This is a genomic window from Hymenobacter metallilatus, from assembly GCF_003944705.1.
In the GTDB taxonomy this organism is placed as follows: Bacteria; Bacteroidota; Bacteroidia; order Cytophagales; family Hymenobacteraceae; genus Hymenobacter; species Hymenobacter metallilatus.
Genome location: NZ_RWIS01000006.1, coordinates 1 through 112,672 on the forward strand (window position 1 = coordinate 1; position 112,672 = coordinate 112,672).

Annotated in this window: 109 protein-coding genes (1 of these 109 cut by a window edge); 47 read left to right on the forward strand and 62 right to left on the reverse strand. The window is 61.1% G+C overall.

Annotated features, from left to right (window positions below; genetic code table 11):
* Positions 1-479 precede the first annotated feature (479 nt).
* From EI290_RS10070 to EI290_RS10085, 4 genes are read right to left on the reverse strand one after another with little or no spacing between them, the layout of a single operon-like run.
* Entirely contained in the window at positions 480-902 is a 423-nt protein-coding gene (locus EI290_RS10070; RefSeq protein WP_125429303.1) for a hypothetical protein, read from the reverse strand.
* Between the two features lie 4 nt (positions 903-906).
* Positions 907-1,593, reverse strand: a complete 687-nt coding sequence (locus EI290_RS10075; RefSeq protein WP_125429305.1) for a DUF4328 domain-containing protein — start codon at positions 1,591-1,593, stop codon at positions 907-909.
* 52 nt (positions 1,594-1,645) lie between these two features.
* Positions 1,646-2,020 (reverse strand): hypothetical protein, encoded by a 375-nt coding sequence (locus tag EI290_RS10080; RefSeq protein WP_125429307.1) that lies wholly within the window; start codon positions 2,018-2,020, stop codon positions 1,646-1,648.
* 2 nt (positions 2,021-2,022) lie between these two features.
* Positions 2,023-2,442, reverse strand: coding sequence for an STAS/SEC14 domain-containing protein (locus EI290_RS10085; RefSeq protein WP_125429309.1), 420 nt, complete (start codon positions 2,440-2,442; stop codon positions 2,023-2,025).
* A gap of 241 nt (positions 2,443-2,683) precedes the next feature.
* Here EI290_RS10085 and EI290_RS22235 point away from each other — a divergent pair, with 241 nt between their 5' ends.
* The 3 genes from EI290_RS22235 to EI290_RS10095 all read left to right on the forward strand — a co-directional run bounded on the left by EI290_RS22235 (position 2,684) and on the right by EI290_RS10095 (position 4,935).
* Positions 2,684-2,980, forward strand: a complete 297-nt coding sequence (locus tag EI290_RS22235; RefSeq protein ID WP_148103631.1) for a hypothetical protein — start codon at positions 2,684-2,686, stop codon at positions 2,978-2,980.
* 205 nt (positions 2,981-3,185) lie between these two features.
* Positions 3,186-3,653 (forward strand): translesion error-prone DNA polymerase V autoproteolytic subunit, encoded by a 468-nt coding sequence (umuD, locus tag EI290_RS10090; protein ID WP_125429311.1) that lies wholly within the window; start codon positions 3,186-3,188, stop codon positions 3,651-3,653.
* A complete protein-coding gene (locus EI290_RS10095; RefSeq protein ID WP_125429313.1) occupies positions 3,637-4,935 on the forward strand; it encodes a Y-family DNA polymerase in 1,299 nt (432 codons plus the stop codon). Before umuD ends, EI290_RS10095 begins: the two co-directional genes overlap by 17 nt.
* A gap of 117 nt (positions 4,936-5,052) precedes the next feature.
* On the opposite strand, the gene EI290_RS10100 is transcribed toward EI290_RS10095, so the two are convergent.
* The 4 genes from EI290_RS10100 to EI290_RS10115 form a co-directional block, all read right to left on the reverse strand.
* Positions 5,053-5,871 (reverse strand): phosphatase PAP2 family protein, encoded by an 819-nt coding sequence (locus EI290_RS10100; protein ID WP_125429315.1) that lies wholly within the window; start codon positions 5,869-5,871, stop codon positions 5,053-5,055.
* A 148-nt stretch (positions 5,872-6,019) separates the two neighbouring features.
* Positions 6,020-6,583, reverse strand: a complete 564-nt coding sequence (locus tag EI290_RS10105) for a hypothetical protein (RefSeq protein ID WP_125429317.1) — start codon at positions 6,581-6,583, stop codon at positions 6,020-6,022.
* Between the two features lie 164 nt (positions 6,584-6,747).
* Positions 6,748-7,110 (reverse strand): hypothetical protein, encoded by a 363-nt coding sequence (locus EI290_RS10110; RefSeq protein ID WP_125429319.1) that lies wholly within the window; start codon positions 7,108-7,110, stop codon positions 6,748-6,750.
* Positions 7,111-7,229: 119 nt separating this feature from the next.
* On the reverse strand, positions 7,230-7,730 hold the full coding sequence (locus EI290_RS10115; RefSeq protein ID WP_125429321.1) for a hypothetical protein: 501 nt from the start codon (positions 7,728-7,730) through the stop codon (positions 7,230-7,232).
* 102 nt (positions 7,731-7,832) lie between these two features.
* Here EI290_RS10115 and EI290_RS10120 point away from each other — a divergent pair, with 102 nt between their 5' ends.
* Both EI290_RS10120 and EI290_RS10125 read left to right on the forward strand, forming a co-directional pair.
* Positions 7,833-8,807: an NAD(P)H-quinone oxidoreductase gene (locus EI290_RS10120; RefSeq protein WP_125430018.1), complete on the forward strand. Its 975-nt coding sequence runs from the start codon at positions 7,833-7,835 to the stop codon at positions 8,805-8,807.
* Between the two features lie 177 nt (positions 8,808-8,984).
* A complete protein-coding gene (locus tag EI290_RS10125) occupies positions 8,985-9,638 on the forward strand; it encodes an NAD(P)H-binding protein (RefSeq protein ID WP_125429323.1) in 654 nt (217 codons plus the stop codon).
* Positions 9,639-9,759: 121 nt separating this feature from the next.
* Here EI290_RS10125 and EI290_RS10130 read toward each other — a convergent pair whose 3' ends face one another.
* Positions 9,760-10,386 (reverse strand): thioredoxin family protein, encoded by a 627-nt coding sequence (locus EI290_RS10130; RefSeq protein WP_125429325.1) that lies wholly within the window; start codon positions 10,384-10,386, stop codon positions 9,760-9,762.
* 119 nt (positions 10,387-10,505) lie between these two features.
* A complete protein-coding gene (locus EI290_RS10135; protein ID WP_125429326.1) occupies positions 10,506-10,994 on the reverse strand; it encodes a TlpA disulfide reductase family protein in 489 nt (162 codons plus the stop codon).
* 372 nt (positions 10,995-11,366) lie between these two features.
* Here EI290_RS10135 and ispG point away from each other — a divergent pair, with 372 nt between their 5' ends.
* Positions 11,367-13,430 (forward strand): (E)-4-hydroxy-3-methylbut-2-enyl-diphosphate synthase, encoded by a 2,064-nt coding sequence (gene ispG, locus EI290_RS10140; protein WP_125429328.1) that lies wholly within the window; start codon positions 11,367-11,369, stop codon positions 13,428-13,430.
* A gap of 2 nt (positions 13,431-13,432) precedes the next feature.
* Entirely contained in the window at positions 13,433-13,714 is a 282-nt protein-coding gene (locus EI290_RS10145; protein ID WP_125429330.1) for a hypothetical protein, read from the forward strand.
* A gap of 25 nt (positions 13,715-13,739) precedes the next feature.
* On the opposite strand, the gene EI290_RS10150 is transcribed toward EI290_RS10145, so the two are convergent.
* Entirely contained in the window at positions 13,740-14,267 is a 528-nt protein-coding gene (locus EI290_RS10150) for a hypothetical protein (RefSeq protein ID WP_125429332.1), read from the reverse strand.
* 74 nt (positions 14,268-14,341) lie between these two features.
* Here EI290_RS10150 and EI290_RS10155 point away from each other — a divergent pair, with 74 nt between their 5' ends.
* A complete protein-coding gene (locus EI290_RS10155) occupies positions 14,342-15,007 on the forward strand; it encodes a Rossmann-fold NAD(P)-binding domain-containing protein (protein WP_125429334.1) in 666 nt (221 codons plus the stop codon).
* Between the two features lie 102 nt (positions 15,008-15,109).
* Here the strand turns inward: EI290_RS10155 and EI290_RS10160 are convergent, their stop codons facing one another.
* Positions 15,110-15,574: a nuclear transport factor 2 family protein gene (locus EI290_RS10160; protein WP_125429336.1), complete on the reverse strand. Its 465-nt coding sequence runs from the start codon at positions 15,572-15,574 to the stop codon at positions 15,110-15,112.
* Between the two features lie 105 nt (positions 15,575-15,679).
* Here EI290_RS10160 and EI290_RS22440 point away from each other — a divergent pair, with 105 nt between their 5' ends.
* From EI290_RS22440 to EI290_RS10180, 4 genes are all read left to right on the forward strand, one after another.
* Entirely contained in the window at positions 15,680-15,889 is a 210-nt protein-coding gene (locus EI290_RS22440; RefSeq protein WP_125429338.1) for a DUF6728 family protein, read from the forward strand.
* An 85-nt stretch (positions 15,890-15,974) separates the two neighbouring features.
* Positions 15,975-16,334, forward strand: a complete 360-nt coding sequence (locus EI290_RS10170; RefSeq protein WP_125429340.1) for an MmcQ/YjbR family DNA-binding protein — start codon at positions 15,975-15,977, stop codon at positions 16,332-16,334.
* Positions 16,335-16,459: 125 nt separating this feature from the next.
* Entirely contained in the window at positions 16,460-17,350 is an 891-nt protein-coding gene (locus tag EI290_RS10175; RefSeq protein ID WP_125429342.1) for an AraC family transcriptional regulator, read from the forward strand.
* 78 nt (positions 17,351-17,428) lie between these two features.
* A complete protein-coding gene (locus EI290_RS10180) occupies positions 17,429-18,166 on the forward strand; it encodes an SDR family oxidoreductase (RefSeq protein WP_125429344.1) in 738 nt (245 codons plus the stop codon).
* Positions 18,167-18,291: 125 nt separating this feature from the next.
* Here EI290_RS10180 and leuS read toward each other — a convergent pair whose 3' ends face one another.
* From leuS to EI290_RS10195, 3 genes are all read right to left on the reverse strand, one after another.
* Positions 18,292-21,069: a leucine--tRNA ligase gene (leuS, locus tag EI290_RS10185; RefSeq protein WP_125429346.1), complete on the reverse strand. Its 2,778-nt coding sequence runs from the start codon at positions 21,067-21,069 to the stop codon at positions 18,292-18,294.
* Positions 21,070-21,239: 170 nt separating this feature from the next.
* A complete protein-coding gene (locus EI290_RS10190) occupies positions 21,240-21,932 on the reverse strand; it encodes a spheroidene monooxygenase (RefSeq protein ID WP_246008916.1) in 693 nt (230 codons plus the stop codon).
* 85 nt (positions 21,933-22,017) lie between these two features.
* Positions 22,018-22,530 (reverse strand): pyridoxamine 5'-phosphate oxidase family protein, encoded by a 513-nt coding sequence (locus tag EI290_RS10195; protein WP_125429348.1) that lies wholly within the window; start codon positions 22,528-22,530, stop codon positions 22,018-22,020.
* A gap of 145 nt (positions 22,531-22,675) precedes the next feature.
* Between EI290_RS10195 and EI290_RS10200 the strand changes: the two genes are divergently transcribed.
* Entirely contained in the window at positions 22,676-23,275 is a 600-nt protein-coding gene (locus EI290_RS10200; RefSeq protein ID WP_125429350.1) for an acyl carrier protein phosphodiesterase, read from the forward strand.
* 5 nt (positions 23,276-23,280) lie between these two features.
* Here the strand turns inward: EI290_RS10200 and EI290_RS10205 are convergent, their stop codons facing one another.
* Positions 23,281-23,637 (reverse strand): hypothetical protein, encoded by a 357-nt coding sequence (locus tag EI290_RS10205; RefSeq protein ID WP_125429352.1) that lies wholly within the window; start codon positions 23,635-23,637, stop codon positions 23,281-23,283.
* 44 nt (positions 23,638-23,681) lie between these two features.
* Positions 23,682-24,122, reverse strand: coding sequence for a hypothetical protein (locus tag EI290_RS10210; protein ID WP_125429354.1), 441 nt, complete (start codon positions 24,120-24,122; stop codon positions 23,682-23,684).
* Positions 24,123-24,308: 186 nt separating this feature from the next.
* On the opposite strand from EI290_RS10210, the gene EI290_RS10215 reads away from it, so the two are divergent.
* The 3 genes from EI290_RS10215 to EI290_RS10225 all read left to right on the forward strand — a co-directional run bounded on the left by EI290_RS10215 (position 24,309) and on the right by EI290_RS10225 (position 27,612).
* Positions 24,309-25,304, forward strand: a complete 996-nt coding sequence (locus EI290_RS10215) for an aldo/keto reductase (RefSeq protein ID WP_125429356.1) — start codon at positions 24,309-24,311, stop codon at positions 25,302-25,304.
* Between the two features lie 176 nt (positions 25,305-25,480).
* On the forward strand, positions 25,481-26,392 hold the full coding sequence (locus tag EI290_RS10220; protein ID WP_125429357.1) for a helix-turn-helix domain-containing protein: 912 nt from the start codon (positions 25,481-25,483) through the stop codon (positions 26,390-26,392).
* A 158-nt stretch (positions 26,393-26,550) separates the two neighbouring features.
* Entirely contained in the window at positions 26,551-27,612 is a 1,062-nt protein-coding gene (locus tag EI290_RS10225; RefSeq protein WP_125429359.1) for an aldo/keto reductase, read from the forward strand.
* A gap of 176 nt (positions 27,613-27,788) precedes the next feature.
* Here EI290_RS10225 and EI290_RS10230 read toward each other — a convergent pair whose 3' ends face one another.
* Together EI290_RS10230 and EI290_RS10235 are read right to left on the reverse strand one after the other, a co-directional pair.
* Entirely contained in the window at positions 27,789-28,304 is a 516-nt protein-coding gene (locus EI290_RS10230) for an FKBP-type peptidyl-prolyl cis-trans isomerase (RefSeq protein WP_125429361.1), read from the reverse strand.
* A 147-nt stretch (positions 28,305-28,451) separates the two neighbouring features.
* Positions 28,452-30,431: an AAA domain-containing protein gene (locus EI290_RS10235; RefSeq protein WP_125429363.1), complete on the reverse strand. Its 1,980-nt coding sequence runs from the start codon at positions 30,429-30,431 to the stop codon at positions 28,452-28,454.
* Between the two features lie 122 nt (positions 30,432-30,553).
* Between EI290_RS10235 and EI290_RS10240 the strand changes: the two genes are divergently transcribed.
* Positions 30,554-30,892 (forward strand): DUF2489 domain-containing protein, encoded by a 339-nt coding sequence (locus EI290_RS10240; protein ID WP_125429365.1) that lies wholly within the window; start codon positions 30,554-30,556, stop codon positions 30,890-30,892.
* A 66-nt stretch (positions 30,893-30,958) separates the two neighbouring features.
* On the opposite strand, the gene eutC is transcribed toward EI290_RS10240, so the two are convergent.
* The 4 genes from eutC to EI290_RS10260 all read right to left on the reverse strand — a co-directional run bounded on the left by eutC (position 30,959) and on the right by EI290_RS10260 (position 35,411).
* Positions 30,959-31,720: an ethanolamine ammonia-lyase subunit EutC gene (gene eutC, locus EI290_RS10245; protein WP_125429367.1), complete on the reverse strand. Its 762-nt coding sequence runs from the start codon at positions 31,718-31,720 to the stop codon at positions 30,959-30,961.
* 449 nt (positions 31,721-32,169) lie between these two features.
* Complete coding sequence (locus EI290_RS10250) at positions 32,170-32,664, reverse strand: tryptophan-rich sensory protein (protein ID WP_125429369.1); 495 nt, start codon at positions 32,662-32,664, stop codon at positions 32,170-32,172.
* Positions 32,630-32,950, reverse strand: a complete 321-nt coding sequence (locus EI290_RS10255; RefSeq protein WP_185816938.1) for an acyl carrier protein — start codon at positions 32,948-32,950, stop codon at positions 32,630-32,632. The genes EI290_RS10250 and EI290_RS10255 overlap by 35 nt, the downstream gene beginning before the upstream one ends.
* A 4-nt stretch (positions 32,951-32,954) precedes the next feature.
* Positions 32,955-35,411 carry a TonB-dependent receptor gene (locus EI290_RS10260; protein ID WP_125429373.1) on the reverse strand — a complete coding sequence of 819 codons (2,457 nt, stop codon included), beginning with the start codon at positions 35,409-35,411 and terminating at the stop codon, positions 32,955-32,957.
* A gap of 159 nt (positions 35,412-35,570) precedes the next feature.
* Here EI290_RS10260 and EI290_RS10265 point away from each other — a divergent pair, with 159 nt between their 5' ends.
* From EI290_RS10265 to EI290_RS10280, 4 genes are all read left to right on the forward strand, one after another.
* The gene (locus EI290_RS10265; protein WP_125429375.1) at positions 35,571-36,308 is read left to right on the forward strand and encodes a MarR family winged helix-turn-helix transcriptional regulator; all 738 of its coding nucleotides are present in this window, start codon (positions 35,571-35,573) and stop codon (positions 36,306-36,308) included.
* Between the two features lie 235 nt (positions 36,309-36,543).
* Positions 36,544-36,819: a hypothetical protein gene (locus EI290_RS10270; RefSeq protein WP_125429377.1), complete on the forward strand. Its 276-nt coding sequence runs from the start codon at positions 36,544-36,546 to the stop codon at positions 36,817-36,819.
* Positions 36,819-37,283, forward strand: coding sequence for an RNA polymerase sigma factor (locus EI290_RS10275; RefSeq protein ID WP_125429379.1), 465 nt, complete (start codon positions 36,819-36,821; stop codon positions 37,281-37,283). Before EI290_RS10270 ends, EI290_RS10275 begins: the two co-directional genes overlap by 1 nt.
* Positions 37,274-37,888, forward strand: coding sequence for a hypothetical protein (locus EI290_RS10280; RefSeq protein WP_125429381.1), 615 nt, complete (start codon positions 37,274-37,276; stop codon positions 37,886-37,888). Before EI290_RS10275 ends, EI290_RS10280 begins: the two co-directional genes overlap by 10 nt.
* A gap of 92 nt (positions 37,889-37,980) precedes the next feature.
* On the opposite strand, the gene EI290_RS10285 is transcribed toward EI290_RS10280, so the two are convergent.
* The 6 genes from EI290_RS10285 to EI290_RS10310 all read right to left on the reverse strand — a co-directional run bounded on the left by EI290_RS10285 (position 37,981) and on the right by EI290_RS10310 (position 44,624).
* Complete coding sequence (locus tag EI290_RS10285; protein ID WP_125429383.1) at positions 37,981-38,457, reverse strand: cupin domain-containing protein; 477 nt, start codon at positions 38,455-38,457, stop codon at positions 37,981-37,983.
* A gap of 154 nt (positions 38,458-38,611) precedes the next feature.
* Complete coding sequence (locus EI290_RS10290; protein WP_125429385.1) at positions 38,612-38,980, reverse strand: VOC family protein; 369 nt, start codon at positions 38,978-38,980, stop codon at positions 38,612-38,614.
* A gap of 477 nt (positions 38,981-39,457) precedes the next feature.
* Entirely contained in the window at positions 39,458-40,840 is a 1,383-nt protein-coding gene (locus EI290_RS10295; RefSeq protein WP_125429387.1) for an ethanolamine ammonia-lyase subunit EutB, read from the reverse strand.
* Positions 40,841-41,026: 186 nt separating this feature from the next.
* Positions 41,027-42,373 carry an ethanolamine permease gene (gene eat, locus EI290_RS10300; RefSeq protein WP_125429389.1) on the reverse strand — a complete coding sequence of 449 codons (1,347 nt, stop codon included), beginning with the start codon at positions 42,371-42,373 and terminating at the stop codon, positions 41,027-41,029.
* A gap of 185 nt (positions 42,374-42,558) precedes the next feature.
* Complete coding sequence (locus tag EI290_RS10305) at positions 42,559-43,419, reverse strand: SDR family oxidoreductase (protein ID WP_125429391.1); 861 nt, start codon at positions 43,417-43,419, stop codon at positions 42,559-42,561.
* A gap of 335 nt (positions 43,420-43,754) precedes the next feature.
* Entirely contained in the window at positions 43,755-44,624 is an 870-nt protein-coding gene (locus EI290_RS10310; protein ID WP_125429393.1) for an AraC family transcriptional regulator, read from the reverse strand.
* 234 nt (positions 44,625-44,858) lie between these two features.
* Here EI290_RS10310 and mgrA point away from each other — a divergent pair, with 234 nt between their 5' ends.
* The gene (mgrA, locus tag EI290_RS10315; RefSeq protein ID WP_125429395.1) at positions 44,859-45,848 is read left to right on the forward strand and encodes an L-glyceraldehyde 3-phosphate reductase; all 990 of its coding nucleotides are present in this window, start codon (positions 44,859-44,861) and stop codon (positions 45,846-45,848) included.
* 178 nt (positions 45,849-46,026) lie between these two features.
* On the opposite strand, the gene EI290_RS10320 is transcribed toward mgrA, so the two are convergent.
* Both EI290_RS10320 and EI290_RS10325 read right to left on the reverse strand, forming a co-directional pair.
* Positions 46,027-46,458 carry a DUF1810 domain-containing protein gene (locus tag EI290_RS10320; RefSeq protein WP_125429397.1) on the reverse strand — a complete coding sequence of 144 codons (432 nt, stop codon included), beginning with the start codon at positions 46,456-46,458 and terminating at the stop codon, positions 46,027-46,029.
* 138 nt (positions 46,459-46,596) lie between these two features.
* A complete protein-coding gene (locus tag EI290_RS10325) occupies positions 46,597-48,387 on the reverse strand; it encodes a S41 family peptidase (protein WP_185816939.1) in 1,791 nt (596 codons plus the stop codon).
* A gap of 355 nt (positions 48,388-48,742) precedes the next feature.
* Between EI290_RS10325 and EI290_RS10330 the strand changes: the two genes are divergently transcribed.
* On the forward strand, positions 48,743-51,175 hold the full coding sequence (locus EI290_RS10330) for a zinc-dependent metalloprotease (RefSeq protein ID WP_125429403.1): 2,433 nt from the start codon (positions 48,743-48,745) through the stop codon (positions 51,173-51,175).
* Between the two features lie 397 nt (positions 51,176-51,572).
* Here the strand turns inward: EI290_RS10330 and EI290_RS10335 are convergent, their stop codons facing one another.
* The 18 genes from EI290_RS10335 to EI290_RS10420 all read right to left on the reverse strand — a co-directional run bounded on the left by EI290_RS10335 (position 51,573) and on the right by EI290_RS10420 (position 73,217).
* Complete coding sequence (locus tag EI290_RS10335; protein ID WP_125429405.1) at positions 51,573-53,060, reverse strand: efflux transporter outer membrane subunit; 1,488 nt, start codon at positions 53,058-53,060, stop codon at positions 51,573-51,575.
* Between the two features lie 147 nt (positions 53,061-53,207).
* On the reverse strand, positions 53,208-56,375 hold the full coding sequence (locus EI290_RS10340) for an efflux RND transporter permease subunit (RefSeq protein WP_125429408.1): 3,168 nt from the start codon (positions 56,373-56,375) through the stop codon (positions 53,208-53,210).
* Positions 56,376-56,657: 282 nt separating this feature from the next.
* On the reverse strand, positions 56,658-57,794 hold the full coding sequence (locus EI290_RS10345) for an efflux RND transporter periplasmic adaptor subunit (protein WP_246008917.1): 1,137 nt from the start codon (positions 57,792-57,794) through the stop codon (positions 56,658-56,660).
* Positions 57,795-57,914: 120 nt separating this feature from the next.
* Positions 57,915-58,241 (reverse strand): four-helix bundle copper-binding protein, encoded by a 327-nt coding sequence (locus EI290_RS10350; protein ID WP_125429414.1) that lies wholly within the window; start codon positions 58,239-58,241, stop codon positions 57,915-57,917.
* Positions 58,242-58,288: 47 nt separating this feature from the next.
* A complete protein-coding gene (locus EI290_RS10355) occupies positions 58,289-58,546 on the reverse strand; it encodes a hypothetical protein (protein WP_125429417.1) in 258 nt (85 codons plus the stop codon).
* A gap of 182 nt (positions 58,547-58,728) precedes the next feature.
* The gene (locus EI290_RS10360; RefSeq protein WP_125429420.1) at positions 58,729-60,099 is read right to left on the reverse strand and encodes a sensor histidine kinase; all 1,371 of its coding nucleotides are present in this window, start codon (positions 60,097-60,099) and stop codon (positions 58,729-58,731) included.
* Between the two features lie 245 nt (positions 60,100-60,344).
* Positions 60,345-61,022, reverse strand: a complete 678-nt coding sequence (locus EI290_RS10365; protein ID WP_125429423.1) for a response regulator — start codon at positions 61,020-61,022, stop codon at positions 60,345-60,347.
* Positions 61,023-61,159: 137 nt separating this feature from the next.
* Positions 61,160-62,272, reverse strand: a complete 1,113-nt coding sequence (locus EI290_RS10370) for a VWA domain-containing protein (protein ID WP_125429426.1) — start codon at positions 62,270-62,272, stop codon at positions 61,160-61,162.
* Positions 62,273-62,283: 11 nt separating this feature from the next.
* The gene (locus tag EI290_RS10375) at positions 62,284-62,643 is read right to left on the reverse strand and encodes an Imm51 family immunity protein (RefSeq protein ID WP_125429429.1); all 360 of its coding nucleotides are present in this window, start codon (positions 62,641-62,643) and stop codon (positions 62,284-62,286) included.
* A gap of 32 nt (positions 62,644-62,675) precedes the next feature.
* On the reverse strand, positions 62,676-63,365 hold the full coding sequence (locus EI290_RS10380; RefSeq protein WP_125429432.1) for a 2'-5' RNA ligase family protein: 690 nt from the start codon (positions 63,363-63,365) through the stop codon (positions 62,676-62,678).
* A 91-nt stretch (positions 63,366-63,456) separates the two neighbouring features.
* Positions 63,457-65,871: a DUF5682 family protein gene (locus EI290_RS10385; RefSeq protein ID WP_125429434.1), complete on the reverse strand. Its 2,415-nt coding sequence runs from the start codon at positions 65,869-65,871 to the stop codon at positions 63,457-63,459.
* 4 nt (positions 65,872-65,875) lie between these two features.
* Complete coding sequence (locus tag EI290_RS10390; RefSeq protein WP_125429437.1) at positions 65,876-66,952, reverse strand: hypothetical protein; 1,077 nt, start codon at positions 66,950-66,952, stop codon at positions 65,876-65,878.
* A gap of 98 nt (positions 66,953-67,050) precedes the next feature.
* Positions 67,051-67,632, reverse strand: a complete 582-nt coding sequence (locus EI290_RS10395; RefSeq protein ID WP_125429440.1) for a hypothetical protein — start codon at positions 67,630-67,632, stop codon at positions 67,051-67,053.
* Between the two features lie 73 nt (positions 67,633-67,705).
* A complete protein-coding gene (locus EI290_RS10400) occupies positions 67,706-68,809 on the reverse strand; it encodes an ATP-binding protein (protein WP_125429443.1) in 1,104 nt (367 codons plus the stop codon).
* Positions 68,810-69,083: 274 nt separating this feature from the next.
* Positions 69,084-70,673, reverse strand: coding sequence for a DUF5691 domain-containing protein (locus EI290_RS10405; RefSeq protein ID WP_125429446.1), 1,590 nt, complete (start codon positions 70,671-70,673; stop codon positions 69,084-69,086).
* 3 nt (positions 70,674-70,676) lie between these two features.
* Positions 70,677-72,080 carry an SWIM zinc finger family protein gene (locus tag EI290_RS10410; RefSeq protein WP_125429448.1) on the reverse strand — a complete coding sequence of 468 codons (1,404 nt, stop codon included), beginning with the start codon at positions 72,078-72,080 and terminating at the stop codon, positions 70,677-70,679.
* Between the two features lie 57 nt (positions 72,081-72,137).
* Positions 72,138-72,488 carry a hypothetical protein gene (locus EI290_RS10415; protein WP_125429451.1) on the reverse strand — a complete coding sequence of 117 codons (351 nt, stop codon included), beginning with the start codon at positions 72,486-72,488 and terminating at the stop codon, positions 72,138-72,140.
* A gap of 123 nt (positions 72,489-72,611) precedes the next feature.
* Positions 72,612-73,217: a hypothetical protein gene (locus EI290_RS10420; protein WP_125429454.1), complete on the reverse strand. Its 606-nt coding sequence runs from the start codon at positions 73,215-73,217 to the stop codon at positions 72,612-72,614.
* Positions 73,218-73,271: 54 nt separating this feature from the next.
* Between EI290_RS10420 and EI290_RS10425 the strand changes: the two genes are divergently transcribed.
* Positions 73,272-73,763 carry a 2-dehydro-3-deoxyphosphooctonate aldolase gene (locus EI290_RS10425; RefSeq protein WP_125429457.1) on the forward strand — a complete coding sequence of 164 codons (492 nt, stop codon included), beginning with the start codon at positions 73,272-73,274 and terminating at the stop codon, positions 73,761-73,763.
* 76 nt (positions 73,764-73,839) lie between these two features.
* On the opposite strand, the gene EI290_RS10430 is transcribed toward EI290_RS10425, so the two are convergent.
* Positions 73,840-76,140, reverse strand: coding sequence for an efflux RND transporter permease subunit (locus EI290_RS10430; protein ID WP_125429460.1), 2,301 nt, complete (start codon positions 76,138-76,140; stop codon positions 73,840-73,842).
* 183 nt (positions 76,141-76,323) lie between these two features.
* Between EI290_RS10430 and EI290_RS10435 the strand changes: the two genes are divergently transcribed.
* The 8 genes from EI290_RS10435 to EI290_RS10465 all read left to right on the forward strand — a co-directional run bounded on the left by EI290_RS10435 (position 76,324) and on the right by EI290_RS10465 (position 81,059).
* Complete coding sequence (locus tag EI290_RS10435; RefSeq protein ID WP_125429463.1) at positions 76,324-76,545, forward strand: hypothetical protein; 222 nt, start codon at positions 76,324-76,326, stop codon at positions 76,543-76,545.
* 219 nt (positions 76,546-76,764) lie between these two features.
* Entirely contained in the window at positions 76,765-77,337 is a 573-nt protein-coding gene (locus EI290_RS10440; protein ID WP_148103632.1) for an energy transducer TonB, read from the forward strand.
* Positions 77,338-77,416: 79 nt separating this feature from the next.
* Entirely contained in the window at positions 77,417-77,827 is a 411-nt protein-coding gene (locus tag EI290_RS10445; protein WP_246008918.1) for an SRPBCC family protein, read from the forward strand.
* Positions 77,828-77,918: 91 nt separating this feature from the next.
* Entirely contained in the window at positions 77,919-78,203 is a 285-nt protein-coding gene (locus EI290_RS10450) for a TIGR03643 family protein (RefSeq protein WP_125429472.1), read from the forward strand.
* A gap of 16 nt (positions 78,204-78,219) precedes the next feature.
* A complete protein-coding gene (locus EI290_RS22935) occupies positions 78,220-78,720 on the forward strand; it encodes an FAD-binding domain-containing protein (RefSeq protein ID WP_221766252.1) in 501 nt (166 codons plus the stop codon).
* Between the two features lie 93 nt (positions 78,721-78,813).
* A complete protein-coding gene (locus EI290_RS22940) occupies positions 78,814-79,404 on the forward strand; it encodes a hypothetical protein (RefSeq protein WP_246008932.1) in 591 nt (196 codons plus the stop codon).
* Between the two features lie 238 nt (positions 79,405-79,642).
* Positions 79,643-80,437, forward strand: coding sequence for a thymidylate synthase (locus EI290_RS10460; RefSeq protein ID WP_125429475.1), 795 nt, complete (start codon positions 79,643-79,645; stop codon positions 80,435-80,437).
* A 427-nt stretch (positions 80,438-80,864) separates the two neighbouring features.
* Positions 80,865-81,059: a hypothetical protein gene (locus tag EI290_RS10465; RefSeq protein WP_125429478.1), complete on the forward strand. Its 195-nt coding sequence runs from the start codon at positions 80,865-80,867 to the stop codon at positions 81,057-81,059.
* A 358-nt stretch (positions 81,060-81,417) separates the two neighbouring features.
* On the opposite strand, the gene EI290_RS10475 is transcribed toward EI290_RS10465, so the two are convergent.
* The 3 genes from EI290_RS10475 to EI290_RS10485 form a co-directional block, all read right to left on the reverse strand.
* Positions 81,418-82,254 carry an aminotransferase class IV gene (locus EI290_RS10475; protein WP_125429484.1) on the reverse strand — a complete coding sequence of 279 codons (837 nt, stop codon included), beginning with the start codon at positions 82,252-82,254 and terminating at the stop codon, positions 81,418-81,420.
* Between the two features lie 31 nt (positions 82,255-82,285).
* Positions 82,286-83,425, reverse strand: coding sequence for a DNA-processing protein DprA (gene dprA / locus EI290_RS10480; protein WP_125429487.1), 1,140 nt, complete (start codon positions 83,423-83,425; stop codon positions 82,286-82,288).
* Between the two features lie 138 nt (positions 83,426-83,563).
* Complete coding sequence (locus EI290_RS10485; protein ID WP_125429490.1) at positions 83,564-83,920, reverse strand: MerR family transcriptional regulator; 357 nt, start codon at positions 83,918-83,920, stop codon at positions 83,564-83,566.
* A 267-nt stretch (positions 83,921-84,187) separates the two neighbouring features.
* Here EI290_RS10485 and alaS point away from each other — a divergent pair, with 267 nt between their 5' ends.
* The 9 genes from alaS (at position 84,188) to EI290_RS10530 (ending at position 95,215) form a co-directional block, all read left to right on the forward strand.
* On the forward strand, positions 84,188-86,914 hold the full coding sequence (gene alaS, locus EI290_RS10490; RefSeq protein ID WP_125429493.1) for an alanine--tRNA ligase: 2,727 nt from the start codon (positions 84,188-84,190) through the stop codon (positions 86,912-86,914).
* Between the two features lie 104 nt (positions 86,915-87,018).
* On the forward strand, positions 87,019-87,759 hold the full coding sequence (locus tag EI290_RS10495; RefSeq protein ID WP_125429496.1) for an energy transducer TonB: 741 nt from the start codon (positions 87,019-87,021) through the stop codon (positions 87,757-87,759).
* 23 nt (positions 87,760-87,782) lie between these two features.
* Positions 87,783-88,751, forward strand: coding sequence for an LIC11966 family surface protein (locus tag EI290_RS10500; protein ID WP_125429498.1), 969 nt, complete (start codon positions 87,783-87,785; stop codon positions 88,749-88,751).
* 105 nt (positions 88,752-88,856) lie between these two features.
* On the forward strand, positions 88,857-89,603 hold the full coding sequence (locus EI290_RS10505; RefSeq protein WP_125429501.1) for an energy transducer TonB: 747 nt from the start codon (positions 88,857-88,859) through the stop codon (positions 89,601-89,603).
* 31 nt (positions 89,604-89,634) lie between these two features.
* Positions 89,635-90,417, forward strand: a complete 783-nt coding sequence (locus EI290_RS10510; protein ID WP_125429503.1) for an energy transducer TonB — start codon at positions 89,635-89,637, stop codon at positions 90,415-90,417.
* A gap of 94 nt (positions 90,418-90,511) precedes the next feature.
* Positions 90,512-91,969 (forward strand): Asp-tRNA(Asn)/Glu-tRNA(Gln) amidotransferase subunit GatB, encoded by a 1,458-nt coding sequence (gene gatB, locus EI290_RS10515; protein WP_125429506.1) that lies wholly within the window; start codon positions 90,512-90,514, stop codon positions 91,967-91,969.
* Positions 91,970-92,263: 294 nt separating this feature from the next.
* Positions 92,264-92,764, forward strand: coding sequence for a peroxiredoxin family protein (locus EI290_RS10520; protein WP_185816940.1), 501 nt, complete (start codon positions 92,264-92,266; stop codon positions 92,762-92,764).
* 130 nt (positions 92,765-92,894) lie between these two features.
* Entirely contained in the window at positions 92,895-93,926 is a 1,032-nt protein-coding gene (locus EI290_RS10525; RefSeq protein WP_125429511.1) for a TlpA disulfide reductase family protein, read from the forward strand.
* 143 nt (positions 93,927-94,069) lie between these two features.
* The gene (locus EI290_RS10530; RefSeq protein WP_185816941.1) at positions 94,070-95,215 is read left to right on the forward strand and encodes a TlpA disulfide reductase family protein; all 1,146 of its coding nucleotides are present in this window, start codon (positions 94,070-94,072) and stop codon (positions 95,213-95,215) included.
* A 91-nt stretch (positions 95,216-95,306) separates the two neighbouring features.
* Here the strand turns inward: EI290_RS10530 and EI290_RS10535 are convergent, their stop codons facing one another.
* The 4 genes from EI290_RS10535 to EI290_RS10550 form a co-directional block, all read right to left on the reverse strand.
* Entirely contained in the window at positions 95,307-96,152 is an 846-nt protein-coding gene (locus EI290_RS10535) for a hypothetical protein (protein ID WP_125429517.1), read from the reverse strand.
* A gap of 111 nt (positions 96,153-96,263) precedes the next feature.
* Complete coding sequence (locus EI290_RS10540; protein WP_125429520.1) at positions 96,264-96,788, reverse strand: acyl-CoA thioesterase; 525 nt, start codon at positions 96,786-96,788, stop codon at positions 96,264-96,266.
* A 158-nt stretch (positions 96,789-96,946) separates the two neighbouring features.
* Positions 96,947-99,115 (reverse strand): M43 family zinc metalloprotease, encoded by a 2,169-nt coding sequence (locus EI290_RS10545; protein ID WP_125429522.1) that lies wholly within the window; start codon positions 99,113-99,115, stop codon positions 96,947-96,949.
* Between the two features lie 164 nt (positions 99,116-99,279).
* Positions 99,280-99,939, reverse strand: a complete 660-nt coding sequence (locus EI290_RS10550) for a protein-L-isoaspartate(D-aspartate) O-methyltransferase (RefSeq protein ID WP_125429525.1) — start codon at positions 99,937-99,939, stop codon at positions 99,280-99,282.
* A 198-nt stretch (positions 99,940-100,137) separates the two neighbouring features.
* Here EI290_RS10550 and EI290_RS10555 point away from each other — a divergent pair, with 198 nt between their 5' ends.
* The 3 genes from EI290_RS10555 to EI290_RS10565 all read left to right on the forward strand — a co-directional run bounded on the left by EI290_RS10555 (position 100,138) and on the right by EI290_RS10565 (position 102,966).
* On the forward strand, positions 100,138-101,553 hold the full coding sequence (locus EI290_RS10555; RefSeq protein WP_246008919.1) for a sugar transferase: 1,416 nt from the start codon (positions 100,138-100,140) through the stop codon (positions 101,551-101,553).
* Between the two features lie 148 nt (positions 101,554-101,701).
* The gene (locus EI290_RS10560) at positions 101,702-102,292 is read left to right on the forward strand and encodes a riboflavin synthase (RefSeq protein ID WP_125429528.1); all 591 of its coding nucleotides are present in this window, start codon (positions 101,702-101,704) and stop codon (positions 102,290-102,292) included.
* 218 nt (positions 102,293-102,510) lie between these two features.
* Positions 102,511-102,966 carry a hypothetical protein gene (locus tag EI290_RS10565; RefSeq protein WP_125429531.1) on the forward strand — a complete coding sequence of 152 codons (456 nt, stop codon included), beginning with the start codon at positions 102,511-102,513 and terminating at the stop codon, positions 102,964-102,966.
* A 54-nt stretch (positions 102,967-103,020) separates the two neighbouring features.
* Here EI290_RS10565 and EI290_RS10570 read toward each other — a convergent pair whose 3' ends face one another.
* Both EI290_RS10570 and hemF read right to left on the reverse strand, forming a co-directional pair.
* Entirely contained in the window at positions 103,021-103,593 is a 573-nt protein-coding gene (locus EI290_RS10570) for a phosphatase PAP2 family protein (RefSeq protein WP_125429534.1), read from the reverse strand.
* On the reverse strand, positions 103,587-104,543 hold the full coding sequence (gene hemF / locus EI290_RS10575; protein WP_262706453.1) for an oxygen-dependent coproporphyrinogen oxidase: 957 nt from the start codon (positions 104,541-104,543) through the stop codon (positions 103,587-103,589). Before hemF ends, EI290_RS10570 begins: the two co-directional genes overlap by 7 nt.
* 228 nt (positions 104,544-104,771) lie before the next feature.
* Here hemF and EI290_RS10580 point away from each other — a divergent pair, with 228 nt between their 5' ends.
* On the forward strand, positions 104,772-105,803 hold the full coding sequence (locus EI290_RS10580) for an MBL fold metallo-hydrolase (RefSeq protein ID WP_246008920.1): 1,032 nt from the start codon (positions 104,772-104,774) through the stop codon (positions 105,801-105,803).
* 121 nt (positions 105,804-105,924) lie between these two features.
* Here the strand turns inward: EI290_RS10580 and EI290_RS10585 are convergent, their stop codons facing one another.
* Positions 105,925-106,452 carry a GNAT family N-acetyltransferase gene (locus tag EI290_RS10585; protein ID WP_125429542.1) on the reverse strand — a complete coding sequence of 176 codons (528 nt, stop codon included), beginning with the start codon at positions 106,450-106,452 and terminating at the stop codon, positions 105,925-105,927.
* 132 nt (positions 106,453-106,584) lie between these two features.
* Here EI290_RS10585 and EI290_RS10590 point away from each other — a divergent pair, with 132 nt between their 5' ends.
* Positions 106,585-108,795, forward strand: a complete 2,211-nt coding sequence (locus tag EI290_RS10590) for an alpha-ketoacid dehydrogenase subunit alpha/beta (protein WP_125429545.1) — start codon at positions 106,585-106,587, stop codon at positions 108,793-108,795.
* Positions 108,796-108,994: 199 nt separating this feature from the next.
* Here the strand turns inward: EI290_RS10590 and tamL are convergent, their stop codons facing one another.
* The gene (gene tamL / locus EI290_RS10595) at positions 108,995-111,625 is read right to left on the reverse strand and encodes a translocation and assembly module lipoprotein TamL (RefSeq protein ID WP_125429548.1); all 2,631 of its coding nucleotides are present in this window, start codon (positions 111,623-111,625) and stop codon (positions 108,995-108,997) included.
* Here tamL and EI290_RS10600 point away from each other — a divergent pair.
* Entirely contained in the window at positions 111,616-112,368 is a 753-nt protein-coding gene (locus tag EI290_RS10600; RefSeq protein WP_125429551.1) for an RNA methyltransferase, read from the forward strand. The two genes, tamL and EI290_RS10600, sit on opposite strands and share 10 nt — an antisense overlap.
* A 204-nt stretch (positions 112,369-112,572) precedes the next feature.
* Here EI290_RS10600 and EI290_RS10605 read toward each other — a convergent pair whose 3' ends face one another.
* On the reverse strand, positions 112,573-112,672 hold the 3' end of the coding sequence (locus EI290_RS10605; protein ID WP_125429554.1) for an outer membrane beta-barrel protein. It continues 1,061 nt past the right edge of the window; the window shows 100 of its 1,161 coding nt (coding positions 1,062-1,161); its start codon lies beyond the right edge, outside the window; its stop codon occupies positions 112,573-112,575.

Below are 112,672 nucleotides of genomic sequence, written 5' to 3' on the forward strand. Positions count from 1 at the left end.
GCAACGCGGGTCTGGAAGCGTGGCAAAGGAAGCAAGAAGTTGATTGAGCATGAAGAACTTAACGATGTCTAACGAGACAAAGGGCAGCCCTCACTACAGCGTCTTGATTTTGATGCGTAAGCCCTGATGGTTGAGTTACTTCATATTCTATTTAGCTCTTGCCTTCTGGCAGGCATTTGAGCAAGGGGCACACAAAGAGCGAAATGGTAATCTCTCAGTTAGCTACAAGCTGCCAAATTGGGGTATCACACTCTCATTTCGTGAGCATCAACGGCTTATGAAAAGCTTCTTAGTAAGAGCAGATGTTTTTCCTCACGCTGGAGGAAAAAGGGGAAGGCGCGGGCGAAAACGTATACTGCGTAGGTCAGCAGGAGTACGTAGATGACTTTTGCGCAGGTTTTCCCTGTGCGTATGCCCAAGCCAATGAACACTGCCAGTTTCAGCAGGATCATAAGTAAGAAAGGCCCAAGCATATAGCCTTAGTCAAGTAAGTCAGGCCCGCCTACAGCCACACCTGCCTCCCCAGCCACCGGCCGGCGCAGCAGGTCGCGGGCGATAATAACAATGGAGACGAGCTGAAGAGCTGCAGACAGTAGGTTAAGGGCCGTCTGGGGCCAAGGTGCCACAACCGAGGGCAGACTTACTAGGTAAAATAAATTGCTCGGGACGCACAACAGTAGCAACACTATCTTAGCCCAGCGGCGGCCTGCTCGCACAGGCCAACTCAATCCGGCCATCAGCAGAAACGATGTGATGACCGAGAAGTTAAACATGTTCTGACTGAGATAAGGCGTCGTGTGGAAAGGCTTCCGATAAAGGAAAAAGGATAGGAAAGCCACTACAACGCTGAGTAGATACAGATTCGCAGCCTTACGGTCATTGGTGGGGATGGTAACGGCCATTGTATTAGAAAATAGAGGGCTCCAGTGGCACTGGTGGCGCGTTCGGCTCCCGCAGGAGGGCTTGCTCGTGTGGGGCCAGCATACGCAGGAGGGCAAACGTGAGCAGCGAAGCACCTATACTGATGATATAGCCGCACAGCAGCAGGCGGTCATACTGCATGGAATCGGTCAGGCTGTTGCCCAGCGACCTGTCCATGTACAGGGCTAGGCGCGTCACCACGAACGAGACGATATTGAGAATCCACCAGGCGGCTACGGTGTAATCCCAGCGGGAGGCAAGGCGCGTATCGTTGGGGTGGGCATACCGGACCGTGTAGTGGCCAATTTCCTGCATGATCCGGCAAGGATACCACAGGTTTATGATAGGAATAAGCCAGCCCCAAATGGCCACGGACGCAGCATGCATAGGACGGGCTCCCGGCAGCGCGTGAACATTGCGGTAGGCCCGGTACATCCACGTCAGCAACGCCCCGAAAGCGAGCAGGGCTGCCAGCAGCTGTACGCCGGTGAGCACATCCGCTCGCTGCTCGCTGGCCAGGCCTTCGCCGGGAGCAGGCCAGTGGCCGAGCGAGGCTTGGTGGAACAGGTAGTACTGGTGAGCTATGTTGGCCAGACAGGCCGAGCTGATCAGGGCCCGCACCAACTGCGTGAGCTGGGCAGCGTTTCGGTACAGACGATTAGTAAGAAGCATGAAGTAACTATACAGAAGACGAAGGATTTTTCAGCAGGGATACCTTCCCCGTCTACGGCCGGCGTAGCAGGTCGCGGGCAATGATGCCGACTGCTGCAAGCCGAGGAGTAAGAGAGACCATTAGTAGTACAAAACGCGGCGTAACCTGTGGCGCCCGCAGCTCCGAGAAATGGAGCAGAGGCCTGGCAAACCCGTATAGGGTTACGGCAATAACCAGCGCTTTCGCCCAGTAATGCCCGCGCCACACTGCCCAGCAGACCAAACCAATCGGTACCGACATAATCAGGGTTCCGAGTAGAAAGCCGAGCGAATACCGAATGGTGTGATGCGGAGCAGGATAGAGCGCATCAGTGAGAATACCCAGGCCCAAACCAATGAGGAAGTACCACACGGCGCGGTGGTCATTTCTGGGAATGGTAACCGCCATATTCAGATAGCCGCCTGCTGAGCGGCCCGGAGCCAGCGCTGGGCCTCGGGCAGATTATCGAACATGTGCATCTGCAGTTGCCCCTCGAAGCCCAGCAGCATAGAGTTGGCTGACTGAGCCGCTAGCGACTCGGGGCTGACGATATGGGCGAAGTGGGTGAGGCCGGCATTAATGGCACGCGGGGCCCAGTTGGTGACAATCCATTCCACGGCGTGGTCCCAAGGGCCGAGTACCTGGCGGTTATCGTTGAGCAGGTAGGCGCAAGCGTTTTCTGCCAACGTGGGTAAGCAGGCATCGGCCCCGGAGATGATACCGGTATAGGTCTGGTAGCCAATCCAGTTGTTGTACACCCACTGGTTGGCCGGGTCGTATTCGATGGTAAGGTAGACCTTGCCAAAGCCGTTAATGAGTTCTTGCAGCATCAGTGGAAGTGTAAGGGGATAAAGGGAGAGCAACAAAGATAACTGCCCGAGAGAGGCGACAAACTAGCGCCGCTTGAAGGGTGCAGGCAGGTAGAAACGCTGTTGCTCCTGGTACACCAGCTCCTTCGCCGTTTACCGCTGAATCACCCAGGTAATGGGGCCCGGTACGCATGTTGCGTCGCTGGTACTTGTGTAGCTGGTCGTGTGGCGAGAGAGTACCTAGCTCTGTTCGTCGTAGAGCGTGACTTTTTGGTGCTCCAGCTGCCACGGCCCGCTGCTGAGCAGCCGCGGGTTTGCGCCTTGTCCGGTCCTGCTCACCGCCGCCACCGATACGTTGATGAAGGCGGCTTCTGAGGCTATTCTGGCTATTCGTAATGGAGAAGATGAGGATGCTTGGCAGACCATTGTCGACGGATTTCCGCAGAATACCATGCTCAAGAGGAATTGCTTCGAATACCTGCACGAGAATGTCCTATTGGGACACTATCGGATAAAAATGGCTGATACCCATCCGGTTCAGCCTATTTCGGCAATCTAGTATTACCAGCCAATGCATATCCAATGCAGTAATTTCCTGCTAAATGAGCGCACTTCTTCGCTGCAAATCAAGATGACTGTCCATCGGTTGAATGAGGGTGGGGGTACCATACCCGTGTTGTCTGATTTGCTAATTTTTATAGTTTAATTAACTAAATTTATTAGTAAATCGTATACTTGCAGGAGTACCTTATCAAAGACCTGCTATGAGCGAAGTTGTAGTGCTGCCGATGGCACGTAAGCCGGTGTGGCTGCTGTTTTTTGAAGGATTAGTACCTGCTGGCTTTCCTTCGCCGGCCGATGACCACCGGGGTACCCGGCTGGATCTGAACCGGTTGCTGCTGCCGCATCCGGATTCTACTTACCTGGTACGGGTAACGGGTGACAGCATGACGGGTGGGGAATCCGGCATCCGTGACGGGGCACTGCTGGCCGTAGATTGCCGGCTGACGGCCGAGCACAATGATGTAGTAATAGCCGTGGTAGAAGGACAGTTTACGGTGAAGCGGTTAATCCGGCGTCGTGCAAACACCTGGTTTCTGGTGCCTGATAATCCATGTTATCCGGAAATTTCCATCACGGAACCCGACCTGTTTGATGTATGGGGCGTAGTAACGCATGTAGTAACTGAAACCCGGCGCGGACGCCTCTCCAGTCATGTTCGCGTTGGTTGACTGCAACAATTTTTACGTGAGCTGTGAGCGGGTGTTCCGACCTGATCTGGCGGGGCAGCCAGTAGTGGTACTGAGCAATAACGACGGTTGCCTGATATCCCGCTCCCCGGAGGCTAAAGCGCTGGGGCTGCGAATGGGGGCGGCCTATTTTCAGGTAAAGCCCGAGCTGCAGCGCCATGGGGTGCAGGTGTTTTCCAGCAACTACGCGCTGTACGGAGATATATCGGGCCGGATTATGCGCTACCTGGCTTCGGTGGTACCCGTGGCGGAGGTGTATTCTATCGATGAATGCTTTCTGCATCTGCACGGAATGAGTGCGTATTGCGGCTCCCTGACGGAGCTGGCAACGCACTGGAAGGAGCAGATTCGCAAGCAGATGCACATTCCGGTGTGCATAGGGCTGGGGCCCACCCGGACCCTGGCTAAGCTGGCCAACCGCCTGGTAAAACAGCTTGGCCAGCCCAGCGGAGTACTGCTGCTGGAAACGCCCGCGCAACAGCAGTGGGCCCTGGCCCAAACGCCAGTCACCGAAGTATGGGGAGTAGGTCGGCGGTACAGCGAGAAGCTGGCGGCACTGGGCATCCGGACGGCAGCCCAACTGGCTGAGCAGAGTGAGGCCTGGGCCCGGCGCCACCTGGGCGGCGTAACGGGGGCACGCCTGGTGCGGGAGCTGCAGGGCCACTCCTGCCGGGAGGGCGGGGCGGAAGGGGAGCTGGAGGCCAGCCGAAAAACTATTATGTACAGCCGTAGTTTTGCCCAGCCTCTCACTCAACTGCCCGATATACAGGTGGCAGTGGCCCATTTCGTATCCAGGGCCGCTGAGAAGCTGCGTGGGCAACACTCCCTGGCCAATACCCTGACGATTTTTATCAGCAAGGGCCGGTTCAGCTCCGGAGCCTTGCCCCACACCTGCACCGAGGTGCTTACCCTGCCCGCACCTACTCACGATACCAGTGAACTGCTCCGCTATGCTGCCGCCGCCCTCCGGCGCCTGGTTCAGGCCAATGTGGCCTACAAAAAAGCCGGAATTGTGCTCAGCGGCCTGGAAACAGCCGGACAGCAACAGCTACCCTTATTCGGAGCCACTCCCCAGGCCGCGCTGCGTACCACCCTCCTGGCCGAGCTGGACCAACTGAATCAGCGGTACGGCCGTGGAACAGTGCGGTTCGCGGCGGCCCTGCCGGCTCCCGGCGGCGTGGCACAGCCCTGGGCTGGCAACAGTCGTTGGCAAACGCCTGCTTACACCACCCGCTGGGACGATCTGCTGTGGATTACCGCCTGAAACCAGCCGGCCACATCTTCGCGCCACACGGGGTAGTTTGGGCACACTGCTCTTACCACCCGGCATAACGCCTGGCCATACAACCGGCCCGGGCACGGGGTAAATCAGGCAGCTACGTTAGGGCGTGGGCCGCCACGTTACGCTCATACCCATGCCGCCAGGTACCCAGGTAGGAGAGAAGCTGGTGCCTTCCAGAAGGCGAGGCTTGCGGCCCCAGCGGTTACGGTGCGTGAGGTAGCCCAGGTGAGCCGACAAAATACCGAAGCCCGCCCCGGCCACTACGTCGCTCTGCCAGTGCTTGGTGTTGATCATGCGTAGAGCGGCCACGCTGGTGGCAATAGTATAGGCCCCGATACCGTACCACTGGCTTTTGTCGCGGAACTCGGTGTGCACAATGCTGGCTGCCAGAAACGCCTGCGCCGTATGGCCGGAGGGAAAGGATAGATTATCGGAGCCGTCGGGACGGGTTTCCCGGGTGAGGTTCTTCACCGTAAACACCGTGGCCAGCATAATCAACTCCGATTTGCCGATAACCAGCAGCGTGTTCAATCGGTCGTCGCGCGACTCTACGCCCGACAACGCCACCAGGCCCAGCTCGGCGTAGGGGGCGAAAATCAGTAGGTTGTCGAGCTTGGTGCGGTAGGTAGGGAAGAGCTTGTGAATATCCCGGTTGGCCTGCTGGTTGGTATAGAAGCCGCCCCCGTTAAAGGTGTAGGCTCCGTAGCCAATAAGTAGGGCCGGTACAATGGTGGCCTTTACCAGCTTGCCTTTGTACCAGGGTTTGGTTACCGGGGAGGGTACGCCGGCGGGGTTTTCAAATTTGTGGGTAGTATCGGCCGGGGCAGTAGTGGTGGGCAGAATCTGGGCCGAAGCGGTGAAGTGGGTAGCCGCCAGCAGCAGCACGCCTGCACCTAGCTGGCGGAAAGAAACGTTCATTTAGTACAGGTAAAAAAACAGTATGCATCAACCTGATGCTCTGCTCAACGGAGCAGGAAAGCAGTATACGGAGCCAATCTGAAGGAATCCTAAAGGAATGCTTCCACACCAAAATAAGCAGAAAATAACCTGACAGCCGTACCCGAGGCTAAAACAGGATCATAACGGCCAGGGTTACCAGCCACAACAGGCCACCCACAATAGAGGTATTGAGTTTAGTTTCGGGAGGGAAGGGCAGCAGTAGCCCCAGGCTGGCTACCAGCAGCAGCAGAGCTGGAAAAACGGCCAGGGCAGAGTTGTAGATGTTGCCACCATACGGAGCAAACGGCTCCCGCCCGGCCGGCACGGAAGGGGCTTTCACGAGCCGCACAACGTGCAGCAAGGGCGAACGCCAGACGGTGAGGCGGGAGGCATCCCGGAGGCGGTACGTTTGGTTGGGGTGCAGCCGGAAGCTGGTGTGGGGCGTGCGGATGCGGTAGACCATCTGGGGATTGGAGAGGGTTGAGGCTACGGAAACCGGCCGCCGCTCCAACACCGGCTCGTCCGGAAACTGCTGAAGCGGCAGGGCCCAGTCGAAGCTGATGAGCACGCAAAATACCACGGCGGCCCAGTTTACCCAGCGGGCTTTGTGCGCCATGTGGGCCATACGGGCGTATTCGGCTGCCCGGCGCTGCAGGGCCAGGGTGCGGGCATCGGGGCGGTAAGCATTCATAGCAATAAGCCAGCGTAACGGGGGGGGCAAACGAACCAGGGGCCAGCCGTAGTACCTGGGCACCGTCGTTCCTTGCGCCGGAAGGCCTCTATACGCCAGAATAGCCGGGTCCGCCGCCCACCCCGGCTTGCCGGGGAAGGCGGCCACCTGGCTGCCGGACGCAGCTAAGCAAATGGAACCAGGGCCGCCAGCAGCAGGGTAGAAACCCGGTGCCAGGTGGCGTAAGGCCAGGGCGTATCGGAAGAGGTACCAATCTGCCGGAGCTCCCGCTGGGCCATAAGTACCCAGGCGAGCAGGGCCTGGCGGGACGGAAGAGGCTGACCGGAATGCAGGGCGGCCGGCCAGGCCTCAAGGGGCCAGTTCAGCAGAAAGTATTCTGCCTGGTCGGCAATACGGGCCAGGCGGGCCGGAGCGTAGGGGTCGGTGGAAGGCAGGTGGCGGGCGGTGCGGTACAGGTCACGCAGGGCAGTTCGGGCGGGCGGAAACAAGAGTTTTTCGCCGGCCGGCGGCTCGGGTGTTTGTTTCATTAGGCCCATGTACGGGGGCCTTTCTGCAGGCGGATTGTATCATGGAGCCCTAAAAGCTCAAAAAAAAAGTAAAAACTGAAATGGGAATTATTCACCTAAAAACGAAGTTTAAGCCCGATTTAGGCAGAAAGTGGGAGCGGCAAAATAGTATCGTCGGGCAGTATTTCGGCCCCGGTTCCGTGGTCGGGCAGCAGGCGTTTCAGGGTAGTGTGCTTGAGCTCCTCCAGCCAGTACAACGTATCCTGTACAGTAGCAGTGGCCCGCATCTTTTCCCACAGCCCCGAGCTATGGGCCGCCTTGAGTAGCTGCTCCAGCACAATGGGCAATACCCAGCCTACCACGTTGCTGGCCAGTGCCCCGCGCAGTCCCAGCCGCACCAGCACCCGGGCTGCCATTCGCTCCAGGAGCAGGGCCCGGGCGGCGGGCAGGGCCTTGCCCGTGAGAAACTCCCGTACCTGCCGCATATTGCCTTTTTCTACCTCGGCCCGCAGTACCTCCTGCACCGAGTCGAGGGCAGTGCGGGTAACCCGACGAAACAGGCGTCCTGTTTGCCAGGCGGCCAGGCCGGTAAGCTGGCCGGCCGTGTGCAGGAACCGGGGAAGATGAAGGGATTTTTTCATTATCGGATTACTCAACCGCAGCGTATTCAAGGCTGCATACGTAGGCACCAGGGGCTGGTTGCCATGCCAAAATACCTATTTGCTTTTCTTTCTATGCAGAACATGCATGCCATTGTTGTTACCCGGCCAGGCGGACCGGAAGTGCTGGAGTTACACCAGCTGCCTGTGCCTGAACCGGCCGCCCACCAGGTGCTTATTCGCGTAGCTGCGGCCGGCGTAAACCGCCCCGATGTACTATTGCGCCAGGGGAAGTACCGGGGCAGCGGCGACGTGACCGGCCTGATTCCCGGCCTGGAGGTGGCCGGCACCGTAGTGCAGTGCGGGGCCGCCGTAACCCGCTGGCATCCCGGCGACGCCGTGTGTGCTTTGCTGGCCCAGGGTGGCTACGCCGAATTTGTGGCCGTGGATGCCCGGCATTGCCTGCCCGTACCGGGCGGCCTGACCATGCCGGAAGCGGCCAGCTTACCCGAAACGGCCTTTACGGTGTGGCACAACGTGTTTCAGCGGGGCCAGCTGCAGCCTGGCGAAAAACTATTGGTACACGGAGGCAGCAGCGGAATTGGGGTGCTGGCGGTGCAGCTGGCCCACGCGCTGGGTAGCCCGGTAGCCGCCACGGTAGGCACGCCGGAAAAAGCCGCCGCCGTGCAGGCATTGGGCGCTACGGAGGTTATCAACTACCGCGAAGCTGATTTTGAAACCATACTACAGGCCAGTGGTGGGGTAGATGTAGTGCTGGACATGGTAGGCGGCGACTATACCGCCAAAAACCTGCGCCTGCTGCGTCCCGATGGCCGACTGGTGTTCATCAATGCCATGCAGGGCGGACCGGCTGGGTTTAATGCGCTGGACCTGATGAGCCGCCGTCTTACCATTACGGGTAGCACCCTGCGGCCCCGTTCCGCCGAGTTCAAAGCGAGGCTGGCCCAGGCCGTGGAGCAGCACGTGTGGCCGCTGGTGGCCAGTGGAGCCGTGCGCCCGGTACTACACGCTACGCTGCCGCTGGCGCAGGCCCACCAGGCGCATGAACTGCTGGAAAGCAGCGCCCACATTGGCAAGCTCGTACTTACCGTACGCTGAGTGTACTCAAGCGGTACGCCCGGAGTGCCCAACCAGCCTGCAACTGCCTGTTTTTTTGGTGCTGGCTACAATACTTACCAACGAAAAACGTCTGCGGTGGTTATAGGGGCAGCCGGCCGCCGCCAGGCAGGCCGATACCTTTGCTCCGTTTACCATTCTTTCCGACCCTTATTGCATATGTACACGGCACTTCTTGTGGGCGCCACCGGTCTGGTGGGTGATTATCTGCTGCGGCAACTATTACTGGACGAACGGTTTTCGCACCTGAAGGTATTCACCCGCCGGCCTACCGGCTACCAAAATCCCAAGCTGGAGGAACACCTGGTCGATTTCAATCAGCCCCGTACCTGGAACCACCTGCTCACCGGCGACGTGCTGTTCTCCGCCCTGGGTACCACGCTGCGGCAGGCCGGCGGCCAGCAGGCCCAGTACAAAGTCGATTATACCTACCAGTTTCAAGCGGCCAAAGCTGCCGCCGAAAATGGGGTGCCAGCTTACGTGCTGGTATCTTCGGCCGGGGCCGATGCCGACGCCCTGGTATTCTACAGTCGTATGAAGGGGGAGCTGGAGCGCGACATCAAGCGGTTACCGTTTCGGCGCATTTCCATTCTGCAGCCCGGCGTGCTGGCCGGCAGCCGGCAGCAGCCACGACTAGGAGAAAAACTGGGTGTGCTGCTGGCCACGGTAGCCGGCACTATTCCGCCGTTACGCGCTTACCGCCCCGTGCACGGCCGCACCGTAGCCCAGGCCATGATTCACGCTGCCCTCAATGAAACGCCCGGGGTACAAACCGCCACCCTGGAAGACGTATTCACTCTGGCCGGGGAGTAGGTCCGTTAGCTGTCAGCTTACCCAAGTTGGAAATAGCAAAAAGCCTGCTTCCTAAACCAGGAAGCAGGCTTTTTGTGCAACGGTCGTGTCGAACAGCGAGTACAACTTCTAACTGCTAACCTCAGGCTTTCTTCCACTTAATGGTGCAGCCAATGGCTTTGGTGGAGCTGACGGAAGCAGGCTTGCCGGCTACCAGCTCGGTCATGGCGTTTTCCAGGTACTTGGTTTTCACCAGCTTGGCATCCTCCGAGTTATCGTCAATGGCCCCAATGTAGCTCACCACGAAATCAGCACCCTGGCGGGTAAGTACGTAGAGGTGGGGCGTGCGGGTAGCGCCGTACTGGCGGGCCACCTGCTGGGTTTCATCCTGCAGGTAGGGGAAGGTGTATTTCTTCTCCCGGGCCCGCTTCTGCATTTCCGCAAACGAGTCGCCGGGCACGGTGGCGGGGTCATTGGGGTTAATGGCTACTACCGGGTAGCCCTGCGGGGCGTACTTGGTATTCAGGTCGATGATGCGCTGCTCGTAGGCCTTGGCATACGGGCAGGTGTTGCAGGTAAACACCACGATGTAGCCCTTAGCGGCCTTGTTATCGGCCAGAGACATCAGCTTGCCATCCACGTTTTTTAGCTTGAAGTCGGCGGCTTTGTCGCCCACTTGGTAGCCGGCCTCGGCCACGGGACGCAGCATAATAAAGCTGCTGAAGGCCAGCACCAGTAGGGAGGCCAGGAAAGGAAGGAGCTTTTTCATAAGGTTGAAGGGGGAAAGTGAGTGAAACTTATCATCCCGGCCGAAGTGAGGACTCCGGGGCAACCCACCTGGGTATTAAACCCAGATTTCTCACTTCGGCCGGAACGACAGATAAGTATTTACTGCATAAACGCCTGCAACTGCTTCTGCAGCTCCTCAGCGGTAAATTCCTGCTCGAAGGTTAGCCGTTTGCGGCGGGCATTGTTGAGCAGCAGCGTAAACGGCAGCGAGCCGGTCCATTTGGGGTCAATTTTAGCCAGATACAGGTTGGGGTCAGTTTCGTTAAGCAGTACCACCTCCGATTTCAGCGCGTTTTTCGCTACGAAGGGCTTTACTTTCTTATCCAGTTGGGAGGCGTAGTCCATGCTTACCAGCAACACCTTTACCTTCTGATTTTTGTAGGTAGTCGTGAGCTTATCGAAGTGGGGCAGCTCCTTCACGCAGGGCCCGCACCAGGTAGCCCAGAAGTTCACCACGTAAGTAGTGTCGGTGGGGCGGGCGAGGCGCTTCTGCAGCTCGGGCAGCTTAATCACCTGTACCTGCTGAGCGTGGGCGGCAGCTGTGAGCAGCAGTCCGGCCAGCAGGGCAATAAATTTTAGTCGATGCATGACAAAAGGAAAGCAATTTGCAGGAAAGACAGCGGAAGCCCACCGGAAGTTGCGGAACCGGTGCCGTTGTGGTGCTACTTGTTATTCCGGCGGCAGAAGGAATCTTACGGTGCTGATGATACCAAGCCACTCCAACGGAAACCGCACCATCGCCTAAGGTTTAAACCCTGGGCTAGTGAAGCCGAGTGAGACTCCTCCTCTCGTCGGAATAACGTGCTGGGGTTTGGTTACCGCCACAACCTCAGCACGCGAGATTCCGCGCAGGCTCGGCATGACGTTCTACACAGCTCCATCAGCCTCTCCAACTCCTTCTCGGAGCACAAACCTTGCGTACCTTTGTTATCCTCTCGAAAAACGCCTCCTTACCGGGTTATGAACAAAACGTATTGCCCCAGCCTCACCGAATACAAGCGCCGCCTTTCCCGTGAAGTGAAAATCGGCGACCTGCCGATGGGCGGGCTCAACCCCATTCGGGTGCAGAGCATGACCACCGTGGACACCATGGATACGCTGGGCTCGGTGGAGCAGACGCTGCGCATGGTGGAAGCCGGCTGCGAGTACGTGCGCATCACGGCCCCCAGCGTGAAGGAGGCTCAGAACCTGCTCGAAATCAAGAAGGAACTGCGCAAGCGCGGCTGCACCGTGCCCCTCATTGCCGACATCCATTTTACGCCCAACGCCGCCGAACTGGCCGCCCGCATCGTGGAGAAAGTGCGCGTGAACCCCGGCAACTACGCCGACAAGAAGAAATTTGACGTTATCGAGTACACTGACAGCAGCTACGCTGCCGAGGTGGAGCGCATTCGGGAGCGGTTCCGGCCGCTGGTCCAGATCTGCAAGCAATACGGCACGGCCATGCGCATCGGCACCAACCACGGCTCCCTCTCGGACCGGATTCTGAGCCGGTATGGAGATACACCGCTGGGCATGGTAGAGTCGGCGCTGGAGTTCCTGCGCCTCTGCGAGGAGGAAAACTACTACGATGTGGTGCTGAGCATGAAGGCCAGCAACACCCAGGTGATGGTGCAGGCCTACCGCCTGCTGGTGCAGAAGCTCGACGAGGAAGGCCTGCAGCCCTACCCGCTGCACCTGGGCGTCACGGAAGCTGGCGAGGCCGAAGACGGCCGCATTAAGTCGGCCGTGGGCATCGGCACGCTGCTCGAAGACGGCCTCGGCGACACCGTGCGCGTTTCGCTCACCGAAGCCCCCGAAGCCGAGGCTCCCGTAGCCCGCGCCCTCATTGACCGGTACACCCACCGCGCCCAGGAAGCCAAGCCTATTCCTTCAGTTGTTAGTTATCAGTTGTCAGTTGGCAGTAAAGAAGCAAGCCAGCAGAACGACCTGACAACTGACAACCAACAACTAACAACTACTATTCCCATCGACCCCTTTCAGTACCACCGGCGCGTAACGCGGGAGGTGCTGAACCTGGGCGGGCAGAACGTTCCGCGCGTAATGGCCGACTTATCACGGCTGCCCAGTCTGGAATATGCCGATTTGCGCGCCGTGGGGCATTTGTATTCGGCTTTCCTGGATAAGTTCCAGATGAACGACCTGGGGGCCGACTACGTGTACTCGGGCCAGCGGCCCATCCCGTTCATGCTGCCCAACGGCCTCAAGGAAGTGGTGGACTACACCGCCTGGCTCGACGCCGGCCAGCGCCCCGACCACTACCCGGTGCTCACCCAAACGGAGTATGCCGCTGCTGGTGCCCGCCACCCGGAGCTGAACTTCGTGTTCCAGAATCTGTCTTCACTCACGCCCGCCACGCTGGCCCAACTCCGCGACGACGCCACGGCCGTTATTATCCTGTACACCGATAACGCCCACGCCATGCCCGAAATCCGCCGCGCGTTTTTCGAGCTGCTGAACCACGAAGTGCCCAACCCGGTCATCATCAACCGCCAATACCCGGCCCTTACGCCCGAGCAAACCCAGCTTTACGCCGCTACCGACGTGGGCGGCCTCTTGCTCGACGGCCTTGGCGACGGCGTGGTGCTGAGCACCGAGCTACTGCCCGAGCGTAGCAAAGAGGAATGGCTGACTGCGCTGGACCAACTCAACCAGCTTGGTTTCGGCATCCTGCAGGCGGCCCGCACGCGCATGAGCAAGACGGAGTATATCAGCTGCCCCAGCTGCGGCCGTACCCTGTTTGATCTGCAGGAAACCACCGCCATGATCCGCAAGCGCACCGACCACCTGAAGGGCGTGAAAATCGGCATCATGGGCTGCATCGTGAACGGCCCCGGCGAAATGGCCGACGCCGACTACGGCTACGTGGGCGTGGGCAAAGGCAAAATTGCCCTTTACCGTGGCCAGGAAGTCATCAAGAAATCCGTGCCCGAAGAACGCGCCGTAGACGAGCTCATCGAACTCATGCGCGAAGACGGCCGCTGGCTGGAACCCGTGCTGCTGGAAGAGCCGGTGGTGGGGTAGTTATGCTGGACTTCTATTTCATTGCTGACGAAAAACCCAGCAACTACTCACCGGCACTGGAGTATGCTGGTGGAATCGAAAACCGTGAATTTGAACAGGCGCAACAAGCACGTGTCATCGAAGATTATTTGATTTTTTTTGATGATTTCCGCTGGTCAAACGCACAAGTGCATCAGAAATTACTTCAGCTTCACAGCATTAAGAGCGAACAAGTTGATGCCTTGCGGAAGATATTGCAAAGAGCAGCGCAATTACATTATGGAGTAATAGCTTTTGGTGACTAAGCCTCAACCTAACTAACGGCTGCATCTACCGCCCCACAAAAAAACTCTTAAACAGCTCCAATTCCTCTAATTCCCGCTGCACGTAAGCGGAAAAAAACGACTCGCCTACCTGGCGTTGCAACACGGAAATACCCACGTCAATCAGGCGTAGCCCCTGGGCAGTGAGCAGGATGTTATCAAACCGTTCACCCGGCAGGTTTGAGGGCCGCTGTAAGTCACGATGCACAAAGCCGGCGGCGTGAAGGGCACGCAGCTCGTCGGTAAAAACGTCCAGCCACAGCTCGCGCATTTCTACTTCGTAGGCCCTGAAATCGAGGGGGTACACCCGTTCCATTACCAGCATATCGGCGTCGAGGGGGGCATTGTATTCCAGGCGGTTGAACCGTACAACGAGGTCATTTACGCCGTTGGCGAAGCGCATTTTTTCTGCTTCCGAACCGATGTCGGACCGCGTGTCACCGCCGAAGAGCTTGCCAACTTCAGTTTCGGATAAGGCAATGACAGCATTGTTGGCACCCCGGGAAAGTTGGCGAGGGTATCGTTTGGGTTCCATTGAGGCACTGGATTAAATTAGGTTAAAAGCAAAGTACGCTAAAACATCCGCGTCGCTCATCCGTCCTCCCCGGCATGAAACTACGTGTAATAGTTACCGGCACGACCGGCATGGTGGGTGAGGGAGTGCTGCTGGAATGCCTGAACAGCCCCGAAGTGGAGCAGGTGCTCAGCATCAGCCGGCGGCCCAGCGGGCACCAGCACCCCAAGCTGCGGGAGCTGCTGCACGAGGATTTCCAGAACCTCGGACCCATTGCCGACCAGCTGCGAGGCTACAACGCCTGCTTTTTCTGCCTGGGCGTTTCGTCGGTAGGGATGCCGGAGCCGGAGTACCGCCGCTTTACCTACGACCTAACCCTGCACTTTGCCCGCACCCTGCTGGCCCACAACGGCCCCGACCTCACGTTCTGCTACGTCTCGGGCGCCGGCACCGACGACACGCTGCGCAGCCGCCAGATGTGGGCCCGCGTGAAAGGCGAAACCGAAAACGAGCTGCGGCAGCTGGGCTTCCGGCAGGCGTTCATGTTCCGCCCCGGCTTCCTGCGCGCCACCCCCGGCCAGCGGCACGTGCTGTCGTATTACAAATATTTCGGCTGGCTGTACCCCGTGGTGCGCGGCGTGGCCCCCAAATTCGCTTCCACCCTGCAGGAACTGGGCCAGGCCATGCTGCACGTCGCCCGGCGTGGCTACCCAAAGCCCATTCTGGAAGTCCCCGACATCGTGGCAGCGGCAAAGGCGTAGAGACGCAATGGGTTTCGCCTAGTCGTTGCGGATGTTGTTAACCTGACACGTTTCCAGACCGTTCGATGCGGAGGCGCGAAGCGTCACGACTTTTCACCGTTCCTATTTGCACTTCTCCTTGCGGCGGGTGTCGATGATATGGGCAATGCGCCAGCCTTCGGCCAGCTTCACCAGCTGAAACGAGTTGTAGCCGCAGTGACTGAACGTGTTGCCCAGGTAAAACTCGTAGGGCGTCCAGACGCTGGCCAGATTGGCATCAATGAGCACCCGTTCAAACGTGATGCGCTCATCCCACACCTCTTTGTGCGGCGTACCCACGGCTTTTACAAAATCTGAGGGGCTTTCGGGTAGAAGGCGGACCGGCTGGCCGGGGCGGGTGGCAAGTACGTGGAATACTGCCCCGGGAGCCAGCGTGCTGCGTACCATCGTACTATCTCCCGCGCGCATTCCCGCAAAGAAACGGGTAATCGTGGCCTGTACGGCGGCCGTTTCGGGAGCGGGTGTCTGGGCCTGAGCGGTGGCGGCAGCCCCCAGGGCAGCGGCCAGCATGGTGTAGCGTTTCAGCATGAAACAAGTAAAGAGAGAAGTAGGGGAAATCCAGCCGCTCAACCCGGTAACTTACAGTCGCGGTGGAGTAAAAGGTGTTCCAAGTAAATCATTCTGCGGCCGACGGTGTTACTTTTACAACTCTTCACCTCGTTGTATATCATGCGCAAGGACCTGTTTAACTTCGGCCCCGCCCTCGGCTATTTCTTCCGCAAGAATGATCCTGCCCGGCACTCCAATTTCAACCTGCGGACCATGCACTTCATCAATAAGTTGAGCATGGCTATGTTTCTGGTCGGACTGGTGGTGTTGCTCTACCGCTGGTTTATCCGGTAATTAGCTGCTAGTTGGCAGTTGGTAGCTGCCAGAAATCACACGCTGGTAACGGCCAACTGTCAACTAGCAACGGGGACGCACGCCCATGAACATTGAAGATTTCCGCGACTATTGCCTGCTGAAGGCGGGTGTTACCGAAGAAACGCCTTTTGGCCCCGAAACGCTGGTATTCAAAGTGGGCGGTAAAGTATTTGCCCTCACGGATATCGATACGTTCGGCAGCATCAACCTGAAGTGTGACCCGGAGCGCGCCGTTGAGCTGCGTGAGCAGCATACCTATGTGCTGCCCGGCTACCACATGAATAAGAAGCACTGGAACACGGTGTTGGTGGACACCGGCATTCCCGCAGGTCAGCTACGTGATTTAATAAACCATTCCTACGACCTGGTGCGGGCCTCGCTGCCAAAAAAGCTGCGCGAGGAGCTGGCCGAGGCGGAGCAGTAGCGCGTGGGCAGTACCATTCCCGCCGTTCCAGCCTGCCCAGCGCCTTATTCCCGGGTGCGGTAAAATTCATATGCAGCACCCTCCCAACTACCGTGGCGGTGCTCCGAAAACGGTAGTTTTGAGCCATGTACACGCTTCAATACGCGCCGGCCGTTCCCGTTCATTCCTTCCGGCGGGAAGCCGGGGCCGGCAACAACTTCTTCAGTATGACGCGCTCTGAGGGAGGCGTTGTGTATGAGGCAGATTTGCTGAAACCGCACCGCAAGAATTTTTATCTGATGGTGTTCGTGAAGCACAACGTGGGGCGGCACTGGGTTGATACTATTCCCTACGAGCACGCGCCCAATACCTTTTACTTCAGCACGCCCCGGCAGGTGCTGGTGAAGGAGGACCCTTCGCCCTTCTGGGGCACGCACTTCTCCTTTACCCCCGAGTTCCTAGCCCTGCAGCAGAACACGGCTCTGCTGGAGCTGCCGCTTGTCCAGAACCCCCACAACGGGCACGAGCTGCAACTGACGGTGACGGATGCGGCATTTGTGGAGGAAACACTGAGCAGGATAGAGGCGGAGTATGCCCGCCCCGGCGAGTGGCAGCACCGTATGCTCAGCGCCCATGTGGCAGTGCTGCTGACCTACCTAAGCCGCCTCTACACTGAACAGTTTGCCGCCGCCGAGCCCTCCGCCGATAAATTTCTGCTGAAAACATACCAGGTCAAAATTGAAGAGTGCTACCGGGAACTGCACGAGGTGGGCGCGTATGCTGCTTTGCTCAATATTTCGGCGGGCCACCTGAGCGAGGTAGTGAAGGCTCAAAGCGGCAAATCGGCCATTAAGCATATCCACGAGCGGCTGGTGCTGGAAGCCCGGCGGCTGCTCTTCTACTCCCACCACTCGCTCAAGGAAATTGCCTTTGACCTGGGCTTTGCCAATGCATCCTACTTCAACCGCTTTTTTAAGCGCGAAACCGGCGCAACGCCGGCTGAGTACCGTACCACCATCCGGAAAATGTACCAGTAATACCGCAGAATAGGCGCCAGCCACGCCAAAGGCGCCCGGTAGCTTTGTGCCATTCATTCACAGGCATTTTTTTCTACCATGAAAACCGCACTCATTACCGGCGCCAATAAAAGCATTGGCCTTGAAACGGCCCGTCAGCTTCTGCAAAACGGCTACTACGTGTACCTGGGCAGCCGCGACCTGCACAAGGGCCAGGAGGCCGCCGGGCAGCTACACGCCGCGGGCCTGACCAATGTGGAGCCCCTGCAGATTGACGTAACCGACAGCGCCTCTATTGCCGCCGCCCGCCAGGCCCTGGGCCAGAAAACGCCGGTGCTGGACGTGCTCATCAACAACGCTGGTATTCTGGGCAGCATGTCGCAACCCCCGCTGGGCACCAGCCTCAGCACCATTCGGGAGGTGTTTGCTACCAACGTTTTCGGCGTAATTGAGGTAACGCAGGCGTTTATCGACTTACTGCGGAAGTCAGCTGAGCCCCGGATTGTAAACGTTACCTCCGGCCTGGGCTCCCTCACGCTCCACAACGACCCTTCCTGGAAATATTATCCGGTGAAAGGGGCCGCTTACCAGCCCTCCAAAGCTGCTCTGAACGCCTACACCATCATGCTGGCCTACGAGCTGCGCGACACGCCTTTCAAAGTAAATGCCGTGGACCCCGGCTATACCGCCACCGACTTCAACCACCACAGCGGCCCCGGTACGGTAGCCGATGCAGCGGCCCGCGTGGTGAAAGCAGCCGTGCTCGGCCCGGACGGACCCACCAGCCAGTTCTTCAGCGACGATAACGCCCCGGAAACCGGTATCAGCCCTTGGTAAACCCAGCGTGCCACCCTGCACACGGGTTGCTTGTGTGAACCGCGTGAAATAAAAAGACCTGCCAGGTTCACCTGACAGGTCTTTCTGCTAACAGCCAATAGCCATCAGCTAACAGCTCAGGAAACCTATACCACCACGTTCACCATGCGGCCGGGCACGACGATGAACTTCTTGGGTTCCTTGCCATCGGCGAAGCGGGGCAGGAAGTCGGAGGCCCGCACGGCGGCTTCGATGTCGGCGGGCGTGGCGGTAGCAGGGAACTGCAGCGTCTCGCGCACCTTCCCGTTGATGGCTACGGGGTAATTCACGGTATCTTCTACCAGGTATTCCTCGCGGAACTCGGGGTACTGGGTGTGGCTGATGCTGCCAGCTTCGTGGCCCAATTTCACCCACAGCTCCTCCGCCAGGTGCGGGGCGTAGGGTGAGAGCAGCACCACCAGCGGCTCCAGAATGGCGCGCTTGTGGCAGTCGAGGGCAGTCAGCTCGTTCACCGTAATCATTAGGGCGCTGACGGTGGTGTTGAACGAGAACTTCTCAATGTCCTCCTCCACCTTGCGGATGACTTTATGCAGGGCTTTTAACTCGGCGGGCTTAGCCGCTTCGTCAGTCACAGCAAAATCGCCATCCTGGGGGTGGTAGAGGCGCCAGAGCTTCTTGAGGAAGCCGGCCACGCCGCTCATGCCGTTGGTGTTCCAGGGCTTGTACTGCTCCAGCGGCCCCAGGAACATTTCGTAGAGACGCAGCGCATCGGCCCCGAACTTCTCAATGAGCGTGTCGGGATTTACCACGTTGTACTTCGACTTCGACATCTTCTCGACTTCCACGCCCACCACGTAGGTGCCGTTGTCTTCCAGGATGAACTCCGCGTTGGCATATTCCTCGCGCCAGTTCCGGAAGGCTTCTACGTCGAGCACATCGTTGTCCACTATGTTCACGTCCACATGCAGCGCGGTAGTCTGGTGGTCACCCTTCTTGCCCGCAGTCACAAACGTGTTAGTACCGTTGATGCGATATGCCAGATTCGAGCGGCCCAGAATCATGCCTTGATTGATGAGCTTCTGGAAGGGCTCGTTGGCCGTTACCAGGCCTAGGTCTTTCAGGAACAGGTGCCAGAAGCGGGAGTAGAGCAGGTGGCCCGTAGCGTGCTCTGCACCACCCAGATATAAATCCACATTCTGCCAGTACTGCTCGGCTTCCTGGCCCACAAAACGCTCGGTGTTGTGCGGGTCCATATAGCGCAGGTAGTACCAGCTGGAGCCGGCCCAGCCGGGCATGGTGCTCAGCTCGTACTCATACTGGCCCTTGTACTTCCAATCCTTGGCGCGGCCCAGGGGCGGCTCGCCGGTTTCGGTGGGCTTGTACTCGTCGATTTCCGGCAGCACCAAAGGCAGGTCGGCTTCTTCCACGCCGTAGGCTACCCCGTCCTTGTAATAAATCGGGATGGGCTCACCCCAGTACCGCTGGCGGCCGAAGATGGCGTCGCGGATGCGGAAGTTGGTTTTGCCCTTGCCAATGCCGCGCTGCTCCAGCTCCTGTATCAGGGTTTGGGTGGCTTGCTTGTAGTTCTGGCCCTGGATGAGGCCGTGCAGGTAGAGGCCTTCCTTGGTGGGGTCGGCCTGCTCGCCGATCTGCTGCTGGTCCACCACCTGCACAATGGGCAGGTTGAAGTGCTTGGCAAACACGTAGTCGCGCTGGTCGCCGGAGGGCACGGCCATTACGGCGCCGGTGCCGTAGCCGGCCAGCACGTAATCGGCAATCCAAATTTGGATGGGCTCGTTGGTGAACGGGTTGAGGGCATAGGCCCCGGTGAAAGCGCCCGATACGGTTTTGGTATCGGCCATCCGGTCCCGCTCCGAGCGGCGCTTGGTGGCATCCTGGTAGTCCTGCACGGCCTGTAGCTGCGCGGGCGTGGTCAGCTCCTTCACCAGCTCGTGCTCGGGGGCCAGCACCAAGAAGGTAGCGCCATAAATGGTGTCCACGCGGGTGGTGTACACTTTGATTTGCGCCGGCTCGTGACCCTGCACCTGGAAGGTTACTTCGGCCCCGATGCTCTTGCCAATCCAGTTGCGCTGCATTTCCTTCACCGCGTCGGGCCAGTCGAGGGTGTCGAGGCCTTGGAGGAGGCGGTCGGCGTAGGCGGTGATGCGCAGGTTCCACTGGGGCATGAGGCGGCGCTCTACCGGAAAGCCGCCGCGCTCCGAGAGGCCATCTTTCACCTCGTCGTTGGAGAGTACCGTGCCCAGGCCGGGGCACCAGTTCACGTAGGTATCCTGCTGGTAGGCCAGACGGTAGGGGTGCACAGCCTGCAAACGCTGCTTTTCCGAAAACAGCTTCCACTGGCCCGCCGTGAAGGCGTGGCGCTCCTCCTCGTCGCCGGCTGCGCGGATGCCCTCGCTGCCATTTTGCTCGAACTTCTCCAGCAGGGTTTTGAGGGGCTCAGCCCGGTCGGTATCAAGGTTATACCAGGAGTTGAACAGCTTCAGGAAAATCCACTGCGTCCACTTGTAGTACGCGGGGTCGGAGGTGCGCACTTCCCGGCTCCAGTCGTAGCTGAACCCCAGGGAGGAGAGCTGCTTGATGTAGGTGCTGATGTTCTGCTCCGTGGTCAGGGCCGGGTGCTGGCCGGTCTGGATGGCGTACTGCTCGGCGGGCAGGCCAAACGAGTCGAAACCCATGGGGTGCAGCACGTTGTAGCCCCGCAGGCGCTTGTAGCGGGCCACAATATCGGAGGCAATGTAGCCCAGCGGATGCCCCACGTGCAGGCCCGCCCCGCTGGGGTACGGGAACATGTCCAGTACGTAGTATTTGGGCTTCTCTGGCTGATTTTCAGCCTTGAAGGTATGGTGCTCTTTCCAGTGGGCTTGCCACTTTTTCTCAATATCCTGGGGATGGTAGCCGGGCATGGGCAGTCGGGGTACAGTTAATCGGAACGGGCGAAATTACGGAAAAACGGAGGCGGGTAGGGTGGTTTTTCTAAGCGGGTGTGCTGCTGAGTGAAGCGAAGGGCTTTTCAACGTGCAGGCGCCGGTTCCCGCAGAGGACGCAGTGAATAGCGCAGAAGGCGCAGAGCTGTTCAAAAAGTCAGCAGATTGTGGCCGTCCCAGGTGCCTTCCGCGTCCAGCACGCGGAACCGGGCGAACAGTTCTTCGCCGTACCAGTTTTCCTGGCGGGTGAGACGAATAACCTCTTTGTGTTTGGGGCTGCGGTAGGCGTAGTCCTGCATGGCCTGCTGAGATTCCCAGAGGCTGATGGTGGCCTGGCGCACGATGGGCAGTTCACCCAGCCCGATGGCAGCCCGCACGCCGGGGGCCTCGGCCACGGTGGCGCTTACCGGAGCTACGTAGCGCCAGAAACGGGGTGTTTTCTGCCAGCGGATGGAGGCCCGGGTAAGCACCAGCATCGGCCCATCTGCTGCATCAGCCTCAGTTTCGTAGTCAAATGGATTTTCCCTATCCCATAGTCCGTGCGACTTGACAGGGGCCAGTCGGGCGGTCCAGATTTCCGAGGTGCGCTGCTGGTACTGCTGCCACAGCGGATGCTTGGTAAAGAACTCCTGAGCGGCTTCCTCTGAGTCCCACACGGCCATAAACCCGTAACGCTGCAGGTTGGGCAAGGCCCCAAAACCATCCGCACCACTGCCCAGCAGCTTCTGAAACCGCAGGCCCGGCACGCGCCGCAAGGGCCGCTGGGCGGTGCCCATCTGCGCAAAGCCCCAGCGCCGCTGGTTGGGCAGGAGGGTGAGGATGGAAAGGGTGGTGAGTGACAAGGGGGCAGTAGTTACGTAGGCTTCGGGAAAACAAAGAAGGGCCGGAATTGCTTCCGGCCCTTCGCGCAAGTTCAGCAAGACAAATTTACTTCACTTCTACTTTGGCGTGCTCATTCACGTCGTCGGAGGTGCTCCGCTCGCCGGTGGCCAGGGCTTTCACGTAGGCTACAGCCTGGGTGAGCAGGCTGCTGGGCGTATCCCAGTATTCGCCCTTCTCAATTTCCACTTTCAGGATGTAGATGCTCTCGTCGTCCTTGCCTTTGGGGAACCAGGCGCGCATGGGCTCACTCCAGAGCTTGTCGATTTCGGCCTGGTTGCGGTAGGCGTTGGCGCGGCCCGATACGGATACGTACACGTTGTCGTCGGGCTTGGCGTAGCTCAGGTTTACGTGGCTGTCTTTTTTTACCTCGTACACTTTGGCCGAGTCCTTATCGGTCAGGAATACCAGGGCGCTGCTGCCGTCGGGCTTCTGCGTGAACATGGGGCGGCTGCGCAGGCTGCCGTCCTGGTCCTGGGTGGTGAGCATGGCAATGCGCACGTCCTTAATTTTATCGAGCAGAGTGGACAGGTCGTTGGTGACGTTGGGTTGCGTGGACATGGGAAGCTAGTGTGGGGGAAGAATAGAAAAAATCAACGGGAAGGCAGCCGAAAACCGGCCCGGCCTGTTGCCTGTACGGTCCGGCCCGGTCCTGGGTTGAGCTCAACCGGACCGCCGGCCGTATTTTGCCGACCTTCCGCACCGTATGAATTTCCTCGCCCACCTGCTGCTTTCCGGTTCTCCCACCGACCCCAATTACGCCGATATAGCGGTGGGCAACTTCGCGGCCGAGGCTGTGCGGGGCCGTGCCGCCCTGCTGGCCTACCCCGAGCCCGTGCAGCGCGGCATCCGCCTGCACCGCTTCATTGACTCGTTTACCGATGCGCACCCGGCCGTGCGCCGTACCACCGCCCGCCTGCGGGCGGCGGGCCTGGGCAAGTGGGCCGGCATAGTGTCGGATGTAGGCTTCGACCACCTGCTGGCCCGCGACTTTGCCCGCTACCACCCTGAGGAGCCGTTGCCGCAGTTTGCCCAGCGCCAGTACCAGCTGCTGCACCAGCGCCGCCACGAGCTGCCGGAGCGGCTGCAGCACATGCTGCACTACATGCGCCAGCACGACTGGCTGACCGGCTACGCCCACCCCGAGGGCCTGTACCGCGCCTTGCTGGGCCTGAGCCGCCGCGTGCCCGCCGCCGAAGTACTGGCTACCGGGGCCGCCGCGTTTCTGGCAGAGCTGCCGGCCTACGAGGCGGATTTTCAGGAGTTCTGGCCGGAACTGCGGGCGGGGGTGGCAGATGTTCAGTAACAGTTTTATAACAGGCGTATTTCCAGCTGCCGCTTGTTTATATCCAGTGTGTACCAGTCCGATGTTTCTTTATCGGGTACGCAGTCCTGTAGAGAATATCCTCGGCTGTATCTCCGCAACGAGTATCGTCCCAGCAGAATGGTCAGGCCATACAGCTGGATGTCGTTGTAGCCGATAAAAGCCGTGGTGACAATACGCCGGGTATCGTTAACGTGCTTTCTGGTGAGCTGGCTATCCACCGCAGGCGGCAGTATGCCGTCGCACCACAATCCTCTAACCCGGGCGTCTGGGCTGTGTGCAAAAGTATTGGTTAAATGGTACTCCAGAAGCTCGCAAAATTCCTTGTTGAAAGATTCTTCCATGTAACAATTTAGAGTGACACGCCCGCTTCCGGCTGCGCACAAGTCTAGCGCGAATACGTGGCCTCAATCGTGACTTTCTGGTTCATGACGATGGCCGGAAGCTGGTAGTACAGCACCAGCTTCTTGCTGGTCAGTTCCCCCACTTCCCGCGAAAAATCGGTGCGCGGGTTGGTGTCTTGCATGCTGATGATGGAGCCGCTGTAGGTGTAGGGAGCTGTGAAATACAGCTGGTTGCCCCGATACTCCTCGAACGTGCTAGCCGACACCACCAGATAGTCGCCGGTCGTACCGGCCAAGTGCTGCTCGACCATTACCTGGCCCGTAGTAACGTCGGTGTTGATGCTGTGCTGGGTAACCAGCTGCCAGCGGCCGGGCAATGGGGCCGGCTCGTCCTTTTCGTCTTCCGAACCGCAGCCTGTGAGCGTACTAAGGGAAAACAGCACGGCCCAGGCAGCCGGGCGGGAGAATGGCGCAGAAAGGAACATAGGGAGCAGAAGGAGGATTCAGGCAAAGAAAAGGGGAATATTCGGATAAATACCGGGCGGTTGAAAATTGAGTTGTCCACTGCCTTTCATCGGTTTGTATTGCAGATGCGCGGGTTTGTGTAGCTCTGGCGGGCCGGGCGGGCCTCACCTTTGTGCTGTTCAAGCATTCCTTTGATTTACTGCACAATGAGCAACCTCAAACGAGTACCCCTGGGTAGCCAGGGTCTGGAAGTGCCGGTAGAAGGCCTGGGCTGCATGGGCATGACCGGCGGCGTAGGCGGCATGAGCGTGTACGGCCAGGCTGACGAGCAGGAAAGCCTGGCGACCCTGCACCGCGCCCTGGAGCTGGGCGTGAACCTGCTGGATACGGCTGACCTCTACGGCCCGTTGCTGAACGAGCAGCTGGTGGGCCGCGCCATTGCCGGCCGCCGCCAGAAGGTTATCCTGGCTACCAAATTCGGGTTCGAAGTGGACGACAGCGGCACCTTCACCGGTCAGCTCAACGGCCACCCCGCTTACGCCCGCAAGTGCCTGGAACGTTCCCTGCGCAACCTCCGCACCGACTACGTGGACCTGTACTACCTGCACCGCCAGGACCCGCAGGTGCCCATCGAGGACAGTATTGGCGAGATGAGCCGCTTCGTGGAGGAGGGCAAGGTGCGCTACCTGGGCGTATCGGAAACGCCGGCCGGGGCGCTGCGCCGGGCCCACGCCGTGCACCCCATTACCGCCCTGCAAACCGAGTACTCACTGTTCGATAGAGGCGTGGAGGAAACCGGGACCTTGCAGGTGGCGCGGGAGCTGGGCATTGGCTTCGTGGCCTACTCGCCGCTGGGCCGGGGCTTTCTATCGGGCGACATTAAGAGCCCCGATGACTTCGAGGCCACCGACTCGCGCCGGATTTTCCCACGCTTTCAGGGCGAGAATTTCTACAAGAACCTGGAGTTGGTACGCAAGCTCGAAACGCTGGCTGCGGCCAAAGGCGTCACATCGGCGCAGCTGGCGCTGGCCTGGGTGCTGGCCCAGGGTGTGGTAGCCATTCCGGGTACTAAGCGCCGCAAATATCTGGAGCAAAACGTGGCCGCCGCCAGCCTCACGCTCAGCCCCCAGGAGCTGGCCGAGCTGGACGCCATTGTGCCCGTAGGTGGCCCTGTGGGCGCGGCATATCCGGAAGGGTTTTAGGTTCTGTAGGGATGTAGAGACGCAACATTTTACGCCGTGTCGTTGCTGACGTTCAATCTGTGCGGTAATATGTTTTTGCGGCTTTCAAACAGCTTAGTTGTTTCGGCAGCATCTGTCCGATTATTGTCGTTCAACGACGAGGCCGTCTTATCTTGTTCTTTTCTTGTTCTTCTGGTATGAAACCTGCCGCCCCGCCTTTCCGCCTGCTTGCTTCGGTGAGCGACTTCACTGAGCACTTTGGGTTTCCCGCGCCGGCGCATCCGCTGCTCACGGTTATTGATCTGGCCCGGCACCGCCACCCGCCGGTGGTGGGGCCGGCTCTGCGGCAGCTCTACATCATTGCCCTGAAAAAGAACCTGAAGGGCCGGATTCAGTACGGTCACCGCTCCTACGATTTCAATGAGGGCGTACTGGCTTTTTACGCGCCGGGCCAGCTCTGCGAAAACAACGACTCCATCGACGTATCGGAGCTGAGCGGCTGGATGCTGGTGTTCCACCCCGATTTGCTGCACAAGTACCCGCTGGGCCGCAAAATTGCCGGCTACGGCTTCTTTTCCTACCAGGTACACGAGGCGCTGCACCTTTCCGAGCGGGAGGAACAGCTGCTGGATGGCGTGCTGGACGTACTGCGGCGGGAACACGCCCAGCCCATCGACGGCTTTAGCCAGGATGTGCTGGTGGCTCAGCTGGAGGTACTGCTCAGCTACGCCAACCGTTTCTACCACCGGCAATTCCTCACCCGCCGCCCGGCCGAGCACGACCTGCTTACCCGCTTTGAGGAACTGCTGCGCGGGTATTTTGCCCAGGACAAGGAACAGCCGCTGCCCACCGTGCAGCACTTCGCCGATGCTTTGCACGTGTCGCCGGCCTACCTCAGCGACATGCTGCGCACCCTCACCGGCCAGAACACCCAGCAGCACATCCACCAGGCCCTCATCGAGAAGGCTAAAGTGCTGCTGCTCGGTACTTCCCAGTCCATCAACGAAACGGCCTACCAGCTGGGCTTCGAGTATCCGCAGTATTTCACCCGCCTGTTCAAAAACAAAACCGGCCTCACCCCGGCGGCTTTCCGGCTGTCGGGGCAGTAACAGTAGGTAGGTTACGACTGATCTTCAACGCCGCCAGTCATGCTGAGCTTGTCGAAGCATCTCTACCGCTTCGTCCACATCGATTCAACGGAACGGGAGAGATGCTTCGGCAAACTCAGCAGGACGTTCTTTTTCTGCACCACTAATCTTCTTCGCTTATGAATCTGACCGAATATCGCACCCTGGGCCGCTCCGGGCTGGTGGTGAGCCCCCTGACCCTGGGCACCATGACGTTTGGCACCCCGCGCTGGGGCTCTTCGGACGAGGAATCGGAAGCCATTTTCCGGGCGTATGTGGAAGCTGGCGGCAATTTTATCGATACCGCCAACGTGTACGCCAAGGGCCGCAGCGAGGAGCTGGTGGGCCAGTACGTGGCTGCCGCCGGCCTCCGCGACCAGCTGGTGCTGGCGACCAAATCGGGGTTTCATAGCGGGCAGCCGGGCAACCCGCACGGGGGTGGCAACGGCCGCAAAAACATCAATCAGGCCCTGGAAAGCTCCCTGCGCCGCCTCCAAACCGACTATGTGGACCTGTATTGGGTGCACGTGTGGGATATGGTGACGCCAGTGGAGGAAGTGCTCCAAACCCTCGGCGACCTGGTGCGGGCCGGTAAAATCCGCTACTTCGCCTTTTCGGATGTGCCGGCCTGGTACGCCGCCAAAGCCACCACGCTGGCCGCCGCCCACCACGTGCCCGGGCCCATTGCTCTGCAACTGGAGTATTCCCTGGTGGAGCGCCACATTGAAAATGAGCACGTGCCCGCCGCCCGGGAGTGCGGGCTGGGCATCACGCCCTGGAGCCCGTTGGCCGCCGGCTTCCTGGCCGGCAAATACCAGCGTGCTGCTAACTCCGGAGCAAAGGCCAGCGGCGAAGGCCGCCTTACTGGCCCCAACCCATTCCAGGACAGCAAATTCACCGAACATAACTGGCGGGTACTGGCGGTAGTGCAGGAAGTAGCCCGGGCGCTCAACCGCCCCGCCGCGCAGGTGGCGCTGGCCTGGGTGCTGGCCCAGCCCGGCATTACTTCCGTTATCCTGGGAGCCAGCAAACGCACGCAGCTGCTCGATAACCTGGCCGCCCTGGATCTGCATTTGTCACCCGAGCACCTGCGGCAGCTTCAGGAGGCCAGCGCGCTGGCACCCGTTTTCCCCTACGGTATTTTTACTCCAGCTATCCACAAAGGCATTTTCGGTGGAACGTCGGTGCAGGGCTGGCAGTAAGGTTGAGGCGTGATAAAGAAGACTTGTTCTACCGCTGGTTTATGACCAATGTCATTCCGAGCGAAATCGAGGAATGACGTTCTTTTGGGTCTTTCAGGACCTCCGATGACTTTCTACATACAAAAACCCGCAGCCTGCACAGGCCGCGGGTTTTTTTGTTGAAGTGTATTATTGGCTTAGTGCTGGTGGCCGCCTTCGCCGTGTACGTGGCCGTGGTCCAGTTCCTCGCGGGTGGCGTCGCGCACGGCTTCCACTTTACCGTCGAAGTGCATCACCATGCCGGCCAACGGGTGGTTAAAATCCATTTTTACGCTGGAGTCGCCGATTTCAACCACTTTGCCCTGCATGTGGTGGCCCTGGTTGTCGGCCATGGGCAGGAAGTTGCCTTCCTGCAGCATTTCCTCGTCAATCTGCCCGTCAATTTCGAATACGTTCTTCGGAATTTCCACCACGGCCTGCTGGTCATACTCGCCGTAGGCCTGCTCCGGGGTGAGGCTGAAGGTGAACGAGTCGCCGGGTTGCTTGCCGCTGAGCTGGCGCTCAAACTCGTCGGGCAGGCCGCTCATGCCAAACAAAAACACCATCGGCGCATCTTCCTCCGCCGATTCAACAAGCACTTTCTCTTGGTTCTCGTCCGTCACGCTCAGGTCGTAGGTGATGGTAACGACTTTGTTTTCGCTGATTTGAGTCATGGGGTAGGATGGACGCTGCTGGTCCGGGCTGGGTTGGGAAATGAATTGGACGGCTAATTACGGAAATGCACAGTAATTGTCGGGTTACTGGTTGTTCGTTGTCCGTTGTCAGAACAACATGAGCAACGGACAACTAATAACTAGACCTTACTGCAGCTCCCAGGCCGTGCGGTAGGCCCCGATGCTTTCTACGTAATCGAGGAAGGCTTTGTAGAACGGGTGGGCGCCCAGGGTGCTGGAGTCGCCTACCAGCAGCAGCTTGCGGCGGGCCCGGGTCATGCCCACGTTCATGCGGCGGATGTCGCTCAAAAAGCCGATTTCGCCCTGGGGGTTGCTGCGGGTGAGACTGATGGCAATGATGTCGCGCTCCTGGCCCTGAAACGCATCAACGGTGCCCACGCTCAGCATCCGATGCTCCAGTAAACCTACCAGCTCGTCGTTTTCCTCAATGGCATCCTTGAGGTAGTTGATCTGGGCGCGGTAGGGGGCAATTACGCCGATGGTAAGCAAGTCGGCCTCGTGGTCGGCCTGGTCGTAGGCCTCCAGCAGCTGGGCCAAGCGTTTCAGCAGCAGGTCGGCTTCCTCGGGGTTGGCGGTAGAGCGGCTTTCCTCGATGGTAATTTCCTGGAAGCCGAAGCCGGCCGTATCCAAAAACTCCACGGCCGTATCGGGGGCAAAGCGCAGGTCGTAGGCAGGCAGGTCGGCGTGGGCCACGGAGGGCGCGGCTTTCAGGCGGCCCTCGTAAAACTGCTCCGAGCTGAACTCCATAATCTGCTCGTGCATGCGGTACTGCACCTCCAGCATACGGGCCGTGTCGGGCTGACGCCGGATGCACTTCTCAAACAGCGTTTCGCGCAACCCCTGGGCGGCGGCCTTCTCGCTTTTCACGGTGGGCGGTAGCTGCTGATGGTCGCCGGCAAGCACCACGCGGTTGGCTTTGCTGATGGGAATCCAGCAGCCCGGCTCCAGGGCCTGGGCCGCCTCATCAATAAACACGGTTTCGTAGGTGAGGTGACGGATGGCGCGGTTGCTGGCACCCACCAGCGTACAGGTAATCACCTGCACCTGCTCCAAAAGGTCCTCGGTGATATAGCGCTCCAGCTGGTCGGATTCCTGCAGCAAATCGTGGGCCTGCTGCTTGAGCTGGCGGCGCTGCTCCCGCTCTTCCCAGCCAAAGTGACGCTTGAACTTGCCAGCCTCTTCGCGGTACTGCTCAGCAGTTTGACGCATGCTGCGCAGCTCGGCGTAGCTCTTGTGGTTCATAATCTGTGCGTCCAGCGTGTGCTGCAGCAGCAGGTCGGAAACCCGGGAGGGGTTGCCCATGCGGATGACGTTCACGCCCCGCTCGGCCAGCTTCTCGGTGAGCAAATCCACGGCCGTGTTGCTGGGGGCGCACACCAGCACCCGCCGCTCCCGCCGGATGGTTTCCAGAATGGCCTGCACCAGGGTAGTGGTTTTGCCGGTGCCGGGCGGACCGTGAATAATGGCTACATCCTGGGCCGCCAGCACGTGGCGCACGGCCGCCAGCTGGCTCTGGTTCAGGGGCGAGGGGTAGTAGAGCGTGGCCTCGGCCTCGGGCTTGTAGCGGGCCGGCTTGGCGCCCAGCAGCACATCGCGCAGCTCGGCCAGGCGCGAGTCGTAGGCACCCATCACCTTACCCAGGGCGTACTCCATCTCGCGGTAGCTTACCTCGTCGAAGGTCAGATCCACGCCCAGCTTGCCCTCGTCTACCCAGTCGGGCAGGTCCTCTTTGGTGGTGGCCAGCAGGATTTTGTTGCGCTTGACGCTGGTAATCACGCCCGACAGCGTGGGCCGGTCGGAGCCGGAGCGGCCGGGAATGTTGCCGAACAGGGCCGCGTTTTTGCCCACCTGAAACAGGTGCAGCCCCCCGCCGCCCTGGCGCTCCAGCTCCAGTACCAGCTTGCCGCCGAAGCCAATGTCTTCGGAGGTAATTTTAACCGGGTACCAAGTGAGGCCCCGCTTCTGGCGCTCGGCAATGGTGGCCTGGGCGCTCTTGATTTTGAATTGTTCGAGGTCCTCCTGCTGCTCGAGCTTCATGAGGGCCTGCACCTTACGCAGCTCTTTTTCCAGCGCGTACGGATCGGTATAGGTAGGTTGTTCAGCCAACGGGTTGAGGTCTTGTGCGAATCGTTGGTAACAACGAAAACGGGGAAAAGGTGGCCGAAGGTCGGGAGGAAACTTTACTTTGGCTACCGACGCTGGATCTGCCATATGCCCAACCTATTCCAATGACAAACCCGCTAAAATCCGTCAGCCTGCTCCGCAAGCTTGTTTCAACAGCCCGTTCAGTTACAACAGGGCAGGTTGGGCTGCCGCTCGGTATTCTGCGCCTACATACTATTCTATATTGGTTGCGCCAGCAGAATGTTACCCCATTATCTGAAGAAGACGTACAGGTGCTGGAAGCTTATCATGCCCAAATAATTGACTTCCCAATAGGGGATGAACGGCATAACTGGAGCCTTGAGGCGTTGCAGAAAGAAGATGCGGAACTACAGGAGTTGACAGCTTTATATCAGCCTCAACTAATGGCTGTTCTGTACAGAATTGTAGCGGAAGCCATCTAACTTTTCCCTGTTAGCCAGCATGCGAGATGCTTCGGCTGCATCTCTGCACGACGTACTGATTTTAACTTATTCGCCCAGCAGCCCCGTTTCGTCCTTCAACGCCACGCCCGAAAGCTGCCGCCGCAATGATTCCTGCACCAGATACAGCAGCTTGTCGGCCGCGGCGGCGTAGGGCAGGCCCTCGGGGCGGATGTTGGAGACGCAGTTGCGGGCCTCGTCGGTGCGGCCGGGGCGGGGGGCGTAGGTGAGGTAGGCCCCGAGGCTGTGCGGGGCGCTCAGGCCTGGTCGCTCCCCAATGAGCATCAGCGCCAGCCGGGCCCCCAGCAATTCCCCGATTTCGTCGCTGAGGGCCACGCGGGCCTGCTCGGCCAGTACCCCGGGCGCGAGGCGGAGGCCGGCCTGCCGTAGCTTCGGTAGCAGCTGGTGCAGCAGGGGCAGGGCGTGCTCGTTCACGGCGGTGGCGGAGAGGCCGTCAGCCAGAATCAGGGCCACATCAGCTGCTTCGGGTGCGCCTGCGTCCTGCAGTAGCTGTCGGGACTCCTGGGCCAACTGGCGGCCGTAGTCGGGGCGCTGGAGGTACTGCTCACGGGTTTCGGCGCGGCTGCGCACAGGCTGCACCGGCAGCGCAAGGGCCCTTAGGCCGGCCGTGAGGTGGGGCAAGTTGAGAGTGGAGTACACGGCGTCGCGGGCGTGGGCGTGGGCCAGGCGAAACGCCAGGGCTTCCCGCAACGGCACGCTGCTGCCGGTGCGGCCCAGGGCAATGCGGGCGGCGGTGTAGGCCCGCAAGCCGGCCCAGGGGTCGTGGGAGGGCGCATGATTCGACACCATTGTAGAGGCTGTGCGGGAAAATCTGGTAAAACAAATCAGAACGTCATCCTGCGGGGAGCGGAACGTAGTTGAAGTATCTGACTGCGGAGGGAAGCACATGTCAGAGAGCCAGCCTATTGCGGTAGTCCAGCAGAATACATCAGCATGAGCCTTTGACGGCTTCCTAACCAGCTTCAAACTCACAATGAAGCAGCTAAAAAGGTAGCTAAGCCCTCTACGCTTAGCAGACTGAGCTTCCCAAGATACAATGTGGTTATGCTTTTACCCAGAACTTGTAGGTTCAGCGAACCGATTGCGCTTTGCTGACCGACGTGTACATTGGGGCGGCAGGCCACCGCCCGCGCTACGGAAGGTTGAAACCGCTATGCTACTTGCGGTTAGGGCAGAAAGAAAGGACTGTTATAAGGCAGCACGAGCAAAGTAAGTCCGGCCACACTGTTTTCCTACTTCTACAGCCAGCCCAAACCCCGTAAGACGGTGGCGGTGGCAAAAGTCACCCAGGCAATAACGGGCAGCACCAACCGCGCCGCCGGGCGCGAGTAGGGCCAGATACGCCAGGCCACAAACGCCGCTAGTAAGATGGTTTCCACGTTGCCCAGCAAGCCGGCCAGGTCGCTGCCCAGGGCCAAGGTATAGAACGGGTAGGCCAGGCACGAGGCCATGAGTATTACCACCCATCGGCGGGCCCGGCGGCCTGCTGAACTGCCCACGCGAATCAGCTGCCAGCGGGCAGTGCCCAGTAAGGCAAACAGCCCCACCCACACCGCGCCCACGTAAGGTCCCAGCGCCGGGGCCAGGGGCAAGGGGCCGGAGTCGTCCCAGTTGAAGGCGAAAATGAGGCCGTTTAGCAGCAGGCAGCTTAGTACGGCTGCTCCCACATTGAGCAGGAGACCCCGGCGGGTAGGCTGGTTAAGCGCGGCAAGAAAGCCCAGATTGGTTGTCATGAGCAGGCGAGGTAGATGTAGATGTAACAGGAGAGGACGCCGGAGCGGGAAACAGCTGGCGCTCCACGCTGGCCAGCACGTGCGCCAGCGTCTGCCACTGCTGAGTTTCCTGGTCAGGAATTTCGATGCCCAGCCCCCGCTCCAGCCGAATTGTCAGCTGCAGGCAGTCCAGCGAGTCGAAACCCAGGTCATGCACCAAGTGTGTGGTGGGCTCCAAAGTAGGGCCGCTCAGGTACCAGGCCTGGCGCCGGCACAGATCCAGGGTTATTTCATACCAGTTTTCCACGGACTTAAAACTCCACAATGAAACCGATGGTAGGGGTAACGAGGGGGTCGTCGTTTTTGAGTAGCAGCGGCACGGCGTTGGCCCCATCAGGCCGCAGGGGCTGGCCGTCGGTGGTAGCGAAACCCGAGTTGTCGGGCAGGCGCTGGAAGGTATAGTCCGGCACGCCGGGGTTGCGCAGCACAAAAGCGTTTTGCACGTCCAGAAACAGGTCCAGCGAGAATCGGCGCCAGTTCAGGCGCTTGTCGAGGCGGTAGTCGAACTGCTGAAAGTTGCCCAGCCGCTGCGTGTTGAGCCGGGCGTAGTCGAGCACACCGCGGCCGGTGGCCAGGTAGCTGGCCTGCGAAGCAGCCAAATCGTAGGGTGTGTAGGGCGAGCCACCGGCGTAGCGGTACTTAAAGCCCATTTCCCAGCCCCGGCTGAACTTACGCCCCAACAGGGCGGAGGCCAGCAGGCGCGAGTCCCAGGCCGAGGGCCGGTAACGCCCGTCGCGCCCCGTAAACTCGGAGCGAAAGCCGGTGAGCGACACCACGGCGAATACTTTCTTGGTCAGTTTCTGCTGGAAGAAAAACTCCAGCCCGTAGGCCCGGCCCCTTCCCGTACTGCTCACCTGCTCGTTGCCCAGGGCCGTAAAGTCGCCGCCCAGATTGGCCAGGCTGATGCCGTCGCGCACACTCACCGGGTAGTGGTTGTAGCGCTTGTAGAAGCCTTCCAGCGTGAAGCGGGTGGCTGGGCCCGGCAGCCACTCCAGCCCCGCCACGTAGTGGTCGGAGCGGATGTAGCGGTTGCGCTGGTTTACCAGCGTACCCAGCGTGTCGCGGAAGCCCAGCACGGTATTGGGCAGAATCTTATAGTAGCGGCCCACCGAGGCGTTCAGGTTGAGCGTGGGGCGCAGGGCGTAGCTGGCCGAGAGGCGGGGCGAGAGGGTACGCAGCAGGTTGCGGCCGTCTGTGGTGAGCGAGTTGCCGTCGGTGCGCAGACCGGCCGAGAGCGTCAGCCGGTCGCCGTCCAGCCAGGAGCGAGTGAGCTGGCCGAAGGCTCCGAAGCGGGCAAAGTCCACGGCCGACCGGAAACGCACATCCACGCGGGGAGTGAGCAGGGTGCCCTGGGCGTCGCGCACCTCAGCCCGGAGGCGGTTAAAAAAGCGGTTATTGTACTGCACGTATTGGCCCATGGCCCCGTAACTAAACTGCCAGCGGCCGGCCGTGCCGCTCACGTCGGCCCGCAGCTTGGTTTCCGTCTCGCCCGAGCGGGTGAGCAGGATGCGGCGGCTTTCGTCGCCGGCTACCCCGTCCTGAAACTGGTCGAGGGCATTGTGCAGCTGGGTGCGGCTCAGGGCCACGTTCAGGTAGCTCTTGGCCAGCAGCTGGCGCAGGTTCAGGCCCACGGTGTAGTTCCACTGGTCGCTGGTGGGGCTTGAGCGCAGGGCCACTTCTTTTTCCGGACTGGCGGTTTTGGGCACCGCCAGCTCGAAGTGGTCGATGGCCCCCAGACCCAGACTGGTGAGGGTGGTTTTAGGTCCCAGCTTGGTGGTGGTCTTGAACTGGAAGTCCCAGTAACCGGGCCGGATGGGAATGTCAAGCGCTTTGAACAGCAGCTGCAGGTAGGAACGCCGGGCCGAAGCCAGAAAGGTGGTGTTCCTGGTCAAGGGCCCATCGAGGGTACCGGCTATTTCGGTGCCCGAGGTACGCAGGTTTCCCTGCAGGCGGTCGGGGTTGCCGTCGCGCTGCCGAAACTGCAGCACCGAGGATAAGGCGTTGTCGTAGCGGGCGTTGAAAGCCGAAGTGCTCAGGGTCACATCCTCAATAAAACTCACATTGAGAATGCCGGCCGGCCCGCCCGCGCTGCCCTGGGTCTGGAAGTGGTTGATAACGGGTACCTCAATGCCGTCGAGGTAGTACACGTTTTCGTTGGGAGCCCCGCCCCGGATGATGATGTCATTGCGGAAGCCCGCCGTGCCGCCCGTGCCCCCGCCGCCCACGCCCGGCAGGGTTTGTACTACCTTGGAGATGTCGAAGTTGCCGCCCGGATTACTCTTAATTTCCTCGGTGGTAATGCGCTGCACGGAGAGTGGGGTTTCAGCCGTGGCCACCCGGGTGGCACGGTTGGCTACTACCTGCACCTCTCCCAACTGCTGAGCCCCGGCCCCCAGCTCCAGGTTGATGACGTTGGCGTTGCCGCTGCTTACCTGCACGTTGGCCCGTAGCAGCGGCTCGTAGCCCACAAAGCTGGCCCGCAGGTTGTAGCTGCCTACTGGCACACCCGTTAGCCGGTAACGGCCCTCAGCGTCGGTGCTGGTGCCTTGTGCGGTGCCCTCCAGTACTACCGTTACGCCGGGTAACAGCTCCTGAGTAGCCCGGTCGCGCACCAACCCTGTAATTGTACCCACATTCTGGGCCCGTAGCAGCAGCGGCAGCCACAGCAGCAACAACACGATGCCGCAGGAAGAGAAGAGTCGAGTCATAGTAGTAGAGGTTAGGTGAGCAAACATACGAACATTTGCTTATTTTGTTATGTTATCAAAATAATTTACGAATGATTAATATTGATAACATTGTGAAAAGAGCAGGTGTGGTCTGCTTGCATTTGCTGTACTTTTGCTCACTACTCACGTTGCTCGTTTATGAAATATGCGCTGCTTGCCCAGGTTTTAGCATTACTGGAGGAGTTTGAGGCCACGGCCAGCCAGTCCGCCGCAGCCCATTCGCCATCGGTAGAAGCCTTCACGGCGTGGCTGCAGTTGCGGGTGCCGCCACCCACCGGGGCCTTGCGCGTAGCCCGCGAGGAGCCGGGGGAGCTGGAGGAGGACGAAGTAGTAATTGGTCAGATGGTTACCTTTCTGTACCGCTACCTGCGCGGCTATTCCCGCCTGGCCCTGGCCGACTCCCCGCTGCTCACCTACGACGACTTCACCTACCTGGCCACCACTTTCGGTTATCAGCCCCTGACCAAGGCGGATTTGATCCGGCGTAACATTCACGAAACGCCCACCGGCAATGAAATTATTAAGCGCCTACTGGCCAAGGGTTTCGTTGCCGAGCAGCCCAGCGCCACCGACCGGCGCAGCAAGCTACTGACGGTAACGCCCGCGGGTCAGGGCGTGCTGTTTGCCAGCTTCGGCCCCATGACGCAGCTAGCGCACCTCACGGCCGGCAACCTCACGCCGTTTGAGCGCAAACAGCTGGTGTATCTGCTGCAAAAGCTTGATGCCTTCCATCATCCTATTTTCGCCGGATCCCGCCCCGACACGTTTGGGGAGCTTATTGCCCGGCACCTGCCACCTATGGACACGCCGGCTGCTTCTGCAGCTGATCATGCTGCCCTACCGGCAGAGCCCGGCCCTGCCAATCAGCCAGCATAACAAGCCGCCGCCGTCCACCCCACAACCTGAGGTAGATAGGGCTGCACCCGCGCCCGGGTACCATTGGCCTGAGCGTTACCGGAATGCAGGTAGAAACAGGTTTTCCGTTCGGCACTCATTCCTGAGCCCTGAGGCTAAGGGGAGCCCATGCTGGCAGTGCGTATAAAAAATAGTTTCCGGAGCATGTAACAAACGCGGGGCGGGGCAGACTAACGGCGTAAACATTGTTATTCTCATGAAAGCCTTTCTGAATGCCTCGTCCGCCTGCAGCAGCGTCCGCTCCACAAACTGGCCCGATTTCACTGATGAGCAGTTGCGCCACCGCCGCCGCCGCGCCCGTCAGATGATGGCCATGGTGATTGGCCTGATGCTGCTGGTTGTTTTCATGGCGGTCCTCTCCGGGCTCTACCCCATTGCTTTAACCAGCGCCGCCATGCTGACTACGCTCGATGACTACGGTAAAAAAAACCGAAGCATCACGCGCGAGCTGCGCCGACGGGGCCTGCGCTAATGGCCGAACGGGAGTTTATTCAGCAGATTCAGGCGCACCAGGGCTTGCTCAATAAGCTGGTGTACCTCTATGCCGAAGCCCTGGAAGACCGCCAGGACCTGCACCAGGAAATCCTGCTCCAAGCCTGGAAAGCCTACCCGCAGTTTCGGGGAACGGCGCGTTTTTCCACCTGGCTCTACCGCATCGGCCTGAACGTGGCGCTTACCTCGCTGACCCGAACCAAGCGCGGCCGCGGCGGTGTCCTGCCCGCCGATGGTCCTTCTGCGCCGGCCGCTGACTTCGAGGCCCAGGACCGGCTGCGCTACGTGCTCCAGCAGTTTAGCCCCGTCGACCGTACTCTGCTGGTAATGACAATGGAAGGCTATGCCAACGAGGAAATTGCTGACTCCCTGGGACTCAACCACGGCGCCGTGCGCACCCGCCTGCACCGGCTCCGCCAACGTGTAGAACAGTTATGGCCCTGACCGACGACTGGAAGACCCGCGACTGGGGTGCTTCCGAATTCTCCTATGCCGCGCCCGATTTGCGGGCTGCGCTGCGTCGCTCCTCCCAGCATAATGTAGCCAAACTTCTGCGCGCCTACCGCCGCCAGTTCGGGTTGGTAGTGGCTCTGACGGCCGCTACCCTGGGCGTTTTGCTGCTACAGCCCGGCAACCCGCAGTACCAAATGGGGGTAGGCCTCATTCTGCTCTACTGCTTGGTGCAGTGCGCATACCTGACGCTTACATTTCGCCGCTTCCGCCTGCCCGACCTCACGCTGCGCACCACCGAAGCCATTCAGGAAACCTTGGCGCTGGCCCGCGCCATTAACCGGTTTCAGGCGGCGCTGGTGGCCTATTTCGTACCTCTCGTGTTTTTGGGCTCCTTGCTGGCTACCCTCTCTTACTACGGCTGGTCGATGGCGCGGATACTAGGTTCCGGGATGGTGCTTACGGTTATTGGCCTGACTACGACCCTGATGACCCTGCTTGGGCATTACCTGCGCCGCTTCCTGGTTAGTCGGCAGTGCATGGCCCTCATCGCCCAACTTGAAGCCAGCCGCCGCGACCTGCTCGATGTTGGTGCGTAACGGGGTGGATAAATCCGGAGTTTGGAAACACTGTGGCTTGGCGCTTACCCACCTCTCGTGATTTGCGGTGTGTGCCGTATAAAGAAGGAAGATTACGTGAACAGCTCCACCAGTTCCGTTGCCTGCGGAAACTCCGCAAGCAGTGCCGCCCGTTCGGCCAGCTCAAAATCAGCGAAATTGAAGCCGGGGGCCACGGTGCAGCTGACCAGCGCGAAGCCAGCGCGGAGCGGCAGGTGGGCCGCAAACCATGTATTGGCCGGTACAACGGCCTGGGGCAGCTCGCCGCGGCTGAAGTCGTGGCCCAGGACGAGGCGGGTGGGCTGGCCGGGCGTCAGCAGGATGATTTCTAGTGGCTGCCCCTGGTGGAAAAACCACAGCTCATCGGATTTGATACGGTGGAAGTGCGACTTGTCCTCGTTTTCGAGCAGGTAGTAAATGGCCGTGCTGACGTGGCGGGTATGCTTTTCGGCCGTCTCCAGCGTATCGGCGGCGCGGTAGGTTTCGCGGTAGTAGCCGCCCTCGGGGTGGGGCAGCAGGTGCAGGTGCTGAATGATGTCCTGGGCAGTCATAGAGTTGATTGAACCGGGTAGTATCTGGAAAGTCGATTGAAACTCTTTGAACGTCATGCTGAGCTTGCCGAAGCATCTCTACCGCTTCGTTGGGTTAGCATTGTAACGAAGCGGTAGAGATGCTTCGGCAAGCTCAGCATGACGTTCTGGAATTTTAACCTTTGTTGAACTCGCCGATGTGCCAGAGGACCCCGGCGGGGTCGTGCACGAAGCCTTCCCGGCCCCAGACTTCCTCCCGAATTGGCAGCACCTTCACGCCGGCAAACCGGCCGGGCAAATCCAGCGCCGTCAGCTCCTGCCAGTAACGCTCTACATCCTCCACCTCCAGAAACAGCATGGTGTTGTCCACCCAGTCCTTCACATAAGCGTCCTGCAGATAAAAGCTCACGCCTCCCATTGAAAACAAGGACATGGCCGGCGACAGGACGGTTTCGGTGAAGCCAAAGACGCGGTAGAAGCTGCGCGAAACAGCGTAATCTTTGGCCCCAATGAACGGCCGGATGGAAAGAGTTTTTTGCGTCATAGGGGGCTGGGGGAAGCACTATTGATTTGAACCCGGGGTGGAAAGTAAAAAATACACCAACCAACTACTATACAGTAGCCCAAGCAGATTGAGCATGAATATAGACGTGCTGCTGGCCCGTTTCCGGGTGAGAGCCAGAACTGCTGGGACGAGGAAACTGTGAGCGACCAGCAAAAGTGGTATTCCCAAGAGGCCGTAGCCCATGGAGCCGCCCCCGGAACGGATAATTGAGTAGCTCCAAATCAGGAAGTAGCAATTGCTGAAGAAAAGCAGGGCGGCAACTACACGGTTGGGGTACTGAAAATTGACGGGTGATACCGGCATAGTAGTAGGTATATATCGGCCAGAGCTGTAGAGACGCAATACCTTGCGTCTCGTCGTTGCTGGCGTTGTTACGGCGGCGCAGTTTCGGGCTGTTCAACGACGAAACGCAAAATAGTGCGTCTCTACAACTGTGCAGAGTAACAGCGCCAGCCATTATCGGCTCAGCCCGCCCGCGCCCAGTAGCCCATGCCCCGCTGATGCCGGGAGCAACTGGCCCTGCTCACCGAAGATGCCCTGCTGTTGAAGCCAGGCCTCGAACTCGGGGGCGGGGCGCAGGCCCAGGACCTGGCGTAGGTAAAGCGCGTCGTGGAAGGAGGTGGACTGGTAACCCAGCATGATGTCGTCGGCACCGGGGATGCCCATGATGAAGGTGCAGCCGGCCACGCCCAGCAGCGTCAGGAGCGTGTCCATATCGTCCTGGTCGGCCTCGGCGTGGTTGGTGTAGCACACATCCACGCCCATGGGCAGGCCCAGCAGCTTGCCGCAGAAATGGTCTTCCAGGGCTGCCCGAATGATTTGCTTACCGTCGTAGAGGTACTCGGGGCCGATGAAGCCGACCACCGAATTCACCAGCAGCGGCCGAAACTGCCGGGCCACGGCGTAGGCGCGGGCCTCGCAGGTCTGCTGGTCGAGGCCGTGGTGGGCGTTGGCGCTCAGGGCGCTGCCCTGGCCGGTTTCAAAGTACATGACATTGTCGCCGAGCGTGCCCCGATTCAAGCTCAAAGTGGCCTCGTGGGCTTCTTGCAGCAAGCTCAAACTCACCCCGAAGCTGGCGTTGGTAGCCTCGGTGCCGCCGATGGACTGAAACGTGAGGTCCACGGGCGCGCCTTGGCGGATCAGCTCCAGGGTGGTGGTAACGTGGCCGAGCACGCAGGTCTGGGTCGGAATCTGGAACTGCTCCCGCACGCCGTCGAGTAGCTCCAGCAGCTGGCGGATGGCGCGGGGGCTGTCGGTGGCGGGGTTGATGCCCAGCACCGCGTCGCCGCTGCCGTAGAGCAGGCCGTCCACGAGGCTGGCGGCAATGCCCCGGGCGTCGTCGGTGGGGTGGTTGGGCTGCAGGCGGGTGGCCAGGCGGCCGCGCAGCCCCAGCGTGTTGCGGAACTGCGTAATCACCTCGCACTTGCGGGCCACGCCAATCAGCTCCTGGTTGCGCAGCAGCTTGCTCACGGCGGCCACCATTTCAGGCGTGAGGCCGGGAGCGAGGCCCTGCAACGTAGCCGTATCCGCCGCCTCCGACAGCAGCCAGTCGCGCAGCTGCCCCACGGTAAAGTGGCTGACGGGTGTAAATGTCGCCGCGTCATGGGTATCGATAATAAGGCGAGTGACATCGTCCTGCTCGTAGGGCACCAAGGTTTCGGTGAGGAATTGGCGCAGCGGCACGTCGGCCAGGGCGTACTGGGCGGCTACCCGCTCTTCGTAGGTCTCGGCCGCCACGCCGGCCAGCTGGTCGCCGGAGCGCAGGGGTGAGGCCCGCGCTAGCAGCGTCCGGAGGTCCGGGAAGGTGTAGGTGCGCTGGCGGACGGTGTGGCGGTACATAGAGTGGGACGGTTGTAGAGACGCGACACTTCGCGTCTCGTCGTTGGTGATGTTGTCTTTATTGAACGTCATGCTGAGCTTGTCGAAGCATCTCTACCGCTCTGTAGCCCAGGGTTTAAACCCTGGGCTAGTGAATCGTGCGGGATGAACAACGTCAGCAACGCCGAGACGCGAAGTGTCGCGTCTCTACAGCTGTTCGGCGTCAAGCAATGCGTCTTCCGGCACTGGCCGCCGGTGCCGGCCCAGCAGCACGTACACGGCCAGCGCCACCCCCAGACCGGCGAAAAACACCACGCTCAGCAACATATTATAGTACACAATGGCCCCCAGGCTCAATAGCGTGAGAGCCAGAGCCAGCAGCGGAAACCAGGGGTAGAACGGAGCCACGAAGGGCCGCTCCAGCTGCGGCTCGCGGCGGCGCAAGGCAAACAAGCTCAGCAGACTGACGGCATACATCACCACCGCGCCCAGCACCGACAGCACAATCACCTGGGCCGTGGTGCCGGTGAGCAACGCCGCCGCGCCCACCACGCCGCCGGCCACCAGGGCCCAGTGCGGCGTCTGGAAACGAGGATTTACGCGGGCCAGAAAACCGGGCAGATAGCCGCTGCGGGCCAGGGCAAACACCTGCCGCGAGTAGCCGATGATGGTGCCGTGAAACGAGGCTACCAGCCCAAACAGCCCGATGCTGGCAAACAGCTGCGTGAGGCGGCTGTGGCGGCCCAGCACCACGGCCAGGGCTTCGGGCAGGGGGTAGTCGATGCGGCTGAGGGTGCGCCAGTCCGTGACGCCGCCGGTGAGCACCATCACGCCCAGGGCCAGCACCACCAGCGTACCCAGCCCGTAGAGGTAGCCCTTGGGAATGGTTTTCTTGGGGTCTTCGACTTCCTCCGCCACCATGGCCACGCCCTCAATGGCTAGGTAAAACCAGATGGCAAACGGCAGGGCCGCAAACACACCCGCTACCCCCAGCGGCACCGGGTGGGCCAGGAAATTGCTGACGCGGAAGCTCGGCGCCACCAGCCCCATGTACACCACCAGCTCGGCCACCGCCAGCAGCGTCACCAGCAGGGAAAACCGCGCCGACTCCTTCATGCCCAGCAGGTTCAGGCCGATGAATACCGCATAGCAGGCCAGCGCCGTGCCCAGCACCGGTACCTGCGGGTGCAGGAAGTGCCCGTAGCTGCCCAGCGCCAGCGCAATGGCCGGCGGGGCCAGCAGAAACTCCACCAGCGTGGCGTAGCCGGCCACCAACCCGCCCAGCGGCCCGAAGGCGCGGTAGGAGTAGGCAAACGGCCCGCCCGCGTGCGGAATGGCCGTCGTCAGCTCCGTGAAGCTGAAAATAAACGTCACGTAAAGCACCGTCACCAGCAGCGTAGCCACCAGAAACCCCACCGGTCCGGCCACCGCCCAGCCGTAGTTCCACCCAAAATACTCGCCCGAAATAACCAGCCCCACGGCCAGCGCCCACAAATGCAGAGGCTGGAGCACTTTCTTTAGGGCCGGCGCGGCGGTTGTTGGAGCAGTCGTCATCAGCAGCAGGCAGCAAAGGTTAGCTGCCTAATGTAGGGCATAAGTACCGCAGTGCAAGCAGGTTATTCACCCGATCCGGGCGTGTCAATCCATGAATCTGCTTCCTGCCGCAACGGTCGCCGCACCCGCCATAAATAGCAACGCCCGACGTTTCGGCCGGGCGTTGCTTACAGAAATCAGCCGGGCTACAGCTTGAAAATAGCCTTCAGCCCTTCCTTCAGCGGCGTGGGTGGGCGGCCCAGCACGTCGGCCAGTTCGGGGCTGACGGTGGATTCCTGGCCGTTTTTGATGTCGGTGAGGAAGCCGGCGAGGAGGTGAACGACGGCGTTGGGCAGGCCCTGGGCCTGTAGCCGGGCCTCGAAGGTGGGCTGCTCAATGGGCGTGTAGGCCACGGGCTTTCCGGACAGCTCACTCAGGGCCGCGGCCACGTCGGTGAAGGAGTAGGTGGTGCTGCCGGTGAAGGTGAAAATACGGTTGTCGCAGCGGCTGTCGGCCAGCACGTTGGCAATGGCTTCGCCCATATCCTGGCGGAGCGCAAAGGCCACCTCGCCCATGCCGGCGGGCAGCTGAATACCCTGCTCAAACACCTGCGGCCCCACAAACTGCGGCAGCGTATCCATGTACAGAATGTTGCGAAACAGCACGTACGGTACCCCGCTGGCCCGAATGTAGTCCTCCGTCTGGAAGTGGCGCACCATGAGCGGGTTGGCCAGGGTATCGGGGTTTTGCAGGGCGCGGCCGGTGTAGGCCAGGCACCCTACGCCGGCTTTTTTGGCGGCATCCACCACGTTGTAATGCTGCTGCAGGCCATCATCGTCGCTGCCGCCGGACACCAGCAGCACCTTGCTGACGCCCTGCATGGCGCGCTCCAGGGAGGCCGGGTCGCGGTAGTTGCCCACCCGGAGCTGCACGCCCCGCGCTTTGAGGTCGGCGGCTTTAGCTTCGTCGCGCACCAGGCCGGCCACCTGGCCGGGGGCGGTTAGCTGCAGCAGCCGCTCAATTACAGCCGAGCCAATATGGCCGGTAGCACCCGTTATCAGAATCATACGGAAAGGGAAAATAAGGAAGAGATACACGGCCCGCGCCGGCCGGGATTGGCCTGATTCAGCTACTGCAGACCTGGCCGGAAGCGGGTGCTGCAAAGGTGGCCCGCCCCCACGCCCGCTACCAGAGCGAAAGGGCGGGAAGGCTGGGCAAAAAGTCGGGAAGGAGCAGCTGGTAAGTGTCAGTAACAACGGGGTGGTGCTATTCAGAACGTCATGCTGAGCTTGTCGAAGCATCTCTACCGCTTCGTTGCAATGGTAATCCAACGAAGCGGTAGAGATGCTTCGACAAGCTCAGCATGGCGTTCCTATCCTCAAAAATTCCTATCCTCAAAAACCTACCCCGCCTGTTTATACGCCGTGGGCGAGAGGCCGAGGCTGTTGCGGAAGAAGCGGCTGAAAGCGGATTGATCGGGGAAGTGCAGCAGGTCAGCCACCTGGGCCACGGTAAGGTGCCCGTGCTGCAGCAGGGCTTTGGCTTCCAGCATCACGGCTTCCTCAATCCACTCGCCGGCGGTTTTGCCGGTGGCCTGCTTCAGGGTGTCGGTGAGGTGCTTGGGCGTAATGCACAGGCGGCCGGCGTAGAACTGTACGCTCCGCTCGGTGGTGCAGTGCGCATTCACCAGGTGCTTGAACCCGGCCGTGAGCTGCTGGCTGCGGGTTTGGGTGGCCTGCAGCGCCGCGTGCTGCTGGTCGTAGAGGCCCACCACTTCGTAGAGCAGGCTGTTGATCAGGCTTTTGATGACTTGGTTGCGGTAGGGGTGCGGGGCCTGAAATTTCTGCTGCAGCAGGCGCATGGAGGCCGTGATGCTCTCGGCTTCGGCCGCTGCCAGGGGCAGCACGTGCCGGGTGGCGCTTTCCAGAAACTGGAAGTTATCGACCGGAATGTGGTTACGGGTGGTGATGAACTCGGGCGTGAAGAACACCGACAGGCTGTCGTGGTCGGGGGAGAAGTCCGTCCACTCTTTGATAGTGTGGGGCGTAATCAGCATGAGGCTGCCGGGCCCGATGTGGTAGGTTTCCAGGTTGGCCTTCAGCTCCGCCGTGCCGCGCAGGCAAATCCCGATTTTGTAGTAGTTGCCCCGGTACGGTACCCCCAGGGGCGGTCCGGCCGTGTGGGAGTGCTCGTCCAGAAAAAACACCTCCGCCGGCTCCTCGTTGGGGCGGGAAAAGCTCTGCAGCCGGTAAGTTGGAATCAGGTGGGGCATGAAGGCGGACTATTTAAAATAGAACGTCATTCTGAGCTTACCGAGGAATCTCGCGTGCTGACGTTGAATTACTAGTGCAACATCAGCACGCGAGATTCCTCGGCAAGCTCGGAATGATAAGCAGATGCTTAGTTGTAATACTACTGGTTCCTTCGCAAAAACGGCGGTAGTGGCGTGTACATTTTCCGGGTTCCTGCGTACTTGCCGCCCCAATCCAATTAACTCCCCGTCACCATGCCTTACCAACCCCAACCCGGCCGCTACGCCGACATGCCTTACCGCCGCTGCGGCCGCAGCGGCCTGAAACTGCCGGCCGTGTCGTTGGGCCTCTGGCACAACTTCGGCGACGTGGACGTGCTCCAGAACTTCCGCGCCATCCTGCACCGGGCCTTTGATTCGGGCGTGACCCACTTCGACCTGGCCAACAACTACGGCCCCCCGCCCGGCTCCGCCGAAACCAACTTCGGCCGCATCCTGCGCGAAGACTTTCGGGGCTACCGCGACGAGCTGATTATCTCCACCAAGGCCGGCTACCACATGTGGGAAGGGCCCTACGGCGAGTGGGGCTCCCGCAAATACCTCATATCCAGCCTCGACCAAAGCCTGCGCCGCATGAAGCTGGACTACGTGGACATCTTCTACTCCCACCGCCCCGACCCCGATACGCCCCTGGAAGAAACCATGCGCGCCCTCGACCACGTGGTGCGCCAGGGCAAGGCCCTGTACGTGGGCATCAGCAACTACAAACCCGCCGAAGCCGCCGAGGCCATCCGCATTCTGCGCGAGCTGGGTACGCCCTGCCTGATTCACCAGCCCAAGTACTCCATGTTTGAGCGGTGGGTGGAAGATGGCTTGCTGGATCTGCTGGGCGAGGAGGGCGTGGGCTGCATCCCGTTCTCACCGCTGGCTCAGGGCCTGCTCACCAACAAATACCTGCACGGCATTCCCCAGGATTCCCGCGTGGCCAAGGGCGTGGGCTTCCTCACCGAAACCCAGCTGACCGAAGCCCGCCTCACCCAGATCCGCCGGCTCAACGACCTGGCCCAGGAGCGCAACCAAAGCCTGGCCCAGATGGCTCTGAGCTGGATTCTGCGCGACGAGCGAATCACCTCCGTGCTCATTGGGGCCAGCAAGCCCGAGCAGCTCACCGATTCACTGCGCTGCCTGGAAAACCTGCAGTTCAGCCCCGAGGAGCTGGCCCGGATTGAGGCGGTGCTGGGGTAGGCAGAGTATAGGTTACAGTGTGCCGAACTACCAGCACGATGTAGAGACGCGACACTTCGCGTCTCGGCGTTGCTGATATTGTTCAGTTCGAGTATCGAAATGCCAGCACGATGTAGAGACGCGACACTTCGCGTCTCTACATCGTGCTGATGTTGTGTATACGATACAGTGCCAGCCGCTACGGGTGCTGCCGCAGGATTTGCAGCGTCTTCTCGTCTGGCTCGCCGCCGAAAAACCGGTTCAGCACCCGCTGAAAAACCGGGTCGGCACCTTCCAGGGCAGCAAACAGCGTCATGCTGGAGCGAAGCTTCAGGTCATCCGGGCTGCCCATGATGCGGGTGGCATCGGTACTTTCCAACGTCAGCAGGGCCGCGCTTATTTCTTGCAGGCGGGAGCCCAGCACGGGGTGCTGCAGATAGGCCTCAGCTTCCTGCTGGCTTTGGATGGCGTAGAACCGGGCCGTTTCGCTGTAGCCCAGGCCCTGCAGCTGGGGGAAAATGTACCATATCCAGTGGCTTCGCTTACGTCCGCCCCGGATTTCGGCCAGGGCCGTGGCGTAGTCGCGCCGCTGGGCATCCAGGAAGCGTTGCAGAGTGGGTTGCTGGGGCATGTGGTAGCTGATAGGTATGGGAGGCGTAGCGCAACCCGAAGACGTTGTGGTAGGGGTACCTTACCGGCCGGATTAAGAAAATTCTAAGGGTCCACCCGGGCTGGTTGTATAGTACGTAGTTGTTGTGGGCAAAAGGTGTTAAGGAGCACCGCCACTTTTCTGCAGTAGCAGTTCCACAGCACGCTGCACTTCGGCATCGTGCCCGGCCGCAACCTGCCGAAGCGTAGGCCTGACAGCCTCTTCCGGCGCGATACCCCGGCCCTGGTAGGAGCCGCTACGGCTTATCACCCGCCGTCCGGTCCAACTCAACAAATATGCCCGCCCGATGGCCGCAAAATTCATTTCCCCGTTGGCACCGCCGGTAGTTTGGCCCAGCAGCTGGCCAAGTTGGTAGCGCCGCACCAGCTCGGTAATGGTTTCGCCGTAGCTGTAGGTATGCTGACCAATCAGAAACACTTTGGGCGCAGCAACCAACGGCAACTGCGGGCTTTTCCAGGATGATTTCTCCCCCGCGAAATCAGCGTGCTGAAAAGCCGGTTGGCGCAGCACCGGCATAGCCAGGCTGTCCATCAGTAACGGTGTTTGAGTGAAGTGGGGCAGGATACGCAGCAGGTCGTAGTGGGGGCGCTGGCGCAGGTCTACTACCACGCCCCGGGCCGCCTGCAACTGGGGCAGGGCCCGTTGAAAATCGGTGTAGCGCAGCCGGGCCGCATCCAGGTACACCAGCCCGGGTGCCAGCTCCTGCACGGGCGGGGCCTGGTTGTAGAAGTTGCCCCGCAGTTGCCGGAATATCCATTGGGTACTGGCACTGCGGCCCAGGGAGTCGCGGAAAGTGAAAGTGGCGACGGGAGCTGTTGCCGCAATAGTGGTAAGCAGCTGCTCGGTGGCTAGCTGGCGGGCCACAGCCGCAGAGGTAGCCGGCATATGGGTTTGCAGCGAATCAAGCAGCAGGCCCACCGGCCGGTTGTGTACGTGCGTGAGGACGCTGCCCTGAGCTACCGCCGCCTGCAGCGCCGCCGGAACCTGCCGCACCACTACCTGCTCCTCTATCCAAGCCAGCTGCAGCGCCCAGGGCGGGTTCACGATGCGCAGGCCGGTGCGGGTTTTAGGGCCGATGGCCACATGCCGGTCGGGGAGGCGGGCCAGCAGGGTGCGGCAAGCCGCCAGCAGTTCGGCCTCCGTAGAAGCCTGAGCGGCTTGCTGCAGGGCAGCGGGCAGGGCGGATTCCCACCGGGCCCGCTCCAGCACCGCCCGGTAGGGGTAAAAATGCCGGATGATGTTCCAGGTAAGCAGTACCGTGGCCAAACGCTGCTCCGGCGTGGCCGCCGACAACCGCCGGACCCGCCGCTTCGGCCGGCCCGAAAGACGCTGCTGGTGCTGGGCTCCGGTTAGGAGCAGCGGTAACGCCAGCTGAACGGAATCAGTAAGCGCTTCGAAGTACTGGTGTGCACCGGAAAACAAGCTGTCGGCTACCGGCCCCGAAGTGGCCTGAATACTACTGGTGTAGGGAATACCCGCCAGCTTCAACATCAGCCGGACTACCGGTAATCCGGTTTTATCCAGGCCCAGGCTGTGGTGCTCCCAAAAGTAGTAGGGCCCCGTGCTTGTCGGTAAAAAGGGCGTAGGGGATGTGGGTGCCTTGACTATACTAAACCGAATTTCCGGAGCCAAAGGCCGCAGCAGGCTGTCGAGGGTGTGGGCCAGGGCGGCATCGGTGCGGGCGCGGCGCACCGCCGGAATGCTGTGGACCAGCACCGTTTCCCAGCTCAGGCGGGCGGTGTGGCGGTTGGGGTAGAAATATTTCACGTCGCCCGCCAGCCTGGCGAGGGCCGAGAGGTTGCGGGTTTCGCGGGCCGTCAGGGAATCCGGCTCGGCCGATACGGTCAGGGGTACAGCCGCCAGCAGCAGCGCGGAATGTAGAAAATGCACCGGAATAGGCTTAGGGAAATCGAGCCGTAAGAGACTCGCACCCTGCTCTGGGTTGCATTTCATGCTGAAACCGGCGCGTTTTCGTCACTCTGAACCTCATTCCGAGCACAGCCGAGGAATCCCGCGTGCTGCTGTTGCAGTGCTATTGTCATGCTGAGCGCCGCCGAAGCACCTTTACCGCTTCGTTAGATTACTACCACAACGTCAGCACGCGAGATTCCTCGGCAAGCTCAGCATGACGTTCTGGTAAACAGCATCCACAATCCGAGGCCACGTCCGATAAAACCCAATTGGCTGGTGCCTAACTACCAACTTCCATTTCTACCTTACGGTCCCGACTATTCTTCCTTTCCGCGTGAAAAAACTCTACGCATTATTACTCGGCAGCTTTCTGCTGAGTGCACCCCTGGCTTCGGCCCAAACCCTGGCTGAAAAGACCAAAGGCCTCCAGAAATTCCCCGGCTTCTTCCCATTTTACTGGGACGAGAAGGGCGGGCGCATCCTGCTGGAAATCGACAAGCTCGACCAGGAAATTCTGTACGTGAGCAGCCTGCCCCAGGGCGTGGGCTCCAACGATTTGGGCCTCGACCGGGGGCAGATTGGGCAGACGCGCATTGTGAAGTTCGTGAAGAGCGGCCCCAAGATTCTGCTGCTGCAGCCCAATTATGATTTCCGCGCCGTGAGCCAGAACCCGGAGGAGCGCAAATCGGTGGAACAGGCGTTTGCCCAGTCCGTCATCTGGGGCTTCAAGGCCGAGGCCCAGGAAGGCAACCGGGTACTGGTGGACCTCACGCCCTTCCTGCTGCGCGACTCCCACCAGATCAGTGACAAGCTGGAAGACCTCAAGCAGGGCAATTTTAAAGCCGAGGAAAGCCGCTCGGCCGTGTTTTTGCCCAATACCAAAGGCTTTCCCCAGAACTCGGAGTTTGAGGCCATCATTACCCTCACCGGCAAAGCCAAAGGCCGCGAAATTCAGTCGGTTACCCCCGACCCGAATGCCGTGACGGTGCACATGCACCACTCCTTCGTGCAGCTGCCCGACGCGAATTACAAACCCCGGGCCTTTGACCCCCGCGCCGGCTACTACGCCAACGAGTTCATGGACTACGCCACGCCCATCGACCGGCCGATTATGCAGCGGCAATTGGTGCGCCACCGCCTGGCCAAAAAAGACCCCACAGCGGCTCAGAGTGAGGCCGTGGAGCCGCTGGTGTATTACCTCGATCGGGGCGCGCCCGAGCCCGTGCGCTCCGCCCTGATGGAGGGGGCCGCGTGGTGGAACCAGGCCTTCGAGGCAGCCGGCTACCGCAATGCGTTCCAGGTGAAGCTGCTGCCCGAAGACGCCGACCCCATGGACATTCGCTACAACCTCATTCAGTGGGTGCACCGCTCCACCCGGGGCTGGTCGTACGGGGCGAGCATTGTGGACCCGCGCACCGGCGAAATCATCAAGGGGCAGGTGTCGTTGGGCTCCCTGCGGGTGCGTCAGGACTTCCTGATTGCCGAGGGCCTGCTGCAACCTTATGAGGACGGTAAGCCCACCTCGCCCGAGATGCTGCAAATGGGCCTGGCCCGCCTGCGCCAGCTGGCCGCCCACGAAGTGGGCCACACCCTGGGGCTCTACCACAACTACTCGGCCAGCACCCGGGATAGGTCGTCGGTGATGGACTACCCCATGCCCCGCATCAACACCCGCGCCGATGGCAGCATTGATCTGAGCGAGGCCTACGCCACCGGCATCGGCAGCTGGGACAAGCGCGCCATCCTCTACGGCTACCAGGATTTCGGCCCCCAGGCGGATGAAAAAGCGGCTTTGGATGCCGTAATGAAGCAGACCCTGGCCGAGGGCTACGTGTTCATCTCCGACGCCGATGCCCGGGCCGCCGGCGGGGCCCACCCCACGGCCCACCTCTGGGACGACGGCCCCAACGCCGCCGACGAGCTGAACCGCCTCCTGGATGTGCGCCAGCAGCTGCTGGCCCGCTTCTCCGAAAAAGCCCTGGCGCCCGGGCAGCCCATGGCCATGCTGGAGGAAGTGCTGGTGCCCATGTATCTGCTGCAGCGCTACCAGGTGGAGGCGGCTTCCAAGGAGCTGGGCGGCCTCTACTACACCTACGCCGTAAAGGGCGACGGCCAAACCATCACCAAGCTACTGGAGCCCGCCGAGCAGTGGAAGGCCCTGGACGCGCTGCTGCGCACGATTTCGCCCCGGGAGCTGGCCCTGTCGGAAGAGCTGCTGATGAAGATTCCGCCCCGCCCCGTGAACTACGGCCGCAGCCGTGAAACTTTCCCGGCCCGCACCGGCCTCACCTTCGACCCCCTAGGCGCGGCCGAATCGGCGGCGGCTACTACGCTGGAATTTCTGCTGAATCCGCAGCGTGCGGCGCGTTTGGAAGAGTACCACGCCCGCCACGCCGAGCAGCCCGGCCTCGGGGCGGTGCTGGACAAGCTGCTGGCCGCTACCTGGGACGCCAAACCCGAAACCGGCTACCCCGGCGAGCTGCAGCGCCTCGTGCAGATGCTCACCCTGCAAAAGCTGCTGGCCCTGGCCGCCGCTCCGCAAGCCCCGGTAGGCGTGAAAGCACTGGCTGCCTTGAAGGTGGAAGATCTGAAAAAGCAGCTTCAAAAAGACCAGAAAGCCAAGGAGGAAAGCCGCCGCGCCACCTCCCTGGCCGCCCTGCGCACCATCCGGCAGTTCGAGGACAACCCCGAGAAGTTCCAGCCCGCGCCCGCCCTTCCCATGCCCGACGGCGCCCCCATCGGCTCGGATGACTGCGGGACGTTGTAACTCTCAAATACTCCACGTTAAATGATGAAAAAGATATTTTTCTTGCTGATAATATTTTATTGTTCATCGTGCAGAAATCTGAAAAACAGTATGCGCTGTGTAGAGAATGAAAAATTTAAAAAAGAGTTTTTCATGCGAATAAATATTGTCGAGCAAAACCTTTACCTCAAGCAGGATTCAGTGTTTCACAGCTCTCTTATTTTTTTGTCAAACTATGCGCCAGTATCATTCTATGAGACTATGAACTATGCTAGAATCTATCCGCCTCGCGCTTTGGAGAGAGATAAAAAAGGATGGATAAAATGGTATGAGGATAATAAATGTAAAGACATCAAATTAAAGAATAAGTATCCTGTTCCAGAGCAGTATCAGGAGTTCTTTAAGTATTAAACAAGTCCTACTCTTTCGGAGTCGTCGGCGTCCAGCCGCCACCTAGGCCTCGGTAGAGGTCGATGAGGAGCAGGAACTGATGGCGGCGGGTCTGGGTCAGGTTCAGCTCAGCTTCCAGTACGTTGCGCTGGGCGGTTACCACTTCCAGGTAGGAGGCGTAGTTGGCCTTGTACAGGTCGTCGGATACGCTGACGGCTTTGGTGAGGGCGGCTACTTCCTGCTGCTGCAACTCAAACATGCGCTGGTAGTTGCCAATGCCGCGCAGGCTGGTGCTCACTTCTTCGAAGCCGGTTTGCACAGCTTTCTGGTAGTCGTTGTAGGCAATCTGCTGCTCGGCGGCCGAGCGGCGCAGGTCGGCTTTGAGGCCGTTGCGGTTGAGCAGGGGGGCGCTCAGGCCCGCGAGCAGCCCGTAGGCCAGGGAGCCGGGCGTGTTGAACAGCACCGAGGCCCGGTAGGCATTCACGCCCACAAACGGCGTGAGCGTGAGCGAGGGCAAAAACGCCGCGCGGGCCGCTGCTACATCGGCGCGGGCGGCCACCAGCTGCAGCTCGGCCTGCTGCACATCGGGGCGGCGCAGCAGCATGGTGGCGGGCAGGCCGGCCTGCACCTGGGTAGGCAGCGGCTGCTGCAGAATGGGCAGCCCCCGGGCAATGCGCTGGGGGTAGCGGCCCAGCAGACGGTTCAGCTCGTTTTCGGTGGCGGCAATACGCTGCTGGGTTTCGGCTTCCAGGCTGCGGGTGCGCAACAGCTGGGCCGTAAACTGCTGCACAGCCAGCTCGTTGGCGCGGCCGGCCTGCTTCTGCACCTTCACAATATCCAGGGCCCGCTCCTGCAGGCGCTGGTTTTTGGAAAGTACGGCCAGCTCGTTATCCAGCCCCAGCAGGTTGAAGTACAGCCGGGCCACCTCGGCTACCAGGGCCGTTTCCACCAGGTGGCGGCCTTTCTCGGAGGCCAGCAGGCGCATATAAGCCGCCTGCCGGCGCTGGCGCAGCTTGCCCCAGAGGTCAATTTCCCAGGAGCTGCGCAGGCCCAGGAAAAAGTCGGGCGTGGGGTTGGGGATGCGCTGCCGGCCCTCCACGTTGGGCGAGAGGTTGGTGTCGTAGTTGCCGATGCCGTTGAGGGTGTAGTCGCCGAACTTCTCCACGCCGGCGCTGGCTACCCCGTTCACGGTGGGCAACAAAGCCCCGCGCTGCACCTGCAGGTTGGCCCGGGCAATTTCGATACGCTGAATGGCCGTGCGCACATCAGGATTGGCCTGCAGGGCCGTGTCAATGAGGCCCACCAGGTTTTTATCCCCGAAAAACTTTCGCCAGGGCTGGTCGGCCAGGGAAGTGGAGTCGGTAGTAGCGGCCGGGGCCGGGAAGGCGGCCGGCATGGTGGCCGCCGCGGGCTGCACGGTGGGCTCGGCCACCCGGCAGCCAGTAGCCAGGGCCAGGGCGGCCAAAGCCGGCAGCGTGCGGCGGGAAATGGAGCGTATCGGGTTGGGTAAGGTCATGGGGCTAGCAAGGCTATTACTTCTGTCATCCTGAGCGGAGCGAAGGACCTTATAACTTTGGCGCGAGTCGTTGTAACGTGACAAGGTCCTTCGCTCCGCTCAGGATGACAGAAAAATTCAGGGTTTCAACCCTGGGAATCGGATTCATCAGGCGTGAGCGGTTTCCAAGGTTTCAATAGGCTCAGCGAGCTGCTGGCGCTTCTCCTTCGATTTATCCCGACGCGAAAACAGCACGTAGAGGCCCGGAATCAGGATGACGCCGAACAGGGTACCGATGAACATGCCGCCTGCCGCCGCGGTGCCGATGGAGCGGTTGCCCAGGGCACCGGCCCCGGTGGCAATGGTCAGCGGAATCAGACCGGCAATGAAGGCGAAGCTGGTCATCAGGATGGGGCGCAGGCGGGAATAGCCGCCCTGCACGGCCGCTTCCTGCGCCGACAGGCCTTCCTTGCGCTTGAGCACCGCAAACTCGATGATGAGAATGGCGTTCTTGCCCAGCAGACCAATGAGCATCACCAGCGAAACCTGGGCGTAGATGTTGTTTTCCAGGCCCAGCAGCTTCAGAAACAGGAAGGCCCCGAAGATGCCGGTGGGCAAACTCAGCAGTACCGGCAGCGGCAGCAAAAAGCTCTCGTACTGGGCCGCCAGCAGCAGGTACACGAACAAAAGCACCACCGCAAACACGTAGAGGGCCTGGTCGCCGCTCAGGATTTGCTCCCGGGTCATGCCGCTCCACTCGTAGCTGTAGCCCCGGGGCAGCTCCTTGGCGGCCACTTCCTCAATGGTCTTGATTACGTCGCCGGAGCTGAAGCCAGGAGCCGCGTCGCCGTTGAGCATGGCCGAGGTGTACATGTTGTAGCGGGTGAGCTGCTCGGGGCCGTACACCCGCTCCAGGCGCACGAAGCTGGAGTAGGGCACCATCTCATTCCGGTCGTTTTTCACATACATCTTCAGCACGTCCTCGGGGCTGGTGCGGTAGCCGGGGGCGGCCTGCACCATCACCTTGTACATCTGCCCGAAGCGGATGAAGTTGGAGGCGTAGAACGAGCCCATCAGCGTCTGCAGGGTGCTCATGGCCTTATCCACCGTCACGCCCTTCTTGGCGGCCTGGTCCTGGTCTACGTGAATGAGGTACTGGGGGAAGCTGGCATCGAAGCCGGTGAAAGCCCCGCCCACGGCCGGGGTGTTGGTGAGGGCGGTGATAAACTTATCGGCCACCCGGGCAGTGGCGGGCAGGTCGCCGCGGCCGGTTTTGTCCAAGAGCCGCAGCTCGAAGCCGCTGGAGTTGCCGAAGCCGGGCACCGTGGGCGGGGGGAAGAACTGGATGTCGGCGTCGTGTATATGCTTGGTTTGCTCGTTGAGCTGGGCAATCAGGTCGGTTACCGATTCCTTCCGGTCGTCCCAGGTTTTCAGGTTGATCATACCCATGCCGTAGCTGGCCCCGGCCACCTCGTTCATGAGGCTGTAGCCGGCCAGCGTCGACACGGATTCCACCGGGCCCAGCCTGGCGGCCACTTTCTGAATTTCGTCGAGCACTTTTTCGGTGCGCTCCACGGTGGCCCCGGGCGGGGTGGTCACGTTCACGTACACCATGCCCTGGTCTTCGGTGGGGATAAAGCCGCTGGGCAGCACGGAGTTCACGCCCCAGGTGGCCAGGCAGAACCCGACGAGCAGGCCAATGGTAATGAGGCGGCGACTGGCCACGGTGCGCACCAGCCACTGGTAGCGGGTGGCCAGGGCCTCGTAGCGGCGGTTGAAGCCGGCAAAGAACCGGTCCAGCAGCCCCGGCTTCTTGCCTTCTTGGTGCGCTACGGGCTTGAGCATCAGCGCGCACAACGCTGGCGTCAGGGTCAGGGCATTTACGCCCGAAATGACGATGGAAATAGCCAGCGTAAGCGAAAACTGCCGGTAGAACACGCCCACGGGCCCGTCCATAAACGACACCGGCACAAACACCGCCGACATCACCAGGGTAATGGCCACAATGGCGCCCCCAATTTCCGACATGGCTTCCAGGGTGGCATCCATGGCCGAGAGGTGCTTTTCGTGCATTTTGGCGTGCACAGCTTCCACCACCACAATGGCGTTATCCACCACAATGCCAATGGCCAGCACCAGCGCAAACAGCGTGAGCAGGTTGATGCTGAAGCCCAGTAGCTGCATGAAAAACAGCGTGCCCACCAGCGCCACCGGCACCGCCAGGGCCGGAATGAGGGTGGAGCGCCAGTCCTGCAAAAACAGGTACACCACCACGAACACCAGCAAAAACGCCTCAACCAGGGTGCGCAGCACTTCGTGAATGGAGGCGTCGAGGAAGCGCGACACGTCGTAGGCCACGTTGTAGGTCATGCCGGGCGGGAAGGACGTCTGCTTCAGCTCGGCCATGCGCTGCTTTACCTGCTTAATCACGTCGGAGGCGTTGGAGCCGGGGCGCTGCTTGAGCATGATGGCCGCTGAGGGCCGGCCGTCAATCTTGGATACCATGCCGTAGCTGAGCACGTCGAACTTCACCTGGGCCACGTCCCGGAGGCGCAGCACCGAGCCGTCGGGGTTGGCCCGCAGCACAATGTTCTCGTACTGCTTGGGCTCGAAGAGCTTGCCGGTGTAGCGCAGCACATACTGCAGCATCTGGGCATCCTGGCCTGAGCTTTCCCCCGATTTACCGGGCGCGGCCTCCACGTTCTGGGCCCGGATGGCCTCCACCACTTCCTCGGCCGACACGTTGTAGGCCACCATGCGGTCGGGCTGCAGCCACACGCGCATGGAGTACTCGCGCTGGCCCATAATTTCGGCAAAGCCCACGCCATCAATGCGTTTGAGCTCCTGCAGCACGTTAATGTCGGCGAAGTTGTAGATGAACTTCTCGCTCACCTTGGGGTCTTCGCTCATCACGTTGAGGTAGAGCAGCATGCTGTTCACCTCCTTCTCGGTGCTCACCCCGGCCCTAATTACCTCTTCCGGCAGCTCGTCGATGATGGTCTGCACCCGGTTCTGCACGTTCACGGCGGCCAGGTCGGGGTCGGTGCCCACCTGAAAAAACACGGTTATCACCGTCAGCCCGCTGTTGCTGCTCACCGACGACATGTAGGTCATGCCCGGCACCCCGTTGATGGCCCGCTCCAGCGGCGTAGCCACGGCTTTGGCGCACACCTCGGCATTGGCCCCGGTGTAGCGGGCCGTTACCGTCACGGAGGGCGGCACGATGTCGGGGAACTGGGTGATGGGCAGTGAGAACAGCGCCAGCCCGCCCAGAAACGTGATAAACAGGGAAATCACCAGCGAGAGCACCGGCCGGCGAATGAAGAGTGCAAGCATAGGGTGTGGGGTATCGGGGGAGGGTGAACCATAGGGAGCGGGAAAGAACTAAGATTAGAGCTAGTTCCCCTCCTTGGAAAATTCCGCGCATCAAGCGGCATGGGCTAGGGGTGGTTGACGGGCGTCAGTGTTTTAGGGCCAGCATCGTACTTCCCAGCCCCTCAACCGGGAGTAAAATCCAGCGCCAGTCCCTACGTCAACGCTCCGGTCAACCACCCCTAACCCCTCCACAGAGGAGGGGAACTGGTTTTTAGTCCTCTAGCTTTAGACTTGTTACCAACCCTACCGGGCTTCCGCAATCAGCTTGCTCATCGCCACGGGCTGGGGCCGGATGGTAGCCCCGTCGCGCAGGTCCTGCACCCCTTCGTACACGATGTTGTCGCCGCTTTTGAGGCCGGTTTTCACCACGTAGAAGTCGGAGAGGCGGGTTCGGGGCTGGAAAGCATGCTGCTTCACCCGGCCCTGCTGGTCCACCAGAAACACGTAGTTTTTGTCCTGAATCTCAAACACCGACTTCTGGGGTACCAGCACGGCGTCCTCCACGGTATTGCTCAGGCGCACCTTGCCGCTGGCTCCGTGGCGCAGCAGCTGCTGGGGGTTATCGAAGCGGGCCCGGAAAGCAATGGAGCCGGTGCTGGCCTGAAACTGGCTTTCCACGGTTTCTACCCGACCCCGCACCGGGTACACGGAGCCGTCGGCCAGCAGCAGCTGGGCCACGTTGGTGCGCCGGCTTGAGTCCCGCCGGCTTTTCTTCACGTATTCCAGGTACTCGGCCTCCGACACGTTGAAGTAGGCAAACATTTCGTCAATGTCGGACACGGTGGTGAGCAGGGTGCCATCCTCAATAACGCTGCCTTTTTTCAGCGGAATCCGGTTGATGACGCCATCGAAAGGGGCCCGTACCAGGGTGTAGGAAAGGTGCAGGGCGGCGTTGGCAGCCGTGGAGCGGGCCTGCTGAACGTCGGCTTCGGCGGCGTGGTATTTGGCCTGGGCTACTTCCAGCTCGGTTTTCGAAATGATGTTTTTGTCGGTGAGCAGCTGCACGCGCTCCAGCTCCAGCCGGGCCACCCGGGCGGCGGCCTGGGCGCTGCTGAGGGCCGCCTGCGCCCGGCTCAGCCGGCTTTTGTACTCTGCATCGTTGATGCGGAACAAAGGCTGCCCCTTGCGCACGGCTTGTCCTTCATCCACGTACATCTGCTCCAGAAATCCCTCCAGCCGGGCCCGGATTTCCACGTTCTGCACCGCCTGAATATCGGCCACGTAGTCGTGGGTCAGCATGGTGTCGCGGGCCGTGAGCTGGGTAGTGGGCAGAGCGGGGGGCGCTTCAGCTTTGGGTGGTTCGGCCTGGGAGTTGGCCCCGCACCCCGCCAGTACGGCCGAGGCCAGCGGCAGCAGGAGCCAGCGAAAGGATTTCAGCATAGGAGAAGGCATAGGAATCAGGCGAAGAAGTTGACCGGAACGGGTTCGGGACAAAGCTCCGGCCGGAACATTAAAATGAGGTGAGAGGGAGATTAAATGTTGTTAAAAGCTCCCGGCGCCTTACACGAAGGCCGTGCGGCAGGCGTCCTCGCCCCGGCGGCAGGCCTCGGTACAGGCCCGGTGCTGGGCCGTGTCGAACTGCGTGCACTCGTTGGCGCAGTCGCGGCACAGCTCGGCGCACTCGCGCAGAAGGTGGGGGCTGTGCTCGGCCTCCCGGGCGACGAAAGTGGCGGCCAGGCGGCACAAATCGGCGCAGTCGCGGCTGAGGCGGAAGCTGCGCAGGTGGTAGGCAGCAGGCGAGTCCTGCAAGCCCAGGGCGGCGCACTGGTCGCAGGCGGCGGCGCACATGGCTAAAGCGTTGAGAACGTGTTGTTGGCGGGGTAACATGAGGAGAAATGGAGAAATACAAAAAGCCTCCTCGGGGGTGAGGCGGCTCAGGGAGTAGCAGGAAAAGAGGAAGCAAGCGAATCGGCGGGGAGGGAGTGGCCCGCCTGGCAGGCCGCCAGGGCCCGGCGCGTTTGCACCAGCTCAGCCGTGGCCGCCGATTCCAGCAGGGGCTCATCTGAAGCAGGCCAGGCCGGAGCCCGGCACAGCAGGTACAGGTTGAGCCCCGTGGACAGCAGCAGGGTAGCCAGCAGCAGCCCCAGCAGCAGCCCCCGCGAGTCGGGCCAGGTGGTCGGTTCGCTTCTCATTCCCGCAAACCTCGCCCCACCACATTAAAACGGTATGAGAGATATATTAGAAGAAATTAAATGGGCGAGCGTCCAGGCCCGGCCAGGCATAAGCTGTTTAGTATAAGCTATATACTGCCTCAGATGATATGGCCACCTCCGGCCACGCCCGGAATTTCGTGCCGAAGAGCAGCGGGCCCTCGTTAGCCTACTGCCGGCAGCTCCACGGTGGCGGTGGTGCCCCGGCCGGGCTGGGAGTTCAGGCGGATGTCGCCGCCGTGAACCTGCACAATTTTGCGCGTCATGGGCAGACCGATGCCGTAGCCGGGGGCCGTAGTGGCCGATCCGGCCCGGTACAGGGGCTCGTAGATACGGGCCAGCTCGTGGGAAGCCATGCCAATACCCTGGTCTACCACCTGCACGCGAATGGTATCGGGGGTGGGGTAGTCGAGGCGGGCCTGCACGGGGCCGGAGGAGTATTTGCACGCGTTGTCGAGCAGGTTAAGCAGGGCCGTGGTAAGTAGCTGCTCGTTGCCCCGCACCATAAACAGGTTATCGGCGGCGGCGGGTAGCTTGCCGAACTCCTGGCGCAGCTCCCGGCCGGGGTGGCGGTGCTGGCAGGCTGCCAGGGCCTGGGTCAGGCATTCATCCAGGCGCAGGGGCTGCTGGCGCAACGAGGGGTCGGTTACTTTTGCCAGGCTCAGCAGCCCATTGGTCAGCTCAATCAGCTTCTTGATTTCCTCTACCGCCGAGCTGATGCTGTGCTTGGCCTCGGCCAGCGTGGTATCGTAGGCATAAGCGGTTTCCAGGGTGCCCAGCACCGAGGCCAGCGGGGTGCGCAGCTCATGGCTGGCGTTGCTGAGAAAGCTCTTCTGCGACTCAAACGCCTGCTCCACGCCGCCCAGCATGTGGTTGAAAGTGCGGGCCAGCTGGGCAATTTCGTCGGTACCGTTGCCCTCATCTACCCGGGTGCTGAGCCGGGAAGCCGTGATGCGCTCCACCTGCCGGATAACGCGCGAAATCGGTTTCAGCGACTCATCGGCGAAGTACCAGCCCGCCAGAATAATCAGCACCAGCGCCCCCAGGTTAGCGGCCAGCAGAATCAGTCCCAGCTTTTGCAGCTGGCCAAGGCCAAAATCGTCGTGGCCGGCCGCAAACAGCCAATAGGGCTGCCCCTGGTACTGGTACCGCATGCCCACCACTTCCAGCGGCCCATCGGCAAACCGGACCAGCTGGCCCGGCTGAATCTTGGGTAAGTACTGGGAGTTTAGCCGCTGGCTGAGGTTATCGGCACTGGTGTAGAGCAGGTGCTGGCCCGGGCCATAAATGCTGATCTGCTCCTGCGGAATGGTAAACAGGTCGCGGCGGTGCAGCTGGCGCAGCAGGCTCTCATCAACCCGGCCCCCCCGGCGCACCAGCAGCCGGGTAGTCATGGTGGCTTTGGTGGTCAGGCGGGTTACGAACCGCTGCTCCCGGGTAGTAGCCTGAAAGTAGTACAGAAACGCCGAAAAGCACAGCTGAATCCCCACCACCAGCAGCGTAAAGCGCAGAATCAGCTTGTTGCGAATGAGCACGGGGCAGGTGGTGAGGTGGTGAAGGGAAGTAGGTGTCCGTCATCCTAAGCAGCGCGCAGGACCTTACCGCGTTAGGCTGTGTGGACAGAAAAGGGAAAGAACGTCATGCTGAGCTTGCCGAAGCATCTCTACCGCTTCGTTGGATTACTGTTGCAACGAAGCGGTAGAGATGCTTCGGCAAGCTCAGCATGACGGTTGTATACGCTACCGGGCACAACTTCACCATTTCACAACTTCACCCTTGCCTAGCCTTCCCGCAGCACGTAGCCCATGCCCACCACGGTATGAATCAGCTTAACGGGGTAGCCTTTATCGAGCTTTTTGCGCAGGTAGCTCACGTACACGTCGATGACGTTGGTGTTGGTGTCAAAATTCAGCTCCCACACCTTCTCGGCAATATCTACCCGGGAAATAACTTTGCCCCGATTCAGCAGCAGGTACTCCAGCAGGGCATATTCCTTGGTGGTCAGGTCGATGCGCTGCCCGGCCCGGCTGACGGTCTTGGCGTCGAGGTTCAGCTCCAGGTCGGCAATGCGCAGGGCCGGTGTTACGGTGGCGGCTTCCGTGTGGCGGCGCGTGAGTACCCGGGCCCGCAGCAGCAGCTCTTTAAACTCGAAGGGCTTCACCAGGTAGTCGTCGGTGCCGGCCTCAAAGCCGGTTACTTTATCCTCAAGACTATCGAGGGCGGTAAGGAGCAGCACGGGCACGTGGGCATCCTGGCGGCGCACCAGCCGGCACAGCTCGAAGCCGTTCACGTAGGGCAGGTTCACGTCCAGAATCACCAGATCATAGCGGTTTTGCTGAATCAGGGACTGGCCTATGCGGCCATCGTAGGCTATATCAATCTCATAACCCTCGTTTTCGAACCCTTTTTTCACGAAAGACGCCAGCTTCGGCTCGTCTTCCACCAGGAGTATTTTCATGCGGGCGGTAAAGTAATGCAGGTAGCCTATACGCACCCGCCGCCGACCCGGCCGAAAGCTTCTGCAACTACCATAAGCACGGGCTTCGGCCCCAACGGCCCTCCTGCGGGCAGACCGCCGCTTACGCCCGCTTCGGCCTATACCTGCAGCTTTGCGCCCTGAATGGCCGCCGCCATCAGCCCCGGAAACTGGCCGGGGGTGCAGGCAAAGGAAGGAATATCGAGGGCCGCCAGCTGCTCGGCCACGCGCCGGTCGAAGCTGGGGGCCCCGTCGTCGGCGAGGGCCAGCAGGGCCACCACCGTGACGCCGGCGGCGCGCAGGGCGGCGGCTTTTTTGAGCATCTGCTGCTCGTTGCCGCCCTCGTACAAGTCGCTGATGAGCACCAGAATGGTATCGGTGGGACGGGTAATGAGCTGCTGGCAGTAGCCCAGGGCCAGGTTGATGTCGGTGCCGCCGCCCAGCTGCACCCCAAACAGCAAATCCACCGGGTCCTGCAAGTCTTCCGAGAGGTTCACCACGCTGGTGTCAAACACCACCATGTGCGTTTTTATGGCCTTAATGGAGGCCAGCACCGCCCCGAACACGCCCGCATACACCACCGAGGAGGCCATGGACCCGCTCTGGTCCACGCACAGCACAATTTCCTTGAGCGCCTGCCCGCGCCGCCCGAAGCCCACCAGCCGCTCGGGCACAATGGTGCGCTGCTCGGGCTGGTAGTGCTTAAGGTTGGCCCGGATGGTGGCGGCCCAATCAATTTCCCGGTAGCGGGGGCGGGGGTTGCGCACGGCCCGGCTCAGGGCGCCCTGCACGGCCTGCCGCAGCGGGTTTGAGAGTTTCTGCTCCAGCTCCTTCACCACTTTGCCTACCACCTCCCGGGCCGTGTGCTTCACCTTCTGGGGCATCACCCGGCTCAAGGCCATGAGCGTGCCCACCAGCTGCACATCGGCCTGCACCGTGCGCAGAATCTCGGGCTCCAGCAGCAGCTGGTGCAGCCCCAGGCGGTCCATGGCGTCGCGCTGCATGACGGCCACCACATCGGTGGGGAAGTAGGTGCGGATGTCGCCCAGCCAGCGGCTCACGCGCGGCGCGGAGCCGCCCAGCCCCGCCTTGCGCTCCGACTGGTCGTAGAGCGAGGTCAGCACGTCGTCCATGCCTTTGTAGTCGGCATCGAAGGCAATCTGGTGCTGGGCGTCGGCTTTGGAGCCGAGCACCAGTTTCCAGCGGGTGGCGTTGTCGGTGGCAGGTTTCATAGGGCAGATGGTTACTCGAAAAAATCCCCCGGGTCGGCCTGGCTGAGGTACTTATTGAGGCTGCCCAGGTCGCCGAAGATGGGATGGATAAGGGCCAGGAACTGCTCGGTGGCGGCGGGGCCGTCGGTGAAGGCCAGGAAGATGTCGCCCTGGCCGGCCAACTCCACGTGGTCGAGCAGGGCCGGGGCGTGCTCTTCCAGGATGGTTTCGATGTGCTCGGCCCAACTGGCCCCATTGCCGCTGAAGCCGTACTTCTCAAACACGTTGTAGTAGTCCTCCAGGTGAGTGAGGTTCACCAGGATGCGCTCCTGGCGGCCGGGCTCGGCCTTGTCGGCTAAATCAGCCACCTGGAAAGGGAAAGTAGTAGGCATAGGCAAAAGAAAGGAATGCGGCAGCAAGGTAGTCAGCGGCGGCCCAGGGCATACTTTTCCAGTAACACAGTGTTGCCGGCCCGTTGATACCAGTCATTATACACCAGTTCCACGGTATCCACCTCACATGTACCGATACACGCCTCCTGGTACTTGGTCAGCCTGGCTATCAGCGCCGGCGCATCGGCGAGGGGCTGTGTGAAACGGATAATGGTGGAATGGGCCGTGTGAATACTATAGCGCGTGTCAATAGATTGCTGGAGTGCGGAGTGGCGAAAAAACTGTCGGACCGCGTCGCGCAGATTCTCCAGGCCGTCATCCTCCGGAAAGCCCTGCACCATAATACCGCCGGGCGAAGCCGTGAGGCCCTCATAGCGGATGCGAAACGGCCGCGCCAGCCGCGTAATCTGCCCTACTGCCTGGCGGTAGGCGGCCGGTTCAATCTGGCTAAGGGCGAAACCGGCGTAACAGGAAATGATAGAGAGGATAGTGAGATGAATATCGGAGGCCGGGTAGTAGTACTGCGCCGGCTCGATGCGCCGGAAATCTACCAGGATACTATCTATTGCGGCTGTTACGGCCGCCGGCGGCCGGGCCAGTAGAGTGAGGCCCCGCCGGGTATCCTGCGCCGAATGCAGCAGCGGGTCCGGGTCGGCCCCCTCGTGCAGCAGCCGGTGCACCGTGGCGTCCCGCATGGCGGCGTAATGTTCAGGCAGGTTCATTCGGGGAGTTTGGGTAATGGTTAAAGCGAGCCTTGTAGTTGAACGTCATTCCGAGCGCAGCCGAGGAATGACGTTCAACGATGGGTACTGATCAAAATCCCAGCAACTCCCTGAGCCCCGGCAGCACCTGTAATCCTCGTTCCAGGTCGTAATCCTCTTCCCCAACAACCGCAGCCGGCTGGTGTCCTTGCCGGGAAAGGTCCAGCAGCTGGCGGCGTTCGGGCAGGCTGAAATCGGTGAAGGCGCGGCGCAGCAGGGGCACGATTTCGCGGAAGGTGTCTTCGGGCAGCTCCCCCAGCCAGTCGTTGAGCAAATCGAAGAGGGGGCGGTGGTGGAGCAGCAGCAGGGCGCTGCCGCTCAAAAAGCCTTCCAGCCAAGCCGTGGCGTAGCTGGTGGGCTGGGCCGGCGAAAGGGCCAGGCCCAGGAACGTGGCGGCTTCCTCGGGGCTGAGGCGGTGGGCATCAAACAGCAGCCGCCCCGCTGCCCCGGCCAGCAGCCCCGAGGAAGCCGGGTTGCGCAGCACCCCGGCCAGGGCCGCGTACCAGTCGGTTTCCTGGGCCTCGTCCTGCAGCAGCCGGATGGCCTGGTGGCTGCCTTCGAGGCGGGGCAGCAGCTGGCGGGCCGCGTCATAGTCGAGGCCGGTGCAGGCTGGCGGTAGCCCGATGCACAGGCGCGGCACCAGGTGGTGCACTACGGTGGCTACCTGGGCGGTTTCGGTGCGGCGCACGTTGCCGTAGCGCAGCACGTTCACCAGCGGGGGCAGGGCCGCCAGCAGGTGCGTCACGTCGCGGGTGCCAGCCGAGAGGGTTTCGAGCCGGGCCACCAGCGCCCCGATGGCCGGGGCCAGGTCGGCCTGCAGGGCCTCTGCCAGCAGCTGGCTCACGGCTTCCAGGTCGGGAGCCTCGGCGGCGCGACTGGCGGCGCGGGCGGCGGCAGCGGCCAGCACGGTGTTGCCCCAGCGGCCGGCGTCCAGCACGTTAAGGGCGTATTCGGGCTGCCACTGCAGCTCCCACAGCTCGTGGAAGGTGCCGGCCTTGCCCTGGGCCCGGCGCGGCTCGCCCCAGCAGATATCGAGCAGGCGCAGGCGGTGCAGCAGGTGGCTGCGGCTCAGGTCCAGCTCCTTACGCAAATCCAGGTCGAGGGTGCGGGCGGTGGCTTCGGGCTTGAGGCGGGTGGCTTTCTGCTGCAGCTGTACATCCTGCTGCAGGGGCGTGGCGGGCTGCTCGGGCGGTACCGCGCCCAGCCGCTCACCCACCACCAGCTCGCGCTGCACCAGTTCCAGGGTCTCGGGGTAGCCCCCGCCCAGGATGGCCACGGCGGCTTCCTGAAGCTCTTCGATGCCCGGCAGCTCGCGGCCGCGCACGGCGGCCAGGGTGTGGGCCAGGCGCACGCCCTCAATGGCGTGGGCGGCGGAAGCGTCCAGGTCGCGGGAGCGGAGCAGGCGAGCGGCGCGCACCATCCAGTGCGTAACCACCTCGGCCCGGGGGGTGGTAAACAGCAGCTCGTACCAGGCCGGCGACCCCACGCCCGCCCCGTAGCCCGAGGCGGTGGACAGGCGCTCAAACGTCCACGGAATCCAGGTAGCGGCGGTGGCTACTTTTTTCAGGCCCTTGAGGCAGGCTTTATCCTCTTTCTTGAGCAGCTCGGGCCGCAGCACCGGGGCGTGCCAGGCCCCGCACACCACCGCTACGCGCTGGTAGCCCTGTTGCAGCGTGGCGCGCAGGGTTTCGCGCATAAAGGCCTCACGCAGCAGGGTTTCCTCGGTTTCGGGCAGGTTCAGCTCTTCGCGCAGGGCCGTCATCAGGTCCAGCACCACGGCAAACGTGTCGGCGTGGCCAGGGGCCTGCTCCAGGCGCAGCTCCCACCACCGCTCCCCGTCGGCGTAGCCGTCGAGCTCGGCCAGGTAGGAGATGGGGTCCCGGGGAACCTCACCCCTTAGCTCCCTGTCCTCGGGGAGAGGGGGGACTAGCTTTAGCTCCTGTTCTGGCTCTAGCTTTAGTTTCTGCTCTGAATTTGGTTGTTGATCTGACTCCGGCTCTTTTTCCTGGTGATGGGCTGGTTCAGGTTGTTGTGGGAAATCTGCCGGTTGCGGTTGTGCAGTTGGGGGTTGGTCTGGGGCTGCATCAGGAGAAGAATCCCGTGCCGGTTCCCCCTCTCTCAAGGAGAGGAGACCAGGGAGTGAAGTCCCGAAGCGCAGGGCCATGGGCAGGTCGAAACAGCGCAGGTGGGCACCGTGGCGGTGGCACCACTGAATGGCCTGCCACTCGGGCGAAAACTCGGCGAAGGGCAGAAACGAGGCCTGCTGGTGCTGTTTGGGGTTGTACACGAGCAGGGCCACCGGCGGCCGCATCTCGGGGTGGGTGGCCGCCGCCAGCGCCGCTTCGGCATCGGCGGGGCACTCCAGCAGCACGATGTCGGGCTGGTAGGCGTCGAGGGCGTGCACGAGGCTGGCGGCGCTGCCGGGCCCATGGTGGCGGATACCAAAAAGGCGGAGGTCGGTGGGCATGGGGTTAAAGTAGTTTGAATGCCTGTCCGTCCCAGATGCCCACTCCGTCGTTTTGAGTCAGCAGCACCAGTTTCCCGTTGCCCAAGGAAAGCATCTTCAATACGTTCATCGGCGAGCCAACTGCGTCAGGCTGGCCATTGCGCCAACGCAGCTTAGGTTGAAATACCTTTTCCCATGATGTAAATCGGGAAAGGTTGGTACCGTACGAGCCTTTATAAACTCCCAGGTTGGAATACACATAAATAGTATTGGTAGCAGTATCATAAGTTGCTGGCCCTACATACGGCGTAGTAGTTCGGAAAGGGATTTGTCTGGTTGTGCTTGTGTCCCGATCATTCCAGGAATCGTAAAGGAGTTGGGCGCTCTGGTTCTTGAACTCGGCCACGGCACCGGAATTGAACATGTGCTGCAAACCAGAAGAAGTGCCCACACCGGAGGGGAGTTGAAAAAAAGATTTAATAGGGTGCAGGTTAATTTCGAATGAGTTAAATGCTAGGTTGGAGAGTTTCTTGTTCTGCGTGTCATAAGCGAAGATATTCCCGCCCCATTCACCATACCCAAATCCCAGCCAGATCGTGTCTTCTTTATCCAGAAAGCAGGCGGAGGGATTGCCTAGCTCTTTCAACTGCCTGAGCTGATCATTGGGTGATGAACCAGGCAAATAGCTTTTGCCCGTGGTGACATCCAAGACTCCCTTTGTAGTAATGGCGAAAACGAGGTTCTGGCTTGTGACTGCCAGTGCAAAAGCATCGACAGGCAACTTGCCAATTACACGCCATGTGGAATCTTTGCTGCTCCATTTTTGCAGTTGCTGACCTGTCTGAGCTACTATATCATCACCTGCTTTGGCAATAAGCTGTGCCTGAATGCCACGAAGGGAAGCCATCTGCACTTTTGCCCCATCAGTAGTATACACCGTTATCTGTCCGCCATTTTCAAGCACCCAAATATGGTTTTTCACTACTACTATATCGGTAGTACTGCCCAAAAGTGATTGTCTCCGTTCAGCAGAGGCGTTAGTTCGCAACGGCTGGAGGATGGCAAGAAGGAATAATAACCGTTTGAGAATATTGGTATTCATTGGCTCTTGATGGGCTGCTAGTACAACTCCGTTAATTGGATGCAGGACTGGTCAACATTGCACACGTTACTCCACTATTCTAGGCACAGTCGGCAGTACTATAATTTTGGGCCCATCTGCCGATCCTGCAGCAACTCCCGTGCGGCGGTTAGGGCATCCGGTAGCACTTTTCTCTCCTGAAGCATCAGTTGCAGGCTTGCGTCGGATTTGCGGGCGAAGTTTTGCTTAAACTGGTCGATGTTCTTCCGCCTGCGTTTGGCTGCTTGCTCGTGCGTGGGGGTAGGTGTAATGCGCTGGTTGATAAAGGCGTGAGCGGCCGGCTTATTCAGGAAATAATACAACAGCACCAGCCCTAGCCCGAGGATCGAAAAACCTACTCCCACGTCTCCAAAACCGAAATTGAACCGGACATTATCCGGTAAAAAATTGATGATGCTGAACAGGGTAAGCCCCAAGGTCAGCAGGAGCACCGGTTTGAAGAACGGGCGGAAAAAGAAGTAGGCCAGCAGATTCAAAAGCACAGCGGCAAAAGCGCCATAATGCGCCGGAGTAAAGGCCCGCTGGTACGCTTCCCCATCCTGGTACACTGGCACAAACAGAACCATGAGAATTGTATAAACACTAAGTGCAGCCAGCAATACTACTGGAATCAGGTTCTTGTGCGTGCGTAGGAAGTGCATTGATAATAGGTTGGTTAGGGCGGGCGAGATGCTTCGCTCCGCTCAGCATGACGTTCGAATTTGAAATCTGGTACTACTCCACCACCTCCCGGCAGGCGCGGTAAAGGTCTTTCCAGCCGTCCCGCTCTTTCACTACGGTTTCGAGGTATTCGAGCCAGACGGTGCGGTCTTGCACGGGGTCTTTGAGCACGGCGCCGGTGAGGCCGGCGGCCAGGTCGTGGGCGCGGAGGCTGCCGTCGCCGAAGTAGGCGGCCAGGGCCAGGCCGCTGTTCATCACCGAAATGGCCTCGCCGGTGCTGAGCGTGCCGCTGGGGCTTTTGAGCTTGGTTTTGCCGTTCTCCGTCACGCCCGAGCGCAGCTCCCGAAAGATGGTCACGAGGCGGCTGATCTGCTCCAGGGCCGGGGCTTCCACCGGCAGCTGCAGCGCCTTGCCCTGCTTTTCCACCCGCGTCTGCACAATGCGCACTTCCTCCTCCGCGGAGGTCGGCAGGGGCAGTACCACCGTGTTGAAGCGGCGGCGCAACGCACTGCTTAGCTCGTTCACGCCCTTGTCCCGGTCGTTGGCGGTGGCAATGACGTTGAAGCCGCTCACGGCCTGCACCTCGGTGGAAAGCTCCGGGATGGGCAATACTTTTTCGGAGAGCATGGTGATGAGCGTGTCCTGCACGTCGGAGGGGATGCGGGTGAGCTCCTCGAGGCGCACCAGGCGGCCCTCCTGCATGCCTTTGAACAGGGGTGAGGGCACCAGCGCACCCAAAGAAGGCCCTTCGGCAATGAGGCGGGCGTAGTTCCAGGAGTAGCGGATGGCGTCCTCGGAGGTGCCCGCCGTACCCTGCACCAGCAAGTCCGACCGGCCGCTGATGGCCGCCGTCAGGTGTTCCGACACCCAGCTTTTGGCCGTGCCCGGCACGCCCAGTAGCAGCAGGGCGCGGTCGGTGGCCAGGGTGGCCACGGCAATTTCCATCAGCCGCCGCTGCCCGATGTACTTGGGCTCGATTTCAAAGCCGTTATCCAGCTTGCCGCCCAGCAGATAGGTAACCACCGCCCAGGGCGAGAGGTGCCAGTTCGGGGGCTTGGGCCGGTCGTGGTCGGCGGCGCGCAGGGCGGCCAGCTCTTCGGCGTATACATCCTCGGCGTGCGGGCGCAGGACGGTGGTAGCGGGAGTAGTGGTGGACATTGAGGAAAGGAGAGTTAGATAGTAAAAATGCTAGTTCCCCTCCTTGGAAAGGAGGGGCCAGGGGTGGTTGATGCTGGCAGAACGATGTAAATGAACGTCATGCTGAGCTTGCCGAAGCATCTCTCCCGCTTCGTTGCAGTAGTAATCAGGCGAAGCGGGAGAGATGCTTCGGCAAGCTCAGTATGACGGATTGGGTATTTATGGGTGAAGCTGTTCAACGATTGGTCAACCACCCCCAACCCCTCCTTTCCAAGGAGGGGAGCTATGTTCTGGCTTAGCCAAAACCGGGCGGCTCGTGCAAAGCTTCCTGCAGCTGCTGGCGGAAGTGCAGGGTATTGAGCAGGCGGGCGAGGCTGTTGTGCAGGTAGGGCACGTCCTGGAGCAGGGGCTGCAGCGGTTCGGCGCAGAGCTGATACTGAGTTACCGGTACTACACGGGCCATATGCTCCAGCAGTTGGGAGGCCGCGTACTGAATGCGGTACAGTTCGGTAGGTTGCCGCAGAGCGCGGCGCAGCAACTCCACCACCCGGCGCGTGAGGGCTTCGGGCCAGGGCGCGGGTACTAGCTGCAATAGGTGCTGCCAGGGCGCATTGGTGGAGAAGTGTGGGGTGGCGTTGAGCAGCGGCAGGATTAGCTCAGTAAGCTGGGCGGGGGGCAGCACGGCTGCCAGCCGGGCAACGGGCAGGGTGGGCGCTTTCTGGCGTGGTTGGGCGTGCAGCCACTCCAGCAAGGCGTGGGTCCACACCGCATCCTGGTGCAGCACTGCCGCCTCCGACCACGCCGTGAGCAGCAAATCCGCCCATTCAGTGTCGGCCGCCAGGTCAATGATTTTAGCGGGCGAGACGTGCCATTGCTCAGCCCAGCGCCGAGGCGGAATCAGAACGAGAAGCTGGCCCAGCAGCGCGGCTTTTTCGCCGGGGAAGCGACTGTCTTTTTGCTCTATGCCGTCGAGCAGCCAGTTTTTGTCCCAGGTGGAAGCTGGTAGCTCTACCAGGAGTTTCTTGCTGAGCAGATTACGTTTAAGTTGTACCAGCGGCTCGGCGCGTTGCCAGAGCCGTGCCAGCAGGGGGCTGTCGGGGAGGCGCACCAGTAGGGGCAGCACCGTTTGGCGTACTTCCTTGCTTTTGGCAGCCAGATACTGCGTGAGCAGGGGCGCATCGTCGGCAGCCAGCCTTTCCTGAAGCGTTTCCAGCAGCTGGGCCTGGTGTTTGGCCGGCTCCTGGGGCAGCCCAGCGGCCAGCAGCTGGCGGGCGTGGGCGGGCTCCCGGCGGCGCAGGTTTTCCAGGTACAAGGCGCGCTGCCCAATAGTGCCGGTTTCCCAGGCAGTTTGCTCAGTAGCCTGCTCCGAGGCGGCCAGCAACCCTTGCCACGCCGGGTTCTGGGCTGCCAGCCAGGCCCCCCGCCGACCCAGCACCGCAGCAACTGCCGGGTGCAATGCTGGTCGGGGGCGGGCGTATTCGAGTAGCTGCACCAGTAGCTGGTGCGGTACCCGGCGCTGGTTGTCGGCCAGCGCGGCCAGAAATTCGGGCAGTAGCTCGGGGTATTGGCCTTCCAGCAACTGCTGCAGCAGCTGAGCACCGCCAGCTCCCAAGGCATCCTGTGTTTCGGGAGCGGCCAAGGCAACATCTGCTACAGCCGTAGCTGCCAACCGGTAGCCTGCTTTGCGGATGGCACTCAAAACGCCGGCCGTTAGCAAAGCCTGCTTTTCGCGGTGGTCGGAAGTACCATCGGGCAGCACAAAACCGGGCACTACGGGTAGCTCGTCGGGGTTTTGGCGGGTGCCGAGCAGGGCTACGCGCTGCAGGCGCTGCCAGTCGGCGGCGGGGCGCAGAGCGGCCTCCGGGGTGGGGTGGGTTTCGGACATCGGCTAGGAAGTTTGTAGTTCAGCCACGGTATCCCACCCCACCAAAGGACGCAGGCCCTGGCCGGTCCACTCCCCGAAAACGGTGAGCGGAAAGCCGCCGCTGATGGCCCGCAGCTCCCAGCCAAATGAGTCGTCGCAGAGCAGGCGGATTTCGATGAGGCGGTTGGTTACAGAAGTTGCGCCGACCATACCGGCCGCACTGGGTTCGGCCGGGAACCGCAGTACCCAACCTTCGGCCGTAGGGACGGGTACCCCGCCACCAAGCAGGGCTGGCCACTCGCGCAGCCAGGGCTGCCGGGCCAGGGCAGCAGCATAGGCAGCCAGTAGCTGCCCGGGCCCGCCACTACCCGGGGGCACGGGGTTGGCGGGCTGAATTCCCTGAAACGTGAGCTGCCCCGGAATGGCGCGCAGCGGTAATAAACCCGGATAAAACGTTAGTTCGCCTTCATAGAAGCCATCGGGTACCAGCGGGGTGGCAAAGGCCTGGCCTCCAAAGGAAAACTCCACCACCAGCGCGAAACAGCTGGTCCGCTGGCCCTGCAGCCAGGCCCGCCGCACGGTCAGGCGGTCTTCCTCAGTAGTAGCCAGGGCCAGAACGCGCCACTCGTCGGTTACAGAGGGCTGCGTGGCCTGCACGTCTTCCTTTTTTAGGTTCACGCTCACTAATTGCAGCACCTCCTGGCGGGCGTCCTCGCTCAACTCAGGCAGGCGCAGGAAAGCGCGCACCAGTAGGTACAGCTCCCCTAGTCGGCTTAGCATCCGGGAGGGCCAGTCGGCGCCCTGGTGGCGCAGGGCGGGCAGTTCCCGCACCACCGTAGCCAAGCCGGGTAGCTGATTATCCACGAGGCGGGCGGCCTGGTTTTCCCAGTAGCTTCGGGGCTGCTGGTCGAGGGCAGCCAGGCCGGCCCGTATGATGTCCACCAGCCAGATTTCCAGTTCTTGTGCCCCGCGCTGCATACGGTTCTGGCGCTGTACCTCGCGTTTCTGGCGAGCCACCGCCGCGGCAGTTTCTGCCGCTGCCGGGTCAACCGCTGCCGCGGCAGCGGTGTCAACTGATTTGGCTACCTGCTTTTCCTGGGCTTGCTGGCGCTTATCCAGCCACTCCTGCAGCCAGCCGGGGGGCTCAGCGGGGCTCAGCAGCTGGGGCTGGCGGGCCAGCAGCAGGAGCAGGCCCGCCCCGTGCTTGCAGGGAAATACGCGGCTGGGGCAGCTGCACTTGAAGGCGGGAGCGGTGAGGTCGATACCGGTTTGGTAAGGCTTGCTGCCGCTGCCTTTACACTCACCCCAGGCGGCGGTGTCGGTGCGGCCCAGGTTGCCCCACTTGGCGGGAGCGGCCAGCTCCTGGCCCCGTTTCAGGGTACCGGTGTCGGTGATGAGGGCGCGGGCCTGTTCTTCGGTCCAGGTCAAAACGGTGTCTCGGTTAGGTCTGCCGAAGCAAGACGGTTACCGGGCCAAAGTAGGAGTTCAGACTGGAAATACCGCGTTACAGTTTGGGCATTTATGCACCACAGTACCCACGTAATACAGCCGCTGCCACCACGTCGGCCGAGGCAGCGGCGCGGCGTCCTCGGCCCGGCAACGCGGGCAGCGCAGCACCGGCGGCGTGGCGCGCTGTTGCTCAAAGGCTTCCACTAGCGCCCGGGCCTGCGGCACATCGGCTTCCTCAATCAGCAGCTGGTAAAACAGGCCGTCGCCGAAGGGGAAGGAAGGCGGGCCGCAGGTTTTCACCAGTGCATCCACATCGGCGTCCCGAAGCTGATTGTACAGCGCCACCGCCTCGGCGTAGGTCAGGAACTGGGCGGCGGGGGTGAGCATGGGGAGAATGGAGGAAAATACCCTGTCATCCTAAGCAGAGCGAAGGACCTTATCACGTCAGGGCAGTTCGTGCTGACGTGATAAGGTCCTTCGCTCTGCTCAGGATGACAGCCGGTTAGTGTATTACTTCCGGCGTTTCACCGGCGTGCCGCGCTGCCCGCGGAGCTTGCCTACGTACACCAACAGCCCCACGCTCAGCACGGCCAGGGCGGCGGCCAGCAACTCGCGGCTGGTGCGGGCGGCGGTGGCTTCGTCGGCGGTGGCTTGCAGGTCCTGGAGTTTCTTGTCGCGCTGCCGGTCCCGCTCCTGGAGGTTGGCAATCTGGTTTTCCAGGTCGTGGAACCGCTCCCGGGTGCTGCTCTGGTCGGTTTGCGCCACGGTGGCCAGCTGCTTCACCTGCTGGTTTTCGGCTACTACGGCGGCGGTTTTACGCAGGGTGCCGGCCTGCACGGCCCGCACTATTTCAGTGTCTTTGCGGATGATGCCTTTCAGGGCGTCTACCACTTCCTGCAGGTCTTTTTTGCTGGGCTTGTCGGCCAGGAAGGCGTTGCGCTGGGCGGCGGCGGCTTCGTAGTCCTGCACCAGCTGCTGGCGCTCCTGAATCAGGCGGGGTAGCGGGTCGTCGGGGGCGGTGGTGGGCGTGGGCGTCTGGGCGAGGACTGACCCTAGGGTCAGGCAAGTGGCGAAGCAAAAGGATGTGAAGCGGCGGGGAAGGAGCTGGTTAGTCAAAATAAAATTGGGGGCAGAAGTGAACAAAACAAGCTTTTTAGCTAAATCGAGTCTATGAAACGTATATTCTATCTACTAAGTCTATCCGTCCTGTTGGCGGCCTCGGCCTGCAAAACGGCCAAAACAACATCCGGCACTAACGCTAAGCCGAACATTACCGGCTCCACCAACCTGCCGCAAAGCTACTATGATAACGCGCGCCAGACCGTAGCGCCGGCCACCGGGCTATCGGTTACCACCGACCCGGAGTACGGCGTAACGCAGCAAAAACCCATCTGTGTAGGCGGCAAAACTGATTCGGGGGCCCGTAATCAGCAGGCTTATCTGAATGCTCTGCGTGGCCCCGGCGGTGAGGAAATCAGCTACCGGCGGCGTGGAAGCTGCTGTGCATTCAAAACACCCAACGGCATCATCGGCGGAATGGGTATGCTGGATGTATATGAGGTGACTTGGGCCGGCAGTGCCAAACCCCTATTGCTCTACCTCAACTTCTACGACGAAGGTCCGCTGCTGGCACCAGTAGGCCTGACCCTCGCCAAGCCTTAAAAATGGTCAGGTGTGTACAAAAAATGGCGGGCCCGCTTTTCAAAAGCAGGCCCGCCATTTACGTATAAAATCACTTCTACGCTTCCAGCAGCGGCACCGGCTGCCGTATTTCCTTGGGTTTATGCCGGTAGAAGTATAGAATCAGAATCGGCAGCAGCGTCAGCTCCGCCACTACCCCAAACAGCAAGGTCAGCCCAATCAAAAGCCCCACGTAAAAAGTCCCGTCAAACGAAGAAAAGATCAACGTGGAGAACCCGCCCACCAGAATCAGGGAGGTGACGATGACTGCTTTGCCGGCCATCAGGTAGGTTTTGCGCACGGCTTTGAACAGGCTGGGCTCCTTCAGCAGCACCAGTTTCAGCTTCGAGATGAAGTGGATGGTGTCATCCACGGCAATACCGAAGGCAATGGTGAAGATGATGCTGGTGCTCACCTTCATGCTCACGCCGGCCGCACCCATCACGCCGGCCACAATCAGAATGGGCACCAGGTTGGGGATGAGCACCACCACCGTCATGCGCAAGCTCCGGAACAGCAGCAGCACAATCAGCGTCACCATCACAATGTCGATGCTCATGCCCGTAATCATGTTGAGCGTGAGGGTTGAGTTATTTTTGTCGATGAGGTTGGCCGAGCCGGTGAGGCGGGTTTGCAGCACGGTGCTGTCCACAGAGGTGCGCAGAAAGCGGCGCAGGCCGGCGTTCAGCTGGTCGGCCCGGATGCTGCCCACGTCGGGCATACGGCCGGTAAGGCGACCCTCGGAGCCGTCGGGCAGGGCCAGCGCCCGGAACTCGGGCTTCTTGCGAAACAGCTTCACCTTGCGCACCAACCGCTGCAGCTCGGCTTCAGAATCGGGGAGGCGGTACTCGCTCAGCAGGCCGCCGTTCAGGGCCTTGCGCACCGATTTGATGATGGTGACCGGCGAGGCCACGAAGTTCAGGCCATATTCTTTTTGCAGGTAGCCCTCGATTTTCTCGGTTTGGCGCAGCACCTGCAAATCGTAGATCGTGCGGCCAGAGCCGGGCTTCAAATCCAGCTCGAAAGGCCGCACGCCGGCAAACTGCCGCTCGAAAAACCGGAAATCCAGCTTCACCGGGTCGTTCTTCGATAGGTCGTCGAGCAGCGCCGAATTGATGCGGATGCGCGAGGCCGAGGCCACCGACAGCCCCAGCACCACGGCGCTGATGGCCACCACCCAGTGCCGCCGGGCCAGCACCGTCCGGAACAGGCGGCCCAGCACGCCGTCCCAGCTGTGGCCTTCCCGGCGCGGAATGCGCAGCTGGGGCTTGCGCAGCAGTACCAGCATGGCCGGCAGCAGCGTGAAGCTGAGGGCAAACGTGAGCAGCACGGCAATGCCCGTGAACAGCCCGAAGTTGTAGATGGGCCGGATGGTGCTGGTCATCAGGGTGAAAAACCCGATGCTGGTCGTCAGGGCCGACAGTCCCGAGCCGAAGCCCGATTCCTTGAGGGCAATCAGCAGCGACTCTCGCTTACTGGCCCCGTAGCCCAGCTCCGTGACGTAGCGCGTGATGATATGAATGGTATCGGACATGCCCACCACGAACAGCATCACCGGCAGCAGGGCCGTCATCAGATCAATGCTCACCCCGAAGGCCGACATCACGCCCAGCCCCCACAGAATGGCCCCCAGCACCACCACCAGCGGCAGCACCACACCCCACCACGTCCGGAACGTGAGCCACAGCAGCCCCGTCACGAGCAGCACCGAGAGGCTCATGAACACCATCAGCTCCACCTGCAGCCGGTCCACAAACACCGACTGCGCCACCATCTTGCCGGCCAGGTGGTACTCGTTTTCGGGAATGCCCTGGCGGGCCAGCTCGGTGCGCACGGCCGCCAGCAGCGAGTCACCGGGCGGCTTGCTGAGGTTGGGTGAGGTCTGGAACAGGATGGTCACGGCCCGCGCATCGCGCGAAATCAGGTTGCCGATGAGGCCCGGCGTGCGGTACACCAGCGCCGAGTCCTGGGCGCGCCGCTCGGGCTCCTGCGGGTGCAGGTAAGGCACGTTGAACACGCCCAGCCCCTCCACCACCGGGTTGCTGGCCGTGGTCGGCGACGAGACCTGCGTGACGTGCCGCCGCGCCCGGATAAAGCGTGTGAGCGAATCGACTTTGGTCAGGAACCGGGGCTCGAACACCGTCTGGCCGGCCGGGGCTTCCAGGCCCAGCAGCACGTAGTCGTTGTCGTTGCCGAAGCGGGCGGAGTAGGCCTGGTAGTAGTCCAGGTCCGGGTCGCCGGCAGGGTAGAAGTCGTTGAAATTATAGTTGAAGCGCAGCTGAGCCACGAAGAACACGGCCAGGGCCGTGAGCAGTCCGAGGGCCAGCAGCGTGAGGTGCGCAAGTTTGCGAAGGGGCATAGGCAAGGTCCCGAAGCCGTAAGCTCCGGGCATCAGAAAACACGTGAGGAGCCCTGAACAGGCTTCGGCAAAACTACAACCGGTGGCGTGCGGTTTTCTGCCGGAACCGAGCTACTTTAGGACAACCGAAAACCAACCCCTGATTTCCGGCATTTGTTTCTCCATCTTCCATCCTCGCTTTTTATGAAAAACGCCCTGCTCGCCCTTGCCCTGTTTGCCTTCGTTGGTTCCGCCGCTGCCCACGAGGGCGAGAAAACTGCCAAAAAAGGCAAAAAAGCCGCCAAAATGGAATGTTCCGAGGCGCAGAAGTCGGCCATGGGTAGCTCCTGCTGCATGAAAAAAGGTACCAAAACTGCCGCTGTAACGCCGGCCCCGGCTGCCGCCCCGGCGGTTAAGTCGTTGTAAGTAGCTGCTGGTAATCGGCTTTATGCTGCTGCCACGATGTAGAGACGCAATACTTTGCGTCTCTTCGTTGAACGGTTCGTATCAACCGGTTTAAACAACTTCAGCAACGAGGAGACGCAGTACTTTGCGTCTCTACATGGTAGCGGTTGTTGCTTAAAAATATAAGAAGCCCCTCCCGTAATTTACTGCGTGAGGGGCTTTTATATTAAAAATGCGTTGATGAATAACAAGTTGCATACAATTCTCTGGCTATTCGTGGTCCTGGTGTGCACCGCCGCCGGGCAAGCTCGTGCGCAGGCTACGTACAACCGCTGGGAGGCGAAACCAGTTATTCGCCCGAAGCCTCCTACTGCTGCCCAACGCGGGGTGCAAACGATGCAAGCGAAAATCCGGCAAGATTCGCTGAATCAGCTACAGGCGCTGCGCCGGGATTCTCTACGCATTGTTGCATCGGGCGCTGCTATGTCGCTTTTGCAACGTGGTATCGGGCAGCGCATCAAGGAAAACCACATTCTTTCCGAAGATAACCGGTATTATGACTACCTGCGCAGGACGATCCACTACCCAACACAGGCGTTGCGGGCGCAGGTAGAAGGCAAGATTACCATGCGGCTGACCATCAACACCACCGGCCAGGTAAATAACCTGGAAGAGCTGGAAAATACGATACCGGCAAGCGCAGCCGGCCGGGCTGAAATGGTGCGGCAAGTGGTGGTAGCGCTGCGTCAATTACGCTTCGAAGCTGGCCCGGTCACAACAGAAGTGCTGACATTCGCCTATAAATTTCTATAGGTTTAGGTACGTGCCCACTATCGAAGTTCTGACATTTATCAGTGCCCCACCAGTTCGGTGTTTTCAACTGGCGCTAAGCATGGATTTGCACACCATTTCGGCCAGCCAAACCCAAGAGGAAATCATCGGTGGCGTCCGTCGTGGCGTGCTTCAGCTCGGAGACTCTGTCACGTTCCGGGCGCGGCATTTTGGCGTGTGGCAGACGCTGACGAGTAAAGTCACGGAGTTCGAGGCCCCAAGGTATTTCTGCGACGAAATGCAGCGGGGCGCTTTTAAACGCATGCGCCATGAGCACCATTTTCAGGTGCAGGATGCCGGTACCCTAATGCGGGACGTGTTCGAATTTACCTCCCCGCTGGGCTGGCTGGGCCGGGCGGTGGATGCGCTGGTGCTGAAACGCTACCTGCGGAAGTTTCTGGTGGAGCGGGCGCGCGTGGTCAGGCACTACGCCGAAAGCGGCCAGTGGCGCGAAGTACTGCCGCCGCAGTAACGGCCGGCTGCTGTGCCCGCCGAAACATCCCCCGAAGCCCGACGGTTGCTGAAGCGCCGGCCGCCCCACGCCGGCACCCATCTGCTGCCGTATGCCCGAATCCGCCCCTTTATCCCCCGCCGACATTGACCGCATCATCGAAATGGGGTGGGAAGACCGCACGCCGTTCGAGGCCATTGAGGCGCAATTTGGCTTGGCCGAAAAGGAAGTCATTGCCCTGATGCGCCGCGAAATGAAGGCGTCCTCGTTTCGGATGTGGCGGGCCCGCATGAGCGGCCGCGCCACCAAGCACCGTGCCCGTCGTCCCGACGACGTGGACGGCTTCAAGAGCAACCAGCAGCGCAGTATCTCCCTCAACAAACTCAGCAAGCGGTAGCGCCCCCTTTCCCGTCATGAGCACGCACCTGCGTAAACTCCACGCCGGCCAGGCCCACCCCGAGCCCACCGCCGCGCCCAACCTCAGCTTCCCCACCCGTTACGCGGCTATTCTGGACCGGGTAGCGGCCATCGACCCGGTGCGTTACGGCTGCTCGCGCAACTTCCTCAACGGGGCCCTCACGTATCTGTCGCCCTACCTGAGCCGGGGCGTTATCAGCACCCGGCAGGTGTACGAGGCCCTGCAGGCCCGCGGCTTCACCTTCGACGAGATGCAGAAGCTGGCCAGCGAGCTGGGCTGGCGCGACTATTTCCAGCGGGTGTGGGAGGCCCGCGGCGACGAGCTGTTCACTGATTTGCGCCAGCCCCAGCCCGGCGTGCAGCACCACCGGCTGCCCCGGGCCCTGCCTGAAGCCCGCACCGGCATTGCGGCCGTGGATGGGTATTTGCGCCAGCTGCCCGCCACCGGCTACCTGCACAACCACCTGCGCATGTACGTGGCTAGCCTGGCCTGCTGAATCGGGCGGGCGCACTGGGCGGCCCCGGCGGCCTGGCTCTACTACCATCTGCTCGACGGCGACCTGGCCAGCAACACCTGCAGCTGGCAGTGGGTGGCCGGCGCGTTTGCTGGCAAGCCCTACTACTGCAACCAGGAAAACATCAATCACTACACCGGCAGTCAGCAGCGCCACACCTACCTCGACGTAGCCTACGGCGAGCTGCCCACGCTGCCCGTGCCCCCGGAGCTGCAGGCCACCGTCGCGCCCGACCTAGAAACCCCGCTGCCCGCCACGCCCGCCCCGGTTATCGACCCCGCCCGGCCGCTGCTACTCTACAACAGCTACCACCTCGACCCGCAGTGGCGCGCCGACGAGCCGGCCAACCGCATCCTGGTACTTGAACCCTCGCACTTCCGGCGGTTTCCGGTGAGCGGGGCGGTGCTGGCCTTCATCCAGCGGCTGGCCACGGACAATATCCCCGGCATCCAGGTATTCGTGGGGGAGGTGACGGAGCTGCCCCACCTGGCCGACGTGCCGGCCATCTACACCCGCCAGCACCCCACCACGGCCCACTACCCCGGCACCCACGACGCCCGCCCTTGGCTGGTGCCGGAAGTAGTCGGCTATTTCCCCAGCTTCTTCAACTACTGGAAAAAGTGCGAAAAAGTACTGCGCCGCCAAGAGGTAGAAGGCACGGTGTAGAGACGCGACACTTCGCGTCTCGGCGTTGAACGGCTCGTCCGAACCAATTTAAACAACCTCAGCAACGTAGAGACGCGACACTTCGCGTCTCTACACCGTGCCAACAGCCGCCGGAGGTACTTAATCATCTAGGTATAAACTGTAGCTTTGCGCTCCTGTTCGGTGCCCTTTTCGTTGAAAACGGTGATGCAGGACACTTTCAGGTTCCGCCGCTATACGCCCAAGCGCACACCACTTCATGCACCAATACCACACCCTGCTCCAGCATATCCTCGAACACGGCACCCGGAAAACCGACCGCACCGGCACCGGGACGCTGTCGGTGTTCGGGTATCAGATGCGCTTTAATCTGCAGGAGGGGTTTCCGCTGGTGACCACCAAGAAGGTACACCTGAAAAGCATCATCCACGAGCTGCTGTGGTTTCTGCGCGGCGACACCAGCAACCAGTCGCTGGAAGACGTGGGCGTGACCATTTGGCGGGAGTGGGCCGACGAGCAAGGCGAGCTGGGCCCTATCTACGGCAAGCAGTGGCGCAGCTGGGCCGCGCCCGATGGGCAGAGCATCGACCAGATTGCCCAGATGGTGCACCTGCTGCGCACCCAGCCCGATTCGCGCCGCATGGTGGTATCAGCCTGGAACGTGGCCGAGCTGCCGCTGATGCGCCTGACGCCCTGCCACGCCCTGTTTCAGTTCTACGTAGCCGACGGCCGCCTCAGCTGCCAGCTCTACCAGCGCTCCGCCGACGTGTTCCTGGGTGTGCCCTTCAACATTGCCAGCTACGCCCTGCTCACCCTCATGATGGCTCAGGTAACCGGCCTGGAGCCCGGCGAGTTCATCTGGACCGGCGGCGACACCCACCTCTACAGCAACCACCTGGAGCAGGCCCGCCTGCAGCTCACCCGGGAGCCCCGCCCGCTGCCCGCCATGCGCCTGAACCCCGCCGTGCAGGACATCTTCGCCTTCCAATACGAGGACTTCACCCTGGAAAACTACAACCCCTGGCCCGCTATTAAAGCGCCAGTGGCAGTATAGGAGGCGGGTTACATGGTAAGGTTGAATAATATATCCCTTCGGTAATTGCTCGATGGGTAAGTAGGTATTTTCCTGAAAAGCACTTCGGTAGCTTAGTTATGCCGGGTAAGGGTACGGCTTGCAATTAGAGGAGCAGGATCAAAAAATGTACTGCTGATTGTATAGAAAGTGCTCTATGTTAAGAGGTTGATAATGAGTGGAATGATGTCGCGCTATCTGCCTGCACGTCCTTTATGCATCAGCAATATTCTGAGTGTAATTTGTTACCGAGGTGATACTATAGTGTAGTTGTCCGATGCATATACCAGTCTTAGCATAGTTCAGCTCCCGAAAAGTTCTGTATAAAAAAAATCGGAATCATTTTGAGAAATTGCTGATCCGGTAATAGAACTTTTCCCGTAGATATCCGCAGAAACCAGATACTGCTATGTCTACTGCTATTTCTGCCTGCTCCACGCTGTCCCGCCAGCACCGCGCCTGGATTGCTCTGTATTCCCTACAGATGGCCACATCACACCGCAACCAGGTATTGGCGCAGAACAATGTGACGGAGTCGGACTTAGTGGAATATCAGGAGAGTTGGGTGAAGATGCAAGTGCGGCGGGGGATGCTGGAAAAGTAAGGGGTTTTGCCAGTTTGGGAAAAGTAAAAATCCAGTAAACCGATTAAAATCCAATGGGTTGTGGGCCGTCGTAGCTGTGGTATGGTACTACTTGTACACCTACAGCCATGGCAGTTGTTGTATGCACCCCGTTAAGCCGGCGGCACCGGGCCTGGATTGCGTTATACTCTTTGGATTCCGGGCGGCAGGACCGGGCTCAGGTACTTGCGCAGAATGCCGTAACCGAAGCCGACCTGACTGAATTCTTCGAAAGCTGGTTTGCACTTCGAAGCCGGATTACCTGGACGGATTTTCAGTAAGCGTATACCATCTGGTCGTTACTTCATACCAGCTTGAGCCTGTGGTTGCCAGACTTACGCTACGTGAGCAAGTCGTGGCTTTCCAGGGCACGGAGCTGCAGAAGCAGTGGATGATGCTCCGAGGCGAAATCGGTGGCATTCAGCCGCAGTATAGCCCGAATTCCGGCAATATTGGCTGTAAACACAGCCTCGGCGGCCAGCAGCTCTTCGGGCCCAAACAGGCCCGTGTGCCAGTGTAAACCTGCCTGCCGGGCTGCTTCCTGCAGGTGCCTCAGCCGGGCGCCGGCCACGCAGCCCGTCGCTACATCCGGGGTATACACAGTATTGCCCCGGATCCAGGCAACGGAAGCGGCCACTGCTTCGGCCACGTACCCTTCCTTCGACAGCAAAATAAGCTCGTCCAGCTGCCGACGCTGCCGTTCCTGGGCAGCCAGCACGTACAGCAGCGCGTTGGGTCCTTTGCAGAAGGATACCGCTGAGGCCTGGGTATGCACGCTCTCCGCCAAGGCGCTATGCCGTATAGTACCGGTCACCGCCTGAAATGGTTGCTGGGTCATCAGCCACTCAGCGGCGTTGGTAGCGGGACTATACAGGCCGCCGCCCCCGCGCCAGAGCTGCAACCGGATGCGGTAGCCCGTACCACTGGGCGGCGCCGTTGCAACCAGGAGGCTTATGGTGGCCGCCAGCGCCGCCTCCGTAGTCAGGGCCGCGGGAAGCTCCAGGCCTAGGGCCGTTGCGGCGCGTTGCAGCCGGGCCAGATGATGGGGGGCGTAGCGTATTTGGTCATGGGACCACACCAGCGTCTCAAAAAAACCGTCGTTGAAGTATAGCCCCCGGTTCGGCAGGGGCAGCGCAAATTCGGCTTCGGGAAGTAAATGGCCGTTGTAGAGCAGCATGGAACAGAAGAAATAAATCGACCGGGCGGGGTTACAATAACCCAAACCGCTTGCCCGGCAGCGCCTTCACTACTCCCCGGAACTCCAGCCCCAGCAGCAGCGAGGCTACCGTATGCACCGGCAGCTGTGCCTTCCAGGCCAGATTATCCAGGTGCTCCTCCCGGCCGTTAGCCCCAAGCAGCACAGTTATCAGCTGAAACTCTTCCACGGCAAACTCAGCAGCATCATACACAGCGGGGGCCGTGGGTTTGCCTTGCAGGTGCAGGGCCAGGTCCCAGTTCAGGGCCTGCTCGATGTCGGCGGGCTCGGCGTACAATGCGGCCCGGCTGGTTTTGATGAAGTCGTGGCAGCCTTCCGAGGCTACCGAGCCCAGGGGGCCAGGCACGGCCAGCACCTCCCGGTTGTAGTCCAGGGCCAAATCAGCCGTAATGAGGGCGCCGCCTTTGCGGGCCGCTTCCACTACTACGGTGCCATCAGAAAGGCCGGCAATGATTCTATTCCGAGCGGGGAAGTTATACTTGTCGGGCGGAGTACCAAAGGGAAACTCCGTGAGCAGACCGCCCTGACTGAGCATTTTCTCGGCGGTTTTGCGGTGGGCGTGGGGGTAGATGACGTCGAGGCCGGTGGCCATGACGCCCACGGTTTCCAGGCCTTCCTGCAAGGCAGCGCGGTGGGCGGCAATATCAATGCCATAGGCCAGGCCACTTACGATGAGCGGGCGGTGGGAGGCCACGCCTTTAATGAGCCGCTCGGTTTGCTCCCGGCCGTAGTCGGTGGCCTGGCGGGTGCCTACCAGGGCCAGGGTTTTGGGCTGATTGAGGTCGGCGGTGCCCTGGTAGTAGAGCAGGGCGGGGGCATCGGGAATCTGCTTGAGCCGGGCCGGAAACTGCTTGCTGGTGTAAAACAGCAGCTGCACGCCTTCCTTCTCCGCCTTGTGCACCGCTGCCTCGGCCTGCTTCAGTGCGGCGGTGCGCTCCGGCCCTGTGAGCACCTTCACTGTGGCCGGCCCCACGCCCGGAATCTTCAGCAGCTTGCCCGGCGGCAGGTGCAGCACGTTCCGCGCCGAGCCGCCGTAGCTCATCAGCTGCCGCGTCAGCTGCGGCCCCACGCCGGAAAACAGCGTTAGAGCGACTTCGTGGAGGAGGGTGTCGTTGGTAGAGGATATGGTCATCCGATAATGCGTAAAAGAATAGAGAGCATAGCGTCTGTCATCCTGAGCGGAGCGAAGGACCTTGTCACGTTACAACGATTCGTGCTGATGTAATAAGATCCTTCGCTCCGCTCAGGATGACAGATTAAGCTACCCTTGCTACTGCGCCTTCCCAATAGCATCCAGCTCCTTTTTCATGGTCACCATAAACTTGCGGATGCGCTCCAGGCTTTGAATTACGTCGATTTTCTCCTTGAGCTGGGGGCCTTTCTGCTTGAGCATGTCGCGGGCCCCGGGAATAGTGTAGCCGCGCTCCTTTACCAGGTGGTAGATGGTGCGGAACACGTCGATGTCCTGGGGCGTGTAGAGGCGGTTGCCCTTCTTGCTCTTGCGGGGGCGTAGCTCCTCAAACTCCGTTTCCCAGAAGCGAATCAGCGAAGGAGCCACGTTGAATTGGGCTGCAACTTCACCAATGGTGAAGTACTGCTTCTCGATTTCACGGTCTTTGTAGGGCATGGGATGGAGAAAATGGAGATACTACAGCACGTCATTCCGAGCGGAGCCAAGAAATCTCGCTTGGCTGACGTCTGAGTTGCTACTGCAACCTCAGCACGCGAGATTCCTCGGCTCCGCTCGGAATGACAGTTGGGGAGGCCTTATCGGTTTCGGTTTCCGGCTGAGTCGGCTACCTTTGCCGCTAGTGCCTTTCCCGGGGGAAGGGCGAAAAATAGCCAAAATCCCGGCGGCTGCCAATTTCCGGTGCCCGCCGCCACGTATTCTGCCATGTCACTGCCCACCGCATCGCACGTCCGCCAGCAATTCCTGGACTTCTTCGCTTCCAAAGGCCACCACATCGTGCCCTCGGCCCCCATTGTAGTGAAGGACGACCCCACGCTGCTGTTCATTAACTCGGGCATGGCCCCGTTCAAGGACTATTTCCTGGGCAACAAGCCTGCGCCCTATAAGCGTATTGCCGACACCCAAAAGTGCCTGCGCGTATCGGGCAAGCACAACGACTTGGAAGAGGTAGGCTACGACACCTACCACCACACCATGTTCGAGATGCTGGGCAACTGGTCGTTTGGCGACTACTTCAAGAAGGACGCCATTGCCTGGGCCTGGGAGTTGCTCACCGAGGTGTACAAGCTGGAAAAGGACCGCTTGTACGTGACCTATTTCGAGGGCGACCAGGCCGACGGCACCGCCGCCGACACCGAGACCCAGGACCTCTGGCGCCAGTACACCACCGACGACCGGATTCTGCCCGGCAACAAGAAGGACAACTTCTGGGAGATGGGCGACACCGGCCCCTGTGGCCCCTGCACCGAAATCCACATCGACCTGCGCTCCGAGCAGGAGCGGGCCCAGAAGCCCGGCCGCGAGCTGGTAAACGCCGACCACCCGCAGGTGGTGGAAATCTGGAACAACGTGTTCATGGAGTTCCAGCGCCTGGCCGATAAGAGCCTGATCAAGCTGCCCGAGCAGAGCGTGGACACTGGCATGGGCTTCGAGCGCCTGATGATGGCCGTGTCGGGGGTGAAGTCGAACTACGACACCGACGTATTTCAGCCGCTTATCCAGTTCATTGCCAAGGCGGTAGGCAAGGAGTACACGGGCTCAGTTGTCAGTGCTCAGTTGTCAGTTGTCAGTGAGGACGACCAAGGCGAACTAACAACTAACAACCAGCAACTAACAACCCAGCAAAAAACGGACATTGCCATCCGGGTAATTGCCGACCACATCCGCACCATTGCCTTCACCATTGCCGATGGGCAGCTGCCGAGCAACGTGAAGGCCGGCTACGTGATTCGGCGGATTCTGCGCCGGGCCGTGCGCTATGCGTTTTCCTCACTGGGCCAGAAGCAGCCCTTCCTGTACAAGCTGGTGCCCGTGCTGGCCGACCAAATGGCCGGCATCTTCCCCGAGCTGAAAGCCCAGACCGCCTTTGTGCAGCGTGTGATTGAGGAGGAGGAAATTGCCTTCCTCAAAACCCTGGAAACCGGCCTGCGCCGCCTCGACGCCCTGGAGGAAACCACCCGCCAGAACGGCGGCGTGATTGACGGCAAAACCGCTTTCGAACTGAGCGACACCTTCGGTTTCCCGCTGGACCTCACCGCCCTCATTGCCCGCGAAAAGGGCCTGACGGTGGACGAGGAAGGCTTCAAGAAAGAGCTGGAGCAGCAGAAGAACCGCAGCCGCAACGCCCAGGAAACCGAGCAGAGCGACTGGGTGACGGTAACGGAGCACGACGCGCCCAACGTGTTTGTGGGCTACGACCAGGACGAGGCCACGGCCCGCCTGCTGCGCTACCGCAAAATCGACAAGAAGGGCAAAACCGAGTACCAGCTGGTGCTCGACCAGACGCCGTTCTACGCCGAATCGGGCGGACAGATTGGCGACACGGGCTACCTGGAGTCGCCGCTGAGCAAGGTGCGCGTGATTGATACCAAGAAGGAAAACGACCTCATCATCCACACCACCCTGGATTTGCCCCAGGACCTGGAGGCTGAGTTTCTGGCCCGCCCCGACGCCGCCCGGCGCGCCCTCATTCGCAACAACCACTCGGCCACCCACCTGTTGCAGGCCGCCCTGCGCCAGGTGCTGGGCAGCCATGTGCAGCAGAAAGGCTCGTTGGTGAACGACAAGCTCCTGCGCTTCGACTTCTCCCACTTCACCAAAGTAACCACCGAGCAGCTGCGCGAGATTGAGCAGCTCGTGAACCAGCGCATCCGCCAGCAGATTCCGCTGGAGGAGCGCCGCAACGTGCCCATTGAGGAAGCCAAAACGCTGGGCGCTATGGCCCTGTTCGGGGAAAAGTACGGCGACTTTGTGCGCGTCATCACCTTCGACCGGGACTACTCGGTGGAGCTGTGCGGGGGCCTGCACGTGCCCAACACCGGCAGCATCGGCTACTTCAAAATTACCTCGGAATCGGCCGTGGGGGCGGGGGTGCGCCGCCTGGAGGCCGTTACGGCCGGGGCCGCCGAAGCCTACGTGGACCAGCAGCTAGACCTGCTGACGCAGGTACGCGAGGCCCTGGGCAACCCCCAGCACCTACTCCCCGGCATCGAGAAGCAGACCGAGGAAATTGCCACGCTGCGCAAGCAGCTGGAGCAGTTTGCCCAGCAGAGCATCAACCAGCAGAAAGACCAGCTGGCTGGTCAGGTGAAGGCGCTGCACGGCGTCAACTTCCTGGCGGCCCAGGTGCAGGCTACTTCGGCCGATGCGCTCAAAACCCTGGCGTTCAACCTGCGCCAGGCCGTGCCCAACCTGGTGGCCGTGCTCGGGGCCGAAATTGACGGCAAGCCCCAGTTGGCCGTGATGCTCGCCGACGAGCTGGCCCAGGGCGGCAAGCTCAACGCCAGCACGCTGGTGCGCGAGCTGGCCAAGGAAATCCAGGGTGGGGGCGGCGGGCAGCCGTTTTTCGCCACGGCCGGTGGTAAAAATGCGGCCGGTCTGGGCGCGGCTATCAGTAAGGCTGAGATGTTGGTAGGCGAGAAGCTGGCATAAAATAGGAACTGAAAGAGTTGCGAAAAAGCAGTTTTTAGTCGGATATTCGAGTTGGAACACCAGCTAAATTATCCGACTAAAAACTGCTTTTTTATTGTGCCTCAATGCTCTACAGTGCTGCTTTAGGTGTGTTGCTGCTAAGTTGGATACTAGCGCCGCAAGGTGTTTCCGCCCAGGCTGAGAACCGTAAAAGCTTTGTGTTCTATTCAACGCAACATCAGCCTCTGCCTTCTTCCAAAGGTGCCAGCTACGCTATTGAAACCGAATTTCTGGATAGCATCAACGCTACGGAACGCATCTATTGGGCACCGCAGAAACTTCGGGAAACTGCCACCTTCTCCAACCTCCGACTGCGCCGCCGCGACGGAGAAACGGTAGTTTATTACAATGACGGCACCATAAAACGGCGGGAGCAGTATCGTAATGGTCGTCGGCAAGGGGAAGGATTTGCCTATCACCCAAACGGCAAATTGCGCCGACACGATGTGTATGACGACCAAGGCAGGAAATCCGAAGAGTGCTTTGACGCCGCCGGAAGCCCAATCAACTGTGACACGCTGGCTCGTCGGGATGTTTGTCCGAGTGAAATAGCAACGGGAAGAAGCGCGCCGGTATATTTCCCAAGCAAGGCATTGAAGCTTGGAATACAAGGGGTTGTGAAAGTTGGCTTTACGGTAAGCCGAACCGGACAACTGGTAGATGTACAAATAGTAGAATCTCCTTCTCCCATTTTAAGCGCCGCCGCCGTGGATGCAATACGCCGTGCGAAATGGAACATTCGGCTGGATAACTGTGACCCTGTAGATGTCCGTTATTTGATTCCTTTCACCTTTGCCATCAAATAATTCTTCACCTCTTACCCTATTCTATGCGCCTTTCTACTCTCATCCTCTCCGCCGGCCTGCTGCTGGGCCTCACTACGGCCGCCCGGGCCCAGACCTTCACTGACCCGGGGGCCTACAACAACTTCATTGTGAGTGAGCAGCGGGCCATGCTCAAAAAAAACCTGCGCTACATCAGCAAATCGGCCCACTCCGACAACGCCCGGAAGATTGACGCCAAGCGCCTGGACCTGATCAAGCAAACCGAGTTGTCGCTCAACAAGATTGCCAAGCTGCCTGCATTTGAGGATGACAAGGGCTTCAAGGAGCAGACCACCGAGGCCCTGTACCAGCTGCTGAGGGTGTACTCCGAGGACTACAAGGCCGTTGATATGCTGGCGGCCACGCGCACGGCTACCGTCGAGAACATGGAGCAGTATTTTAAGCTCCAGGAAGTTGCGGAGGCCAAAATGCAGGTCATCAACGATTCGGTGGATGCGGCCCAGGCCCGGTTTGCCCGGCGCCACAAGCTCACCATTACGGAAGACCCCGAGGGCAAGCGTCTGGCCCAGTACATGCGGCAGGTGTCGGAGGTGAACAGCTACCAGCACCGCGTATACCTGGCCCAGTTCCGCATCGAAAAAGCCTCGGCCCGCCTCACCGATGCCCTGGGAGCCCAGGATGCCGCCGCCTTCGAGGCCGCCCGCCTGCAGCTGGTAGACGATGCCCAAACCGCCACCGCCGAGCTGACGGCCATCAAGCCCTTCCGCGGCAAGGATGCTCAGTACCGCGACGCGGCCCGCAACCTGGTAAAGTTCTACGCCGCCTTTGCCGCCAACCAGGCCGCCCAGATGAAGGCCCTGCTGGACCGCAAAAACGACCTGACCAAGCTGGAGGCCGACAAGTTCAACGGCATCATTGGCTACTACAACACCCAGAACCAGAAGCTGGCCCAGGCCTACAACCAGGCCGGAAACACCTTCCAGGCCACCTACATTCCGGTATTCAACGATTAGTCAGCTGGTAGCAGCCGGCCGGCACGGGTGGGCTGGTGCTACCTTGTACATACGAAGCCGATGCGGGCGTAGCGCCCTTCTTCCGTTCTGTTTTATCCTCCCGTCATGCGTTTTTCGGGTATTCTTGCCGGGCTGACTTCCTGGTTCGGGCGCCGACGCCCGCTAGCTGCTGCCGCACCGGGGCGCTACGTGGACCACCTCGGCCAAACGCTGCCATCGGCGGCCGGGGCCTGGCGCCGGGTGGAGGAGGAGCAGATAACCCCCCGGCTGCGGGAAACCCGCTACTACCGCCAGGGCGTGGAGTGGCTGGCGCGGCGGGTACAGCAGGGCCTCGATGTGGCCGGGCAGCCCTACTTGCTGCGCATCACCTACTGGCCCTGGGGGCAGGAGTCGATACGGCTGGAAAAATACGTGCGCGACGGCCAGGCCTGCGTGGAGTACCAGCGGTTTTTCGGCGACGGGGAGCTGCTGGAGCACAAGCTGCTGGTGGGCCGCGAGCTGCGCACCCACTACACCTTCCGCTGGCCCGCCGGCCAGTACACCTACGTGGAGGCCATGCCGGTGTACCCGGGCGGGCAGGAACGGCTGCTGCAGGATGTAACCCGGTTTACCAAGTACCCGGCTGTGTCGCTGCGTAACCGGGAGGAGGGGCGGGTGGTCATGTATTTTGTAGTAGGGGCCACCGGCCTGATAACCACAATTCGGGTGAAGGAGGGCGTGACGCCAGCACTCGACGCGGCTGCCACGCAGGTTCTTCGGGAGATGAGCAGCATCCGGTGGCGACCCGGCTTTCAGAATCACCGGGCGGTAACAGTGTTCTACACCATGCCCATCACGTTTTTCATTAAGTAGATTGTTGTAAAAAATTGTGAGTCAGATATATATGGTGAATAGACTACTGGTTGGACTAGTGAGCGGACTGGGGCTGAGCGGAGTGCCGCTACGAGCAGGGGCGCAGGGCCGGCCCGTCCCCGATACCGTGTACGTGGGCGCGCAGCAGCAGCGGCTGCCTACCCGCCAGGGGGCCGTACAGCTGGTGCTTACCTATCCCGCCCAGCCCGTCGGGGCCGTGCAGCAGGTGTACACGCCCGCCCGCGTTCTGCTGCAAACCATCCGTTACGCCGATGCCGCCGCCACCCGGCGTCAGGGCGAGGCGCTGCTCTGGTATCCCGATGGCCGCCTGCAACGCCGCGAAACCTACGTGGCCAACCTGCTGCACGGCCAGCGCCAGACCTTCTACCCCGATGGCACGCTACAGCAGCTGGAGCAGTTCGACCAGGGTAACAGCCGGGGGCAGCTGTGTTTTTTGCCCGATGGTCGTCGCGCCGCCTGCCGGGTGGTGTTGCGGCAGCCCCTCAACCGGCCGGCGGCGTTTGCGCAAGGGCCGGAGTGGCTTTCGGCCGTTATTCAGCAGCGGCTGCAGTACCCCCCGGCCGCGCTTCGGCAGCGCCGGAAAGGCCAGGTGTTGGTGCGCTGCCTTATTTCCGGGGAAGGTCACCTGCAAGAAGCCACCGTGCTACAGAGCATGGGCCTGGAGTTCGACGCCGAGGCGCTGCGAGTAGTGCGCGGGTTGCCCGATACCTGGCTGCCCGCCCTGGTTAACGATGCCCCCGTGGAGGCCGTGTACACCGTGGCGGTGGATTTTGTGCCCCCGCCCCAGCCCTGACGCGCCCGCCCACCACCTAGAAACTTGCGTATCCTCGCTACCTTGCGGAAAAATCAGCGTAATCCGCGCCTGATCCGCGGAAATCTGTGATTCAATGGACGACAGCATCAAATCAAAATACCAGCCCGTTATCGGCCTCGAAGTACACGCCCAGCTGCTCACCCGCAGCAAAATGTACTCCGCCGATGAAAACGAGTACGGCGCCCTGCCCAACAACAACCTGAGCGTCATTACCCTGGGCCACCCCGGCACGCTGCCCCGCGTGAACTACTCGGCCGTGGAGTACGCCATGAAAATGGGCCTGGCTACCAACTGCCACATCCGCCGCGACAACCTGTTTGCGCGCAAGAACTACTTCTACCCCGACCTGCCCAAGGGCTACCAGATTACCCAGGACAAAACGCCCATCTGCTACGAGGGCCACGTGGATATCCGGCTAGCCGACGGGGAAACCCGGAAAATCGGCATTACCCGCATCCATATGGAGGAAGATGCGGGCAAATCCATGCACCTGGCCGGCGAAACCGAAACCCTGGTGGATTTGAACCGGGCCGGGGTGCCGCTCATCGAAATTGTATCGGAGCCCGACATCCGCAACTCGGAGGAGGCCTACGCCTACCTGGCCGAAATCAAGAAGCTGGTGGAGTACCTGGGCATCTGCGACGGCAACATGGAGGAAGGCTCCCTGCGCTGCGACGCCAACATTTCGGTGATGCTGAAAGGCGCCGGCAAGTTCGGGACCAAGGTGGAAGTGAAGAACATGAACTCCTTCCGCAACGTGCAGCGGGCCATTGAGCACGAGATTGAGCGGCAGATTGCCATTCTGGAGGCCGGGGGCGAAATCGACTCCGAAACCCGGGGCTTTGATGCCACTACGGGCACCACCAGCGGGCAGCGCAGCAAGGAAACCATGAACGACTACCGGTATTTCCCGGAGCCCGATCTGCCCCCGGTTGTTATTGATGACGAGTGGCTGCACCGGGTGCAGGCCGAGCTGCCGGCCCTGCCGCAGCAGCTGTATGCCCGCTTCACCGGCGAGCTGGGCCTTTCCGATTACGATGCCACGGTGCTCACGGCCGAAAAGGAAGTGGCCCTGTTTTTCGATGAGCTGACCCGCCTCACGCCCAACGCCAAAGCCGCCGCCAACTGGGTAACCGGCCCCGTGAAAGCCTACCTCAACGAGCGGGCCCTCACGCTGGAGCAGTTTCCGCTCAGCACCCGGCACCTGGCCGATATCATTGGCCTCATCGACGAGAACAAGGTGGGGCACTCGGTGGCCAGCAAGCAGCTGTTCCCGTACCTGCTGGAAAACCCCACGCACACCGCCGCCGCCGCCGCCGAGGCCCAGGGCCTGCTCCAGCAGTCGGATGCCGGGGCGCTGGAAGCCATGATTCGGCAGGTGCTCGATGCCAACCCGGCCAAGGTGGCTGAGTACCGTGCCGGCAAAAAGAGCCTCACCGGTATGTTCATGGGCGAGCTGATGAAGCTCACCGGGGGCAAGGCCGACCCCAAGCTGGCCAACCAGCTCCTGCGCCAGCACCTGGACGGCTAAGGAAACGTCAGGTTTCTTACAAAACCCTCTGGCCCTGTGGCTGGAGGGTTTTTCTTTGGTCTGGATTTTACGCACTGCGTCGTTCTGATTCCCTTCTCGCAGTGTTGCGTGGTGGTATGCGCAGGGTTTCGCAGTAGGGCTGCTTAGGAAGTCGTAAGAACGTCATGCTCATCTGGCGTCCCCATTCTGCGCATCAAGCAGAGACGGAGCGAAGTCGAAGTATTCCTGCCTCTGACTAACTGAAAAAGCTGAAAATATCATTCAATAATGTCCATCACGCGCTTCTATCTTTTTTTGCTCATTCTCCCGCTGTGGGAGGGCGGCTGCCAGCGTCCGGCGGCTTCGGCGCTGCCTGCTTCGGCAGCCATACCTTCGCGGGCGGCTCTGGCTCCGGAAATTGATTTGCCCACCGCCGACGGCTCCCGCCTCAAGCTCAGCAGCCTGCGCGGCAAGTACGTGCTGCTCGACTTCTGGGCCTCGTGGTGCGGGCCCTGCCGGACCGAAAGTCCCAACCTGCGCAAACTTCACGGGCAGTTTCACAGCCGCGGGCTGGAAATCCTGAGCGTGTCGCTGGACGACAGCCGGGCCCGCTGGCACCAGACTATTGCCGCCGACGAGCTGACCTGGTACCACGTGTCGGATTTGCGGGGCTGGCAGAATGCCGCCGCCCGGGCCTACGGGGTGCGGGCCATTCCCTATACCGTCCTGCTCGACCCGGAAGGCCGGATTCTGGCCACCAACCTGCGGGGCCGGGCCCTGGGCCAGAAGATTTCAGAATACATTCCGCTAGACTAGAGGGCGGCGGGATACGGATGGCTGGGGCGGAGCCGGGGCAGCAGGTACGGGCGCCTCCGCCCGCCCGGGAATATGTGCGCGGGATTCGGCAGCTTTGCGCCAGTATTGTCCAACCACTATATTTCTCTTCATGCTCACTATTGTATTGCCCTGGCTGCTGAGCTTGGGGGCCACTCCGCCCGAGTACGCGCTGCTGGGCCAACTCACCGGCGTAGCCCCTGGCACCAAAATCTACCTCACTCATTACCAGGACAGCTGGCGCACCCTGGACTCGGCTACGGTGGACGCAGCCGGGCGCTGCGAGCTGCGGGGGCAGTTGGCAGCGCCCATTCTGGCCTCCCTGAAGGTGAGCGGGCAGAAGGCGTTGTATCAGTTACCCCTGCACCCCGGCGACCAGCTCCGCTTTACGCTGGAGCGGGAGCCTAACAAGGAGTTTCTGCGCTTTAAGGCCCAGGGCTCGGTGGGCGTGGAGCAGTGGCAGCAGTTTCAGCAGGAAATCTACCCGCAGATGTTTGGCATGGCCCAGCTGCCGGCCAAAAACAAGGGGCTGCGGGAGCTACGCGCCCTAGTACGCCGCACCCCCGATACCTTTCTGGCGGCCTACCTCACCAAAAGCTACCTCAGCCGCCAGGCCAGTCAGCAGGCGTTTGTCGATTCCATGACCACCGTGCTGGCCCAGCGCCAACCGGCCCTGGCCGAAACCCAGAGCCTGGCCGTCCGCACGCCCACCGCCGCCCTCACTGAAAAAGGTGGGGAAACCGCCCCCGATTTCACCCTGCCCACGGCCGCGGGCCAGCCGTTCACGCTCAGCAGCCTACGCGGCAAGTACGTGCTGGTTGATTTCTGGGCCAGCTGGTGCGGGCCCTGCCGGGCCGAAAACCCGCACCTGCGGAGCCTCTACCAGCAGTACCAAAGCAAAGGGCTGGAAATTGTAAGCGTATCCGTGGATGCCGATGGGGGCAAATGGCGCAAAGCCGTAACCCAGGACCAACTGCCCTGGACCCAGGTGTCGGATCTGAAGGGCTGGGACTCGCCGGCAGCACAGCTCTACGGCGTGCTGGCCGTGCCCACCACCGTGCTCATTGCCCCCGACGGCCGCGTGCTGGAACGCAACCTGCGGGGCGAGGCCCTGGAAAAGCGTCTGCGCAAGCTGCTGCCGTAAGGCCGAGTACCCCGGAGCCCAGCTTCGGGGGATACGGTCTGCGCCGCAATTCCAGTCAAAATCGGCAACTTGCGACTCGTTTCCTCGTCCTTGTACTTCTCACCGGTTATTCTGCCGGTTTGCTTTCCTGAATGATGCATAAAATGAAGAGCCTGCTTTACTTGGGTGCCCTGCTGGGCATGGCCAATGCCTGCAATAAGAACACCACGCCCACTACCAGCGGTACCGATGGCGCGGGCTACCAGCTCAGCGGCCAGCTCCAGAATGCCCCGGCCGGTACCAAAGTGTATCTGGCCGAACTGGGCGAAACGCAGTTTGTGTCCCGGGATACCGCCACCACCGACGATAAAGGCCAGTTCAAGTTTACCGGCTCCCTGCCCGAAGCGGGGCTGTACCAGGTCAAAACCTCCGATCAGAACCAGGCCCTGGTGGTACTCAGCAACGGCAGCCGCCTCGAGCTGACCGGTGACGCGAACCAGCTGCCCACTACTTACACCGTGAAAGGCTCTCCCGATTCGGAGCTGCTCAAAACCATCACCCGCACGCTGGAAAGCAGCCAGCGGCAGATGCAGCAAGTAATGCCTCGCCTGGAGCAGCGCTATACCCAAGCCGCCCAGGCCGGCCGCCAGGATTCCATGCAGGCCATTCAGCGCCAGGCGGAGGCCCTGCAGAGCCAGGGCCAGCGTGAGGTGGCCCGGCTGGTACGCCAGAATCCTAATTCGGTAGTATCGGCCTTTGTGCTGAGCAGCGTGCTGAATCCCGACGACAACTTCACCTTGGCTGACTCGGTGGCTACCCAGCTGAAAGTTAGCCAGCCCAACTCGCGCTACACCAAGGCGCTGGTGGCCCGGCTGGAGCCGTTGCGGGCCACGGCCCTGGGCACCACGGCCCCCGAAATCAGCCTGACTGCCCCCGATGGCAAGGCGCTGCCGCTTACCAGCCTACGCGGCAAGTACGTGCTCATCGACTTCTGGGCCAGCTGGTGCGGCCCCTGCCGCCGCGAAAACCCCAACGTGGTAAAGGCCTACAACAAGTACAAAGGCAAAGGCTTCGAAATCTACGGCGTGTCGTTCGACCAGGACCGGGCCAAGTGGCTTAAGGCCATTGAAGCCGACGGCCTCACCTGGAAGCACGTCTCGGACCTGAAAGGCTGGGAGTCGGCCGCCGGCCAGACCTACGGCATCAAGTCCATTCCCGCTTCCATTCTGCTCGACCCCCAGGGCCGCATCATCGGCAAAAACCTGCGCGGCGAAGCTCTGGAAGCCAAGCTGGCGTCGGTGCTGAAATAGAGTTATCGGTTGACAGTTGTCAGACTGACGTACAAAAAAGCCCGCTGTTTGCGGGCTTTTTTGTAACACTTACTTTCTACGCAACTAACAATCACCCCAGAAACATCCGCTGTACAGCCTGCCAGAGCTGTTTTTTGCGGCCGGCGTCGTACTCCAGCATATCAATTTCCCCGGCTCCGAGGAAGGCGGTGTCGCCGTAGAGGAGCACGGGCTCGTAGGGCTGGGTGGTGTACACGGCCACGTCGAGCAGGTTTTTGCCGAAGGCCAGCAGCTGCCGGGCCGCCAGCTCGCGGCGCAGACTGCACAGGGCCACGGGGTATTTCTCGTGCTCCACGTTCACCAGCACCACGTCTTCCATCACCAGGCGCAGGGCCTTGAGCAGGTTGTTGAGGAATACGTTGCGGGGCAGCTTGCGGAACTGCTCCGCCGGCAGGCGCACCAGAATTACCAGCCCATGCGGGTTGCTGCCCAGCGTACTGAACGGAATATGCGCCACCGGCGACTCGGTAGGTGTGGGCTGTACCCGCCCGGCTGGCGCCTGGGCTGCGGCCGGTAAGTTAGCCAGTGGTCGCGTGCCCAGTGGCTGAGCGAGTTGTGGCTGAGCGAGTTGTGGCTGGGAGGATTGTGGCTGAGTGGCCGGTGCAGGAGCCGCCGCTGCGGGCGGGGCAACCGCCACGGGCGGGGCAACCGCCACGGGCGGCTGAACTGGTGCTGGCGCGGGCGGCTGCGGGGCTGCTACAACGGGTGTGGGCGCTGGTACTGGAGTGGGTTCTGGATTTAATGCCGGTGGTAGCGCAGGAGCTGCCGCGGCTGCGGGCCCAACTGGTTTGGGGGCCGGCAACGGAGCCGTTGGGCCCGCAGCCGGCTCGGCTACCACGTAGAGCGCCGCGCCGGCATACAGGTTCTGAAAGAAAGCGAGGTTAGCAGCAGGATCCATATCTAGCCCAAAGCAGCAGTTGGCAATAAGTGGCAGTAGGGGCGGCGGAAGCCAGGCGAGTAAGACCAGTGGTACTTCCGCATCAGCAAGCCGCCATAAGCCGGTTAAAGGTTACTCCAGCTCCCCAAAAAGCGCCTTGAGCTCAGTGGCCTCGTGGGGGGCCATGCGCCCGCCCAGCACCAGTCGCAGCTGGCGGCGCCGCAGGGCTCCATCATATAGGGCCACTTCCTCAGGCGTTTCGGGCGTAGCCTCCGGCACGTCGATGGGCCGGCCCGACTGATCCACGGCCACGAAGGTGAGGAAGGCCTCGTTGCTCTTGATTTTGGTGCCGCTCGGAATGTCTTCGGCCCACACGTTAATGTGCACTTCCATGCTGGAGCTGAAGGAGCGCGTCACCTGCGACTCCAGCGTTACCACGCTGCCCAGCTTGATGCCCTCCCGAAACGAGACGTTATCCACGGAGGCGGTTACCACAATACGGTTGGAGTGGCGCTGGGCCGAAATAGCCGCGCACACATCCATCAGGTGCATCATGCGGCCTCCCATCAGGTTGTTGAGGGTGTTGGTATCGTTGGGCAGAACCAGCTCCGTCATTCGCACGAAGGAGTCTTTCACGGACTTTTGTTTACGCAGCATGGGCTGAGGCAAGGGTCAAAAATTACAGGGGGCAAAGGTAGCAGGTATGGAGAAGCAAGAGGAGAGAAGGGCATACAAAGAAGTGAGAGGGTAGACTTCTGTTCGGCGGGTCAGGCCCGGAACAGAAATCTACCCTCTCGCTTTTCGGTCTTACTATGCTACTCCGGCACTACTACGCGCAGGCTGTAGGGCTGCTGCCCGACAATCAGCTGCACCACGTATACCCCGGCCGGAAGCTGCGTCGCCCCCGCCAGGGGCAGGGTAAATGTGCCCGGGGCATAGCGCCGCTCCGAGAGGCGGTGTACTTCCCGGCCCAGTACATCCAGCACCCGCAGCTGCACGGTAGCCGCCGCGGCCAGCGTAAACTGCACCGTGGTTTGCGCGGTAAGGGGGTTAGGAGCCACGCTGATCTGGTGCTGGGCCGGGTCGGCGGGGCGGATAGCCGTAACGGCCGATGTACCTACCCGCACGTTATCCAGGTAGAAGTTGTTGCCACCCCCGCTCGTGAGCTGGAAACGCAGCTGTAACCGGGGGCTGCCCTGCACCGAGCCCGGCAGCGGCACCGCCAGCAGCCGCCAGTCGCTGAGCGAATCGGGGGCGTACCCGCCGAAGCGCTGGTTGCCCTGGGTGTTCAGCTGACCAGCGGTGTAGGTGATGAGCGGCACCCAGGTACTGCCGCAATTAATGGAGTAGGCCACCTGCAGCTGGTCGGTTTCAACTCCCGAGCGCACCCCATAGGCCCGGTCGAAAAATACCTGCACGCCCGCCGGCACGGCCGCCAGGTTAATGTTCGGGGAAATCAGGGTGCTGACGGTACCGCTGGCAATAACGGGCGTGCGCACCACCAGATACGCCGCCCCATTGCTGGCCACTGAACCGGTTTGCCGCTCCCACTTGTAGAACGAATTGTTGGAGCTACTGATCAGCCAGTTGCGCAGCGAGGGCGCCGCCTCATTCTCCGGGAAGCCGGCATTCTCGAACGACTCCGCCACCGGGGCCTGCAGGCCGGCACTCGCTCCCGCTACCTGAATCAGGTTTGGTTGAGTTTGGCTGCTGCTGCCATCGGGGGTAGTAATGGTGAGCGTGACGCTGTAGATGCCCGCCGTGGGGTAGGTAACGGTGGGAGTACGGGCCGTGGAGGTAGCCGGCAGCCCCCCCGGAAACGACCAGCTGTACTGCGTAGTGGCCGCGTTGTAGGTGAAATTATAGGAGTAATCGGTGAATGTAACCGTGCTGCCCTCACAAACAGCCTGCACCGAGGGGCGGAAGGCAATGATGGGGGCACAGGCCGGGGCCGAGTAGCCGTCGTTGGTACCGGTAGTCCGTAGGTTGGTGGCCGATACCAGAGTGCTGCGGCAGGTACGGGTAAGGGAAGCCCGCATCACCGCTTTCTGGCCTTCGGTAAACATGCGCGAGCAGCTGGCATAGTCCATGTAGTTCTGCACGTTGGCCAGTACACCGCAGGGAGCATAATTCAGGTTGCAGTCCTGGTTGCTGCCGCTGGTATTGGGCGTATCGGCAATGCCGTCGTCAATGTTGCAGTTGCTGGGCAGGCCCACGCTGTTGGAGTTGCCCCAGGTATGCGGCAGGCCAAAGTAGTGTCCCACTTCGTGGGTGAGGGTACGGCGGCAGAAGTTGGAACCACAGGAGCGGCCCACGCCCCCGAACTGAGCATTCCGCACCACAATACCATCCAGGGTTGCGCTGGGGCAGGGCAGGTAGGCATAGCCACCCGCGCCATTGGCGTTGTCGGATACCCAGATGTTAAGGTAACGGCTCGGGTCCCAGCGGATCAGGTTCTTAACCGTATTGTCGCCCACGGAGGTTTGCGCCGAATAAGTGCGCGTGATGCCGGTGGTGCAGTTGCCGTTGGGGTCCAGCCGGGCCAGCCGGAACCGGAAGCCCACGTTGGCATAAATCGGCTGAAAGTCCCGGATGACGTCGGCCGTATCCGGGTTGGTTTTGCTGAAATCTTGGTTCAGAATCCGGATGGCATCCTGTACCTGGGCATCGGTGATGTTGTTAGCCCCGCCGGTATGGATAATGTGCACCACTACCGGCACGGTCACATCGGGCTGGGCCAGCAGCCGGGCCCGGTCGGTGCTGCTCATGCTGCCCACGGCCTGCATAAAAGCCCGATATTCCCGCTCTGCGGCGGGGTTGCGTGCAAACTCAGCCTGCTGGGCGCTGTCGAAGGCGCAACGGTAGCCGGTGCGGTGCAGCGGGTGCGGGTCGGGGGTGGGGCGGAGAGTGGGCTGCGCTTCCGCAGCGGGCCCGCGCAGCAGGCTCACGGCCAGCGTAGCCAGCACGAGTAGTGTTTTCAGCATAGATGCAGAGGTAAATAACAAGCCGAAGCGGCTGAGCTGACCCTGAGTACCGCAGCAGCAGTGCCCAACGCCTCAGCAAGATACAACTCCAGCGCCCGGTGCAGGCGGCTGGGCGCTGATTTTTTGCTGTTCCACAAAAGCCTGCTTCGGGCCCCCTGTCGGAGCTAGCCGGCCTGGCCCCAGCCCGCCTGCCCCAGCAGGGGCACAAACCGGAACTCCTCCAGCTCCTGCCGCGAAAATTCTTCTTCGCTCTCCCGCACCACCCGCAGCATCCGCTGGCTGGTTTCGTCGCCTACCGGAATAATCAGGGCCCCGCCTACCCGCAGCTGCCGCAGCAGGGGGCGGGGCAGCACGGGCGCGCCGGCCGTCACCAGTATCTTATCGAAGGGTGCGTGCTGGGGCAAGCCCAGCGACCCATCTCCGCAAAACAGGTGGGGCGCGCGGCCCATATCGGCCAGCCGCCGGGCCGTGCGTGCAAACAGCACCTGGTTGTATTCAATGCTGAATACGTGCGGGGTCAGCTCCAGCAGTACGCAGCACTGGTAGCCTGAGCCCGTCCCAATTTCCAGTACCCGGTCGGTGGGCCGCAACTGCAGCAGCTCGGTCTGGTAGGCCACGGTGTAAGGCTGCGAAATCGTTTGGCCTTCGCCAATCGGAAACGCCTTGTCCTGGTAGGCGTGGGGCTGGAAGGCGGCATCAAAAAATAAGTGGCGCGGCACCAGCCCCACCGCTGCCAGCACCCGCTCGTCGCGGATGCCCTTGCGGCGCAGCTCTTCCACCAGGGCGCGGCGCATTCCTCGGTGGCGGTAGGTGTCGGCGTGCATGGGAGAGGAAGGGAATGAAATGAGTCTGCTGCGGGAAGCCGCCGGGTCAAACCACCGGATTGCGGGGTTTTTCTACCTTTGCGCTGTTTCTGGTACAAGGCCCGGATGGGCTTGGGGGCCCGCCCAAGGCGCAAAACTACGGTGCCTGCCCCACAAAATCACTCCTGGTACCGGCCCGGCCGGTTAGTTCTCTCGCTCTTGATCCGTACTCTCCAAAAACTGAAGCTGATAGCTGCCGACTTCGGAGCGGCCTTGTTGGCGTGGGTTTGTTTTTTTCTGCTGCGGAAATACCTGCTGCGCGAAATAACGGAGGAGTATCATTTCGCCGCCGACGCCGCCTTTCTTTCGGGCTCAGCCCTGATGATTGCCGCCTTTTGGACGGGCTTATACGCACTGCTGGGTGAGTACAATGACATCTTCCGCAAGTCGCGCCTGGCTGAGCTGATCCGCCTGGGCCGGGTTTCGCTGCTGGGGGCCATCCTGATTTTCTTCGTGCTGCTGCTCGACGACCAGGGCGTGCAGAACTATCACAGCTACTACAAAACCATTTCGGCCTACTTCCTGCTGCACTTCAGCATTACGGCCGTGCTGCGGCTCTGGGCCGTAAGCAGCGTGCAGCGCCTGGTGCGCGGGGGCGTCATCTCCTTCAATACCCTGCTGGTAGGCTCCGGGGCCCTGGCCCACGATACCTACCAGGAGCTGCGCCGCACCGGCCGCCACCTGGGCCTGCGGCTGGTGGGCTTCACGCCCCTCGGCGACACCGTAGACGACAAGCTGGCGGCCGAGCTACCCGCCCGGGGCACGTTCCGGCGCCTGCCGGCCCTCATCCGGGCCTTGCACGTGGAGCAGGTTATTATTGCCATTGAGCCCTCGGAGCACCGCGTAATTGAGGAAATCCTGACGCTGCTGGAAGGCTCGCCGGCCCGCATCAGCATCCTGCCCGACCTCTACCAGATGCTGCTGGGCTCGGTGAAGGTAAGCCATGTATTTGGCACGCCCCTCATCGAAATCAAGCAGGATCTGCTGCCCCTGTGGCAGCGGGTGCTCAAGCGGTTGATTGATGTGGTTGCCTCGGTGCTGTTTCTGCTGCTGGCCTGGCCCGTGTACGCCTTCACGGCTGTCATGGTGAAGCTCTCCTCGCCGGGGCCCGTGTTTTACTCCCAGGAGCGCATCGGGCGGCACGCGCAGCCGTTTCGCATCTACAAGTTCCGGTCCATGTACACGGATGCCGAGCAGCAGGGCCCGGCCCTCAGCTCCGACCATGACCCGCGTATCACGCCCTGGGGCCGCTTCATGCGCAAGGTGCGCCTCGATGAGCTACCTCAGTTCTGGAACGTTATCCGGGGCGACATGAGCATTGTGGGGCCACGCCCGGAGCGCCGCTTTTTCATCGACCAGATTGTGCAGATTGCGCCTCACTACCGCCACCTGCACCGCGTGCGGCCCGGCCTCACCAGCCTCGGCCAGGTGAAGTACGGCTACGCCGAAACCGTGCAGCAGATGGTTGAGCGCCTCAAGTTCGACATTCTATACATCGAAAACATGAGCCTGGCCATGGACTTCCGGGTGCTGCTCTACACGCTCAAGATTATTATTGAGGGGCGGGGTAAATGAGTCAATTAAAAATTGAGAATTAAAAATTAAAAATGGCTGTCTGTCCGTCGGCTGTTTTGATTTTTCATGGACTTTCGGATGGTATGATTCCGAAAAATCATCCGCTCAACTTTTAATTTTTAATTCTCAATTTTTAATTAAAAATGCCATGTTCACAGGTATTGTAGAAGGCTTAGGCATCATTCAGGAAGTGCGCCGCGAAGGCACCAACATTCACTTCACCGTGCAGTCGGGCTTTGCCCAGGAGCTGAAAATTGACCAGAGCGTGGCCCACGACGGCGTGTGCCTGACGGTGGTGGCCGTGGACGGCATGGCCGGCACCCACGTGGTTACGGCCATTGATGAGACGTTGCAAAAAACCAACCTGGCCCACTGGGCGCCTGGTCGCCGCGTAAACCTGGAGCGGTGCCTGGCGGCCAACGGCCGCTTCGACGGCCACATTGTGCAGGGCCACGTGGACCTCACGGCCGAGTGCGAATCGGTGGAGGACCAGAACGGCAGCTGGCTCTACCGGTTCCGCCACGAGCCCGGCCCCGGCCGCGTAACCGTGGAAAAAGGCTCCATCTGCATTAACGGCACCAGCCTCACCTGCTTCAACAGCACCGACGATGGCTTCTCCGTGGCCATCATTCCCTACACCTACGAGCACACCACCTTCCAGGACCTGCGCCCCGGCCACCGGGTAAATCTGGAGTTCGACATCGTGGGCAAGTACGTGGCGAAGCTGCTGGGGAAGTAGGCAAGCGGTGGTATTTTGGGGCTCTGACCAAATAACTGTAGTTCACTCATGAAGAAAGCGCTATTGCCAGTTATTGTGCTTGGTTTACTGACTGCTGCCTGTAACCACGCGCGGCAAAACTCGCCAGGCGGTGTGGCTGCGGCCGGTGGTAAACCAGTTGAAGCCGCTCCGCCCGCAGCAAGCGCATCGGAGCCGCCTGAGTTGGAGATTATAACCCCGTGGTGTTAGTTAACAAGCACACGATACTACCGCTGCAAACCAGCGTCGCGGAGCTGACCCAATACATAGGTAAGCCCGATGCGGTTGAGAGGGGTACCATCGAGTGTTGCGGCTACTTCGACACACCACATTCTGACCCCAGCGACGCCGTAATGTATTGCTACGGTGCGTCAGACTTTGAGGTGTACGGCCAGAAGGCGGTTATGCGCACCATTGGCTTCCAGAGCGGCAGATTCAAGGCTAGGCTGGATGGCACCCTGGTGGATAGTGCCACAACACTGGCACACATTCAGCGGCTGTATCCGCAAGCCGGACAGCAAGGTGGAGTGCAGAAGACAAACACGGCCTCCTTCTGGGTTATTACTCTGCGAACTGGTGAGATTTCCGACGATGCTTGGGTATTAAAGTTTCAGCGCGGTAAGCTCGCTCAGCTGGAATACTATATTCCGAGCTGAACAGCTGTACCCGGCGTATACACTAGTTTTTCGGCCGGGCAGCAGCGCTTGGCGCTAGGCCTGCGCAAACCAGCGCGCCGCCATTCGCTCATACGCCCAGGCGCAGAGCCAGGCTAAACCGGAGCCGAGCAGGGCACCGGCCAGCACATCGGAAGGATAATGTGCGGCCAGGTAAATGCGGCTATAGCTCACCAACACGGCCCATCCGAACAGCAGCCACTTGGCCACGCGGTAGCGGCGGGGCAGTACCAAGGCTACAAACACGGCCAGCGCGAAGGCATTGGCCGCGTGCGAGGAAATAAACCCAAACTGGCCCCCACACCCATTTACCAGGTTCAATGTGGCCGAGAGGTCGGGGTCGTGGCAGGGACGCAGGCGGGCGAAGTAGGGCTTGAAGAAGCGGCTGGAAATCAGGTCGGCCAGGGCTACGCTCAGGCCCAGCAAGGGCAGCAGCAGGCGGGCCCGGCGGCCGTAGAGATAGGCCAGTACCACCAGCAGGACTAAATAGGCCGGAAACCAGACAAACCGTTCGGTAAAGAACACCATCCACGCATCCAGCCGGGGCGTACGGTGGGCGTTGGCCGCTACCAGCAGCCAACGGTCCAGGGCTTGCAGCTGCGCTAACACGCGGTAGTGGGTGTGGGTTGGGCGCTCAGCCAGTCGACGCCCTTGCGCAGCCAGCGTTGGGTATCAAACTCCGCCGTGCCAGGCTCGGGCTGCAGATTATAGTGCCACTCGGCCTGGGGCGGCAGACTCATGAGGATACTCTCGGTGCGGCCCCCGGTTTCCAGCCCGAAGCGCGTACCCCGGTCGATGGCCAGGTTGAACTCGGCGTAGCGGCCCCGGCGCACCAGTTGCCACTGTTTCTGCGGCTCAGTGTAGGGCAACCCGGCATTTTGGCGCAGTAGCGTGGTGTAGGTGCGCCCATACACCTCGGCCACGTCGCGCACGAAGGCGAACAGGCTGTCGGCATCGGCTTCCTGGCCCACGATGAGCCGGTCGAAGAAAATGCCGCCGATGCCCCGGGTTTCCTGGCGGTGCGGAATGTAAAAATACTCGTCGGCCCACTGCTTGAACCGCTCGTAGTAAGCCGGGCTATGGCGCTGACAGACCTCGGCAATCTGCTCATGAAACCAGCGGGCCTGCTCCACGTCCACATAAATTGGGGTGAGGTCCAGGCCACCGCCGAACCAGGCTTCCCCATTGCCGGCCTCAAAATAGCGCACGTTCATGTGGGAGATGGGCACGCGGGGGCTGCGCGGGTGCTGCACCACCGATACGCCGGTGGCAAAATAATTTGGGTCAGGCATGAGCAGCACGCGGGCCGCCTGTTCGCTCATCTGGCCTTCCACAGCCGAGAAATTCACCCCGCCCTTCTCAATAATAGCGCCTGCAGTAAGAATGCGGCTGCGCCCCCCGCCGCCGCTGTGGTGCTGCCAGGCATCCTCGCGGAAGCGGCCCGGCCCGTCGGTGGTTTCCAGCTGCTGGCACAGCCAGTCCTGAAACTGGCGCATCCAGGCTTCCACCGTGTCGCGGAAGCGGGCGTGGGGGGTAGGAAGGGGGAAGGGAGAAAGCACGGGAATCTGCATGCAAACGGAGCCGCCGGGCAGCAGGGCAGCAGGCCGGCTAAACTAGACCGATACGCTTACCCCTGGCGGCAAAAAGTGGAGCGGTGATACAAACGGCAAAGGTAGCTAATTCCGGCCGCGGCGCAGCGCCGTCATCATCGTGCCACGTAGGGTAAAGTAAATCGGCTGGCATTACGTCTGCCAGCGTACCCGGCCCGGTTAGGCCGACTTATGTATATGCTCCACGTTTTCGGGAAAAATCCCAGCAGTGCAATTCAGCGGCATTTCACCCGCCTTGCCAACTACCAGAATGGCCGCTTTCAGAACCTGGGCGGGGTGAAATTCAGCCCCGGTGAGGCCCCGATGGGCAAGATGCTGCTCGATTTTTTGCGGAAGCCCCGCACCGTTACCCCGTCCCGCCCGCTGCCCAGCGTGCAAACCGATTTGCACCATCCGGCCACGGAGCAGCCCACCATCATCTGGTTCGGCCACTCGTCTTACCTGATTCAGGCCCGGGGGCTCAACATTCTGGTAGACCCCGTGTTCAGCGGAGCGGCCTCCCCGGTGTCGTTTGCGGTGAAAGCCTACGCCGGCGCCGATGCGTACACTGTGGCTGACCTGCCACCCATCGACGTGCTGGTGCTCACCCACGACCATTACGACCACCTCGACTACACTACCGTAGCCGAGCTGCGGCCAAAAGTGCAGCACGTGGTTACGCCCCTGGGCGTGAGCGGCCACTTGTGGGCCTGGGGCTACGCGCCAGAGCAGCTTACGGAGCTCAACTGGCACGAAACGGCTGAGCCGGTACCGGGCGTACAGCTCACGGCCACGCCCGCCCAGCACATGTCGGGCCGCAGCCTGGCGCCGCAGCGCACATTGTGGGCCTCCTACGTGCTGCAGCTGGATGACTACCGGTTGTTTCTGGGCGGCGACAGTGGTTATGGGCCGCACTTCCGGGCCATTGGGGAGCAATACGGGCCGTTTGATGTGGCTTTGCTCGAAAACGGCCAGTACAACCTAAGCTGGCACGCCATTCATTGCCTGCCCGAGGAAACAGCCCAAGCCGCCCAGGACCTCGGTGCCAGGCTGCTGCTGCCGGTGCACTGGGCTAAGTTCACGCTGGCCTATCACCCCTGGAACGAGCCCATTCAGCTGGTTCTTACGGCCGCTGATGCCGCCGGTCTGCCCGTCACGGTGCCGCGCATCGGTGAAGCCTACACGCTGGGCACTCCGCCAAAGCGGGAAGCGTGGTGGGCGTTTGAGTAGTCCAGGGCTGTTATTGTAAACGAGGTAAAAAAGCTGAGCCCCTGCATTCAGGCGTTAAACTCCAATTGTTTACCAGAGTTAGAATAACAGTGAAAGGCCTTAAATAAAGCGGAAAAAGCTGCTAGAGCTCTTTCCGCAGCACCAAGAGCACCAGCGGCTCGGGGTGGCGCGGAATGCCGAAGCGGGTATCGGTGGGAAAGTCCACGGTGGCGCCGGTACGGCGGAAGCCCAGCCGCTCGTACCAGGCCAGCAGCTCGTGGCGCACCGAAATAACGGTGATGCGAATCCCCGTGCAGCCCTGGCGGCGCGCGTGCGCCTCGGCGGCCATTACCAGCTGCCGGCCCAGGCCCCGGGCCTGCCGGGTAGGCTCCACGGACAGCATGCCCAGGTACAACTCGGGGCCTTGCTGCTGCAGGTATACGCTGCCCACCAGCTCCTGCTCGGCCGTGCGCGCCAGCAGAAACATAGCACCGGCGGCGTGCAGCTGTTCCCGCAAATCGGCCTCGTCGGTGCGCTGCCCGGCCAGCAGGTGGGATTCGGTGGTCCAGCCCTGTTCAGCAGCCTCGCCCCGGTAGGCCCGGTTTACCAGGTGGTTGAGGGCAGGAATATCGGCGTCGGTGGCGGGGGAGAAGGTGAGGGTAGCGAGCATGGGGCAAAGCTACGCAACGCGGGTGGCTGAACGGGAGGCCGGGGCAGTACGGGCATCTGAACCGCCCGCATCCGGGCCGGTTTTCCTCATCAGTGCCTTTGCGTACCTTCGCCCCGCACTCACCACCCACCCATGACTGCTGAAACTGCTGCTGCTCTGGAAACGGAAGCTTCTCTCACCCGCCCCGATGCGGCCACGCTGCGCCGGGCCTATCTGCTGATGCGCACGGCCGATGAAATGGCCCGCCTCTACGAAGAAAACAAGGCCGTAACGGCCCGCTACGTACACGCCACGGCCCGGGGCCACGAGGCCATTCAGCTGGCTGCCGCCTGCTTTCTGGGCCCCCAGGACTACGCCGCACCCTACTACCGCGACGATGCCATGCTGCTGGGCATGGGCCTGCAGCCTTACGAGCTGATGCTGCAGCTCATGGCCAAGCGCGACGACCCGTTTTCGGGCGGCCGTACCTACTACAGTCACCCTTCCTTACGCCGGGCCGGTTTTCCTACCATTCCGCACCAAAGCTCCGCTACCGGGATGCAGGCCATTCCGGCCACCGGCGTGGCCCACGGCATGAAGTATCTGGAAGGGATAAAGGATGAGGGATTAAGGACGAAGGATGAAGGAGTGGAGGCCGGACGGTTGATAGCGCAAAGTGAAGGTTTGTTTCAACAACTAGCGAAGAACCTTTCATCCCTTATTCTTAATCCCTCATCCTTTATCCATAATCCTCTCGTCCTCTGCTCCATCGGCGACGGGGCCATGACCGAAGGCGAAGTGGCCGAGGCCCTGCAGATGGCCGTGCTGCACCAGCTGCCCATCATTTATCTGGTGCAGGATAACGACTGGGGCATCTCGGCCACCGGTCGTGAGATGCGCAGCATGGATGCCTACGAGTTTGCCGCCGGTTTCAAAGGCCTGCACCGGTTGCAGTTCGATGGGGCCGACTTCCTGGCCAGCTACGCCGGCATGCAGCAGGCCGCCGCGTACGTGCGCCAGCGGCGCGGGCCGGTGCTGGTACACGCCAAATGCCCGTTGCTGGGCCACCATACCAGCGGGGTGCGCCGGGAGTGGTACCGCGGCGACAACCTCGCCCAGCATACCCTGCAGGACCCGTTGCCCCGCTTCCATCAGCAGCTGCTGGAGCTGGGATTTGGGGAAGAGGAGCTGCAGCAGCTGGCGGCTCAGGCCCGCACCACGGTGCAGCAGGACTACGAGCGGGCCCTGGCCGCGCCCAACCCCGACCCGGCCACCTTCCAGGACCACGAGTTTGCCCCACCGGCCGTAACCGAAGAAGCCGGGGAGCGGAGCCCCGCCGGGGCCGATAAGGCGCTGATGGTAGACGCCGCCCTGCACGCCGTGGACGACATTCTGCGCGAGTTCCCGGAGGCGTTGTTCTACGGCCAGGATGTAGGTGGGGAACTGGGCGGCGTGTTCCGGGAAGCGGCCCTGCTGGCCAAAAAATACGGCGACGCCCGCGTGTTTAATACGCCCATTCAGGAGGCCTATATTGTGGGCAGCACCGCCGGCATGAGTGCCGTGGGGGCCAAGCCCATTGTCGAAATTCAGTTTGCTGATTATATCTGGCCCGGCCTCAACCAACTGGTGGAGGAGCTAAGCAAATCCTGCTACCTCTCCAACGGCCAGTTTCCGGTGCAAAGCCTGATTCGGGTGCCGGTGGGGGCCTATGGTGGGGGCGGGCCTTACCACTCGGGCTCCGTGGAAAGCACCCTGCTCACCATCCGGGGCATAAAGGTGGTATATCCCAGCAATGCGGCCGATATGAAAGGCCTGCTGCGCGCTGCCTTCCTCGACCCCAATCCCGTGGTGCTGCTGGAGCACAAAGGCTTGTACTGGAGCAAGGTGCCCGGCACTGAGGATGCTAAAACCGTGGAGCCCGCCGCCGGCTACGTGCTGCCCCTGGGCCGGGCCGCCGTAGCCCAGGTGGCCGCCGCCGAAAAGTTGGCTTCGGGCGAAACCTGCGTGGTTATTACCTACGGTATGGGTGTACACTGGGCCAAAACCGCCAGCCGCCAGCTGCCCGGCCAGGTCGAAATCCTGGACCTGCGCACCCTTAACCCCCTCGATTGGGAGGCGGTACAGGCGGCCGTACGCCGCCACGGCAAAGCGCTGGTGCTCACGGAGGAACCCTTGCTGAATTCCTTCGCCGAAAGCCTGGCCGGCCGCATCCAGCGCCACTGTTTCCGCCAGCTGGATGCTCCGGTGTTTACCCTGGGAGCCGCCAATCTGCCCGCCATTGCCCTCAACGTGGAGCTGGAAAAACAGATGCTTCCCAACCCCGACAAAGTCCTGACGGCTCTGCAGGAGCTGCTCGGGTGGTAGTTTTAGGGTAGGAAGGTGTGAGGGTAAGTGTGTGTGAGGGTAGGAGGTAAAAGCCGGTCATCCTGAGCGCAGCGAAGGACCTTATCACGCTGGAACGAGTCGTTGTTACGAAATACCGTTCTAATGTAATAAGGTCCTTCGCTGCGCTCAGGAGGACCGGCTTTTACCTCCTACCCCTACACCCGCCTACCCTCACACCCTAAAACGGGTACCCAATACCCAGGTTAAACGCCGACTGGTCTTCGCGGAGGCTGAAATTGCGCAGTATCCACTTATTGCCGGTGGCTGAGGGGTCGTATACCTTGGTAGCCACGTCGAGGCGCAGAATCAGGAAGTCGAAATCGAAGCGGAACCCGATGCCCGAACCTACCGCAAACTGCCGGTAGAACTCGTTGAGCTTGAACGTGGCCCCTGGGCGCGGGTCGTTACGCAGCGTCCAGACGTTGCCAAAATCAGTAAAAACGGCTCCTTTGATAAAGCTGTAGATGGGGAAGCGGTATTCCACGTTGCCTTCCAGTAGTACCTCCCCGGGCTGCTCGGTATTGTAGTCGCGCACGATGGTGGAGCTGCCATCCGAGTTTTTGACGGTGCGAGTGGTTGGATAGGAGCCTGGTCCCAGGCGGCGCGGCTTCCAGGCCCGTACACTGGTACTGCCGCCCGCAAACAACGATTTGTCGTACGGAATCAGATAGAGCGTTTCCGTGACGGCATCGGAGCCATCCTTGTTTTTGGTTGTGAGCTGGGTGCTGCTGAGGGCAGTGGCCAGGCCACTAGCCAGCCGGTACACAAAGTAGGTACTGGGCGTAAGCTTGTAGTAGCGCCGGTAATCCGCCGTGAGCTTACCAAAATCATACACCTTCAGCCGGTTGCTGCGCAGGTCGTTGCGGTAGCTTGTAAGCGGCTCCTGCTGATACAGGCCCCGGGTAAGGCCACCCAACTCGGCAAACAGCCGCAGGTAGTGCGCACTGCGGGTTTGGGTGAAGTCGTTGGAATTGTATAGGTAGGTGGCGTTGAAACTGGGAATGAACAGGTTATCAAAGCTGCGGTAGAGAGGCGAGCCCTGGTTGATGCGCAGCCTTTCCAGGGTATTGCGGAAAGACGTATCAATGGAAGCCGTCCGGATAACGCTCACGTCAATCGGGGTCAGCACAATCTGGGCGAAGGGTGAGGGCTGCCAGAGGTAATCGAAGGTGCCCTCTACGTTGGTGCGGGTGTATTCGGGCCGCTGCACGTAGGTGTACGAGGCGTTGAAGCGGGTGCGTGGGTTGTACTGGCTCAGGTAGCGGTTGGCCCGCCAGGGTACCAGAAACTGCGGCAGCACCAGGTTTACGTTCGCCCCCAGCTGGGTGGTCAGCTGGCTTTTCAGGTTCGCCGATTGTACGTCGCTCTGCGTAAGGCCGGTGAGGTCGTACTGGCCCTCAAAACCCGCCCGTACCCCAAATTCCAGCACCTCGGCGCCGCCAAATACGTTGCGCACTTTCAGGCGCACGTTGCCGAACGGCCCCACTTGCCGGGCCACGTAGGTGCCGCCAAACTCGGTGGTTTCCTGGAATTTTTTGGCCGGGGAGGCATTCACGGTGGCGTCCAGCTGGCCCTGGGCCGAATCGGCGGCGGCCTCCGGGCCCCGCACCCGGCGGTACGTTACGGTGCTGAACCGGAACATATCCAGGCCGGAAAGCTGACGCTGGGTCTGCTGGGTTTTGGCGAGGCTGTACGGCTGGCCGGGGCGCACCTGCAGCTTCTGGTCCAGGGCCTTGGTGCTGAAGCGGTGCCGGTAGGCCAGGTAGCGCACCGAATCGCGCACCAGGGTATCGCGCCGCTGCCCAAAGCGTATCAGGCCGGCATCGGTGATAAAGTTGACGTTCCGGATGGTGTACAGCCGGTGCTGCCCGCCCCGGGCCGGGCGGCTAATGAGGGTACGCAGCCGCACGGTGGTGGGAGCAAAGCTGGTATCGGCTTCCAGGGTAATATACTGCTGCCGAAAATCGAAGAAGCCCTGATTTTTCAGCAGGGCCTCAATGCGGTTCCGCTCCGCCCCAATGGTTTCCTCATCGTACTGGTTGCCTACGTGCAGCAGGCTCTGGGCCTGACTGGCCAGTACCCGCCGGGCCACGGCCGTATCGGCAATGTCATAGTCCAGCTGCGAGTAGTGAAACGCCGGCCCCTCCTGAATCCGGTATACCACCGTTACGCGCTGCGAATCGGTGTGAAAAGGTGACTTGAGGGCAAAAATCCGGAAGGGGGCAAACCGCTCCGTGGGCACCGTATCCGTAGCGGATACAGAGCTGCGGAAAAATCCCTTGGACTTCAGAAATATAGCCAGCTGGGTAACCGACACGGCCGTGAGCGACGAATCGTAGATGACCGGGGCCTCGCCCAGGCGCATAATTGAGTTGCCTTTGTCCAGGGCCAATTGGTGGCGGCGGGTATGCCGCTCCCGCTTGGTGAGCAGCTTGCCCACCTCCGCCGAGTCGGTGCCGGCTGCCTTAATGAGGCCGTCGTAGTGGGTGCGGTCCTCATCGAGCTTACGCTGAATGCGCTCCTGGTTATAAAATGAGCGACCTAGCTGGTAGATGGCTACCTTTGGCAGCGGGAAGGTGCTGTTCGGCTTTTGCTGCACCAGAGCCTGCAACCGCTCCGTATCGGCATTTTGGGTGCCTTCTACCTTTACGCGGCTTAGCAGGCGCTGGCCCGGCTTCAGCAGCTTCAGCGGTGAGCAGGCGCTGAGGCCCCCGGCCAGCAGCAGGCTGCCCAGGGCCAGGCCCGAGGTGAGTTTTCCAGAAAACAGGGCCCGCTGGGGCCACCCGTTCAATTGCGAATATGGTATCAAAAGCAGTAGCGAAATACGTGCACGCGCTGCACCTGAAGAAGTACCGGCTCCGGCACGAGGCCTTCCTGGTGGAAGGCGGCAAAAGCGTGCGGGAGCTGCTAAGTTCCGGGATTCTAACGGAACGCCTCATTGGTACGCCGGAATTCCTGGAGAAAATTCGTGCCGAAGTGCCCGCCGGGGTACCCGTTGAAGTTGTTTCGGAGGAGGAATTAACCCGCCTGAGCACACTCAGTACCAACAATACGGCCCTGGCCGTGGCGCGTTTGCCCCCGGAAAAGCCCTTGCAGCCCGCCCCCGGTCAGTTGCTGCTGGCCCTGGATGAAGTGCGCGACCCAGGCAACGTGGGCACCCTTATTCGCCTGGCCGACTGGTACGGGCTGGCCGGGGTGGTGTGCTCCGATACCTGTGCCGACCCCTGGGCGCCCAAAACCGTGGTGGCTACTATGGGCTCCTTCACCCGGGTGCCGGTGTGGCAGCGCAACCTCCCCGAGTGGCTCGGCGGGTTGCCCCAGGAACTGCCCGTGTACGGGGCCGACCTGCACGGCGACAATGTCCACCGCCTCACCCTGCGGCCAACCGGCGTGCTAGTAATGGGTAGTGAAAGCCACGGCCTCACGCCCCCCGTTGAGGCCTGCCTCACCCAGCGCCTGCACATTCCGGGCCGGGGCCAGGCCGAAAGCCTCAACGTAGCCGTATCGGCGGCAATTCTGCTGGATAACTTCTACCGGCATGAGGTAGGTTGAGGGATAAAGGATAAAGGATGAGGGCTGTAATTGCTTCACGCTGCTCTTGGCTCTGCCCTACGCAAAAGCCCCCAACGTCAGTGCTGACGTTGGGGGCTTTTGCGTTAGAAAGCGTATCATTTTAAAAAATGAAGGATTAGCTGCGCTGTTCTGCGGGCGCTTCGCGCTACTCGCAATGTCATCCTTTATCCCTCATCCCTTATCCTAATTCAACAGCGAGAAGCCGAAGCTGAGCGTCTGGGCCTGGGGGCCCCGGTTGCTTTTGAACGTGTCGTTGAGGTTATATTTCACGAACAGGTCGATG

Excerpts from the sequence above, each read along its gene's own strand:
- EI290_RS10070 (WP_125429303.1), bottom strand. The coding sequence starts at position 902 with ATGGCCGTTACCATCCCCACCAATGACCGTAAGGCTGCGAATCTGTAT.
- EI290_RS10075 (WP_125429305.1), bottom strand. The coding sequence starts at position 1,593 with ATGCTTCTTACTAATCGTCTGTACCGAAACGCTGCCCAGCTCACGCAG.
- EI290_RS10080 (WP_125429307.1), bottom strand. The coding sequence starts at position 2,020 with ATGGCGGTTACCATTCCCAGAAATGACCACCGCGCCGTGTGGTACTTC.
- EI290_RS10085 (WP_125429309.1), bottom strand. The coding sequence starts at position 2,442 with ATGCTGCAAGAACTCATTAACGGCTTTGGCAAGGTCTACCTTACCATC.
- umuD (WP_125429311.1), top strand. The coding sequence starts at position 3,186 with ATGAGCGAAGTTGTAGTGCTGCCGATGGCACGTAAGCCGGTGTGGCTG.
- EI290_RS10095 (WP_125429313.1), top strand. The coding sequence starts at position 3,637 with ATGTTCGCGTTGGTTGACTGCAACAATTTTTACGTGAGCTGTGAGCGG.
- EI290_RS10100 (WP_125429315.1), bottom strand. The coding sequence starts at position 5,871 with ATGAACGTTTCTTTCCGCCAGCTAGGTGCAGGCGTGCTGCTGCTGGCG.
- EI290_RS10105 (WP_125429317.1), bottom strand. The coding sequence starts at position 6,583 with ATGAATGCTTACCGCCCCGATGCCCGCACCCTGGCCCTGCAGCGCCGG.
- EI290_RS10110 (WP_125429319.1), bottom strand. The coding sequence starts at position 7,110 with ATGAAACAAACACCCGAGCCGCCGGCCGGCGAAAAACTCTTGTTTCCG.
- EI290_RS10115 (WP_125429321.1), bottom strand. The coding sequence starts at position 7,730 with ATGAAAAAATCCCTTCATCTTCCCCGGTTCCTGCACACGGCCGGCCAG.
- EI290_RS10120 (WP_125430018.1), top strand. The coding sequence starts at position 7,833 with ATGCATGCCATTGTTGTTACCCGGCCAGGCGGACCGGAAGTGCTGGAG.
- EI290_RS10125 (WP_125429323.1), top strand. The coding sequence starts at position 8,985 with ATGTACACGGCACTTCTTGTGGGCGCCACCGGTCTGGTGGGTGATTAT.
- EI290_RS10130 (WP_125429325.1), bottom strand. The coding sequence starts at position 10,386 with ATGAAAAAGCTCCTTCCTTTCCTGGCCTCCCTACTGGTGCTGGCCTTC.
- EI290_RS10135 (WP_125429326.1), bottom strand. The coding sequence starts at position 10,994 with ATGCATCGACTAAAATTTATTGCCCTGCTGGCCGGACTGCTGCTCACA.
- ispG (WP_125429328.1), top strand. The coding sequence starts at position 11,367 with ATGAACAAAACGTATTGCCCCAGCCTCACCGAATACAAGCGCCGCCTT.
- EI290_RS10145 (WP_125429330.1), top strand. The coding sequence starts at position 13,433 with ATGCTGGACTTCTATTTCATTGCTGACGAAAAACCCAGCAACTACTCA.
- EI290_RS10150 (WP_125429332.1), bottom strand. The coding sequence starts at position 14,267 with ATGGAACCCAAACGATACCCTCGCCAACTTTCCCGGGGTGCCAACAAT.
- EI290_RS10155 (WP_125429334.1), top strand. The coding sequence starts at position 14,342 with ATGAAACTACGTGTAATAGTTACCGGCACGACCGGCATGGTGGGTGAG.
- EI290_RS10160 (WP_125429336.1), bottom strand. The coding sequence starts at position 15,574 with ATGCTGAAACGCTACACCATGCTGGCCGCTGCCCTGGGGGCTGCCGCC.
- EI290_RS10170 (WP_125429340.1), top strand. The coding sequence starts at position 15,975 with ATGAACATTGAAGATTTCCGCGACTATTGCCTGCTGAAGGCGGGTGTT.
- EI290_RS10175 (WP_125429342.1), top strand. The coding sequence starts at position 16,460 with ATGTACACGCTTCAATACGCGCCGGCCGTTCCCGTTCATTCCTTCCGG.
- EI290_RS10180 (WP_125429344.1), top strand. The coding sequence starts at position 17,429 with ATGAAAACCGCACTCATTACCGGCGCCAATAAAAGCATTGGCCTTGAA.
- leuS (WP_125429346.1), bottom strand. The coding sequence starts at position 21,069 with ATGCCCGGCTACCATCCCCAGGATATTGAGAAAAAGTGGCAAGCCCAC.
- EI290_RS10195 (WP_125429348.1), bottom strand. The coding sequence starts at position 22,530 with ATGTCCACGCAACCCAACGTCACCAACGACCTGTCCACTCTGCTCGAT.
- EI290_RS10200 (WP_125429350.1), top strand. The coding sequence starts at position 22,676 with ATGAATTTCCTCGCCCACCTGCTGCTTTCCGGTTCTCCCACCGACCCC.
- EI290_RS10205 (WP_125429352.1), bottom strand. The coding sequence starts at position 23,637 with ATGGAAGAATCTTTCAACAAGGAATTTTGCGAGCTTCTGGAGTACCAT.
- EI290_RS10210 (WP_125429354.1), bottom strand. The coding sequence starts at position 24,122 with ATGTTCCTTTCTGCGCCATTCTCCCGCCCGGCTGCCTGGGCCGTGCTG.
- EI290_RS10215 (WP_125429356.1), top strand. The coding sequence starts at position 24,309 with ATGAGCAACCTCAAACGAGTACCCCTGGGTAGCCAGGGTCTGGAAGTG.
- EI290_RS10220 (WP_125429357.1), top strand. The coding sequence starts at position 25,481 with ATGAAACCTGCCGCCCCGCCTTTCCGCCTGCTTGCTTCGGTGAGCGAC.
- EI290_RS10225 (WP_125429359.1), top strand. The coding sequence starts at position 26,551 with ATGAATCTGACCGAATATCGCACCCTGGGCCGCTCCGGGCTGGTGGTG.
- EI290_RS10230 (WP_125429361.1), bottom strand. The coding sequence starts at position 28,304 with ATGACTCAAATCAGCGAAAACAAAGTCGTTACCATCACCTACGACCTG.
- EI290_RS10240 (WP_125429365.1), top strand. The coding sequence starts at position 30,554 with ATGACAAACCCGCTAAAATCCGTCAGCCTGCTCCGCAAGCTTGTTTCA.
- eutC (WP_125429367.1), bottom strand. The coding sequence starts at position 31,720 with ATGGTGTCGAATCATGCGCCCTCCCACGACCCCTGGGCCGGCTTGCGG.
- EI290_RS10250 (WP_125429369.1), bottom strand. The coding sequence starts at position 32,664 with ATGACAACCAATCTGGGCTTTCTTGCCGCGCTTAACCAGCCTACCCGC.
- EI290_RS10260 (WP_125429373.1), bottom strand. The coding sequence starts at position 35,411 with ATGACTCGACTCTTCTCTTCCTGCGGCATCGTGTTGTTGCTGCTGTGG.
- EI290_RS10265 (WP_125429375.1), top strand. The coding sequence starts at position 35,571 with ATGAAATATGCGCTGCTTGCCCAGGTTTTAGCATTACTGGAGGAGTTT.
- EI290_RS10270 (WP_125429377.1), top strand. The coding sequence starts at position 36,544 with ATGAAAGCCTTTCTGAATGCCTCGTCCGCCTGCAGCAGCGTCCGCTCC.
- EI290_RS10275 (WP_125429379.1), top strand. The coding sequence starts at position 36,819 with ATGGCCGAACGGGAGTTTATTCAGCAGATTCAGGCGCACCAGGGCTTG.
- EI290_RS10280 (WP_125429381.1), top strand. The coding sequence starts at position 37,274 with ATGGCCCTGACCGACGACTGGAAGACCCGCGACTGGGGTGCTTCCGAA.
- EI290_RS10285 (WP_125429383.1), bottom strand. The coding sequence starts at position 38,457 with ATGACTGCCCAGGACATCATTCAGCACCTGCACCTGCTGCCCCACCCC.
- EI290_RS10290 (WP_125429385.1), bottom strand. The coding sequence starts at position 38,980 with ATGACGCAAAAAACTCTTTCCATCCGGCCGTTCATTGGGGCCAAAGAT.
- EI290_RS10295 (WP_125429387.1), bottom strand. The coding sequence starts at position 40,840 with ATGTACCGCCACACCGTCCGCCAGCGCACCTACACCTTCCCGGACCTC.
- eat (WP_125429389.1), bottom strand. The coding sequence starts at position 42,373 with ATGACGACTGCTCCAACAACCGCCGCGCCGGCCCTAAAGAAAGTGCTC.
- EI290_RS10305 (WP_125429391.1), bottom strand. The coding sequence starts at position 43,419 with ATGATTCTGATAACGGGTGCTACCGGCCATATTGGCTCGGCTGTAATT.
- EI290_RS10310 (WP_125429393.1), bottom strand. The coding sequence starts at position 44,624 with ATGCCCCACCTGATTCCAACTTACCGGCTGCAGAGCTTTTCCCGCCCC.
- mgrA (WP_125429395.1), top strand. The coding sequence starts at position 44,859 with ATGCCTTACCAACCCCAACCCGGCCGCTACGCCGACATGCCTTACCGC.
- EI290_RS10320 (WP_125429397.1), bottom strand. The coding sequence starts at position 46,458 with ATGCCCCAGCAACCCACTCTGCAACGCTTCCTGGATGCCCAGCGGCGC.
- EI290_RS10335 (WP_125429405.1), bottom strand. The coding sequence starts at position 53,060 with ATGACCTTACCCAACCCGATACGCTCCATTTCCCGCCGCACGCTGCCG.
- EI290_RS10340 (WP_125429408.1), bottom strand. The coding sequence starts at position 56,375 with ATGCTTGCACTCTTCATTCGCCGGCCGGTGCTCTCGCTGGTGATTTCC.
- EI290_RS10345 (WP_246008917.1), bottom strand. The coding sequence starts at position 57,794 with ATGCTGAAATCCTTTCGCTGGCTCCTGCTGCCGCTGGCCTCGGCCGTA.
- EI290_RS10350 (WP_125429414.1), bottom strand. The coding sequence starts at position 58,241 with ATGTTACCCCGCCAACAACACGTTCTCAACGCTTTAGCCATGTGCGCC.
- EI290_RS10355 (WP_125429417.1), bottom strand. The coding sequence starts at position 58,546 with ATGAGAAGCGAACCGACCACCTGGCCCGACTCGCGGGGGCTGCTGCTG.
- EI290_RS10365 (WP_125429423.1), bottom strand. The coding sequence starts at position 61,022 with ATGAAAATACTCCTGGTGGAAGACGAGCCGAAGCTGGCGTCTTTCGTG.
- EI290_RS10370 (WP_125429426.1), bottom strand. The coding sequence starts at position 62,272 with ATGAAACCTGCCACCGACAACGCCACCCGCTGGAAACTGGTGCTCGGC.
- EI290_RS10375 (WP_125429429.1), bottom strand. The coding sequence starts at position 62,643 with ATGCCTACTACTTTCCCTTTCCAGGTGGCTGATTTAGCCGACAAGGCC.
- EI290_RS10380 (WP_125429432.1), bottom strand. The coding sequence starts at position 63,365 with ATGAACCTGCCTGAACATTACGCCGCCATGCGGGACGCCACGGTGCAC.
- EI290_RS10385 (WP_125429434.1), bottom strand. The coding sequence starts at position 65,871 with ATGCCCACCGACCTCCGCCTTTTTGGTATCCGCCACCATGGGCCCGGC.
- EI290_RS10390 (WP_125429437.1), bottom strand. The coding sequence starts at position 66,952 with ATGAATACCAATATTCTCAAACGGTTATTATTCCTTCTTGCCATCCTC.
- EI290_RS10395 (WP_125429440.1), bottom strand. The coding sequence starts at position 67,632 with ATGCACTTCCTACGCACGCACAAGAACCTGATTCCAGTAGTATTGCTG.
- EI290_RS10400 (WP_125429443.1), bottom strand. The coding sequence starts at position 68,809 with ATGTCCACCACTACTCCCGCTACCACCGTCCTGCGCCCGCACGCCGAG.
- EI290_RS10405 (WP_125429446.1), bottom strand. The coding sequence starts at position 70,673 with ATGTCCGAAACCCACCCCACCCCGGAGGCCGCTCTGCGCCCCGCCGCC.
- EI290_RS10415 (WP_125429451.1), bottom strand. The coding sequence starts at position 72,488 with ATGCTCACCCCCGCCGCCCAGTTCCTGACCTACGCCGAGGCGGTGGCG.
- EI290_RS10425 (WP_125429457.1), top strand. The coding sequence starts at position 73,272 with ATGAAACGTATATTCTATCTACTAAGTCTATCCGTCCTGTTGGCGGCC.
- EI290_RS10430 (WP_125429460.1), bottom strand. The coding sequence starts at position 76,140 with ATGCCCCTTCGCAAACTTGCGCACCTCACGCTGCTGGCCCTCGGACTG.
- EI290_RS10435 (WP_125429463.1), top strand. The coding sequence starts at position 76,324 with ATGAAAAACGCCCTGCTCGCCCTTGCCCTGTTTGCCTTCGTTGGTTCC.
- EI290_RS10440 (WP_148103632.1), top strand. The coding sequence starts at position 76,765 with ATGAATAACAAGTTGCATACAATTCTCTGGCTATTCGTGGTCCTGGTG.
- EI290_RS10445 (WP_246008918.1), top strand. The coding sequence starts at position 77,417 with ATGGATTTGCACACCATTTCGGCCAGCCAAACCCAAGAGGAAATCATC.
- EI290_RS10450 (WP_125429472.1), top strand. The coding sequence starts at position 77,919 with ATGCCCGAATCCGCCCCTTTATCCCCCGCCGACATTGACCGCATCATC.
- EI290_RS22935 (WP_221766252.1), top strand. The coding sequence starts at position 78,220 with ATGAGCACGCACCTGCGTAAACTCCACGCCGGCCAGGCCCACCCCGAG.
- EI290_RS10460 (WP_125429475.1), top strand. The coding sequence starts at position 79,643 with ATGCACCAATACCACACCCTGCTCCAGCATATCCTCGAACACGGCACC.
- EI290_RS10465 (WP_125429478.1), top strand. The coding sequence starts at position 80,865 with ATGTCTACTGCTATTTCTGCCTGCTCCACGCTGTCCCGCCAGCACCGC.
- EI290_RS10475 (WP_125429484.1), bottom strand. The coding sequence starts at position 82,254 with ATGCTGCTCTACAACGGCCATTTACTTCCCGAAGCCGAATTTGCGCTG.
- dprA (WP_125429487.1), bottom strand. The coding sequence starts at position 83,425 with ATGACCATATCCTCTACCAACGACACCCTCCTCCACGAAGTCGCTCTA.
- EI290_RS10485 (WP_125429490.1), bottom strand. The coding sequence starts at position 83,920 with ATGCCCTACAAAGACCGTGAAATCGAGAAGCAGTACTTCACCATTGGT.
- alaS (WP_125429493.1), top strand. The coding sequence starts at position 84,188 with ATGTCACTGCCCACCGCATCGCACGTCCGCCAGCAATTCCTGGACTTC.
- EI290_RS10495 (WP_125429496.1), top strand. The coding sequence starts at position 87,019 with ATGCTCTACAGTGCTGCTTTAGGTGTGTTGCTGCTAAGTTGGATACTA.
- EI290_RS10500 (WP_125429498.1), top strand. The coding sequence starts at position 87,783 with ATGCGCCTTTCTACTCTCATCCTCTCCGCCGGCCTGCTGCTGGGCCTC.
- EI290_RS10505 (WP_125429501.1), top strand. The coding sequence starts at position 88,857 with ATGCGTTTTTCGGGTATTCTTGCCGGGCTGACTTCCTGGTTCGGGCGC.
- EI290_RS10510 (WP_125429503.1), top strand. The coding sequence starts at position 89,635 with ATGGTGAATAGACTACTGGTTGGACTAGTGAGCGGACTGGGGCTGAGC.
- gatB (WP_125429506.1), top strand. The coding sequence starts at position 90,512 with ATGGACGACAGCATCAAATCAAAATACCAGCCCGTTATCGGCCTCGAA.
- EI290_RS10525 (WP_125429511.1), top strand. The coding sequence starts at position 92,895 with ATGCTCACTATTGTATTGCCCTGGCTGCTGAGCTTGGGGGCCACTCCG.
- EI290_RS10530 (WP_185816941.1), top strand. The coding sequence starts at position 94,070 with ATGAAGAGCCTGCTTTACTTGGGTGCCCTGCTGGGCATGGCCAATGCC.
- EI290_RS10535 (WP_125429517.1), bottom strand. The coding sequence starts at position 96,152 with ATGGATCCTGCTGCTAACCTCGCTTTCTTTCAGAACCTGTATGCCGGC.
- EI290_RS10540 (WP_125429520.1), bottom strand. The coding sequence starts at position 96,788 with ATGCTGCGTAAACAAAAGTCCGTGAAAGACTCCTTCGTGCGAATGACG.
- EI290_RS10545 (WP_125429522.1), bottom strand. The coding sequence starts at position 99,115 with ATGCTGAAAACACTACTCGTGCTGGCTACGCTGGCCGTGAGCCTGCTG.
- EI290_RS10550 (WP_125429525.1), bottom strand. The coding sequence starts at position 99,939 with ATGCACGCCGACACCTACCGCCACCGAGGAATGCGCCGCGCCCTGGTG.
- EI290_RS10560 (WP_125429528.1), top strand. The coding sequence starts at position 101,702 with ATGTTCACAGGTATTGTAGAAGGCTTAGGCATCATTCAGGAAGTGCGC.
- EI290_RS10580 (WP_246008920.1), top strand. The coding sequence starts at position 104,772 with ATGCTCCACGTTTTCGGGAAAAATCCCAGCAGTGCAATTCAGCGGCAT.
- EI290_RS10585 (WP_125429542.1), bottom strand. The coding sequence starts at position 106,452 with ATGCTCGCTACCCTCACCTTCTCCCCCGCCACCGACGCCGATATTCCT.
- EI290_RS10590 (WP_125429545.1), top strand. The coding sequence starts at position 106,585 with ATGACTGCTGAAACTGCTGCTGCTCTGGAAACGGAAGCTTCTCTCACC.
- EI290_RS10600 (WP_125429551.1), top strand. The coding sequence starts at position 111,616 with ATGGTATCAAAAGCAGTAGCGAAATACGTGCACGCGCTGCACCTGAAG.